102 protein-coding genes and 2 tRNA genes (1 of these 104 only partly in view) are annotated in these 113,496 nt (G+C 63.9%); 41 read left to right on the top strand and 63 right to left on the bottom strand.

Annotated features, from left to right (window positions below; translation table 11 throughout):
- The 4 genes from BM171_RS13265 to BM171_RS13250 all read right to left on the bottom strand — a co-directional run.
- Window positions 1–451: the 5' portion of a YitT family protein gene (locus BM171_RS13265; protein ID WP_093013227.1), read on the bottom strand. It extends 170 nt beyond the left edge of the window; the window shows 451 of its 621 coding nt (coding positions 1–451); it begins with the start codon at window positions 449–451; the stop codon falls past the left edge of the window.
- A gap of 110 nt (window positions 452–561) precedes the next feature.
- The gene (locus tag BM171_RS13260) at window positions 562–1,776 is read right to left on the bottom strand and encodes an NADP-dependent isocitrate dehydrogenase (RefSeq protein ID WP_093013224.1); all 1,215 of its coding nucleotides are present in this window, start codon (window positions 1,774–1,776) and stop codon (window positions 562–564) included.
- 108 nt (window positions 1,777–1,884) lie between these two features.
- Window positions 1,885–2,532, bottom strand: coding sequence for a DsbA family oxidoreductase (locus tag BM171_RS13255; RefSeq protein WP_093013222.1), 648 nt, complete (start codon window positions 2,530–2,532; stop codon window positions 1,885–1,887).
- Window positions 2,533–2,563: 31 nt separating this feature from the next.
- Entirely contained in the window at window positions 2,564–4,075 is a 1,512-nt protein-coding gene (locus BM171_RS13250) for a class I adenylate-forming enzyme family protein (protein ID WP_093013219.1), read from the bottom strand.
- A gap of 66 nt (window positions 4,076–4,141) precedes the next feature.
- On the opposite strand from BM171_RS13250, the gene BM171_RS13245 reads away from it, so the two are divergent.
- Window positions 4,142–4,765: a helix-turn-helix domain-containing protein gene (locus tag BM171_RS13245; RefSeq protein ID WP_093013216.1), complete on the top strand. Its 624-nt coding sequence runs from the start codon at window positions 4,142–4,144 to the stop codon at window positions 4,763–4,765.
- Between the two features lie 96 nt (window positions 4,766–4,861).
- On the opposite strand, the gene BM171_RS13240 is transcribed toward BM171_RS13245, so the two are convergent.
- Window positions 4,862–6,682: an extracellular solute-binding protein gene (locus tag BM171_RS13240; protein WP_093013213.1), complete on the bottom strand. Its 1,821-nt coding sequence runs from the start codon at window positions 6,680–6,682 to the stop codon at window positions 4,862–4,864.
- Between the two features lie 302 nt (window positions 6,683–6,984).
- Here BM171_RS13240 and BM171_RS13235 point away from each other — a divergent pair, with 302 nt between their 5' ends.
- Window positions 6,985–7,758 carry a 3-hydroxybutyrate dehydrogenase gene (locus BM171_RS13235; RefSeq protein WP_093013210.1) on the top strand — a complete coding sequence of 258 codons (774 nt, stop codon included), beginning with the start codon at window positions 6,985–6,987 and terminating at the stop codon, window positions 7,756–7,758.
- A gap of 54 nt (window positions 7,759–7,812) precedes the next feature.
- Here BM171_RS13235 and BM171_RS13230 read toward each other — a convergent pair whose 3' ends face one another.
- The 4 genes from BM171_RS13230 to BM171_RS13215 form a co-directional block, all read right to left on the bottom strand.
- Window positions 7,813–8,151 carry a hypothetical protein gene (locus BM171_RS13230; protein WP_093013207.1) on the bottom strand — a complete coding sequence of 113 codons (339 nt, stop codon included), beginning with the start codon at window positions 8,149–8,151 and terminating at the stop codon, window positions 7,813–7,815.
- Complete coding sequence (locus tag BM171_RS13225) at window positions 8,151–9,992, bottom strand: ABCB family ABC transporter ATP-binding protein/permease (protein ID WP_093013204.1); 1,842 nt, start codon at window positions 9,990–9,992, stop codon at window positions 8,151–8,153. The genes BM171_RS13230 and BM171_RS13225 overlap by 1 nt, the downstream gene beginning before the upstream one ends.
- 63 nt (window positions 9,993–10,055) lie before the next feature.
- On the bottom strand, window positions 10,056–13,775 hold the full coding sequence (locus tag BM171_RS13220) for an efflux RND transporter permease subunit (RefSeq protein WP_093013201.1): 3,720 nt from the start codon (window positions 13,773–13,775) through the stop codon (window positions 10,056–10,058).
- A complete protein-coding gene (locus tag BM171_RS13215) occupies window positions 13,772–15,100 on the bottom strand; it encodes an efflux RND transporter periplasmic adaptor subunit (RefSeq protein WP_093013198.1) in 1,329 nt (442 codons plus the stop codon). The genes BM171_RS13220 and BM171_RS13215 overlap by 4 nt, the downstream gene beginning before the upstream one ends.
- Before the next feature lie 274 nt (window positions 15,101–15,374).
- Between BM171_RS13215 and BM171_RS13210 the strand changes: the two genes are divergently transcribed.
- The 3 genes from BM171_RS13210 to der all read left to right on the top strand — a co-directional run bounded on the left by BM171_RS13210 (window position 15,375) and on the right by der (window position 18,949).
- Entirely contained in the window at window positions 15,375–16,031 is a 657-nt protein-coding gene (locus BM171_RS13210) for a tetratricopeptide repeat protein (protein WP_093013195.1), read from the top strand.
- 47 nt (window positions 16,032–16,078) lie between these two features.
- Window positions 16,079–17,416 carry a PQQ-like beta-propeller repeat protein gene (locus BM171_RS13205; protein ID WP_093013192.1) on the top strand — a complete coding sequence of 446 codons (1,338 nt, stop codon included), beginning with the start codon at window positions 16,079–16,081 and terminating at the stop codon, window positions 17,414–17,416.
- Window positions 17,417–17,488: 72 nt separating this feature from the next.
- Window positions 17,489–18,949: a ribosome biogenesis GTPase Der gene (der, locus tag BM171_RS13200; RefSeq protein WP_093013189.1), complete on the top strand. Its 1,461-nt coding sequence runs from the start codon at window positions 17,489–17,491 to the stop codon at window positions 18,947–18,949.
- A gap of 53 nt (window positions 18,950–19,002) precedes the next feature.
- On the opposite strand, the gene BM171_RS13195 is transcribed toward der, so the two are convergent.
- From BM171_RS13195 to guaA, 10 genes are all read right to left on the bottom strand, one after another.
- The gene (locus BM171_RS13195; RefSeq protein ID WP_093013186.1) at window positions 19,003–19,620 is read right to left on the bottom strand and encodes a TetR/AcrR family transcriptional regulator; all 618 of its coding nucleotides are present in this window, start codon (window positions 19,618–19,620) and stop codon (window positions 19,003–19,005) included.
- Window positions 19,613–20,482: a polyphosphate kinase 2 gene (gene ppk2 / locus BM171_RS13190; RefSeq protein ID WP_093013183.1), complete on the bottom strand. Its 870-nt coding sequence runs from the start codon at window positions 20,480–20,482 to the stop codon at window positions 19,613–19,615. The genes BM171_RS13195 and ppk2 overlap by 8 nt, the downstream gene beginning before the upstream one ends.
- Window positions 20,483–20,547: 65 nt before the next feature.
- Window positions 20,548–21,489: an alpha/beta fold hydrolase gene (locus BM171_RS13185; protein WP_093013328.1), complete on the bottom strand. Its 942-nt coding sequence runs from the start codon at window positions 21,487–21,489 to the stop codon at window positions 20,548–20,550.
- A 49-nt stretch (window positions 21,490–21,538) separates the two neighbouring features.
- Window positions 21,539–22,480, bottom strand: a complete 942-nt coding sequence (locus tag BM171_RS13180; protein WP_093013180.1) for a homoserine O-succinyltransferase — start codon at window positions 22,478–22,480, stop codon at window positions 21,539–21,541.
- A 31-nt stretch (window positions 22,481–22,511) separates the two neighbouring features.
- Window positions 22,512–23,390, bottom strand: a complete 879-nt coding sequence (locus tag BM171_RS13175; protein ID WP_093013177.1) for an ATPase — start codon at window positions 23,388–23,390, stop codon at window positions 22,512–22,514.
- Window positions 23,391–23,451: 61 nt separating this feature from the next.
- Entirely contained in the window at window positions 23,452–24,375 is a 924-nt protein-coding gene (locus tag BM171_RS13170; RefSeq protein WP_093013174.1) for a DMT family transporter, read from the bottom strand.
- Window positions 24,376–24,481: 106 nt separating this feature from the next.
- Entirely contained in the window at window positions 24,482–25,750 is a 1,269-nt protein-coding gene (locus tag BM171_RS13165) for an OmpP1/FadL family transporter (RefSeq protein WP_175497552.1), read from the bottom strand.
- Window positions 25,751–25,867: 117 nt separating this feature from the next.
- On the bottom strand, window positions 25,868–26,743 hold the full coding sequence (locus tag BM171_RS13160; protein ID WP_093013325.1) for a DMT family transporter: 876 nt from the start codon (window positions 26,741–26,743) through the stop codon (window positions 25,868–25,870).
- A 22-nt stretch (window positions 26,744–26,765) separates the two neighbouring features.
- Entirely contained in the window at window positions 26,766–27,425 is a 660-nt protein-coding gene (locus BM171_RS13155; RefSeq protein WP_093013168.1) for a YrbL family protein, read from the bottom strand.
- A gap of 7 nt (window positions 27,426–27,432) precedes the next feature.
- Entirely contained in the window at window positions 27,433–29,007 is a 1,575-nt protein-coding gene (gene guaA, locus BM171_RS13150) for a glutamine-hydrolyzing GMP synthase (protein ID WP_093013165.1), read from the bottom strand.
- 201 nt (window positions 29,008–29,208) lie between these two features.
- Between guaA and BM171_RS13145 the strand changes: the two genes are divergently transcribed.
- The 3 genes from BM171_RS13145 to lipA all read left to right on the top strand — a co-directional run bounded on the left by BM171_RS13145 (window position 29,209) and on the right by lipA (window position 33,177).
- Window positions 29,209–30,756, top strand: a complete 1,548-nt coding sequence (locus tag BM171_RS13145; protein ID WP_093013162.1) for a trimethylamine methyltransferase family protein — start codon at window positions 29,209–29,211, stop codon at window positions 30,754–30,756.
- A gap of 326 nt (window positions 30,757–31,082) precedes the next feature.
- Entirely contained in the window at window positions 31,083–32,096 is a 1,014-nt protein-coding gene (locus BM171_RS13140) for a DUF6456 domain-containing protein (RefSeq protein WP_093013159.1), read from the top strand.
- Window positions 32,097–32,226: 130 nt separating this feature from the next.
- Window positions 32,227–33,177, top strand: coding sequence for a lipoyl synthase (gene lipA, locus BM171_RS13135; protein ID WP_093013156.1), 951 nt, complete (start codon window positions 32,227–32,229; stop codon window positions 33,175–33,177).
- Between the two features lie 71 nt (window positions 33,178–33,248).
- Here the strand turns inward: lipA and BM171_RS13130 are convergent, their stop codons facing one another.
- From BM171_RS13130 to BM171_RS13105, 6 genes are all read right to left on the bottom strand, one after another.
- Window positions 33,249–34,136, bottom strand: coding sequence for a c-type cytochrome (locus BM171_RS13130; RefSeq protein ID WP_093013153.1), 888 nt, complete (start codon window positions 34,134–34,136; stop codon window positions 33,249–33,251).
- 8 nt (window positions 34,137–34,144) lie between these two features.
- Complete coding sequence (locus BM171_RS13125; RefSeq protein WP_093013150.1) at window positions 34,145–34,597, bottom strand: c-type cytochrome; 453 nt, start codon at window positions 34,595–34,597, stop codon at window positions 34,145–34,147.
- Between the two features lie 88 nt (window positions 34,598–34,685).
- Window positions 34,686–35,561, bottom strand: a complete 876-nt coding sequence (mmsB, locus tag BM171_RS13120; RefSeq protein WP_093013147.1) for a 3-hydroxyisobutyrate dehydrogenase — start codon at window positions 35,559–35,561, stop codon at window positions 34,686–34,688.
- Window positions 35,558–36,622, bottom strand: a complete 1,065-nt coding sequence (locus BM171_RS13115) for an enoyl-CoA hydratase/isomerase family protein (protein WP_093013144.1) — start codon at window positions 36,620–36,622, stop codon at window positions 35,558–35,560. The genes mmsB and BM171_RS13115 overlap by 4 nt, the downstream gene beginning before the upstream one ends.
- On the bottom strand, window positions 36,619–37,764 hold the full coding sequence (locus BM171_RS13110; RefSeq protein WP_093013141.1) for an acyl-CoA dehydrogenase family protein: 1,146 nt from the start codon (window positions 37,762–37,764) through the stop codon (window positions 36,619–36,621). The genes BM171_RS13115 and BM171_RS13110 overlap by 4 nt, the downstream gene beginning before the upstream one ends.
- A gap of 181 nt (window positions 37,765–37,945) precedes the next feature.
- Entirely contained in the window at window positions 37,946–39,448 is a 1,503-nt protein-coding gene (locus tag BM171_RS13105; RefSeq protein ID WP_093013138.1) for a CoA-acylating methylmalonate-semialdehyde dehydrogenase, read from the bottom strand.
- 105 nt (window positions 39,449–39,553) lie between these two features.
- On the opposite strand from BM171_RS13105, the gene BM171_RS13100 reads away from it, so the two are divergent.
- The 3 genes from BM171_RS13100 (at window position 39,554) to coaD (ending at window position 41,538) form a co-directional block, all read left to right on the top strand.
- A complete protein-coding gene (locus tag BM171_RS13100; protein ID WP_093013135.1) occupies window positions 39,554–40,450 on the top strand; it encodes a LysR family transcriptional regulator in 897 nt (298 codons plus the stop codon).
- 61 nt (window positions 40,451–40,511) lie between these two features.
- Window positions 40,512–40,946, top strand: coding sequence for a CBS domain-containing protein (locus tag BM171_RS13095; protein ID WP_093013132.1), 435 nt, complete (start codon window positions 40,512–40,514; stop codon window positions 40,944–40,946).
- Window positions 40,947–41,034: 88 nt separating this feature from the next.
- On the top strand, window positions 41,035–41,538 hold the full coding sequence (gene coaD / locus BM171_RS13090) for a pantetheine-phosphate adenylyltransferase (protein WP_093013323.1): 504 nt from the start codon (window positions 41,035–41,037) through the stop codon (window positions 41,536–41,538).
- Here the strand turns inward: coaD and BM171_RS18975 are convergent.
- Complete coding sequence (locus BM171_RS18975; RefSeq protein WP_172974982.1) at window positions 41,529–41,684, bottom strand: hypothetical protein; 156 nt, start codon at window positions 41,682–41,684, stop codon at window positions 41,529–41,531. The genes coaD and BM171_RS18975 overlap by 10 nt on opposite strands.
- A 182-nt stretch (window positions 41,685–41,866) precedes the next feature.
- Between BM171_RS18975 and BM171_RS13085 the strand changes: the two genes are divergently transcribed.
- On the top strand, window positions 41,867–42,058 hold the full coding sequence (locus tag BM171_RS13085) for a hypothetical protein (RefSeq protein WP_093013129.1): 192 nt from the start codon (window positions 41,867–41,869) through the stop codon (window positions 42,056–42,058).
- 59 nt (window positions 42,059–42,117) lie between these two features.
- On the opposite strand, the gene gap (BM171_RS13080) is transcribed toward BM171_RS13085, so the two are convergent.
- The 3 genes from gap (BM171_RS13080) to gap (BM171_RS13075) all read right to left on the bottom strand — a co-directional run bounded on the left by gap (BM171_RS13080) (window position 42,118) and on the right by gap (BM171_RS13075) (window position 44,522).
- Window positions 42,118–43,122 (bottom strand): type I glyceraldehyde-3-phosphate dehydrogenase, encoded by a 1,005-nt coding sequence (gene gap / locus BM171_RS13080; RefSeq protein WP_093013126.1) that lies wholly within the window; start codon window positions 43,120–43,122, stop codon window positions 42,118–42,120.
- Window positions 43,123–43,255: 133 nt separating this feature from the next.
- Window positions 43,256–43,399 (bottom strand): hypothetical protein, encoded by a 144-nt coding sequence (locus BM171_RS18970; RefSeq protein ID WP_172974981.1) that lies wholly within the window; start codon window positions 43,397–43,399, stop codon window positions 43,256–43,258.
- A gap of 118 nt (window positions 43,400–43,517) precedes the next feature.
- Window positions 43,518–44,522, bottom strand: a complete 1,005-nt coding sequence (gap, locus tag BM171_RS13075) for a type I glyceraldehyde-3-phosphate dehydrogenase (protein WP_093013123.1) — start codon at window positions 44,520–44,522, stop codon at window positions 43,518–43,520.
- Between the two features lie 179 nt (window positions 44,523–44,701).
- Here gap (BM171_RS13075) and BM171_RS13070 point away from each other — a divergent pair, with 179 nt between their 5' ends.
- Window positions 44,702–45,070, top strand: a complete 369-nt coding sequence (locus BM171_RS13070) for a DoxX family protein (protein ID WP_093013120.1) — start codon at window positions 44,702–44,704, stop codon at window positions 45,068–45,070.
- 44 nt (window positions 45,071–45,114) lie between these two features.
- Window positions 45,115–46,095, top strand: a complete 981-nt coding sequence (locus tag BM171_RS13065) for a DUF808 domain-containing protein (RefSeq protein ID WP_093013117.1) — start codon at window positions 45,115–45,117, stop codon at window positions 46,093–46,095.
- Window positions 46,096–46,148: 53 nt separating this feature from the next.
- Here BM171_RS13065 and BM171_RS13060 read toward each other — a convergent pair whose 3' ends face one another.
- Together BM171_RS13060 and tkt are read right to left on the bottom strand one after the other, a co-directional pair.
- Complete coding sequence (locus BM171_RS13060) at window positions 46,149–47,357, bottom strand: PQQ-dependent sugar dehydrogenase (RefSeq protein ID WP_093013114.1); 1,209 nt, start codon at window positions 47,355–47,357, stop codon at window positions 46,149–46,151.
- A 155-nt stretch (window positions 47,358–47,512) separates the two neighbouring features.
- Window positions 47,513–49,528 (bottom strand): transketolase, encoded by a 2,016-nt coding sequence (tkt, locus tag BM171_RS13055; protein WP_093013111.1) that lies wholly within the window; start codon window positions 49,526–49,528, stop codon window positions 47,513–47,515.
- 198 nt (window positions 49,529–49,726) lie between these two features.
- Here tkt and BM171_RS13050 point away from each other — a divergent pair, with 198 nt between their 5' ends.
- Both BM171_RS13050 and BM171_RS13045 read left to right on the top strand, forming a co-directional pair.
- Window positions 49,727–50,257 (top strand): hypothetical protein, encoded by a 531-nt coding sequence (locus tag BM171_RS13050; RefSeq protein ID WP_093013108.1) that lies wholly within the window; start codon window positions 49,727–49,729, stop codon window positions 50,255–50,257.
- Window positions 50,257–50,652, top strand: a complete 396-nt coding sequence (locus BM171_RS13045) for a cell division protein ZapA (RefSeq protein ID WP_093013105.1) — start codon at window positions 50,257–50,259, stop codon at window positions 50,650–50,652. Before BM171_RS13050 ends, BM171_RS13045 begins: the two co-directional genes overlap by 1 nt.
- Before the next feature lie 23 nt (window positions 50,653–50,675).
- Here the strand turns inward: BM171_RS13045 and grxD are convergent, their stop codons facing one another.
- From grxD to xth, 4 genes are all read right to left on the bottom strand, one after another.
- The gene (gene grxD, locus BM171_RS13040; protein WP_093013103.1) at window positions 50,676–51,038 is read right to left on the bottom strand and encodes a Grx4 family monothiol glutaredoxin; all 363 of its coding nucleotides are present in this window, start codon (window positions 51,036–51,038) and stop codon (window positions 50,676–50,678) included.
- Entirely contained in the window at window positions 51,031–51,177 is a 147-nt protein-coding gene (locus tag BM171_RS18965) for a hypothetical protein (protein ID WP_172974980.1), read from the bottom strand. The genes grxD and BM171_RS18965 overlap by 8 nt, the downstream gene beginning before the upstream one ends.
- A 5-nt stretch (window positions 51,178–51,182) precedes the next feature.
- Window positions 51,183–51,425 carry a BolA/IbaG family iron-sulfur metabolism protein gene (locus BM171_RS13035; RefSeq protein ID WP_093013100.1) on the bottom strand — a complete coding sequence of 81 codons (243 nt, stop codon included), beginning with the start codon at window positions 51,423–51,425 and terminating at the stop codon, window positions 51,183–51,185.
- Window positions 51,426–51,491: 66 nt separating this feature from the next.
- Window positions 51,492–52,274 carry an exodeoxyribonuclease III gene (gene xth / locus BM171_RS13030; protein WP_093013097.1) on the bottom strand — a complete coding sequence of 261 codons (783 nt, stop codon included), beginning with the start codon at window positions 52,272–52,274 and terminating at the stop codon, window positions 51,492–51,494.
- Between the two features lie 342 nt (window positions 52,275–52,616).
- Here xth and BM171_RS13025 point away from each other — a divergent pair, with 342 nt between their 5' ends.
- From BM171_RS13025 to BM171_RS13015, 3 genes are read left to right on the top strand one after another with little or no spacing between them, the layout of a single operon-like run.
- Window positions 52,617–52,901, top strand: coding sequence for a DUF6749 family protein (locus tag BM171_RS13025; protein WP_093013094.1), 285 nt, complete (start codon window positions 52,617–52,619; stop codon window positions 52,899–52,901).
- 47 nt (window positions 52,902–52,948) lie between these two features.
- Entirely contained in the window at window positions 52,949–54,040 is a 1,092-nt protein-coding gene (locus BM171_RS13020; RefSeq protein ID WP_093013091.1) for a DUF6902 family protein, read from the top strand.
- Complete coding sequence (locus BM171_RS13015) at window positions 54,037–54,921, top strand: DMT family transporter (protein WP_093013088.1); 885 nt, start codon at window positions 54,037–54,039, stop codon at window positions 54,919–54,921. The genes BM171_RS13020 and BM171_RS13015 overlap by 4 nt, the downstream gene beginning before the upstream one ends.
- Here BM171_RS13015 and BM171_RS13010 read toward each other — a convergent pair.
- Entirely contained in the window at window positions 54,914–55,237 is a 324-nt protein-coding gene (locus BM171_RS13010) for a HesB/IscA family protein (RefSeq protein WP_093013085.1), read from the bottom strand. The two genes, BM171_RS13015 and BM171_RS13010, sit on opposite strands and share 8 nt — an antisense overlap.
- 104 nt (window positions 55,238–55,341) lie before the next feature.
- On the opposite strand from BM171_RS13010, the gene BM171_RS13005 reads away from it, so the two are divergent.
- From BM171_RS13005 to BM171_RS12970, 8 genes are all read left to right on the top strand, one after another.
- A complete protein-coding gene (locus BM171_RS13005; protein WP_093013082.1) occupies window positions 55,342–56,502 on the top strand; it encodes a deoxyguanosinetriphosphate triphosphohydrolase in 1,161 nt (386 codons plus the stop codon).
- Between the two features lie 70 nt (window positions 56,503–56,572).
- Window positions 56,573–58,390 (top strand): cation:proton antiporter, encoded by a 1,818-nt coding sequence (locus tag BM171_RS13000; RefSeq protein WP_093013079.1) that lies wholly within the window; start codon window positions 56,573–56,575, stop codon window positions 58,388–58,390.
- 94 nt (window positions 58,391–58,484) lie between these two features.
- Complete coding sequence (argS, locus tag BM171_RS12995) at window positions 58,485–60,230, top strand: arginine--tRNA ligase (protein ID WP_093013075.1); 1,746 nt, start codon at window positions 58,485–58,487, stop codon at window positions 60,228–60,230.
- A gap of 72 nt (window positions 60,231–60,302) precedes the next feature.
- On the top strand, window positions 60,303–61,313 hold the full coding sequence (locus BM171_RS12990) for an SPOR domain-containing protein (RefSeq protein WP_093013072.1): 1,011 nt from the start codon (window positions 60,303–60,305) through the stop codon (window positions 61,311–61,313).
- Window positions 61,310–62,314 carry a glycoside hydrolase family 3 N-terminal domain-containing protein gene (locus BM171_RS12985; protein ID WP_093013070.1) on the top strand — a complete coding sequence of 335 codons (1,005 nt, stop codon included), beginning with the start codon at window positions 61,310–61,312 and terminating at the stop codon, window positions 62,312–62,314. The genes BM171_RS12990 and BM171_RS12985 overlap by 4 nt, the downstream gene beginning before the upstream one ends.
- A complete protein-coding gene (locus BM171_RS12980; protein ID WP_093013067.1) occupies window positions 62,311–63,105 on the top strand; it encodes a segregation and condensation protein A in 795 nt (264 codons plus the stop codon). Before BM171_RS12985 ends, BM171_RS12980 begins: the two co-directional genes overlap by 4 nt.
- On the top strand, window positions 63,102–63,776 hold the full coding sequence (scpB, locus tag BM171_RS12975; protein WP_093013063.1) for an SMC-Scp complex subunit ScpB: 675 nt from the start codon (window positions 63,102–63,104) through the stop codon (window positions 63,774–63,776). The genes BM171_RS12980 and scpB overlap by 4 nt, the downstream gene beginning before the upstream one ends.
- A gap of 102 nt (window positions 63,777–63,878) precedes the next feature.
- Complete coding sequence (locus BM171_RS12970; protein WP_093013060.1) at window positions 63,879–64,094, top strand: hypothetical protein; 216 nt, start codon at window positions 63,879–63,881, stop codon at window positions 64,092–64,094.
- Between the two features lie 63 nt (window positions 64,095–64,157).
- On the opposite strand, the gene BM171_RS12965 is transcribed toward BM171_RS12970, so the two are convergent.
- The 9 genes from BM171_RS12965 to BM171_RS12925 all read right to left on the bottom strand — a co-directional run bounded on the left by BM171_RS12965 (window position 64,158) and on the right by BM171_RS12925 (window position 70,599).
- Window positions 64,158–64,703: a DUF1236 domain-containing protein gene (locus tag BM171_RS12965; protein ID WP_093013057.1), complete on the bottom strand. Its 546-nt coding sequence runs from the start codon at window positions 64,701–64,703 to the stop codon at window positions 64,158–64,160.
- A gap of 140 nt (window positions 64,704–64,843) precedes the next feature.
- Complete coding sequence (locus BM171_RS12960; RefSeq protein WP_093013054.1) at window positions 64,844–65,923, bottom strand: 2'-deoxycytidine 5'-triphosphate deaminase; 1,080 nt, start codon at window positions 65,921–65,923, stop codon at window positions 64,844–64,846.
- 95 nt (window positions 65,924–66,018) lie between these two features.
- Window positions 66,019–66,095 (bottom strand) — tRNA-Pro (locus BM171_RS12955).
- Between the two features lie 62 nt (window positions 66,096–66,157).
- On the bottom strand, window positions 66,158–67,162 hold the full coding sequence (locus BM171_RS19240; protein ID WP_245760262.1) for a MerR family transcriptional regulator: 1,005 nt from the start codon (window positions 67,160–67,162) through the stop codon (window positions 66,158–66,160).
- A gap of 8 nt (window positions 67,163–67,170) precedes the next feature.
- Window positions 67,171–67,473, bottom strand: a complete 303-nt coding sequence (ihfA, locus tag BM171_RS12945) for an integration host factor subunit alpha (protein WP_093013051.1) — start codon at window positions 67,471–67,473, stop codon at window positions 67,171–67,173.
- 90 nt (window positions 67,474–67,563) lie between these two features.
- Entirely contained in the window at window positions 67,564–68,535 is a 972-nt protein-coding gene (locus tag BM171_RS12940) for a beta-ketoacyl-ACP synthase III (RefSeq protein WP_093013048.1), read from the bottom strand.
- Window positions 68,532–69,638 (bottom strand): phosphate acyltransferase PlsX, encoded by a 1,107-nt coding sequence (plsX, locus tag BM171_RS12935; RefSeq protein WP_093013045.1) that lies wholly within the window; start codon window positions 69,636–69,638, stop codon window positions 68,532–68,534. The genes BM171_RS12940 and plsX overlap by 4 nt, the downstream gene beginning before the upstream one ends.
- A gap of 31 nt (window positions 69,639–69,669) precedes the next feature.
- The gene (rpmF, locus tag BM171_RS12930) at window positions 69,670–69,876 is read right to left on the bottom strand and encodes a 50S ribosomal protein L32 (protein WP_093013042.1); all 207 of its coding nucleotides are present in this window, start codon (window positions 69,874–69,876) and stop codon (window positions 69,670–69,672) included.
- A 159-nt stretch (window positions 69,877–70,035) separates the two neighbouring features.
- The gene (locus tag BM171_RS12925) at window positions 70,036–70,599 is read right to left on the bottom strand and encodes a YceD family protein (RefSeq protein ID WP_093013039.1); all 564 of its coding nucleotides are present in this window, start codon (window positions 70,597–70,599) and stop codon (window positions 70,036–70,038) included.
- 111 nt (window positions 70,600–70,710) lie between these two features.
- On the opposite strand from BM171_RS12925, the gene BM171_RS12920 reads away from it, so the two are divergent.
- Genes BM171_RS12920 through BM171_RS12910 form a run of 3 tightly spaced genes read left to right on the top strand, consistent with a single transcriptional unit; the run spans window position 70,711 to window position 73,841 of the window.
- Window positions 70,711–71,178 carry an outer membrane protein assembly factor BamE gene (locus BM171_RS12920; RefSeq protein ID WP_093013036.1) on the top strand — a complete coding sequence of 156 codons (468 nt, stop codon included), beginning with the start codon at window positions 70,711–70,713 and terminating at the stop codon, window positions 71,176–71,178.
- 4 nt (window positions 71,179–71,182) lie between these two features.
- Window positions 71,183–71,983, top strand: a complete 801-nt coding sequence (locus BM171_RS12915) for a GNAT family N-acetyltransferase (protein ID WP_093013033.1) — start codon at window positions 71,183–71,185, stop codon at window positions 71,981–71,983.
- Window positions 71,984–72,032: 49 nt separating this feature from the next.
- Window positions 72,033–73,841 (top strand): ABC-F family ATP-binding cassette domain-containing protein, encoded by a 1,809-nt coding sequence (locus BM171_RS12910; RefSeq protein WP_093013030.1) that lies wholly within the window; start codon window positions 72,033–72,035, stop codon window positions 73,839–73,841.
- Here BM171_RS12910 and BM171_RS12905 read toward each other — a convergent pair.
- On the bottom strand, window positions 73,838–74,920 hold the full coding sequence (locus BM171_RS12905) for an AbrB family transcriptional regulator (protein ID WP_093013027.1): 1,083 nt from the start codon (window positions 74,918–74,920) through the stop codon (window positions 73,838–73,840). The two genes, BM171_RS12910 and BM171_RS12905, sit on opposite strands and share 4 nt — an antisense overlap.
- A gap of 84 nt (window positions 74,921–75,004) precedes the next feature.
- Here BM171_RS12905 and BM171_RS12900 point away from each other — a divergent pair, with 84 nt between their 5' ends.
- Entirely contained in the window at window positions 75,005–76,105 is a 1,101-nt protein-coding gene (locus BM171_RS12900) for an acetoin utilization protein AcuC (protein WP_093013024.1), read from the top strand.
- 10 nt (window positions 76,106–76,115) lie between these two features.
- Here the strand turns inward: BM171_RS12900 and BM171_RS12895 are convergent.
- Window positions 76,116–76,189, bottom strand: a tRNA-Gly gene (locus BM171_RS12895).
- Between the two features lie 173 nt (window positions 76,190–76,362).
- Here BM171_RS12895 and BM171_RS18960 point away from each other — a divergent pair.
- Together BM171_RS18960 and BM171_RS12890 are read left to right on the top strand one after the other, a co-directional pair.
- The gene (locus BM171_RS18960) at window positions 76,363–76,527 is read left to right on the top strand and encodes a hypothetical protein (RefSeq protein WP_175497551.1); all 165 of its coding nucleotides are present in this window, start codon (window positions 76,363–76,365) and stop codon (window positions 76,525–76,527) included.
- 114 nt (window positions 76,528–76,641) lie between these two features.
- Complete coding sequence (locus tag BM171_RS12890) at window positions 76,642–77,481, top strand: SMP-30/gluconolactonase/LRE family protein (RefSeq protein WP_093013021.1); 840 nt, start codon at window positions 76,642–76,644, stop codon at window positions 77,479–77,481.
- A gap of 81 nt (window positions 77,482–77,562) precedes the next feature.
- Here the strand turns inward: BM171_RS12890 and gghA are convergent, their stop codons facing one another.
- The 5 genes from gghA to glgC form a co-directional block, all read right to left on the bottom strand.
- Window positions 77,563–79,932 (bottom strand): glucosylglycerol hydrolase, encoded by a 2,370-nt coding sequence (gene gghA / locus BM171_RS12885; RefSeq protein ID WP_093013018.1) that lies wholly within the window; start codon window positions 79,930–79,932, stop codon window positions 77,563–77,565.
- A 19-nt stretch (window positions 79,933–79,951) separates the two neighbouring features.
- Complete coding sequence (locus tag BM171_RS12880) at window positions 79,952–81,583, bottom strand: alpha-D-glucose phosphate-specific phosphoglucomutase (RefSeq protein WP_093013015.1); 1,632 nt, start codon at window positions 81,581–81,583, stop codon at window positions 79,952–79,954.
- Between the two features lie 91 nt (window positions 81,584–81,674).
- A complete protein-coding gene (gene glgX, locus BM171_RS12875; RefSeq protein WP_093013010.1) occupies window positions 81,675–83,759 on the bottom strand; it encodes a glycogen debranching protein GlgX in 2,085 nt (694 codons plus the stop codon).
- Entirely contained in the window at window positions 83,756–85,162 is a 1,407-nt protein-coding gene (gene glgA / locus BM171_RS12870; protein ID WP_093013007.1) for a glycogen synthase GlgA, read from the bottom strand. Before glgA ends, glgX begins: the two co-directional genes overlap by 4 nt.
- Window positions 85,159–86,424 carry a glucose-1-phosphate adenylyltransferase gene (gene glgC, locus BM171_RS12865; protein WP_093013004.1) on the bottom strand — a complete coding sequence of 422 codons (1,266 nt, stop codon included), beginning with the start codon at window positions 86,422–86,424 and terminating at the stop codon, window positions 85,159–85,161. The genes glgA and glgC overlap by 4 nt, the downstream gene beginning before the upstream one ends.
- Before the next feature lie 206 nt (window positions 86,425–86,630).
- Between glgC and BM171_RS12860 the strand changes: the two genes are divergently transcribed.
- Window positions 86,631–88,193: a methyl-accepting chemotaxis protein gene (locus BM171_RS12860; protein ID WP_175497550.1), complete on the top strand. Its 1,563-nt coding sequence runs from the start codon at window positions 86,631–86,633 to the stop codon at window positions 88,191–88,193.
- On the top strand, window positions 88,194–88,733 hold the full coding sequence (locus tag BM171_RS19235; RefSeq protein WP_093012998.1) for a methyl-accepting chemotaxis protein: 540 nt from the start codon (window positions 88,194–88,196) through the stop codon (window positions 88,731–88,733).
- A 104-nt stretch (window positions 88,734–88,837) separates the two neighbouring features.
- Here BM171_RS19235 and glgB read toward each other — a convergent pair whose 3' ends face one another.
- The 5 genes from glgB to BM171_RS12830 form a co-directional block, all read right to left on the bottom strand.
- Entirely contained in the window at window positions 88,838–91,021 is a 2,184-nt protein-coding gene (gene glgB, locus BM171_RS12850) for a 1,4-alpha-glucan branching protein GlgB (protein WP_093012995.1), read from the bottom strand.
- Window positions 91,022–91,070: 49 nt separating this feature from the next.
- A complete protein-coding gene (locus BM171_RS12845; protein ID WP_093012993.1) occupies window positions 91,071–93,473 on the bottom strand; it encodes a glycogen/starch/alpha-glucan phosphorylase in 2,403 nt (800 codons plus the stop codon).
- Window positions 93,474–93,592: 119 nt separating this feature from the next.
- Window positions 93,593–94,567, bottom strand: a complete 975-nt coding sequence (locus BM171_RS12840; protein ID WP_093012990.1) for a glucokinase — start codon at window positions 94,565–94,567, stop codon at window positions 93,593–93,595.
- Window positions 94,568–94,573: 6 nt separating this feature from the next.
- Window positions 94,574–95,890: a GH1 family beta-glucosidase gene (locus BM171_RS12835; protein ID WP_093012987.1), complete on the bottom strand. Its 1,317-nt coding sequence runs from the start codon at window positions 95,888–95,890 to the stop codon at window positions 94,574–94,576.
- Window positions 95,890–96,924 carry a LacI family DNA-binding transcriptional regulator gene (locus BM171_RS12830; protein WP_093012984.1) on the bottom strand — a complete coding sequence of 345 codons (1,035 nt, stop codon included), beginning with the start codon at window positions 96,922–96,924 and terminating at the stop codon, window positions 95,890–95,892. Before BM171_RS12830 ends, BM171_RS12835 begins: the two co-directional genes overlap by 1 nt.
- 257 nt (window positions 96,925–97,181) lie before the next feature.
- On the opposite strand from BM171_RS12830, the gene BM171_RS12825 reads away from it, so the two are divergent.
- The 6 genes from BM171_RS12825 to uvrA all read left to right on the top strand — a co-directional run bounded on the left by BM171_RS12825 (window position 97,182) and on the right by uvrA (window position 106,717).
- Complete coding sequence (locus tag BM171_RS12825) at window positions 97,182–98,534, top strand: ABC transporter substrate-binding protein (protein ID WP_093012981.1); 1,353 nt, start codon at window positions 97,182–97,184, stop codon at window positions 98,532–98,534.
- A 108-nt stretch (window positions 98,535–98,642) separates the two neighbouring features.
- Window positions 98,643–99,620 carry a carbohydrate ABC transporter permease gene (locus tag BM171_RS12820; protein WP_093012978.1) on the top strand — a complete coding sequence of 326 codons (978 nt, stop codon included), beginning with the start codon at window positions 98,643–98,645 and terminating at the stop codon, window positions 99,618–99,620.
- A 14-nt stretch (window positions 99,621–99,634) separates the two neighbouring features.
- On the top strand, window positions 99,635–100,909 hold the full coding sequence (locus BM171_RS12815; RefSeq protein WP_093012975.1) for a carbohydrate ABC transporter permease: 1,275 nt from the start codon (window positions 99,635–99,637) through the stop codon (window positions 100,907–100,909).
- Window positions 100,910–100,920: 11 nt separating this feature from the next.
- Window positions 100,921–102,582, top strand: a complete 1,662-nt coding sequence (locus BM171_RS12810; RefSeq protein WP_093012972.1) for an alpha-amylase family glycosyl hydrolase — start codon at window positions 100,921–100,923, stop codon at window positions 102,580–102,582.
- An 11-nt stretch (window positions 102,583–102,593) separates the two neighbouring features.
- Window positions 102,594–103,679: an ABC transporter ATP-binding protein gene (locus BM171_RS12805; RefSeq protein ID WP_093012969.1), complete on the top strand. Its 1,086-nt coding sequence runs from the start codon at window positions 102,594–102,596 to the stop codon at window positions 103,677–103,679.
- Between the two features lie 173 nt (window positions 103,680–103,852).
- A complete protein-coding gene (gene uvrA, locus BM171_RS12800) occupies window positions 103,853–106,717 on the top strand; it encodes an excinuclease ABC subunit UvrA (RefSeq protein ID WP_093012966.1) in 2,865 nt (954 codons plus the stop codon).
- 7 nt (window positions 106,718–106,724) lie between these two features.
- Here uvrA and BM171_RS12795 read toward each other — a convergent pair whose 3' ends face one another.
- The 6 genes from BM171_RS12795 to BM171_RS12770 form a co-directional block, all read right to left on the bottom strand.
- A complete protein-coding gene (locus BM171_RS12795) occupies window positions 106,725–108,107 on the bottom strand; it encodes a 3'-5' exonuclease (protein ID WP_175497549.1) in 1,383 nt (460 codons plus the stop codon).
- 4 nt (window positions 108,108–108,111) lie between these two features.
- Window positions 108,112–108,609, bottom strand: a complete 498-nt coding sequence (locus BM171_RS12790; RefSeq protein WP_093012960.1) for a hypothetical protein — start codon at window positions 108,607–108,609, stop codon at window positions 108,112–108,114.
- Between the two features lie 32 nt (window positions 108,610–108,641).
- A complete protein-coding gene (locus BM171_RS12785; protein ID WP_093012957.1) occupies window positions 108,642–110,465 on the bottom strand; it encodes a DUF294 nucleotidyltransferase-like domain-containing protein in 1,824 nt (607 codons plus the stop codon).
- Window positions 110,466–110,590: 125 nt separating this feature from the next.
- Window positions 110,591–112,375 carry a sodium:solute symporter family protein gene (locus tag BM171_RS12780; RefSeq protein WP_093012954.1) on the bottom strand — a complete coding sequence of 595 codons (1,785 nt, stop codon included), beginning with the start codon at window positions 112,373–112,375 and terminating at the stop codon, window positions 110,591–110,593.
- A gap of 5 nt (window positions 112,376–112,380) precedes the next feature.
- Window positions 112,381–112,662 (bottom strand): DUF4212 domain-containing protein, encoded by a 282-nt coding sequence (locus BM171_RS12775; protein ID WP_093012951.1) that lies wholly within the window; start codon window positions 112,660–112,662, stop codon window positions 112,381–112,383.
- 40 nt (window positions 112,663–112,702) lie between these two features.
- A complete protein-coding gene (locus BM171_RS12770; RefSeq protein WP_093013320.1) occupies window positions 112,703–113,389 on the bottom strand; it encodes an adenylate kinase in 687 nt (228 codons plus the stop codon).
- Between the last annotated feature and the right edge of the window lie 107 nt (window positions 113,390–113,496).

Here is a 113,496-nt window from a genome sequence, read left to right as displayed (position 1 = left end):
GCGTGTCCTGAAGCCAAAGCGCCACGATCCCGACACCGCCCAGGGTCGCCCCATGCCGGAACAGACCCAAAAGGCCCATTCCCGCGCAGAGACCGAAAAGCGCCGCCCCGACAGCCGGGTGCAGCGGTTGCACTTCGAGAACGAAGGGCATGAGGTCCGCCATGATCGACATGGTGGTGACAGCGACGAAGTTTTTCACGGTAAAGCGCCAGCCCATCTGCCGGATCGCCAGCCAGTAAAATGGCAGGTTCAAAACAAAGAAGATCGCGCCGAAGCTCCAGCCGGTCGGGTAGGCGACGACGAGCGCGAGACCCGCGATCTGGCCTGTGATGAGCTCCGAGGCGCGCAGGAACTGGATCGACAGTGCAACGAGGGTGCAGCCGATCAGCATTCCTTGAAAATCTTCGGCCAGCGTATGCCGGTCGGCGGGCGGGTTCTCGAGCAGGATCATGCTTGGCTTTCATGGGTTGCGCTGCGGGAATGACAAGGGGCGCGACCGGATCGCGCCCCTCAAACACGTATATCTTGCAAGGGGCTGCCCAAAAAGCGGGCAGCGCGCCTTCAGAGACTGAGCGCCTTGTTCAGGTTCTCGTCGATCTTCTCGAGAAAGCCCATCGTCGTCAGCCAGCTTTGATCCGGGCCCACGAGAAGCGCGAGATCCTTGGTCATGTATCCGGATTCTACCGTCTCGACGACAACGCGCTCGAGCGTTTCAGCGAAGGTCATGAGCGCTGCATTGTCGTCGAGCTTGGCGCGGTGCTTGAGCCCGCCGGTCCAGGCATAGATCGACGCGACCGAATTCGTCGAGGTTGCTTCACCCTTCTGGTGCTGCCGGAAGTGGCGCGTCACGGTGCCGTGCGCGGCCTCGGCCTCGACGATCTTGCCGTCCGGCGTCATCAACTGCGAGGTCATCAGGCCGAGCGAGCCGAAGCCCTGTGCGACAGTATCCGACTGCACGTCGCCGTCGTAGTTCTTCGTCGCCCAGACGAAACCGCCGTTCCACTTCATCGCGCAGGCGACCATGTCGTCGATCAGGCGGTGCTGGTACTCGATGCCCTTGGCCTCGAATGCCTCGCGGAATTCCTCGTCGTAGACCTTCTGGAAGATCTCCATGAACCGGCCGTCATAGGCTTTGAGGATCGTGTTCTTGGTCGACAGGTAGACCGGCCAGCCGAGGTTCAGACCGTAATTGAGCGAGGCGCGGGCAAAATCATGGATCGAGTCGTCAAGGTTGTACATGCCCATGTAGACACCCGAGGACGGCGCATCATAAACCTCTTTCTCGATCACTGTGCCGTCCTCGCCAACGAACTTCATCGACAGCTTGCCCTTGCCGGGGAAGTGGAAGTCCGTGGCGCGGTACTGATCGCCGAAGGCGTGACGCCCGATGACGATGGGCTTCGTCCATCCCGGCACGAGACGCGGCACGTTCTTGCAGATGATCGGCGCGCGGAAGACGACGCCGCCAAGGATGTTGCGGATCGTTCCGTTCGGGCTGCGCCACATTTTCTTGAGGCCGAATTCCTCGACCCGGCCCTCATCGGGCGTGATGGTCGCGCATTTGACCGCGACGCCCACGTCCTTGGTCTTCTCGGCTGCGTCGATCGTGATCTGGTCTTCGGTGCGGTCACGCTCCTCGATGCCGAGATCGTAATATAGAAGGTCGAGATCGAGATAGGGCAGGATCAGTTTCTGCTTGATGAAATCCCACATGATGCGGGTCATCTCGTCGCCATCCATCTCGACGATGGGGTTTTCCACCTTGATCTTGGACATCGGGGCACTCTCCGTCAGGTATGACTCGTCTCTCGCCTCCTCTTACGCCCGTGATGTGACAGGCGAAAGATCGTATGCGATTGCATACCGAATATTCCTGAAGAATTCCTAACCGTCCTCGTCGAGTGCACCCGATTTGATCTCTTCGATCACTTTTTTCCAAAGGTCGGGCGGCTGGGCACCCGGCACCGCGTGGCGGCCTGCCACGATGAAGGTCGGCACCGAGGTTAGCCCCATCTCGCGCGCCGCTGCATCCCGGTTCGCGATTTCTTCGCGGTCGGCCTCGGAGGCGAGCAGGCGGTGGATCACGCTCGCATCGAGCTCGATCTGATCGGCAATGTCCGCCAAGACGTCATGATCGCCGATATCCCGGCCTTCCTTGAAATAGGCGCGGAACAGCGCCGAGACCGCGGCGGTCTGTCGTCCCTCGATCCCGGCCCAGTGGATCAGGCGATGAGCATCGAGCGTGTTGGGTGTGCGCTCGATCCCCTCGAAGTCGATCTCGAGCCCGGCATCCTTGGCCTGCTGGAGAACCGGCATATAGGCCTGAACCGCGCCGTCCTTGCCGCCGAACTTGCCTTCGAGATACGCGCGCCGGTCCATGCCGTCCGCCGGCATGTCCGGGTTGAGCTGGAAGGGGTGCCAGGCGATCTCGAAGGGGTGATCCGGATGCGCCTCGAGCGCGCGGTCGAGATAGGCTTTGCCGATATAGCACCAGGGGCAAATCGGGTCCGAGAAGATATCGAGTTTGGCCACGGGGCCTCCTTTCGCTCGCTGTCACGCGATTTCAGAGGGAAATCTGCGCTTTCAGCTCCTTCCGTACAAGTTTTCCATTCGCGTTCTTGGGCAGCGCTTCAAGTCGTTGGAAGTGACGCGGCTGCTTGTAGCGGGCAAGCCGCGTTTCGCACCAGGCGGCAAGATCCGTGTCGGACAGCGCTTCGGGGCCTGCCCAGAAAGCCGCGATGATGCTCACGCCAGGCTTGATCTCCACGTCGGTGACGCCGGCTTCGTCGATACCGGGATGCGCCAGAAGCGCTGCTTCCACTTCGATGGGCGAGACGCGGTAGCCGCCGGCGTTCATCATGTCGTCGGCGCGGCCGAGGTAGAAGACCTGGAACTCGGCGTCCATACGGCCCTTGTCGCCGGTCACGAACCAATCGCCGCGAAAGCGCGCGGCGGTCTCTTGCTCTGCGCCACGATAGCCGAGCATGAGACCGGGATCGGAGCGGTGTATGGCAATTTCGCCCTCGTCTCCGATGCTTACGGGCCGATTTTCACCCAGTATGGCAACACGCCGACCAGGTTGCGGACGGCCAAGCGCATCGGGATCGGCAGGACTGTCCGGCGCGCTCGAAATGAAGGTCGAGCATTCGGACATGCCGAACGCCTCGTAGACCTCGGTGCCTGTCGCATGGCGCCAAGCCTCGCGGATCGGCCCGGCGAGCTTCTCGCCGGCGGCAAGCCCGTGGCGGAGCCGAGGCAGATCGAGCTTGTCGTGATGCTTGAGGATGCTGCGGTAAACCCCTGGTGCTGCGGCGAAAAGACTCGCTTCATGTCGGCGCAGCAGCAAGGGGATCTGCGCGTGTTCGACCCCCGCCGCCGGTATCAATGCGGTTGCGCCAACGCTCCAAGGATCGAGTAGACCCGTGCCGAGCGTAAAGGTCCAGTTGAACGCGCCTGCATGGAGAAGCCGGTCATCGGGGCCGAGACCGTACCAGCCGGTCACCATCATCCGCCGCGCCCAGATCGCGCGATGGGCATGGGCGACCGCGCGGGGCGTCCCTGACGTGCCCGAGGTATAGACGATGTAGGCAAGCCGGTTCGGATCGCCGCGATGCCAGTCGACCGGCGGCAATGCATACCAGCCGCGCATGGTCTGGGTATCGATTACGGAACATGCGGCATCGGGGCACGGCACGTCCGGCGCGTGCAGGATCGTCGCCGGTGCGAGATCGGCGATCATCGCGGCGACCTCGCTTTCGGTCAGTTGCGGCGATGTCGGAACGGGCACGAGCCCCGCCGCAATCGCCCCGAGATAGGCGATCGGAAATTCGGGCTGATTGCCGATCCGCATAAGGACGATATCGCCCGGAGCAAATCCCTGCTCCAGAAGCCCGGTACCGACGCCGCGCACCGCGGCCATCAGGCGCGCGTAGGACCAGCGCTCCGCCCGCGAGGGACCGACCACCGCGAGCGCGATCTTGTCCTCGGGCGCATGGCCGTGACCCAGCACGTGCTCGGCGAGGTTGAACGGCGCGGGGCAGGGCTCGGCCGGACCCATGTCGAAAATCGCTTCCATAGCGGTCGCCTATGGCAGATTGCGCCGCGCTTGCAAGCCTGAGGGCTGCGCCATAGATACTCCGTCATGTCCGACAATGACCCGCGAAACCTCATCCGGATCGCCCGCGAGACCGGCGAAGACGCCTTCGGCGAGCCCTTGAACCTCGGCGAGCGCGTGCGCGATCTTCGCAAGGCGCGGAACTGGACGCTGGAACAGGCGGCGCGGCAGGCGGGGCTGGCGCGGTCGACCCTGTCCAAGATCGAGAACGGGCAGATGTCGCCCACCTATGATGCGCTGAAGAAGCTGGCGACCGGGCTCGAGATATCCGTCCCGCAGCTTTTCACTCCGCCCAAGCGCGGCCAGGTGAACGGACGGCTCGCGACAACGAAGGCCGGGCAGGGCGCGCCTCAGGCAACCGTGACCTACGAGCATGAGCTTCTGGCCGAGACACTGACCAAGAAGGCGATGCTGCCCTATCGGGCACGCATCCGGGCCCGGCGGATGGAGGAATTCGACGGCTGGGTGCGCCACGACGGAGAGGAGTTCCTCTACGTGCTCACGGGCGTCGTCCGGCTTTATACCGAGTTCTACGAACCCATCGAGATGCGTCGCGGCGACAGCGCCTATTACGACGCGACGATGGGGCACAATGTCGTCTCGGTCAGCGAGGACGATGCCACGATCCTTTGGGTGACGTCGCTGGTGTGAAACCGCGGATAGGGCCGCTTAGCCGCTTGGGGACAGTGTCGCCCCGTCAGCGCCCGGGCATTCGGGCCAACCCAATGAGGGATGGCCCGTGCCGCCTCACTCCGCCTCTTCCCACCACCAGACGTCTGTCTGCCAGGTGAACCAGTCGCCGTAGATCGGGATCGTCTCGGGATAGGTCAGTTCCTTGGCATGGGCGATACGGCTCACGTTCCACTGGTAGACAGGGATCACGTAGCGGCCGGAGGTCAGAACCCGGTCGAGCGCACGGGTCGCGGCGGTGAAATCCTCGGTGCTGCCGGCGTTCAGCATCGCGTCGATGAGCCCGTCCACTGCCGTGCTTTTCACGCCCATGAGGTTGCGCGAGCCAGGCTGGTCGGCGGCCTCCGCGCCGAAATAGAGCTTCTGCTCGTTGCCGGGCGAGAGCGACAGACCGCGCTGGTAATAAGCCATGTCGAAGTCGAAATTGTTGATCCGCTCGGTATGCTGGGCAGGGTCGATCACCGTGACCTGCGCCGCGATGCCGAGCCGCTCCAGCGCCTGCGTGTACAGGTCGATGATCGCCTGGTTTTCCTGGCTGCCTTGGGCGAGCAGGATCTCGAAGGTGAAAGGCTCACCGTCCGGGGCGGTCATGACGCCGTCTTCGATCGTGTAGCCGGCCTCTTCCAGAAGCGAGATGGCACGGCGCACGTTGCCGCGGTTCCTGGCCGAGCCGTCGCCGGCGGGCAACTCGTAGCCTTCCATCGCGCCGGGCAGAAGCTCGGCCTTGTAAGGCTCGAGATATTCGGCGACGCGACCCGTGGCGGGGCCCGGCTGCATTCCGAGTACGGAATTCGAGAAATAGGAGGTGATCCGCTCCTGTTGGCCGCCGGTCATCGCGTCGTTGATAAACTCGAAGTTGAAGGCGTGAATCATGGCGTCGCGCACCCGCCAATCCGCAAAGGCGTCGCGGCGGGTGTTCATCACGAAGCCGATCATGCCCGAGGGGCGCTGGTGCGGGATCACGGACTTCACGATATCGCCGCGCTCGACAGCCGGAAAATCGTACTGGGTTTCCCATTTGTCGGCATTCGTCTCCCGGTGGGAGTTGATGATGCCGCCTTTCAGCGCCTCGAACATCGCCTGGGCATCGCCGAAGAACTCCATCCGGATCTCGTCGAGATTCGCCTGGCCTTGCATGAAGGGCAGATCGCGGCCCCAGTAATCGGGGTTGCGGCGGAGCGAGACGTAGCGGCCCGCCTCGAAATCCTCGACCACGTAGGGCGCTGTTCCGATCGGGATTGTGTCGAGGCCCGATTCGGTGAAGTCCTCGTCTTCCCATTGCGCCTTCTTCAGGATCGGACGCAGACCGAGGATCAGCGGCAATTCGCGATCCTCGACATTGAAGTCGAAGCGGATGGAGCGGGGCCCGGTCTGTTCCATGCTCGCGACCTTGTCCCAGCCTCCGCGGTAGCGCGGATGGCCCTCGGTGCCGAGCGTCTCGTAGGACCACATCACATCCTCGACCGTCGCCGGAGTGCCATCGGAGAACTCCGCCTCCTCGCGAAGGGTGAACTCGACCCAGGAGCGGTCCTCCGGCACCTCGATTGATTCGGCGAGAAGCCCGTAAAGCGTGAAGGGCTCGTCCCAATTGCGGCCCATGAGGCTCTCATAGGCCGTAAAGCGCAGCGCCCATGGGCTGGAGCCCTTGAGAATATGGGGGTTGAGGCTGTCGAAGCTGCCGACCTCCGCGGTCACGATACGGCCGCCTTTCGGGGCGTCCGGGTTGGCGTAGGGCAGGGCCACAAAATCCGGTGGAAGTGCCGGTTCACCATACATAGCGATGCCATGCTGCGGCTCGGCCAGCGTGGCAGAGCCAAGCCCGATCGCGCCGATCATGCTGGAAATGGCGGTAATTCTGCGGAAAAAATGCGTGCCCATATCGGGGACAATCCCTGTCTGCCCTTGTTCTGTTGGCGTCAAAAGTAACGGGGGATTCAGGGGTTATCAAACTTTTAGCTTGGCAGTCGGGGTAATCTCGCTTATCAAAGGGGCACTGCTCGATAGGTTTCTTGCCTGTATGAAACCTGCCTCAATAACTGAACGCCGGCCTTGTGCCGGCGTTTTTTTTATCTTGAGCCTCTCTGCGATCTGGAACCCCGGCTGCTCGCGCGCGATAGTTTTGCAGTTGCAGCACGTCCGCGCCGAAGCGCGGGCCGTCACGATACCGGGAGCATTTCGCCATGAGCCTTTCTGGCAAGACCGCCATCATCACTGGATCCAATTCGGGCATCGGCCTCGGCGTCGCGCGGGCGCTCGCGGGGGCCGGGGCGAATGTCATTCTCAATTCCTTCACCGACAATGACGAGGATCACGCGCTGGCCGACGAGATCGCCAAGGCGCACAACGTGACCGCGCGCTACATCAAGGCCGACATGTCGAAAGGCGAGGAATGCCGCAAGCTCATCGAGGAGGCAGGCGCCTGCGACATCCTCGTGAACAATGCGGGCATCCAGCATGTCGCACCGATCGACGAATTTCCGGCCGACAAGTGGGACGCCATCATCGCGATCAACATGTCCTCGGCGTTCCACTGCACCGCCGCCGCGCTGCCTATGATGCGCAAGGCCGGCTGGGGCCGCGTCGTGAACATCGCCTCGGCGCACGGTCTGACCGCATCGCCCTACAAGTCGGCCTACGTGACCGCGAAGCACGGCGTCGTCGGCATGACCAAGACCGTCGCGCTCGAGACCGCGAAGGAGGACATCACCGTCAACGCGATCTGCCCGGGCTACGTGAAGACCCCGCTCGTCGAGGCCCAGATCCCCGACACGGCCAAGAAATACGACATGAGCGAGGAGGAGGTGATCGAGAAGGTCATTCTCGAACGCCAGCCCTCCAAGGAATTCGCGACCGTCGAACAGATCGGCGGGACGGCTGTGTTCCTGTGCTCGGCGGAGGCCGCGCAGATCACCGGCACGACGATCTCGATCGACGGCGGCTGGACCGCGCTTTGACCTGACGAAGCGCCGCGCGCAGATAGCTGTGCGCGGCAGCTTCCAAAGAGGCCGTTATTCCCCCTTCTGGCGCTCTTCGGGCGATAGCCCGCCCCACCAATCGGCGTAGGACGAGTTCTTCGGGTGTTTGCCGCCCTCATCCGGTGCGCCATCGTCCCACCAAACCGGCCCGCGTTCACCAAGTTCGCGCTTTGCCGTGTCCACCGCGTCGCGGGCAGCTCGCTCCTCGGCTTCGGTGTCGGCTTGGCCCACGGCGCGGCGTGCCTGCATGAGCCGTTTGACGGCCGCGCGGCGCGCGCTGTCGGACAGCGACGGGTCCGTCTTTCGCCAAAGTCGCGCCTTGGCGACGAAATACCGCCCGTCCGGTGTTTCGGGATAGTCTTTCCGTGCCATCACGCGGCGTCATCCTCGGCCTGCTGGCGGGCCCAGAGCTGCGCGTAGCGGCCCGCGCGCTCCAGAAGGGCGGCGTGGGTGCCTTCCTCAATCACGCGCCCGTCCTGCAGAACGACGATCCGGTCCGCATCGGCGATGGTCGAGAGCCGGTGCGCGATGGTCAGGACGGTGCGGCCTTCACCGGCACGCGCGAGTGCATCCTGAATACCGGCCTCGGTATCGGTGTCGAGCGCAGATGTCGCCTCGTCCAGAAGTAGGATCGCGGGGTTCTTCAGCAGTGTCCGGGCGATGCCGACGCGTTGCTTTTCGCCGCCCGAGAGCTTGAGGCCGCGTTCCCCGACCTGGGTCTCGTAGCCGTCGGGCAGGGACAGCACGAAGTCGTGGATCTGCGCGGCGCGGGCGGCCTCTTCGATCTCGGCCTGGCTCGCATTCTCGCGGCCATAAGCGATGTTGTATCGGATCGTGTCGTTGAAGAGCACGGTATCCTGCGGCACGACGCCGATGGCCGAATGGAGGCTCTCTAGTGTCACGTCGCGGATGTCCTGACCGTCGATTCGGATCGCACCTCCGGTGACGTCGTAGAAGCGGAAGAGAAGCCGTCCGATCGTGGACTTGCCGGAACCGGACGGGCCGACGAGTGCCACGCTCTCGCCGGGACCGATCTCGATGGAGACGCCCTTGAGGATGTCGCGATCCGCATCGTAGGAGAAGCGCACATCGTCGAACGAGACGCGTCCGCCCGAGATCTCGAGCGGCGCGGCGTCCGGCTTTTCCTTCACATCCGCCGGTTGCTCGAGCAGGTCGAACATCTCGCCCATGTCGACGAGCGCCTGACGAATTTCCCGGTAGACCGTGCCGAGGAAATTGAGCGGCGTGATGATCTGGATCATGTAGGCGTTGACCATGACGAAATCGCCCACGGTCATCGTGCCCGCCGCCACGCCGCGCGCGGCCATGACCATGACCAGGACAAGACCTGTGGTGATGATGAGCGCCTGGCCGAAATTGAGGAAGGCGAGCGAGGTCGCGGTCTTCACCGCTGCGCGCTCATAGCCTTCCATCGCGCTGTCATAGCGGCGTGCCTCGCGGTCCTCGGCGCCGAAATACTTCACCGTCTCGTAGTTCAGGAGCGAGTCGATGGCCTTCTGGTTGGCGTCGGTGTCCTGATCGTTCATCCGCCGGCGCAGCTTCACGCGCCATTCGGTGACCTTGAAGGTGAACCAGACATAGCCGCCGATCGTTGCGGCGACGACGACAAGGTACCAGACATCGAAAAGAAACAGCAGCACGAGCCCGACCAGCGTCAGCTCGAGAATGAGCGGCCCGATAGAGAAAACGAGAAAGCGCAGGAGAAAGTCGACGCCCTTCACGCCCCGCTCGATGATCCGGCTAAGTCCGCCCGTGCGCCGCGTCAGGTGATAGCGGAGCGACAGCGCGTGGATGTGGCGAAACGTGTCGAGCGCCAGCTTTCGGAGCGCGTTCTGGCCGACCTTGGCGAAGACCGCGTCGCGCAGTTGCTGGAAGCCCGTATTCATCAGGCGCGACATGCCATAGGCCACGGTCAGTGCAACGGCGCCAGCGCCGAGCGCCCATTCCGGCGTCGGCGTGTCGCCCGAGAGCGCGTCCACGGCCGCCTTGTAGAAGAAGGGCGTGATGACGGCGATGATCTTGGCGACGACAAGCAAGGACAGGGCGATCACGACGCGGCGCTTCACCCAGGGCTTGTCGTCGGGCCAGAGATGCGGCGCGGCCTTGCGGATCGTACGGAGGCCGGAGCGGCGCTCCTCGCGGGCGATATCGGCCGCGTCGCGGCTGTGTGCGCCGGGCGTGTCGGGTGGCATTCTTTCTCCTGATCGTCGCTCGCCGGCCCTCCTACCGCGCCGGGACGGAGAGGGCCAGCGGCTCTACTCGGCGGCGCGCAGCGGCAAATCGCGGGGGGTGTCGCCAACCTGGTCCGGGGCCTCTTCCCAGAGGATCGTCGGCGACTTGACGCGCCGCGCCTCGCGGTTGAGCGCCCAGTCCCGCGCCGCCTGGCTCGACCGCCCCATCGACAGCCGTGCGAGAAGCCGAGCGATCCAGCGCGCATAGGTCGTGACCCATACCCGGAGCGCCAGCATCGAGGGCGTGAAGAGCAACGTCAGGAAGGTCGCAATGCCAAGCCCGAAGACGACAGCCGTAGCGAGCTGCTTCCACCACAGCGCGGTCGGGCTGTCGATGGAATAGCCGCCTGCGAAGAAGTCGAGACTAAGCCCGAACATCATCGGCGCAAGGCCCGCCATCGTGGTGATCGTGGTGAGCAGCACCGGGCGGATGCGGTCTTCCGCGGTGCGGATGATCGCCTGGATGCGCGGCATGTACCGCTCGTATTCCTGGTAGGTGTCGATCAGAACGATGTTGTTGTTCACCACGATCCCGGCGAGTGCGACGATCCCGGTGCCGGTCATGATAATCGAGAAGGTCTGGTCCATCACCAGCATCCCGATCAGGACGCCAGTGGTCGACAGAACGACCGCCAGGAGCACGAGCACCGCGTTATAGAAGGAATTGAACTGAGCCAGCAGGATGATGAACATCAGCCCGAGCGCGGCAAGGAAGGCCTGGCCGAGGAAGGCCTGGCTTTCCGCCTGGTCCTCCTGGTCGCCGGTCCATTCCCAGTCGAGCCCCTGACCGAGCGGATTCGCCTCGAGCCACTCGGTAAGGGCAGCGATGCGTTCGTTTGGCGTGATCGGCACCAGCGTCAGCGATGCGCCTTGCAGCCCGCTCTCGACCTCCGAGGCTTCCACGCCGTCGCCAAGCGCGACAATCCCGAAGTCGGCGCCGTTCGCTCCGGTGATACGCGTGCCGCCATCTGGGCTGCCTTCCTCAAGCCCCCTCAGGGTCGCCAGCGTTTCCGGGTCGTCCCCGGTTGTGACCGCCTTGAAGAGGTTCGGCGCGACATCCGCCTTCACATCGAAATAGCGCTTCTGATCGACGCGGCTGATCTCGGCGAGCTTGGCGACGGGCTCGCGGGTGATGAAATTCGACAGCGGCACGAGCCCGTCCGCAGTGCGGACCTTGAGCGTGTCGAGCGTGGAAAGGACGCGGTTCTCCTCGGGCAGGCGCACACGGATGTCGATTTCCTCGTCCGAGCTGTCCACGCGCATCGTGTCGAGCAGAAGCCCGCGCGTCACGAGCTGCACCATCGCGCCGACGGTCGCGACATCCGCGCCGTAGCGGCCGGCCTTTTCCACGTCGACATCGATCTGCCAGTCGATGCCGGGCAGGGGGCGGCTGTCCTCGATGAAGGTCAAGCCCGGCGTGCGGTCGAATTCCTCGCGGGCACGGGTCGTGGCGTCGAGGAGTGCGGACCAGTCGTCGCCCTTGATCCGGAGATGCACCGGCTTTGCCGAGGCCGGGCCCATCGCGAGGTTCATCACCTCGGTCTGAATGCCGGGGATCGCGGCGAGCTGTTCGGAGAGCTCCTCGATCACGCGATCGCCGTCGAGCGCCGGGTCGTCCTTGCGGTCTTCCCAGGGGATCGTTTCGAACTGAACCTGGCCGATCGTGTCCTTCGGCGCTTCTGCTCCGCCCGTGTTCGATGAGAGCCCGCCATCGCCCGCGAATGCGAAGGCGTTGCGCGTGCCGGGATGGGCCATCACGATTTCCTCGGCGCGGGCCACAAGGGCATCCTTCTCCGCGAGGCTGAGATTGCCGCGCGCACGGACATAGAGGAGCGCCTGCTCTGGCTCGCTTTCCACGAAGAACTCGACGCCGTTATTGTTCTCGCCGAAATAGCTGAAGGTCGTCACGACGAAGGCCCCGACCGCGACGATGGAGACAATGGGGCCGACCGGGTTCGCGACGATGGCGGTGATGAACCAGCCAAAGGGCGAGCGGCGATAGCCCGCGCGAATCCGCTTTTCCTGACGGCGGATCGCGGCGGCGTCCATCACGATCGAGGCGAGAACCGAGAAGATGAGGAATAGCACGACGCCCGGCATCCGGCCCGCCCAGCCGTCTGCCACCGGCGGAAACAGGTAGGCGGGGTTCAGCACCATCATTGCGCCGACGAACAGGCCAAACAGAACGACCGGGACGAGAAGCGCGCGCACGATCCAGGGCAGGGTGCGGCGCAGGGCTTCGGTGGCATTGTTCAGCGTCCGCGAGAAGCGGCCCGTCACACCGCCCATGACCGGCAGGTAAACGAGCGCGACAACGAGGCTCGCCGACAGAACGAAGATCAGCGTGACCGGCAGCATGCCCATGAACTCGCCCGGCACGCCGGGCCAGAACAGCATGGGCAGGAAGGCGCAGAGCGTGGTCGCGGTAGAGGAGACGACGGGCCAGAACATGCGCTTGGCTGCCTCGACATAGGCGCTCATCGGACCGGAGCCTTCCGAGATGCGCTTGTCGGCATATTCGACGACCACGATCGCGCCATCGACCAGCATCCCGACGGCGAGGATCAGTCCGAACATGACGATGTTGGAGACCGCGACGCCCATGATCGCGAGGAGCACGAAGCACAGCAGGAACGAAGTCGGGATCGCGAAACCGACAAGGAAGGCGGGCCGCGTGCCGAGCGCCGCGAGAACCACGATCATCACCAGCGCGATCGCGGTCAGGACCGAGCCCTCGAGCTGGCTGACCATCGAGGCGACCTGCCGCGACTGGTCGTTCGACATGCCCATATCGACGGACGCGCTGAGTTCGGCAGGCCAGTTGGCGCGGGCCTCGGCAATGGTCGCCTCTACCTCGTCCACCGTGTCGATGATGTTGAAACCCTTGCGTTTGACGACTTGCAGAGCCACCGAATTCTCGCCGTCGAACCGGGCAGTCGAGGTGCGGTCCTCGAAGGTCAGGTTGATCCGCGCGATATCGCCGAGCGTCACGACACGGTCGCCATTCGTCTTGACCGGCAGATCGTAGACATCCCGGGCATCTGAGAAGCTCGACGGGATCTTGACGGAAAACGCGCCGTTCTCGGTCTCGACCTCGCCTGCGGCGATAAGCTGGTTGTTGTTCTGAACCGCGTTGATGAGATCGCTCGCGGTGACGTTGTAGCTCTCGAGCCGGAGCGGATCGATCACGACTTCCAGCATCTCGTCGCGGTCCCCGGCGATGGCCGCCTCTAGGATCGGGTCGAGCCCTTCGAGCCGATCCTGCAGATCGCGCGCGACCTGCACGATGGTGCGCTCGGGCACCTGGCCTGTCAGGTTGACGATGACGATGGGAAATTCGGAGAAATTGATCTCGTTGATCGAATATTGCTCCGCGCCGCTCGGGAACTGGGCTTCCGCGTTCGACATCGCGTCGCGGACATCGGCCATGATCTTTGTCTTGTCCCAGCCGAACTCGAATTCGAGCGCGACGCCCGCATAGCCTTCGGCGGCGGTCGAGGACATCCGGTCGAGCCCGTCCAGATCGACAAGCTCCGTCTCCATCGGCTTGACGAGCAGCGTCTCGCTGTCCTCGGCCGAGATGCCGGGGAAGGGCACCGACACGAAGAGAGCCGGAATCTCGATATCGGGCTCGCCTTCTTTCGGCAGGGTGACGTAGGCGAAGGCCCCGGCGATCAGCGACAGCGCGATGAAGGCGAGGACCATCCGCGCTCGGGACGCGGCCCAGTCGACAATCCCGGTCACTGGATGATCTCCTCGTAGGAGGGCGCGACGGCGACGCCATCGGTCACGTATTCCTGGCCGAGGAGGATCACGTCCACCGTCTCGGGCAGGCCGCCCACGTAGATGCCGCGCGCGGTGTCGCGTAGGATCTCGACCGACATGAAAAGGGCCGTGTCCTCCTCCGAGACGGTACGCACGCCGATCTGGCCATCATCGTTCAGCGTCATCGCCGATTGCGGCAACAGATGCGCGAGCTCGCCCTCGGCCTCGATCACGATCTCGGCGGTCTGTCCTGCGGAAATGCCGAGCCCTTCATTGGGCGCGGTAACTTCGACGCGGAACGTGCGGGTCAGCGGATCGGCGGAGCGGGAGACGAAGGTCACGCGCCCCTCGATATCGCCGCCCTCGGTGAGCCGGGCACCGGCGCGGGCGCCGACCTCTATCCGTCCGACTTCCGTCTCGGGCACGAAGCCGACGAGCTTGATCGGGTCGAGCTGCAGGATCGTGGCGCAGGGCGCGCCTCCCATACCGCCCGATTGCATGAGCGCGCCAAGCTCCGCGGTGTCGCTTTCCAGCAGCCCCGCGAAGGGGGCCTTTATCGTGGTTTTCTCAAGCTCGTCCTCGGCGCGGGCCACCGCGGCCTCGGCGCTTTCGATGGAGGCCTTGCTGCTTTCAAGACCGGAGCGGGCCGCCTCGAGCCCGGCGCGGGCGCTCGATACGGCCGCTTCAGCCGACCGGACGCCTGCCGTGGTCGAGGCCACGCGGGTTTCCGATGCGAAGCCGCTCTCGGACAGCCTGTTCGCCGCGTTGGCGTTGATATTGGCCTCGTTGAGTGCGGCTTCAGCTTCGGCGACGCGCGCCTCGGCTTCGGGAATGCGGGATTCGGCTTCGGGAACACGCGCTCTGGCGTCGGCAAGCGCGGCCTCGGCTTCTGCGAGGCTGACTTCTCGGGTGCCGGGATCAAGACGGCAGAGAATTTCGCCGTCTTCGACGAACGCGCCTTTTCGCAAGGGCTCTGACACAACGCGGCCCGTCGTCTCGGCCATCACCTCGACCATGCGGGCGGCTTCGGTTTCGCCGCGGACGAGCACCTGCGCGTCGATTTCCTGGGCCTGGCTGGTGCGGGCCATGACCTTGATCGCGCCATCGGGTGCCTCATTGGCCGGCACATCGACTTCTGTCTCCGCTTCTTCCGTGTTCACGGCGCCAGCGGTCTCTGCCTGCTCGGCGCCCGGCGCAGCCGGTGCGGCCTGTCGCGCGAATTCCAAAAGTCGGTCGCGTTCGATGACCACGCCGTAAAGAACGGCAGCGACCACGAGCGCGGTCAGGATGGGAAGAAGTCGCATGAGTATCGTCGTCCTGAACGTGGCAGCGGCCCTGTCGGGCATAAATCATCAAAGTCGCTCTTGCGCAAATACGCTGAACTGATGAGTTCAGATTAGGGGCGCCGCAACCTTGCTTCAAGATCCGGGTCCGTTTTCACGCATGCGTGAGGCGAAAAGCGCCGCGATTGCTCTCATTTGTCGCAGGAAAACCACGCCCGGACGGCGCGCTTGTGAGGTTCGGGCGCGGCGTGTATGCACGCACCGCAAATGCCAGAGAGCAGGGAGGCCGTGCGCCGTGAGCAACAACGACAGCTTCATCGATGAAGTGACCGAAGAGGTCCGGCGCGAACGGCTCTATTCCTACATGCGCCGCTATGGCTGGATCGCGATCCTCGTCGTTGTGCTGATCGTCGGGGGCGCGGCTTGGCGCGAATGGTCCGGCGCGCAAAGGCAGGCCCAGGCCCAGGCCTTCGGCTCGTCGATCCTTCGTGCCCTCGAGACCGAGAATGCCGAAGAGCGGGCGGCAGCACTGGCAGAGATCGAGGCGCCGAATGCCGGCGCAGAGGCGATGCTCAACATGATCGAGGCCGGGCAAAGCGCCGAGGCAGGCCAGACCGAAGCCGCCATCGAGGCGCTCGAAGCGGTCGCGACCAACAGCGATGCCGCCGAGATCTACCGCAATATCGCGAGCTTCAAGGCCCTGACCGAAGGCGCCGCGACAATGGATGCGGCCGAGCGCCGCCAAGGCTTCGAGGCCTTGGCCCAGGGGGGCAATCCCTTGCGCCTTCTGGCTGCCGAACAATTGGCGCTGATCGAGATCGAGACGGGCAACCGCGAGGCGGCGCTCGAGCGGTTGAACGCGATCCTCACCGATTCCGAGGTGACGCAGGGCTTGCGCCAGCGGGCGTCTCAGTTGATTGTTGCGCTCGGGGGCGAGCTCGGCACCGGCTAGGATCCCGTCTCGCGGGAACGAACAAGACGACGAACGAGGGCTGAGGCGTGCGGAAAACGACGATACTTGCGGGGCTTGCGGGCCTGACATTCCTTGCGGCCTGCACAGAGCGGGAAGCGATCCTTCCCGGCGAACGCCTGGGCTTGCGCGAGGTGCTGACGACGGGCGCTGCCGATCCCTACCGTTACGAGCCACCGGCCAATTCGAGCCGGGCCGCGAGCCTGCCTGCCGCACAAGTCAATGCCGCCTGGTCACAAAGCGCCGTATCGCCTGCGTTCCGCACCACGCATGCACAGCTTTCCCTGCCGCTCTCGCCGGTCTGGTCGAGTAATATCGGCGCAGGCGACAGCCGGAAGGTGCGGCTCAACGTCGATCCGGTCACGGATGGTGCGCGCATCTACACGATGTCCTCCGATTTCACCGTGATGGCGACGGCAAATAACGGAGCGACGGTCTGGTCCCGCTCCCTGGTGCCGCCACGCGACCGGGAAAGCCAGGCGCAGGGCGGCGGTCTCGCCGTTGCGAACGGCGTCCTTTACGTCTCCACGGGCTTTGGCACCCTGACTGCGCTCGATGCGGGCTCGGGAGGACAGATCTGGGAGCAGGACCTGAACGCGACCGCGACGGGCGCGCCGACCGTGTCGAACGGGCTTGTCTACGTCACCTCGGGCGACAACAACGCCTGGGCGATCGAGGCGGAGGATGGCCGCGTCCGCTGGGAATTCGAAGGTCTTTCGGGCGACATCAACAACGTTGCGGGCGCACCGGCCCCGGCGCTTGGCGGGGATCGCGTCGTCTTCTCCTTCGGGTCGGGCACGATGCAATCGACCTTCCAGCAGGGCGGTCTGTCGCTCTGGTCCGCCGATCTGGCCGGACGGCGCACCGGACGGGCGATCTCCTCGGTCGACGATATCTCGGGCGATCCGCTGATCGCGGGCGATACGGTCTATGCCGGCAGCCATTCGGGGCGGTTCGCGGCCTTCGATCTCTTCTCGGGCGAGCGTCGCTGGACCATCCAGGAAGGTGCGCTCGACATGCCTTGGGCAGCCGGGGACTCCGTCTACTTCGTCTCGGATCTCAACGAGCTTGTCCGCGTGGATGCGGCGACCGGCGAACGGGTCTGGGCAGTCGATCTGCCGGGTTGGGTGCCGACCCGTCGCCCCATGAGCCGGCGCGACAAGTCTTACGCCAATCACGGTCCAATCCTCGTCGGTGGTCATCTCGCTGTTGCCTCATCGGACGGTCTGATCCGGTACTTCCGACCATCGGACGGCGCGCTTGCGGGATCGACCGAAATCCCCGGCGGTGCCACCACGCGGCCTATCGTGGCGGGAGGCACGATGTATGTGGTCTCGCGCAAGGGTACGCTGCACGCCTTCCGCTGACCCCTTTCCCCGCGCGCTGAAATGGATTAGGTCGCGCATCTCCTGACGCGACCTTTTCGAGGCTGCCCGCCCATGTCCTTCAAACTCGCCATCGTTGGCCGCCCCAATGTGGGCAAATCCACGCTGTTCAACCGGCTTGTGGGCAAGCGCCTTGCGCTGGTGGACGACCAGCCCGGTGTGACGCGCGATCTGCGCGAAGGCGAAGCACGGCTGGGTGACATCAACTTCATCGCGGTCGATACTGCGGGGCTTGAAGATGCGACTGACGACTCGCTCGAAGGCCGGATGCGGCGGCTGACCGAACGCGCGGTCGAGGATGCCGACGTGTGCCTCTTCATGATCGATGCGCGCACCGGCATCACTCCCGTCGACGAGATCTTCGCGGACATCCTGCGCAAACGTGCGGACCAGGTCATTCTCGTGGCGAACAAGGCCGAAGGGCGCGCCGCCGAGGCGGGTGTGCTCGAGGCCTGGAATCTCGGTCTTGGCGAGCCGCTGGCGATTTCGAGCGAGCACGGCGAGGGGATGCCGGATCTCTATTCCGCGCTGCTGCCGATCTCTGAGCGTTTCGAGACCGCGCTGAGCGCCGCCGAGGCCGCCGAGCCGGAGGTGAGCCTGCCGGTCTCCGAAGAGGCCGATGAAGCCGTGCCGGTCCCGACGGATGAAAAGCCGTTGCAGGTCGCGGTGGTAGGCCGGCCCAATGCGGGCAAGTCGACCCTTATCAACAAGCTCTTGGGCGAGGACCGCCTTCTGACCGGCCCCGAAGCCGGGATCACCCGCGATGCCATCTCTCTGCGGCTCGACTGGCAGGGCACGCCGACGCGGATTTTCGATACGGCGGGGATGCGCAAGAAGGCCAAGGTGCAGGACAAGCTCGAGAAGCTCTCGGTCTCGGATGGTCTGCGCGCGGTAAAGTTCGCCGAGGTCGTGATCGTCGTTCTCGATGCCGCGATCCCGTTCGAGCAGCAGGATCTTCGGATTGCGGACCTCGCCGAGCGAGAAGGCCGTGCGGTCGTTGTCGCGGTCAACAAGTGGGATCTCGAGGACGAGAAGAACGAGAAGCTCGCCGCGATGAAGGAAGCCTTCGAACGGCTGCTGCCACAGCTGCGCGGCGCGCCGCTCGTCACGGTGTCGGCCAAGACGGGGCGCGGGCTCGACCGGCTGCATGCAGCGGTGATGAAGGCGCATGACGTCTGGAACCGGCGTATCTCCACGGCGCGGCTGAACCGCTGGCTCGGCGCGATGGTCGAGGCGCATCCGCCCCCGGCACCGCAGGGCCGCAGGATCAAGCTGCGCTACATGACGCAAGCGAAGACGCGCCCGCCGCATTTCGTGGTGATGTGCTCTCACCCGGACAAGATCCCGGACAGCTATTCACGCTATCTCGTCAATGGGTTACGCATCGACTTTGATATGCCGGGCACACCCATTCGACTGGTCATGCGCGGTCAGGGTGACCGGAACCCCTATAAAGGGCGCAAGGTGAAGAACGCGGGCGCACTCAAGAAGCACCTGGGAAAGAACAAGGGGTGAGCCAAGATATTATTGGATAATAATATCTTGGCGTATACGGCTTATGTTTCGCATCAATTGTCGGGCGGAATGAGCCCGAGGCCGCGCAGATAAACCCCGATTCCGGTCTCGAGAAGCTGGTCCGCGGGAAACGGTGACTTGTTGCCCGGAGAGTTCCGCGCGAACAACTCCACCACCCCGTGGCACATCGCCCAGATATGCGCCGAGAACATCTGGGCCGGAGGACGCCTGTCTGCAGGAATGTGCTGCGAAAGATCCGCAGCGGCGCGTTCGAGCACGCCCCAAGCGCGATTGGCAACCTGCGCGAGCGCGGGAGACTGGTTCACGGAGACGCCGGATTCGAACATCGCGATGTAGTGGCCCGGATAGCGCCGCGCGAAAGCGAGATACGCCTCGCCGGTGGCTTCGAAAGCGGCCAGCGCCGAGGGTTGGCGGGAATTGTAGGCGTATTCCATCACGTCCACGAAGATCTCGTAGCCTTGGCGGGCCGCTTCCGCGATCAGCGCCTCGCGCCCATCGAAATGGCGGTACACCGCGGCTGGCGTGACACCCGCGCGCTTTGCCGCCTCGCTGAGGGTGAAGCCGGTCGGTCCGCGCTCCTCGATGAGCCCAAGTGCCGCTTCGACAAGCGCCTGTTTGAGATTGCCATGATGATAGCCGCGCTTAGTCATTCCAGATGTCACGCCCACCGCAGATCTTGGCATCGACGACGCCAAGGGCCTTTTCGTCCTTCTGATCGTAGTCGAGGCCCGACAGAACGTGCCGGATCGCGTTAATCCGCGCACGGCGCTTGTCGTCGGTGCGGATCACAGTCCAAGGCGCGTGAGGCGTGTCCGTCCGCTCCAGCGTTTCGCGGATCGCGTCGCTGTAGGCGTCCCATTTTTTAAGCCCTTCGACGTCGATCCAGGAGAGTTTCCAATGCTTTAGCGGATCGCTTTCACGTTCGAGAAAGCGGCGGAGCTGTTCGCCGCGTCCGACATTGAGCCAAAGCTTGGTAAGACGAATCCCGTCATTGACGAGCATCCGTTCGAAATCGGGGACTTGCCGGAAGAAAAGCTCGCGCTCCTCGGGCGTGCAGAACCCGAAGACATGCTCCACGACGCCGCGGTTATACCAGGAGCGGTCGAAGAACACGATCTCTCCGGCGGCGGGCAGGTGTTGGACGTAGCGCTGGAAGTACCACTGGCTCGCCTCGGTATCGGATGGCTTGGACAGCGCCACGATACGCGCGCCACGCGGATTAAGGTTCTCGCGGAAGCGCTTGATCGTGCCGCCTTTTCCAGCGGCATCGCGTCCTTCGAAGACGATGGCGATGCGCTGGCCGGTTGCCTTGACCCAGGCCTGCATTTTCACAAGCTCGATCTGCAGTGCCTCGAGCGCCTCCGCGTACGCGTCCTTATCCATCCGCTCGTCATAGGGATAAGAGGGATCGAGCATGTCGTCCTTCTTGGCTCCATCGAGGACGCGGCGCAGATCATCGGGCGCTTCCTGTTCGTGAAACGCGCTGATCGCACCGTCGAAGGGTGTGGACATGTGTGGCCTCCGCAAGTCGCTCGGGTCTGGCGACTATGGAATGTGAAAAGGCTTAACGCAAACGTCTAGCGCAGACCTGCGCGCGCCGCTGCGCGGTTGATGGCCGCTTCCACCGCTTCGGGGGCCCAGTGATGCGGCATGTGTCCGATCCCCTCGAGAAGCGTGAGATTACTGTTTGGAAGAAGGTTGTTCAGCGGCTCCGCATGAACCTGGGGCGGCACCACCTCATCAACAGCACCATGCACGATCTCAACCGGCACGGTGACCGTCTCGTAGCGGGGGGCCATCTCGCTGACCTGTTCGTGCAGGTTATTGACCTGACGCGCATTGGCGCGGATCGCGGTCTGTTTCAGCGTAAGGCCTGGCCCCACATAGTCGAGATACCCCTCGGGCACGGGCTGCGGCTCGAAAATCGCCTCGGTGACAGTGTCGATGCGGCTCCGCGTGGCGAAGGCGGTGGCGATTGGCGCGATGATCGCGCCGCCGAGCGACGATCCGAGAAGCCTGTATTGCGCGCCAAGCCCGCCCGACCAGGGGATCGTCGCGCCGGAGACGACCACCAGCGCGGCGGGCTCGTATTCGAGACCCCAGGCCATCGCCACCGCGCCGCCATAGGAATGACCGAGCACGATGGGCCGCTCAACGCCCAGTTTCTCGGCCGCTTGCTTGAGCATCAGCGCCTGTTCGTAGGGCGTCTCTGCATCGCTGTTGAACGCACCCTCGACGCGCGCATTGGCGCGGTCCGTATAGCCGAGACCGGGGCGGTCGAAGACGGTGACGCGGTAGCGATCCTTCACGCGGTCGGCGAATGAGAAGGTAAAGTCCCGCACATTGCCGCTCGCGCCGTGGATCAGCACGAGATCCGGGCCGGAACCTGTCTGGAAGGCGTGAACGCGGCGACCATTCTCAAGCGTGACGAACTCTCCGATGGGCGGCCATGTCTCGGTTGTCTCGTCGTTGCGCGAGGATGCCGTTGTGCCGACCGCGGCGCAGGCCGCGAGCGTCATCAGCGCGGCCCCGGTGAGGAACTTGGAAAACAAAGACAATGGGTTACGCCTACTTTCTCAGGTCGGTGACGGAGCGGCCGATCTCGGACATGTCGTATGGAGTGGTCAGGTAAATCTCGGAAATCCAGTTTCCATAAAGAAGATGCGCGTGACTGCGCCAACGGTTCTGCGGCGTCCGGGTCGGATCGTCGCCAGGATAGTAATTCGCCGGGACATTGATCGGTTTGCCCTGGCTCACGTCGCGGTCGTACTCCTCCTTGAGGGTGCCGGAATCGTATTCGAGATGATTGAATATATAGAGTGCGTGATGCTCCGGGTCTTCCACCAGGCAGGGGCCGGTCTCCTCACTGTCGATCAGAATATCGAGACCGGCGGCCGCGATATCCTCGCGGCGGATTTCGGTCCAGCGTGAGACAGGCATCACCATATCGTCCGAGAAACCGCGCAGATAGGGCGAAGCCGGGGCCTTGTTGGAATGGCGGATACAGCCGAAGGCCTTGGCCTCGAGCATGTGCTTCGGCACGCCGTGGAAATGATTGATCATCGCCATCCCGCCCCAGCAGACACCCATCGTCGCGTGCACGTTGGTCTGCGTCCAGTCGAAGACGCGGGTGAGCTCGTCCCAATAGGTGACGTCGCCGTAATCGAGATGCTCGATCGGTGCACCGGTGATGATGAGCCCGTCGAATTTCTCGTCCGTTGCGGCGACCTCTTCGAAGGGCCGGTAGAAGCTTTCCATGTGATCGGCGGCGGTGTTGCGCGTCTCGTGGCTCGTCATGCGGATGAGTGACAGCTCGATCTGAAGCGGCGTCGCACCGATCAGGCGGGCGAATTGCGTCTCCGTCTGGATCTTCTTGGGCATGAGGTTCAGAAGCCCGATCCGCAAAGGCCGGATATCCTGCTGGTCCGCTGCATCCTCGCCCATGACCATGACGCCCTCGCGGCCGAGAACGTCATAGGCGGGCAGGGTGCGGGGCAGCTTGATGGGCATGGGAACCTCGGGGTCTGTGGAGAGACCGGAGTTAAGCGCCTTTCGCCCGATCCTCAAGAGCGCGGGCGATGACGTCGACAAACCCCGCCTCCGAGCGCACCTCGGCCATGTCTTCCGCCCGGACCGTCACGCCCCAGTTTCGTGCCATCTCGGCATAGAGCGGCTGCCGATGAGCCAGGGCCTGCGCGTAAGTCCAGCGGATGAAGGCGTCCGGATCGACCTTGTCGGGCGCGACCTGCATCTGCATCAGGTAGTCCGACCAGGCGCGTTCAAGGAATTCCGGCTGGTAGGCCATGGGTTTCGGCGCGCGGTCGAAGCGGCGGATGAGCTCTTCGGTATGAGCATCCGAGCCTTCGATCCAGACGATCAGGCAGCGCTTGGAGAGTTCCGACAGGATCGGGTCCCTGGGATCGGCCGGATCGACCCATTCACAGATAGATCCGCCGGTATCGCAGACGAAATGCGGATACCCATACAGATCCCGCGCCCGATCGATGAAATAGCCGGTATCGAGCAGCGCTTGCATCTCTGCGCGGCGGAACTGCTCCTGCCGGAGGCGGTAGGTATCGATATCCATGCCGCCGAGCGCCGGATCGCCGGGCTTGCCGAGATAGGTGGAGACGGGCGCGAGATTGTCGAAGGTGATGTTGGAGCCGATATAGATCGAATCCGAGAGCAGAAGCTCTTTCAGGAACGGGTTCTTCATCGCCTCGCGCTTGGCATTGTCGGCGATGTATTCGCCCATGTAGCGGGTGCCGATGCGATAATCGATCGAGTAATGAAACCAGTCGCCTTCGCCGCGCAGGATATTGGCGACATGCGTCTTGCCGAGCCCGGACATCGCGAAAAGGAGGACGTGCTTTTCCGCCGCTCCGCGCCAATCATCCGCAGTCTCGTAGAGTAGCGCCATTTCGCGGTGCCTCGTGTCGTGCTCATCGTTCGGCGATGGGTAAAGAGCGGCGCGTGAGGCGTCAAATCTTTCCCGCATGGCGCGCTCGAAGCCATCGTGCGGCGCGACCGTCGAGCACCAGGAGCCCCAGGGCAAGAAGCGCGAAGCCAAAGAAGGCGGTCGGCTCCAGACGTTCGTCGCGCACCCAGGCGCCGAGCGTGATGGCGACCGGCGGGATCAGCAGCGTGACGAGCATCAGGTTGGAGGCACCGGCCATTTTCAGGATGCGGTAATAGAGCAAGTACGCAAAGGCCGTCGCGACGAGCGCGTAATACAGCACCGACACGATGGTTCTCGGGGCCATCGCGAGCTGCGGCACGCCTTCGGTCGCCATCATCAGCGGGGCCATCACCGCGCTCGCCCCCGTGAGCATCAGCGCCGCGGCCACCTCGGGCGACACGCCGCTCAGGTGCCGACGCCCCCAGACACTGGCAAGCGCGTAGGACAGCGTGCCCGCCACCACCGCGATCTGGCCAAGATCGGCGACGGAGATTCCGTCAAGCACATCGGGGCCGATGGCCAGGATCACGCCGGCAAAGCCGAGGCTAACGCCAGCGATCTTGCGCGGTGTCAGGCGTTCGTCGGCAAAGACCAGCGCCGCGATCAGCGCCCCCCAGACGGCGGTGGTGGCATTCAGGATCGAGGTCAGCCCGGTGGGGATATGGAGCTGCCCCCACGCCATGAGCGAGAAAGGCAGCACGTTGTTGAGCAGCCCCATGACCAGCCCCGCCCGCCAGAGCGCTGCGCCGCGCGGCAGCGCCAGCCCGCGCGCCCAGATCCAGACCCAGAGCGCAAGCGCGGCAAGGCTCACACGGAAGAAGACCGAGGTCAGCGGCCCGATTTCGTCGAGCGCGGTGCGGATCGCAAGGAACGAGCCGCCCCAGATCAGCGCGAGAAGAAAAAGCTCGGCCCAGGCGCGCGGGGATATGTCGGTCTGCGGTGTCATGAGGCATGTCTAGTCGCGGTGCGAGGCTGCCGCGATCCGAAACCTGCGCAAAGAAAAACGCCCGGCCGTTTCGGGCCGGGCGTCAAGTCTCTCAAGCGAGCCGCGCTTAGAAGGTCACTTCTGCGCGCAGGCCGATGCCGACGGCATGGTTGTCTTCGAAGCTCGCGACAGCGTTGCCGCCCACTTCCGCGTCCGCATCGCCAACCCAGGAGTAGTTCAGGCCGCCGGAGATGTTCATGTTGCCGTTGGTGTAGCGTCCACCGACGGAGAGCCCCCAAAGACCGTTCGTCGGCCCGAGCGGCGAGACGAGATCATCGCCCTTCGGCTCATAGATGATCGTCGCCGAGCCCGAGAGCTCTTCGGAGAAAGCGCGGCCAAGGCCGAGCGTGTAGCGGTGGCCGTCTTCGAGGTTCACGAGATCGCGGCCGAGTTGTTCCGGCACGATGTCGACTTCAGAAAACTGTGTCCAACGGTAGCTGGCCAGCAGAAGCGTGCCCGGTGCGATACCGGTTTGGAATTCGAGGTTGAAAGACGCGGGGGTGATGTAGTCGATCTCTCCTGAGTTCACCTCCGTACCGCCAACGCTTTCGTCGTAGTCAGCCGTGTGCTCAATCTCGAACTGATAGGTACCTGAGATACGCAAGGCGATATCCGGGATCTCGTAGGCCGCACCGACGAGATAGCCGGGCTGGGTGTTTTGATCCATATCGAAGTTGTAGCCGCCGCCGGTGGCAATACCATCCTGCGTTGCTGCTGCGATTTGGCTTTGAAGAGTATTCGGATTGGCCAGCGCGGCCTGAATCTGCTCGGGAGTTTGATCTGAACCGAACGCTACAGGGGCTGGATTCTCTAGGCTCGGTTGTTGAAACGTTTGAGCTGAAATTGCGGAAGGTACAAAACCTCGCGTATACGCTTGGCCGTTGAGAGTTACATCAGCCTTCACGCGCTGCGCCTTGATACCCGCGAACACACTGAAGTTCTCGTTAAAGCGATACCGACCGACAAACGTGACCGCGTTGCTGTCGAGGTCGGCGGCTGTCCCGCCGAGGTTCGACGCAGTCGGATCAGCGCCGTAATCGATATCGACCCCGTAAGGCTGATCGAGAATGACCGAGTAGTTGAAGGCCGAGTTCACCGCATTGGTGTAGCTCAAACCGATAACTGAATAGTTCTCGCCGACGCTGTCATCATAATCGCCGGGGCCACCGATATCTTCACCCGTCAGGCTCGGCATCACGTAGCCGAAGCTCAGGCTGGCCGTGTTGTCCGTTGCGAAAATCGATGCGATCGACTGACCCGAGCGGTCGAGCCCCGCGGCATGTGCCGACGCTGCCGAAATGGCCAGCGCGGACGCGCTCAAAAGTGCATATTTCATGGTGTTCCTCATCCCTTCGGAGACTCCTCCTTTGCTCACGCTACAACCCGGGAGGGAATCGCGGCAAATCTGACCCCGCGTCAGGCTGACGCAGAGCGCCGTAACGTCACTATTCTGTCACAGGGCGGGAGCGGGCTTTCGGCGGGTCTCGGACCAGATGTTGTAATAATTCGCCGCGAAGATCACGGCGGCACCCGCGAGCACGAACGGATCGAGCACTTCGGAGTATAGAAGCCATCCCACCAGCGCGATGAGCGGCAGGCGCGTGAAGTCGATCGGCATGACGACGGTGGCCGGGGCGAGGCTCAGCGCGGTCGTCAGGCAATAATGCGCAACGAGGCCCGCCATCGCGATCAGCGCCACCCAAGGCCAGCTTTCCGCAGAGGGCAGGGCGATGTCACCATCGAAACCGGCGCAGAGAACGCCAAGGGCTGCCTGCATGACCGTCAGCCAGAAAAGGATCGACACGATACTCTCGGTGCGCGTCAGGCGACGCGTGAAAACAGCGGAGCCTGCGAACCCGGCCGCCGCGCCCGCCGCGGCCACAAGCCCCCAATCGAAGGTTTCGGGCGACGGCCGCGTGACGATCAAGACACCGAGGAAACCCGCCAGAGCCGCGATACCACGGGTTTTCGTCAACTTCTCTCCGAGTACGAGCGGCGAGAGCAGCATCACCCAGATCGGCGAGGTGAATTCCAGCGCGAAGACCTGGGCGAGCGGGATCACCGTGATCGCATAGAACCACAGGTTTTGGCCCGTGAAGTGACTGATATTGCGGATAAGATGCAGCCCCATCCGTTGCGCGCGGATCTCGCGGCGGCGCCCGGTCAGCGACGACAGCGCCAAGACGATGCCGATCCCGATCAGCGACCGGAAGAGCATGATCTCGAACGTGTCGAGTTCGAAGCTGACTTCCCGTCCGGCAATCGCCATCGAGATGAAGGAGGCGATCGCACCCGTCATCCAGAGCGTGGCGCGGAGGGTGTCGTTCATCATCGGTGCGGCGGGCGCATTCTCAGCCATGCCGGAACCTCCGTTCGGCACGATCCCAGTCCAGCCCGGAGGTCTCCGCCATTTCCCGAAACGCCCGGTCGAGCCGCCGATTGTTCAACCGCCGGTTCCACGTCTTGAGCGGAATGATCGAGCGGTCGCCGAAGCCGTCGACCAGGATGTAACGTCCGTCCTCGGCATTCCATACGATGTTCTTCGGCCCGAGATCGTGGGCAACCACGTGCCAATCGTAAATCCTGGAGGCGAACTCGTTGAGAGCGTCGATCTGCGAAGGGGTCAACGGACCAGCCTGAAGCTGTTCGGAAAGACTGGGCGCGACCTTGCCGTCGGCATCCCGGATCGTCTCGACAAGTTGGCCGAGACCTTTCTCGGTCAGGATATATCCGCGAAAGGACAGGACCGGCGGCATATCCTCGCGGATCGCGGCGCGCAGCATCACGTCACTCAGCGCTTTCTGTTCCCGGCGAAACAGCGCGTAGGCGCGGCGGATCTTGAGCCATCCGAAGAAGGACCGGTCGTCGACCATGCGGATCTTCCGCAGGTATTTCGACCGCATGACCTTCACCAGAACCCGGCCGCTGTCGTCGAGCGTAAAGACGTGACGCTCCGATCCCTTGGCCAGGAAATCGGTCTCTTTCAGTTGGCGCAGCGGAGAGTTCGGCATGGCGGCCTCACTCCCACTCGATGGTTCCGGGCGGTTTCGAGGTCACATCGTAGGTGACCCGGTTGATACCCTTGACCTCGTTGATGATGCGCGTGGCGGTCTCGCCCAGGAAGTCGTGGCTGAACGGATAATAATCCGCCGTCATGCCGTCGACGCTCGTCACAGCGCGGAGCGCGCAGGCATAGTCGTAGGTCCGCCCGTCGCCCATGACGCCCACCGTGCGGACAGGCAGGATCGCGACGAAGGCTTGCCAGATCTCGTCGTAGAGCCCGTGCTTGCGGATCTGGTCGATATAGACCGCATCAGCCTTGCGCAGGATCTCGAGCTTGTCGGTGGTGATCTCGCCGGGGCAGCGGATCGCGAGACCGGGGCCGGGGAAGGGATGGCGGCCGATGAAGCTGTCGGGCAAGCCGAGCTCGCGCCCGAGGGCGCGAACCTCGTCCTTGAAGAGCTCGCGCAGCGGCTCGACCAGTTTCAGACCCATTTTTTCGGGCAAACCGCCGACATTGTGGTGCGATTTGATCGTGACCGAGGGGCCGCCCGAGAAACTCACGCTCTCGATCACATCGGGGTAGAGCGTGCCCTGGGCCAGGAACTCGGCACCCTCGATGTCGTTGGCGTGCTTCTGGAAGACGTCGATGAAGAGACGCCCGATGATCTTGCGCTTCTGCTCGGGGTCGGAGACGCCCTCGAGTTCGCCCAGGAAGAGGTCCTGCTCCTGCGCGTGGATCACCTGGAGGTTCATGTGGTCGCGGAACATGCCGACGACTTCCTCGGCCTCGTTGAGACGCAGGAGGCCGTGATCGACAAAGACACAGGTGAGCTGGTCGCCTATGGCCTCGTGCAGGAGGGCCGCGGCGACGGAGCTGTCAACGCCGCCCGAAAGCGCGCAGATCACCTTGCGGTCGCCGACCTGGTCGCGAATCTTCTGAACCGCTTCCTCGCGATAGGCACCCATCGTCCAGTCGCCCGCGAAGCCTGCGTCACGCACGAAATTCTCGTAGAGCGTTTTGCCGTTCGGGGTGTGGTGCACCTCGGGGTGGAACTGCACCGCGTAGAACCGGCGTTCGAGGTCGGCGGTGATCGCGAATGGCGCGCCGGGCGAGGTGCCGTAGACGGCGAACCCCGGGGCCAGCTCGGCGACGTGGTCGCCGTGGCTCATCCAGACTTGCTCGCGGCCCGCACCGTCCATGAACCAGCCCTTGAGCAGGTCGATGCGGTCCGGCGCGGGCTCGACCCAGGCGCGACCGAATTCCGAGGTGCCTTCGCCGCCGACGACACGTCCGCCGAGACCCTGCATCATAACCTGCTGTCCGTAGCAGATGCCGAGGATCGGCACGCCGAGATCGTAGACCTTGCGCGGCGGGCGCGGCGAGCCTTCGCGCGTCACCGAATCCGGGCCGCCCGAAAAGATCACCGCTTTCGGCGAGAACTCGTCGAGGAAAGCGTCCGTGACGTTCTGATAGGGGTGGATTTCGCAGTAAACGCTCAGCTCGCGCAGGCGACGCGCGATGAGCTGCGTAACCTGGCTGCCGAAATCTATGATGAGCAGGCGCTCGTGGTGGCGGGCATGTTCTTCCATTTGGACCGATTAAGCCGCGTCTCATGTCTCCGCAAGGGCCGAGAGCCTGGCCGAAGCTGCGCATTCAGCTCCGAACATGTCGCTTTCGGGTGTGTAGCGGCGGAAACGGGACAGGGCGCAGGGGGCTGGCTGCGGTAGTGAGCCAGAACACGAGGAACGCGGCCCGAGGGCCGCACCGGCATCAGATCGGAGAAAAGGGATATGAGCGAAGCAGCGACCCGCAGGCGTGGACGGACCGGAGGCGGTGGTGCCGCGCGGCGCGCGGAGCGATCGACCGTGAGCATCGAGACGGCGCGCTTCATCGAACGCAACATCCCCAATCTCGAGATCCTGAACGCCGAGGCGCTCGACATTATCGAGACCAATGCCGAGACGGTTCTCGAGGAAATCGGCGTCAACTTCGTGAACAACGAGGCCGCCCTCCAGCGCTGGCGCGACGCCGGTGCGGACGTACAGGGCGAGCGCGTTCGCATTCCACGCGGCCTTGCGCGCGAGCTCATCAAGACCGCGCCGTCGCAATTCACCCAGCATGCACGCAATCCCGACAAGAGCGTTGAGATCGGCGGGAAGAACCTCGTTCTGGCCCCGGTCTACGGCCCGCCATTCGTGCATGACATGGAAAAGGGGCGCCGCTACGCGACAATGGACGACTTCCGCAATTTCGTGAAGCTCGGCCATATGTCCAAATGGCTGCACCATTCGGGCGGCACGGTTTGCGAGCCGACCGACATCCCGGTGAATAAGCGTCACCTCGACATGCTCCAGGCGCATATGACGCTGACCGACAAGCCGTTCATGGGATCGGTCACCGATCCGTCGCGCGCCGTCGACTCGGTCGAGATGTGCAAGCTTCTCTTCGGTGCGGATTTTGTCGATCAGAACACGGTGATGACCTCGCTCATCAACATCAACTCGCCGCTCACCTTCGACGACGTGATGATGGGCGCTCTGGAGGTCTACGCGGCCAACAATCAAGCGGCGATCATCTCGCCGTTCATCGTGGGCGGTGCGATGGCCCCGGTTTCGGTTGCCGGCACGCTGACGCAGGTGCTGGCCGAGGTTCTGGCGGGCGTTGCCTATTCGCAGCTCGTCCGCAAAGGCGCGCCGGTGATCTTCGGGGCCTTCGTGACCTCGATCGACATGAACTCGGGTGCACCGACTTTCGGTACACCGGAAGCGTCGCAAATCACCTATGGCGCGGGGCAGCTCGCGCGGCGTCTTGGGTTGCCCTACCGCTCGGCCGGCTCGTTCTGCGGCTCGAAGCTGCCCGACGCGCAGGCGGCCTACGAGACGGCGAACTCGCTCAATATGGGCCTTCTGTCCGGCGTGAACTTCATGCTGCATTCCTGCGGCTGGCTCGAAGGCGGGCTGGTGTCTTCCTACGAAAAATTCGTGCTCGACGCGGATCAGCTCGGGGCGCTGCATCAGCTTGCGCGCGGGGTGTCCATCGACGCCGAGCACCAGGCGATGGACGCGATCCGCGAAGTTGGGCCGGGTGGGCATTATCTCGGCTGCGGACATACCCAGCGGAACTTCAAGACGTCGTTCTGGCGCTCTGAAGTGCTCGACTACAAGCCGTTCGAGACATGGTATGAAGAGGGCGCGCGTGACAGTGCGACGCTCGCATCGGAGAAAGTCCGCCGGAAACTCGACAGCTACGTGCCGCCTGCGATGGATGTTGCTGTATCAGAGGCGATCAATGAGTTCGTGAGCAAGCGCAAGAGCGAGATGTCCGACGCCTTTTCCTAAGGTAACCTACCTTCGGGCGCATTGACGCCCGTGATCGAGCCGACATCGAGATGAGAGCGCCGCGCGGGACCGAGATCCCGCGCGGCGCTTTCTCGTCCGAGCTTTCGACGGACGCGGTGATTCGTCCGCGCTTCGATGAAATCTCGCGCCAATACACAACCCTAGCGGGTGTTGCGCTGAGGCATGGAGTACCGCGCGATCCGTTTCCAATTGTTTACAAATAGGAAACAAAAATCAGTCCCATGACTACAATGTTAACGTTTCGTTAACATGCTCGCACGGGTTGCATCGCCAGCCGTCGAGCTCAGCAGATCGGGGAACACGATATGGGTGCAAGTGCGACGGACTCCAATTACCGCTTTCCGGGAGGGGTGCCACAGGCCGCCCTGCATTATTTGGACCATACCGAGGGCGGCATTTCGCTTCGGGCGCTGGCGCGCAGGGCGGGCGTGCATCCATCGACGGTCCTGCGCCAGGTCCGGGGCGTCGAGACGCGACGGGACGATCCTCTGGTCGATGCCGCGCTGCGCCGTCTCGGGGCCATGCCAGACCTCGAGACAAAGAGTGCGACTGACAGGTCAGGCCCAGCCTCCGAGGCACGCATGATCGAGATCCTGGCCCGGCTCGGCGAGGCAGGGGCCGTACTCGCCGTGGCCGAAGACATGGAAAAAGCCGTTGTCGTGAAGGAGACACCAGACGGCGGCAGTGCGCGCACTGCAATCGTAGAAGCGGTGATGGCAGAGGCGATGGCGCTTCGGAACTGGATTGCCTGCGGCACGCTGGGTCGGGTCTCGCGCTACAGGATCACGACCACGGGACGTCAGGTGTTGGCGCAGAGATCCTCTGCACTGAAGGATGATGCATCCACTCAATCGGCGCCAGTCTTGGCCGCTGAGACCGAACAGCGGCGTCGCTTTTCTTCCTCGGAAAGCCCGCTCACACTTCTGGCCCGCCGTCGAATGCCGGATGGCACTTCTTTTCTGTCACCGGATCATGTGCGCGCGGGCGTCTGGATGCGCGAGGATTTTGAATTGTCGGGCCTGTCGCCGCGTGAGGCGCTTCGGGTGCTGGACGAAGATGCCAAGGGCACCGAGCAAGATCTTGGCCGCGCCGGCCATGCGGCCGCCCGGCGGCGTCTTGTCTCTTCGCTGCGCTATCTAGGGCCGGGGCTCGGGGATGCGGCGCTCAGGTGCTGCTGCCTGCTGGAAGGGATCGAAACGATCGAGAAACATCTCGGTTGGTCGGCGCGGTCGGGCAAGGTCGTCCTGCGAATTGCACTGGCGCGGCTCCACAGCTTTTACTCCACGGGCGAGGGGCGGGATGCAAAGATCATCGGCTGACGGGCTGCGGGCCGAACTTGTTACCCAACCGGTGCGCCGCATGGCCGCTATGTGGCACAGGGTACTGGCAAAACGGCCCGCCAAGGCATAGTTTGCCCTCAAATCTTTAAGAAATTGTGGGGCATCCCCGATGCGCGATCTGAAAATTCCTGGCGAGCGTCACCCCGAGAAGGCCCATCGGCCAGACAATCCGCAGCCGAAGAAACCCGACTGGATCCGCGTCCGCGCGCCCGGCGGGCAAGGTTACGCGGAGACCCGCCGGATCATGCGCGACAATAACCTGACTACCGTCTGCGAAGAAGCCGGCTGCCCGAATGTAGGCGAGTGCTGGTCGGCGGGGCACGCGACCATGATGATCATGGGCGAGGTGTGCACGCGCGGATGCACCTTCTGCAACGTCGCGACGGGCCGCCCCGATGCGCTCGACGTGTTCGAGCCGGGCCGCGTCGCCGACGCGGTGCAGAAGCTCGGTCTTAATCACGTGGTCATTACCTCCGTCGACCGCGATGATCTCGACGATGGCGGCGCGGAACATTTCGCCCAGACGATCCGTGCGCTGCGTCACCGCGCGCCGGACACGACGATCGAAATTCTGACGCCCGACTTCCTGAAATGCGGTCCCGAAGCGCTGGAAACGGTGGTTGCGGCGAAACCCGATGTCTTCAACCACAATCTCGAGACGGTGCCGGCGCTTTATCCCTCGGTCCGTCCCGGCGCGCGCTACTTCCATTCGCTGCGGCTCCTGCAGCGGGTGAAGGAGATCGACCCGTCGATCTTTACCAAGTCTGGCATCATGGTCGGACTCGGCGAGGGTCGCTCGGAGGTGCATCAGGTCATGGACGACATGCGCTCGGCCAATATCGATTTCCTCACGATTGGCCAGTATCTCCAGCCGACGCCGAAGCACCATGCGGTCGACCGCTTCGTGACGCCCGATGAGTTCAAAAGCTACGAGAAGGCGGCCTGGGGCAAGGGTTTCCTGATGGTCTCCGCGACGCCGCTCACCCGGTCGTCCTACCATGCGGGCGAGGATTTTGCGCGGCTGCGTGACGCGCGCGAGAAGAGCCTGGCGCGCGCTTGAGGCCAAGGGCGAGGGGCTTGTCGCCCCTCGCGCGTCCTTTCAGGAATTTGGGCCAACGCGAAGAGACAAGGTCAGTTTGCAGGCAGCGCCTTGAGATAGGCCGCTACGGCCTGACGATCGCTTTCCGGCAGCTGAGCGAAATTGTTCACAACGGGCACCATGTGTCCGCCAACGCTGTCGTAATCGGGGGTGAACCCGGTCTCGAGATAATAGGCGATATCGGTTTCCGACCAGTCGAGCTCCGAAGGTGAGATGCCGGGGATCTGTCCGTCGCCCGACGGATTGGGCGCACCGGAGAGCCAGCGTGACGTATCGAGACCGCCCAGCGCGTCCCGCGGCGTGTGGCATTCACCGCAATGGGCCAGCGCTTCGACGAGTTGACGTCCGCGTTCGAGCGTCTCGTCCTCCGGGTCTTGCATCACCCAGTCATCGCTGAGGTAGAGCGCTTTCCAGCCACCGAGGCTGGCGCGGATCGAATAGGGAAACCTCAGATCGTGGGGCTCCGACGCGGCGTCGCTGGCGGGTAGCGTCTGCATGTGCGTCCAAAGATCGGCCACGTCCTGCGGGGCCAGTCGCGTATAGGCCGTGTATGGAAAAGCGGGATAGTAATGGCTCCCGTCTGGCGCGGTGCCGAGCGTTACAGCGCTTGCGAACTCCGCCAGCATCCAGTTTCCAATACCGGCTTCCGGTGAGGGCGAGATGTTGGGCGCGCGGAAGGTCCCGAACTCGGTCTCGAAGGACTGACCGCCCGAGAGGATCAAGCGCGCCTCGTCTTCTGCGCCCGGCGCATAGTGGCACGACGCGCAGCCGGCGGCGATGAAGACGGTTTCGCCCCGCTCGGGATCACCGGTCAGATCGTCGTACTCGGCAGCATCGACCGTGGCGGGCTGGGTGAGCCAGAGCGCTCCGCCCGCGATCAGAAGAAGGATCGCGAGCGGAGCAAGAGCTTTACGGAGCATGTCCGAGATCAGTTCGCCGAGGCGCGATATTCATCGTGGCAAGCCGAGCAGGCATTGCCGAGCTGGCCAAGCGCGGGTCCGAGGGCCTCTTGCCCCGTTGCCGCGACTTCCTGCAGGTTCGTCGCGGGCGCGGAGAGATCGCTCCATTTCGAGGCGAAATCGTCGAAGTTCTCCCAGATTTCGACCTTGGCACGGGTGCCGTCGAGGTCGGCTTCGCTGGAGCCTTCGGGCCAGAGCGGTCCCTGGTTGATCATCGAGACCGCGTGAATCGAGTCGGCCGAGGCTTGAGCCGCTTCCGCGTCGTATTCGGTCTCTCCCTTGGCCATGTCGCCGAGAATGCCAAGATTGATCGCGAGAATTCGGAACTGGCCCTGGCGGGCTTTCAACTGGCCGTCGAACTCCTGGGCGACGGCCGGAACCGCGAGGGCGGCAATGGCTGCGGCAACTACAAAGGTCTTCATCGGAAACTCCTGAACTGAACGAGGCATTCCGTCGAGCGTATGAAGCACCAATGTGTCAGGGAAGAAAAGCTTTCGTGATGACGCGGGGTCAGCTTCCGCGGCCGCGTCCGGAAAAGCGAGGCAGCATGGCGGAGAAATCGCGCCCGGCGCCGTCCTCCTCCTCCACGAATGCCGCGTAGAGCGCCATCGCGGCGGCGCCGAGCGGGGTGTCCGCATCCGCTGTCTCTGCCGCGGCCTGGGAGAGGCGCAGATCCTTCAGCATGAGATCGGCGGCGAAGCCGGGCTTGTAGTCATTGTCCGCCGGGGATTTGGGGCCGACACCGGGGGCGGGGCAATAGGTATTCATCGACCAGCTGGAACCGGACGAGGTCGAGACCACGTCGAACATCGCCTGACGGTCGAGCCCGAGCTTGTCGGCCAGAGCGAAGGCCTCGCACGTGGCGATCATGGTGATCCCTAGGATCATGTTGTTGCAGATCTTGGCCGCCTGGCCGTTGCCGGACGCACCGCAATGGACCGCCTTCTGACCCATGATGTCGAATAGGGGCTTGGCCTTCTCGAACCCGTCCTCGTCGCCGCCGACCATGAAGGTCAGCGTGCCGCCTTGGGCGCCTCCAACCCCGCCCGACACCGGCGCGTCGAGCGGCAAAAGTCCGGCGTCCCGCGCCATCTCCGCAACCGCGCGGGCGCTGTCCACATCGACGGTCGAGCAATCGAGGAAGACCGCGCCTTTCTGCATCGCGGGGATGATTTCGGCAGCGACGCGGCGGAGGATGTCGCCGTTGGGCAGCATGGTGACGACGACCTCGGCACCGTCTACGGCTTCCGTCGCGCTACTGGCAGAGCCCACGCCCTGCAGCGAGATCGTCGCCGTGTCGTAGCCCGTCACGGAATGGCCGCCGCGGGCCAGGTTCTGTGCCATGGGCGCGCCCATATTGCCCAGGCCGATGAAACCGATCTTCATGACGATGTCTCCTCCTTGCGGGTCAGGTCGTGGAAGTCGAGGGCGATGCCCGGAACCGGTTGCAGCATCCGCGTCACCGCTTCGGCCGGAACGTTGCCCGGCGCATGCTGCCAGAGCGGCGTGCGATCCTTGTCGATGACCTGCGCGCGCACACCTTCGAGAAAGTCGCCGAATTCAAGCGAGCGATGCGTCGCGCGGTACTCGAGATCCAGCGCGCGGCGAATATCGGCCGCGCTTTGCCTCTGGGTTCGCACAAGCTCCAGCGTAACCGCCAGGGAGAGCGGCGCACCGCGCATCAACGCTTTGCCTGCGCTCGCTGCGATCTCGCTATCACTCTCGCGCACGAGGCGCAGAATCTCCGCCAGGCTCTTGCCAGCAAAAAGCGTGTCGATGTCGACTTGAGCAGCGGCAAGCGGGCTGTCCGGGGCAGGCTGGGCAGCGCTCTTGACCGCCTCGGCGTCGCCTGTCGCGACGAGCTGAGCGGAGAGCGCGTCCCAGTCCGCCTCGGGCACGAAGTGATCCGCGAACCCGCAATAGATCGCATCGCCCGCGTTCATCCGTGCGCCCGTGAGCCCAAGATATTCGCCAAGCCGGCCCGGCGCCTGCGCCAGGAGAAGCGAGCCGCCGACATCGGGGACAAGGCCAATACCGCATTCGGGCATGGCGATCTGCGTCGTCTCTCCGACGACGCGGTGCGAGACATGCGCCGAAAGCCCGACGCCGCCGCCCATCACGAAGCCTTGCGCCAGCGAGACGATCGGCTTGGGATATTCGGCGAGCATCGCGTTCAGGCGGTATTCGTCACGCCAGAACTTCTGCGCGCCCTCGTATTCACCGGCGCGGCCCTCGTGATACATGGCGGCGATGTCGCCGCCGGCGCAGAAGGCTTTCTCACCCTCCGCGTCGATCAGGACGAGCGCGACGTCGTCGTCGGAGAGCCACTCGAGAAGCGCGCGCTCGATTTCGAGGCACATCGCGTGGCTCAGCGCGTTCAGCGCTTGCGGGCGGGTCAGAGTGATCCTGCCTGCGCGGCCCTCCTTGCGGATCCGGATATCGCTCATGCCCGCGCCTCGAGCATCTTGCGCGCGACGATGAGGCGCATGATCTCGTTCGTGCCTTCCAGGATCTGGTGGACCCGAAGGTCGCGCACGATCTTCTCGATCCCGTAATCGGCAAGATAGCCATAGCCGCCATGCAGTTGCAGGCATTGATCGGCGATGCGGCTGCCCGCTTCGGTGACGAATTTCTTCGCCATCGCGCAGCGCTTGGTCGCATCGGCCCGGCCTTCATCGAGCGCCCATGCGGCCTGACGCAAGAAGATCCGCGCAGCCTCGAGCTCGATCTCCATGTCCGCGAGGCGGAATTGCAGCGCCTGGAACTGGTCGATGCTTTGTCCGAACGCCTTGCGCTCGCCCATATAAGCAAGCGTCGCATCGAGCGCCGCCTGCGCGGCACCGAGCGAGCAGGCCGCGATATTGAGCCGCCCGCCGTCAAGCCCGGCCATCGCATATTTGAATCCGTGGCCCTCTTCTCCCAGAAGATTCGCCGCAGGCACGCGGCACTCGTCCATCTGCACTTGCCGCGTCGGCTGAGAGCGCCAGCCCATCTTGTCCTCGAGCCCGCCGAAGCTCAGCCCCTCGGTTCCATCCTCGACGAGGATCGCGGAGATGCCGCGCGGGCCGCCATCGCCGGTGCGCGCCATGACGATGTAAGCGTCCGAATAGCCGCCGCCCGAGATGAAGGCCTTGGTGCCCGTGAGCGAGAAGCCTTCATTCGTGCGATCGGCCTTGGTCTTGAGTGCGGCAGCGTCTGAGCCCGATCCGGGTTCGGTCAGGCAATAGGACAGGATCGTCTGCATGGGCAGGGCGCCGGGGAGAACGCGGTCCTTCATCTCGTCCGAGCCGAACTTGTCGATCATCGCGCAGCACATGTTGTGGATCGACAGGAACGCTGCGACGGAAGCGCAGGACTGGCTCAGCGCCTCGAAGATCAGCGTGCCGTCGAGCCGCGAGAGCCCTGCGCCGCCCGCCTCTTCGGAGACGTAGATGCCGCCGAAGCCAAGCTCTCCGACCTCCGGCCAAAGATCGCGCGGGATCGTACCGTCCTTTTCCCATTGCGCGGCATTTGGGGCGATCCGGTCTGTGCCGAAGCCTTTGGCCATGTCGAAGATCGCCGATTGCTCTTCGGTGAGCGCGAAGTCCATGCCGGTCCTCCCTCCGGGAAATGAACGCCTATTCAATTACTGTGGCAGAGGCGTGCCCATGCCGCAAGAGATAGCGCGTGTGTGCCGGAGGAGCGAGGGGCCGGCCCCTCGCGCTCCCCGCGGTATTTTCACCAATCCAAAGGAGGGGGCGGCGCGCCAGGTGCCGCCCTCACGCACAGGATCAGTCCATGGCCTTGAAGTTGAACTCGCCGCCTTCCTTGATGCCCGAGAACCAGCGCGCCGTGACGGTCTTGGTCTTGGTGTAGAAGCGGAAGGCGTCGGGACCGTATTGGTTGAGATCGCCGAAGGCCGATTTCTTCCAGCCGCCGAACGTGTGGTAGCTGAGGGGCACCGGGATCGGGAAGTTGATGCCGACCATGCCCACGTTGACGCGGTGCGCGAAGTCGCGCGCCGTGTCGCCATCGGCGGTGAAGATCGCCGTGCCGTTGCCGTAGGGATTGTCCATCGTGATCTTCAGCGCCTCTTCGTAAGAGCCGGCGCGAACCTGGCTCAGCACGGGGCCGAAGATCTCTTCCTTGTAGATCTCCATGTCGGGGCTGACATGGTCGAAGTAAGACGGGCCGACGAAAAAGCCGTTCTCGTAGCCCTGAAGCTGGAAGCCGCGTCCGTCGACGACAAGCTCCGCGCCCTGATCGACGCCGGAGCCGATCAGCTTCTCGATCCGCTCTTTCGACGCGGCGGTGATGACCGGGCCGTAATCGACCTCATCGCCGGAGGTGTAGGGGCCGACGCGCAGCTTCTCGATGCGCGGGACAAGCTTTTCGCGCAGCGCCTCGGCGGTCTCTTCGCCCACGGGAACCGCGACCGAGATCGCCATGCACCGCTCGCCCGCCGCGCCGAAGCCCGCGCCCACAAGCGCATCGGCGGCCTTGTCGATATCCGCATCGGGCATGATGATCATGTGGTTCTTCGCGCCGCCGAAGCATTGCGCGCGCTTGCCGTTATTGGCCGCGCGGCCATAGATGTACTGCGCGATCGGCGTGGAGCCGACGAAGCCCACAGCCTGGACCGTCTCGTTGTCGAGGATCGCGTCCACCACGTCCTTGTCGCCGTTGACGACCTGGAGAACGCCATCCGGCAGGCCTGCTTCCTTCAGAAGTTCCGCGAGGCGCAGCGAGGTCGACGGACAGCGCTCGGACGGTTTGAGGATCATCGCATTGCCGCAGGCGAGCGCCGGGGCCATCTTCCAGAGCGGGATCATCGCCGGGAAGTTGAACGGCGTGATGCCTGCCACGACGCCAAGCGGCTGGCGCATGGAATAAAGGTCAATGCCCGGTCCGCCATCATCGGTGAATTCGCCCTTCAGCATCGAGGGCGCGCCCATGCAGACCTCGACGACCTCAAGCCCGCGCTGCACGTCGCCGCGCCCGTCGGGCAGGGTCTTTCCGTGTTCGCGGGAGACGAGCTCGGCTAGCTCGTCCATATGCTCGTTGATGAGCTGGCCGAACTTCATCATCACCCGCGCGCGGCGCTGCGGGTTGGTCGCGCCCCAGGCTTTCTGCGCTTCGGCGGCGCGGGCGACGGCGTCGTCGAGCTCTGCCTTGGTGGCCAGCGGCACGCGTCCCGTGACTTCGCCGGTCGCGGGGTTCAGGACGTCGGCGAAGCGGCCAGAGCCGCCCTTCACCTGCGCGCCATCGATGTAATGCGTCAGCTCTTGGGTCATTATTCACTCTCCGGAAACTTGGCTGCTCCTACCTTAGCCTTGCAAAATTTCATCTGACAGGGGCAGATGTCCAAAAAGGTTTTGCAGGCATGAAGGGGCGTCCGAATGAAGAGTTGGGATGACATGCGGATCTTTCTCGCGACGGCGCGTGGGGAGAGCCTTTCGGCAGCGGGACGTCAGCTCCGGATGGACCCCGCCACGGTAGGGCGCCGCATCGCACGTCTCGAAGAGGATTTCGGCACGCCGCTTTTCGCAAAAAGCCCGCAAGGCTACGCGCTCACCGAAGCAGGCACACGACTGATGTCGCATGCAGAGGAAGCCGAGCAGGCGATGCAGGCGGCGTCCGAGACCGTGGCGGGGCGGACAGAAGGGCTGTCTGGCCAGATTCGGATCGGCGCGCCCGATGGTTGCGCGAATTACCTGCTGCCGCAGGTCTGCGGTCGAATCTGCGAGGCCAATCCCGACCTCGAGGTGCAGATCGTCGCGCTGCCGCGCGTCGTGAACCTCTCGAAACGCGAGGCGGACATGGCGATCACGGTTTCGCCGCCAAGCGCGGGTCGCCTGACCGTGCAGAAGATCTGCGATTATCGCCTCCATCTTGCCGCCTCGCGTCCTTACCTGCGCTCGCGGCCGGGCATTTCGAGCCTTGCCGATATCGCCGGGCATCCGCTCGTCGGCTACATTCCCGACATGATCTTCGACAAGGAACTCGACTATCTCGATGCGCTTGGCGTCGAACGGGTGAAGCTTGCCTCCAACTCGGCGTCCGTGCAGGTCCGCTGGGTCGCCTCCGGCAGCGGCATCGGCATCCTGCACGATTTCGCCTTGCCGGCAGCCGGCGCCCGCATGGTGCGGCTTCTGACCGAGGAGATCTCGCTCGTCCGGTCCTTCTACCTGGTGCGGCACGCGGACGACCGGAGGCTCGAACGGCTTAACCGGTTCGCCGTCGCGCTTCTGTCGGGAATGCGCGAAGAAGTGCAGCGGCTGGAAGGTCTTGCTTGACAGAAGCGGTCACGCTCTCCGACGCTTGGACATAGGCTGGGTGTCTTGAGGAGGACCATTCATGCAGGTGATGCACATCCTGAAATCGAAGTCGGACGACAGCGTCACGACGATCAGCCCCGAGGCGCGGCTCGATGAGGCCGCGAAAATCCTCTCCGAGCGCGGCATCGGTACGGTCATCGTCTCCAGCGACGGCACCAGCGCGGAGGGCATCCTGTCCGAACGCGACATCGTGCGCGTCCTCGGCAAGAGCGGCGCAGGCTCGATGGGCGGCAAGGTCGCGGATTTCATGACCACGAACCTCGTGACCTGCACCCGAGCGGACAGCGCGCGCGACGTGCTGGGCCGGATGACCGCGGGTCACTTCCGTCACATGCCCGTCGTCGAGGAGGGCAAGCTCGTCGGCGTCATCACCCTTGGCGATACGGTCAAGGCACTCCTTTCGGAAGTGGAGATGGAGAAGGATGCGCTCGAAGGCATGATCATGGGCTACTGAAGGAGCCGCCCCGCGACCTGCTTGCAAAGCCGGGCGCAATATTGTTGCGTGCGCGGAACGAAGTCAGGCGCGAGGTGGCGACATGCCGATGCGGACAGCCCTTTATCCCGGGACATTCGACCCCGTCACCCTGGGCCATATCGATATCATCCTGCGTGCAGCGCGGCTCTGCGACAAGCTGGTCATCGGGGTCGCCATCAATTCCGGGAAGGGGCCGCTTTTCGATCTCGATGAACGCGTCGCCATGATCGAGCGCGCCTGTGCGCCACTGGCCGAAGAGACGGGCACCGAGATCTGCGTTCATCCCTTCGAGAACCTGCTGATCGATTGCGCCCGTGATGTCGGCGCGCAGCTTATCGTGCGCGGGCTCAGGGCTGTCGCGGATTTCGAGTACGAATTCCAGATGGTCGGCATGAACCGCGCCCTGGATTCGAGCGTCGAAACAGTGTTCCTGATGGCCGAGGCGCGGCACCAGGCGATCGCGTCCAAACTCGTGAAAGAGATCGCCCGGCTTGGCGGGGACGTCACGAAATTCGTCACGCCCGATGTGCGCGCGGCTCTTTTGGAGAAATACGGCCCGGCTCAGCCGTAGATCGCGGCTTTCGCGACATCGCGCTCGCGACCGTTGAGGTCGAGATCGACCTTGACGTCGAAGGGCAGGGACTCGAGTTCGTGGCGCGTCCGGCGGTAGGCGGCGTGCTGGCGAAAACGGGTGTTGAGCGTGTTGAAGAAGGCCATGATGCGCTCCTTTCGGCTTGATCGTTGCTGTTGGCGCTAACGTAGTCATGCCGCGCCGCAGCACAACTTCGGGCATTCTCAAGCCGCCATGCAGGCAGTGCATGGCATGAGAAGCGTGAAATTGAGGAATTCTTCACCTTGCGCGCGGATGATCCAAAGCCGACGCAACCAGGAGAACCCTCATGAACATTCAATCGGCGGCCTTGCCCCAGAAATCGGTGAATCCGGGCAGCCCCCGCATGCCAGCGGCCAGCGCGCCCGCGCCTCAAACGCCGGCGGTTACCTTCGCTGCACCGCCCAAAGTGACCGCGCATGCTTTGCCGGCGGCACATTTCGGCTACGAGGCGGCCTTGGCCGCGATCCGGCCGAAATAAAAAGACCGGACCCGCGTTGTCGCAGGACCGGCCCCTTCATGCGTTTGACGCGGCGCGTCTCAGATCAGCTTGCCCATCGCGATAGCGGTGTCGACCATGCGGCTCGAGAAGCCCCATTCGTTGTCGTACCAGCTCAAGACGCGGACGAAATTGCCGTCCATCACCTTGGTCTGGTCCGTCGCGAAGATCGACGAATGCGAATCGTGGTTGAAGTCCTGGCTGACGAGCTTGTGGTCCGTCACCCCGAGGATGCCCTTGAGCGGGCCGGATCCAGCAGCCTTGGTGATGGCCGCGTTGATCTCTTCGACGCTGGTGTCCCGCGCCGCCTCGAAGGTCAGGTCCACGACCGAGACGTTCGGCGTCGGAACGCGAATCGCCACACCGTCGAGCTTGCCATTGAGATCCGGCAGGACGAGTCCGACGGCCTTGGCCGCGCCGGTCGAGGTCGGGATCATGTTGAGCGCCGCTGCGCGGGCCCGATAGAGATCCTTGTGCATCGTATCGAGCGTCGGCTGATCGCCCGTATAGGAGTGGATCGTCGTCATGAATCCGCGCGTGATGCCGATCTCCTCGTGCAGCACCTTGGCAACGGGCGAGAGGCAGTTCGTCGTGCAGGACGCGTTCGACACGACAAGATCGTCCGCTGTCAGCGAAGCGTGGTTCACGCCATAGACGATGGTCTTGTGCGCCTCTGAGCAGGGGGCGGAGACCAGAACGCGGCTCGCGCCGTTCTCGAGGTGTTGCGCGGCTTTCTCGCGGCTCGTGAAGATGCCCGTGCATTCAAGCACGACGTCGACATCCGACCAGGGCAGTTCCTTGGGGTCGCGGATCGCGGTGACCTTGATCTGGCCGCGCCCCACATCGATCCAGTCATCCCCGCTTTTGACCTCGCCGGGAAACCGGCCATGCACGCTGTCGTACTGAAACAGGTGCGCGTTGGTCTCCACCGGGCCGAGATCGTTGATCGCGACGACCTCGATCTCCGTGCGGTTCTGTTCGATGATCGCGCGCAGCACGTTGCGGCCGATCCGTCCGAAGCCGTTGATCGCGACTTTGACTGCCATGGAAATCTCCTTTGCGGAACGTGTCTCTTGCGGTGCCTAGGCAAAGCGGTGCTTGCCGTTACCGCTAACAAGCAAAGCCTCTCTCAAGTGTCAAGGTGACGCACCCGGCGCAGCGGTCAAGACGGGAGGGAATTCAGCGCCAGAAGGCGACCCATTCGAGCAGTTCGAAGAACTTCTTTCCGAGGAAGATCATGTGCGTATCGCCGAACATGACGATGTCGATCGCGATCGCGGCGATCAGAAATCCGCCGAGGACGAAAGCCAGCGTGTTGGTCATGTCGGCGGCGCGCTCCCGTGCGGCGATGCTCGGAAGTCTATGTGCCAGAGGGCAGGGGCGCTGTCACGCCGACCGCGAGAGCGAGCCGCGCATCTGTTGCGCGCTCGCTTACCTGTCCTTAGTGCAGCAGACGTCCCATCGCGGCCGCGACATCGGCCATACGCGCCGAAAAGCCCCATTCGTTGTCGTACCAGGCCAGTACGCGGACGAGGCGCTTGCCCGTCACCTTGGTCTGGTCCGGCGCGAAGATGGAGCTTTGGGTCGTATGGTTGAAATCGACCGAGACCTTGGGCTCGGGATCGTAGGCGAGGACGGAGCCCATGCGGCCCGACGCGGCTTCAGCCACCACTTCGTTCACATCCTCGGCGGTGACATCGCGGCTTGCGACGAAGGTCAGATCCACGGCAGAGACGTTCGGTGTCGGCACACGGATCGCGGAGCCGTCGAGGCGTCCCTTGAGGTTCGGCAGAACTTCACCAAGCGCCTTCGCCGCCCCTGTTGACGTTGGAATCATCGCCATCGCCGCCGCCCGCGCGCGGTAGAGGTCACTGTGCCGGCGGTCCAGCGTTGGCTGATCGCCAGTATAGGAATGGATCGTGGTCATGATGCCCGACTCGATGCCGATCGCCTCGTCGAGAACCTTGGCGAGCGGAGCGAGGCAATTGGTCGTGCAGGACCCGTTCGAGATCATCGTCTCGCCGGCCTCCAGCTCGCGGTGATTGACGCCGTAGACCACGGTGCGCTGCACGTTCTTCGCGGGCGCCGAGATCAACACCGATTTCGCGCCGCGGCTCATGTGAACGCCGGCCTTCTCGCCGTCATTGAACTGGCCGGTGCATTCCAGCACGACGTCGCAGCCATCCCAGTCGAGTTCCGCCGGATCGTAGGTCGAGAACATCTGCATCGGCCCGCGACCGAGATCCATCGTATCGCCCGAGACGCGCACCTCTCCGGGGAAGCGGCCATGCACGCTGTCGTAGCGCAGAAGATGCGCGGAGGTCTCGATAGGCCCCGTGGCGTTGATCTTCACGACCTGCACGTCGTTCCGGGCGCTCTCCGCGATGTGAGCGAGGGTGCAGCGTCCGATCCGCCCGAACCCGTTGATGCCTACCGTGACCGTCATCTGTCGCTCCTCGTCGCAATTTGGTGTCCTATAGCCACCGCCCTGCAGGCCGGGCAATGAAAAAATCGAGAATTGTGAATATGTTAGCGATAACCTGTGGCCATCTGCCACTGATTGCGCTAACCGCTGCGAGCCGTGCCGAACCTGGCGCCGACTGCCAATTGAAAGGCCCCGACGACATGCCCGATCTTGCTCTTCTGATTGGCCGCTGCCTGATCGCGGCGCTTTTCCTTGCCGGCTTCGTTCAGAAGATCGCCGATCCCGGTGCTGCGATGATGCTTCTTGAAGAGCGCGGTTTGCCGACCGCGCTGATCTGGCCGGCGACGCTCTACAATGGCGCAGCGGCGCTCGCGCTGATCCTCGGTCTCTGGACCCGTCCGGTCGCGGCCTCGCTCGCGGTTTACTGCATCGCGACCAGCCTCTTTCACCTCAAGCCCGACGATCCCTGGCAGATGTCCATCTTCGTGAAGAACTGGGCCATCGCGGGCGGATGCCTCGCGCTCTCTGCTGCCGGTCCGGGCCGTTTCGCGCGCATGCCCTTGCGCTGAGCGGCGCGCGTCTTACTCTTTCCGAACGTTTCAAGGGGATCTTCATGAGCGGTTTGCTTGCGCTTCTCGACGACGTGGCCGGTATCGCCAAGGTCGCAGCGGCTTCGGTTGACGATATTGCGGGGCAGGCGGCAAAGGCCGGCTCCAAGGCCGCCGGCGCTGTTATCGACGATGCGGCGGTAACACCCAAATACGTGCAAGGTTTCGAGCCGGCGCGGGAACTGCCGATCATCTGGAAGATCGCGCGGGGCTCGATCTTCAACAAGCTGGTCTTCCTGCTGCCTGCGGGCCTCGCTCTCTCGGCCTTCGCGCCTTGGCTGATCCCGCCGCTTCTGATGCTGGGCGGGGCCTATCTCTGCTTCGAAGGGGCCGAGAAGATCGCGCATGTAATCCTGCCCCATGACGATCATTCGGGGGGACCGGACGGATCGCACGACATCGAAGATCCGATGCGCCTCGAGGAGAAAAAGGTCGAAGGCGCGATCAAGACCGATTTCATCCTGTCGGCCGAGATCATGACCATCGCGCTTGCCGCGATCCCGACATCGAGCTTCTGGATGGAGGCCGCGACGCTTGCGACGGTCGCCGTGATGATCACCGTCGCGGTCTATGGCTCCGTCGCGCTTATCGTGAAGATGGACGATATCGGCCTCTGGCTGAGCCAGGCCGGCCGGCTCGCCGCAACGCGCGGGTTTGGCCGTGGCATCGTAAAGGCCATGCCGTATCTGATGAAGACCCTCTCCATCGTCGGGACGGCCGCGATGCTTTGGGTCGGCGGGTCGATCATCGTCCATGGGCTGGCGCAGATGGGCTGGCACGCGCCCGAAGACATGATCCACTCGATCGCCGTGGCAGTGGCGGGCGGCTTGCCCGAAAACCTGCGCGGCGCGGGCGAATGGATCGTCACGGCGGCCTGCGACGGCGTTCTCGGCCTGGCGCTTGGTCTCGCCCTCATCCCGATCGGGACACGCTTCATCGCGCCGATCTGGCGCGCGACACTCGGCTCCGAAAAGAAAACCGCCTGACATGAAACGACCGGCGCCCGAAAGCGCCGGCCTTCATTCTCACTGGGCCCGCATCAGCTGGAGCCGGCTGGGGTGATCCTGATGATCTCGCCGTTCTCGAAATCGGTGATTGCCAGGATCGAGCCGTCCTCGTCGACCGTCACGTCCCGGACGCGGCCGAGATCCATCAGGATCCGTTCCTCTTCCTGAACCCGTCCATCCGATAGAGACAGGCGCGCGATGCCGCCGGGGTTCAGCGAGCCGATCAGCAGATCGCCCTGCCAGTCGCCGAACATCTCGCCGTCATAGGCGATCATGTCGCCGGGCGCGATCACCGGGTCCCAGAAGTAGACAGGTTCTTCCATGCCCTCTTGGCGTGGCTCGCCGGAGCCTACGGGCGTGCCATCGTAGTTCTGGCCGTAGCTGACGACCGGCCAGCCGTAATTCGCGCCGGCTTCGATCACGTTGAGCTCGTCACCGCCCGCGGGGCCATGTTCGATCGCCCAGAGCGTGCCGTCCATCACGAGCGCGCCTTGCACGTTCCGGTGCCCGTAGGACCAGATCGAGGGGATCGCATCACCGTTATCGACGAAAGGATTGTCGTCCGGGATCGTGCCATCGAGATTGAAGCGCACCGTCTTGCCGTAAGTCTTGTCGAGGTCCTGCGCGAAAACGCGCTCGTCCTCTCCGAAGTGCTCGCCTGTGGTGACAAAGACATGCCCGTCTTCGTCGAAGACCACACGGCTGCCGAAATGCATCGGCGAATAGGATCCGGGCTCCTGCACGAAGAACTCGTTCACGTCCTCGAGCGCGCTCATGTCCTCCGACAGCGTTCCGAAGGCTGCCGCCGTCGCGTTCCGCCCACCGCGCAGAGGCTTGGCATAGGTCATGTAGATGCGGCGGTTCTCTGCGAAATCGGGCGCGAGCGCCACGTCAAGAAGCCCGCCCTGGCGCTCGTTCATGACCTCTGGCACGCCGCTGATCGGCTCCGAGATCGTGCCGTCCTCGGACACGTGGCGCAATTGTCCGGGCCGTTCGGTCACGATGTAGCCGTCCTCGCCCGGAAGGATCGCGATGCCCCAGGGGTGGACCAGGCCGCTCGCGACCGTTTCGGTGGACAGCTCCACGGCGCTGTCGACCAGCTCGGCCCGGAATTGTTCCTCGAAGGCCGGTTCGAAATCGGCGTTTCGCTCAGCGCGCTCGAAGGTCTGCGCGCAGGCGGGCACGGCGACCAGTCCGCCTAGGGCCGTGGCGATGAGTGTGCTGCGTGTCTGGTAGATCATGGAGAGCTCCTTGATAGTTCTCCCACAGGATACGCGAGATAGGCCCGAACGGTTGCATCACCCCTTCGTCAAATTCGCGTCCTTGCCGTGCCGCTGAAATGCAAAACGCCCCGCCGGATCGGGCGGGGCGCTTGCGACGTTGCGATAGGGGCTACTCAGAGCAGCGATTTGACCTTTTCCGCGACAGCCTCGGCAGTGATGCCGAAATGCGCGTAGAGCTCCTCGGCCGGGGCCGATGCGCCGAAGCCCGACATGCCGACGAAACCGGCCTTCTTCTCGCGCCCGCGCTCGCCGAAGAGCCAGCGATCCCAGCCGAGGCCGACCCCCGCTTCGACGGCAACGCGAACCGGCCCGCCGGGAAGGACGCGCTTGCGATAGGCTTCGTCCTGCTCGGCGAAGAGCTCCAAGGACGGCATGGAGACGACGCGCGTGCCGATCCCTTCGGCTTGCAGCGCCTCGCGGGCTGCCAACGCAACGGACACTTCGGTGCCTGTGGCCAGAAGGATCGCCTGGCGCTTGCCCTCCGCCTCGGCGAGAACGTAGGCCCCTTGGCTGACGAGGTTCTTGGCCTTCATCTCGTGACGGACGGCAGGCACGCCTTGACGCGACAGGACCATGACCGAGGGACGCGAGGTCTGCGTCAGCGCCAGCTCCCACGCCTCCGCCGCTTCTGTCGTATCGGCAGGGCGGAAGGTCAGGGTGTTCGGCGTCGCACGGCAGATCGCGAGATGCTCGACCGGCTGGTGCGTCGGGCCGTCCTCACCGAGCCCGATGGAATCGTGCGTCATCACGAAGACCGTCGGGATCTGCTGCAGGGCCGCGAGGCGCATGGCGGGCCGGGCGTAATCGGTGAAGCAGAAGAACGTCCCGCCATAGGGGCGGATGCCGCCATGCAGCGCCATGCCGTTCATCGCTGCCGCCATGCCGTGCTCGCGGATGCCGTAATAGACATAGCGCCCCGCGCGATTCTCGATATCGAAGACGCCGAGATCGGACGTCTTGGTGTTGTTCGAGCCGGTAAGGTCGGCGGAACCGCCCAGCGTCTCGGGGCAGATCGGGTTCACGACCTCGAGCACCATCTCCGAGCTCTTGCGGGTCGCGACCTTGGGCTTGCTCTCGACGAGCTGCTTTTTCAGCGCCTTGATCGTCGCCGACAGCTTCTTCGGGGCCTCGCCCGAGAGCGTGCGCTCGAATTCGCGACGCTTGGCATCGGACAGCTTCGCCGCGCGTGCTTCCCAGGCTTCGCGGTCCGGAGCGCCCCGGCGACCGGCGTCTTCCCACCAGGACTTGATCTCTTCGGGGATCTCGAAAGGCGCGCCTTCCCAGCCCCAGCCGGATTTCGCGGTCCGGTTCTGATCGTCGTCGGTCAGCGCGCCATGACCCTTGGATGTATCCTGCGCGGCGTGGCCGAGCGCGATATGCGTCTTGCAGGCGATCATCGACGGACGGTCGTCCGCCTTGGCGGCTGAGATGGCGGCGTCGATGGCCTCGGGATCGTGCCCGTCGATTTCCTGCACGTGCCAGCCCGAAGCGGCGAAGCGTGTCGGCTGGTCGGTCGCATCGGCGATGGAGACCTCGCCGTCGATGGTAATGTTGTTGTTGTCCCAGAAGACGACGAGATTGCCGAGCTTCTGGCGACCGGCGAGCGCAATCGCCTCTTGGCTCACGCCTTCCATCAGGCAGCCGTCGCCGGCGATGACGTAGGTTTTGTGGTCGACCAGCTTCTCGCCGAAGCGGGCCCGCAGGGATTCCTCGGCGATGGCGAAACCGACCGACATCGCAAGCCCCTGGCCAAGCGGACCGGTCGTCGTCTCGATGCCGCGGGCGAGGAAGTTCTCGGGATGGCCCGCCGTCCGCGCGCCGAGCTGGCGGAAGTTGCGGATCTCCTCGAGCGTAATTTCGGGATCGCCAGCAAGATAGAGGAGGGAGTAGAGCAGCATCGAGCCATGCCCTGCGGACAGGATGAAGCGGTCCCGGTCAGCCCAGTCAGGATGCGCCGCATCGTATTTCAGATGCCGGCTCCACAGCACGGTCGCGACATCTGCCATGCCGATCGGCATGCCCGAATGGCCGGAATTGGCTTGGGCCACGGCATCCAGCGCCAGGGCTCGGATCGCCGTCGCGCGGCGCCAGTGATCGGGGTGTTTCGCCTTGAGCGCGTCGATATCCACGGGTCTGGTATCCTTGATGGCAAAGGGTCTGCGTCGCGTCTACTCAGCGCCTCGCACAAGATCAAGCACGGGAGCCAAGACCTTGACATATAAAGACGCGCACTTTCCTTTTCGTCTTGCTAACTTCCTTGCAATTCGCGCTCCGGCCACGATTCGGCGTGGCGCGGCAATGATGCAGACGGGCAGAGGGCAGATCGGATGAACGACATTGCAGAGCTGGAGCGGCGTATCGCCTCCGCACTCGACCGGATCGCCAGGGGCGTCGAAGGTCTCGGCGCGGCTGGGGATGGCGAGGTGCCAGCGGCGCCGGAAGCGGCCGCCAGCGAGGAGCTGACCGCGCTTCAGGCCGCACTCGAGGATGAACGCATCGCGAATGCCCAGCTTGAAGAGCGGGTGCGAGCGATCCGCGAGAAGCAGGACAGCGAGGTCGCCAAGCTGCGTGCCGAGGCGGAAGAGGCCCGCGCCGCGCTGGCTGGCCTCGACAGCGATTTGCAGCGGCTGCGGCACGCCAACGACATGCTGACCGCAACCAACGAGGAGATGCGCCGCGCCCTCGAAGAGAATGTCGGAGAGCCGCATCTCATCAACAAGGCCATGCTGGCCGAGCTTGAATCCCTGCGCGCCGCGCGCGCCGCCGATGCCGCCGAAAGCCGCGCGGTTCTGGGTGCGCTCACGCCGCTGCTTGCAGAAGCCGAAGCCCGCGCCACGACAGAGCAGGAGGCCACCTGATGCCCGAACTCGATATCACCATTGGCACGCGCAACTTCGCCGTCGCCTGCCAGGAAGGCGAGGAACAATATCTCGTCACCGCGGCCGAAATGCTCGACGCCGAAGCGCAGACGCTGATCTCCCAGATCGGTCGTTTGCCGGAGAACCGGATGCTTCTGATGGCGGGGCTGATGCTTGCGGACAAGACCGCCGGGCTCGAGGACAAGCTGGCTGCGGCCGAAGCGCGCGTTGCCGAGCTTGAAGGCCGGATCAAGGCGGACGCCTCCAAGCCAGCCCCCGAGCCGGAACGCGTCGAGGTCGCGGTCATGCCCGAGGGCGTGATGGAGACGATGGCCGAGCTTGCCGCGCGTGCGGAAGCCGTCGCCGACGAGGTGGAGGAAAAGGCGCGCGCCTGAAGCGCGCGCGGCCACGTTCGCTCTTAGCCGTTGGCTTCGCGGATTTTCGCAGCGGCGTCCTTGTCGTAGGAGACGCCGTTCTGCTCGAACAGCTGGTCGAGCTCGCCCGACAAGGTCATCTCGGTGATGATGTCGCAGCCACCCACGAACTCTCCCTTCACGTAAAGCTGCGGAATCGTCGGCCAGTCGGAATAATCCTTGATGCCCTGGCGAATGTTCTCGTCGGCGAGGACATTCACGTCGGAATATTCGACGCCCATATAATTCAGGACCCCTGCGACGCGGCTCGAGAAGCCGCATTGCGGCATGGATTTCGTGCCCTTCATGTAGAGCACGACGTCGTTCGATTTGACCGTTTCGTCGATCTGGGTCTTTGCGTCAGTCATCCTTGCTCTCCGTTTCTTCGCGGCGTTTCCGTTCAGCCTTGATGTAAGGCCTGAGCGCTCCGTAGGTGATGAGGCCGACAAGGGCGAGCGCGCCCAGGATCGGCCAGGTATTGGCAATGAAGCTTCCCGTGCCCGACACGTTCGTCAGTCGGGTGTCTTGGTCGTCAGCGCGAGTGCGTGCAATTCGCCCTGCGCGCCGTCCATCTTGCCCTTCAGCGCGGAATAGACCGCACGCTGTTGCTGGACGCGGTTCTTGCCACGAAAACTCTCGTCGATGACCTCGGCGGCATAGTGATTGCCGTCTCCGGCCAAGTCGGTGATCGTGATCTTCGCATCCGGGAATTCGGCGCGGATCAGCGCCTCGATCTCGTGGGCCTGCATTGCCATCGCGTGGGGCTCCGTCTTCGTTATGCGTTCAGATGTAAGAGGGTGCGGCGGCCCGTGCAAGCAGCCTCAGGCGGCAAGCTCGACCCAGACCGGCACATGATCGGAGGGTTTCTCGCGGTCGCGCACGTCCTTGTCGATCCCGCTGGCTTGCAACAGATCCGCACATTGCGGCGTCAAGAGGACGTGGTCGATACGGATACCGTTGTTCTTCTGCCAGGCGCCCGCCTGGTAGTCCCAGAATGAATATTGTCCCGGCGCGGGGTGCTGCGTGCGGAACGCCTCGGTGAAGCCGAGGTTCAGGATTCGGCGATAGGCCGCTCGGCTTTCCGGCATGAACAGTGCATCGTCGCGCCAGCTGTCGGGTTTCGCAGCATCCTCGGCATTCGGGATGATGTTGTAATCGCCCGCCATGAGCGCGACCTCTTCGGACGCGATGAGGTCTGCGGCGCGGGCGCGCAGCCGCTCCATCCACGCAAGCTTGTAGTCGTATTTCGGGCCCGGCGCGGGATTGCCGTTCGGCAGGTAGAGCCCGCACAGCCGCACCGCGTGGCTGTCGCCGACCACGGTCGCCTCGATCCAGCGCGCCTGTTCGTCCTCGTCGTCTCCGGGCAGACCCCGCGTGACATCCTCGAGCGGCAGTTTCGAGAGGATCGCGACGCCATTGAAGCTTTTCTGGCCGTGAGTTTCCACGTTGTAGCCGAGATCTTCGAACATCTCGCGAGGGAAGGCCTCGTCCTGCGACTTGATCTCCTGCAGCAGCGCCACGTCCGGCGCTGCTTCCGAGAGCCAGTCCGAAAGCGCCGTCGCGCGCGCCTTGATGCCGTTGATGTTGAAGGTCGCGATCTTCATGGCGTCTGCCGCTCCTTGCCGCCGAAACGCCTGTCGTTCTGGGGCAGGGGCGAGGGCAATGCAAGCGGCCAGTTGGCGGGGCGGTGTGATGATTCGCCGGCCAGGTTTCGGCAAATCTTAGTCAAATCACTGCCCTAGCGACCGTTGCGCGGAACTTGTCCACAAGAAATGTGGAGTTGGGGACGAAGCCAATGAGGGCACCGAACGCGATCGCTTACCGGACGGCATGAATGTGGATAAGGCGAGTCCGCCCGGATTGCTGACCCTAGAGTTGAAGAAAAGCCTTTTCAATCAATTAAAAGCTGAAACCATGACCTCACGTTCCAACCAACGGAGGCCAATATGTCTGCACTGAAGAAGATCGAAACTCGTGAAGCAATCCGCACCGATGCCCAGTTCGATGCCATGATCGGCGAAGGCGTTGAGACCTTCATCTCCTGGTCGGGTCCGGCCGGGACCGATGCGGCGCTCGGCGATGGTGTCGAGACTTTCATCTCCTGGTCCGGCCCTGCCGGCACGGAAACGTCGCTCGGTGATGCGACCGGGGCATTCATCTCCTGGTCCGGCCCCGAGGCCAGCGAAGCGCGCGACGGCGACAGCACCGGATTGTGCATTTCCTGGTCCTGAGCACCAGCGCCCGGGGCGCGATCCGAAGCCGACCACAGGAGATTTTCATGTCGAATGTCGTTCAATTCGCCGTCGCGCCCCGTGCCAGGAGCCGGGAAGCGTGCATCCCTGCGCTTCTCGGCGCCTTTGCCCAATCGCGGCGCCCCATCGATGACGTGTTCTGGCTGAAAGAGAACGCGGAGTTGCTCAACCTTTTGGCGGTGACCGGAAGCGAGGTTGCGCCGGAGGCGCTCGAACCTCTTGGCGGGTTCTATGAGAATGCGGCTGAACGGCTCGCCTTCTTTCCCCAATATTATCGGTTCATCCTGTCCATCGCCCTCGATATGGAGACGTTGGGCTGGCGCGGCAGGGTCGCGGAAGAGCTTTGCGCGATGGCCGCGCGCTCAGGCCTCGCGCAAGCGGAACTCTCGGACCTGCAACGCGCCGAGGCGCGGCGGCTTTTGTCCCAGCGGCGCTTCGCAGACGATGTGGATGCCGGTCTCGACGACCGTCTGCGCGCCTTCATGCGCCGTCCCGAGACATTCGCCGTACCCAACAAGAAAGCCGCGTATGAGCTGACGCATATCGCCTTCTATCTCAGCGACTACGGAACCCGCGATCCGAACCTCGACGCCGCTGCCATCGACAGTCTGCATTTCGCCGGGGCGGTGGCCTATCTCGAGGGCAATTCCGACCTGCTCGCAGAAGTTTCTATCGCTTTAAGATATTCCGGTGTAGCCTGTCCGCAGCCTTGGGTTGAGTTTTTGACTGTGTCGCGTCACGAGTTCCATATTTCCGAAGGGCAGGGACGCTTTGCCCAGGACAGCTATCACGATTACCTCGTGTGCCAGTGGGAGGCCGCCTTGTCCGGCCAGGCGCTCTTTGACTGCGCGATGCCACACGTTCCGAATCGCTTCGAAAAACGCCGCTCCGGCGCGGTATCGCCGCTCCGCGAAATCTCCGAAGTGCTGTTCCTGATGGATGCAAATGCGCGCGGAACGAAGGCGTCTCGGCATCGGCGACTGACCGAGACGCTCAGCTTTCATGCGAAAGATCGGCTGGAGAAACTCGAAGCCGCGCTCCCGACGCGGTTTGGCCGGTTTTTCGATCTTTTCGCGCGCGGCGAGTCTGCTGCCGCATCGGTGGAGGTATTCGCATGACCCTCGCTGGACCGGCAGCAGGCGCAATCTTGATCGTCATCTACACACTAATGATGGCGGGCGGTGACGGGATCACCAAGTTCATCGCCGGCCGATACGAGGCGCCGCAGCTCTTCGCGATCTCTGCCCTGATCGTGCTGGCCCTGTCTCTCGCCGTCGAGAAATGGCGAAAGGGCGAGATCCGCACTGCCGTGACGACCACCTGCCGGTGGGCGATGGCGCTGAGATCGCTGCTGACCGTTCTCGCCTCGGTCGCTTTTTTCCAGGCCTTCCGTGTCCTGCCGATGGCCGAGATCTTCCTGTTCCTCGCAATGGTGCCCGTCATCGCGGCGGTGATGAGCGGCCCCGGCCTCGGAGAGACGGTCCGCCCCGCCGCCTGGACCGCGCTTCTGATCGGCGTTGGCGGAATGCTGTGCCTCTTCCCCGGCGGAGTGTCGAGCATCACGGCAGGCCATCTCTGGGCTGCCATTGCCGTGCTGTCGGGCACCGCATCGTTGGTCTCGGCCCGCTATATCAGCCGACGCGAGAAGAATTCGCTGGCGCAGGTGTTCTTCCCGAACGCCGCGCTCTTCGTGGCGATGGCTTGTTTCCTGCCGCTCGTCTGGGTGCCGATGCAGGCGAGCGACTTGGGCTGGATCCTGCTCTACTCGTTCCTCGCCTTCGCCGGGCGCTGGATCATCGTGCTGGCCTTCGGATTGTTGCCAGCCTACGTCGCGACGCCCCTGATGAACCTGCAATTCGTCTGGATGGTCGCCATTGGTTTCGTCGCGTTCGGCGAAGTGCCAGAGGCCGGGACGGTCATTGGCGTCCTGCTCGTCATCTGCTCGAGCCTCTGGCTCGTGCGGGACGAGATGTTGCCCGCGAAGGCCGCGACTACATAGAGAAGCTGGTGCCGCAGCCGCAGGAACTGGCAACGTTCGGATTCTCGATCACGAAACGCGCGCCGATCAGCTCGTCGGAGAAGTCGATGACGGCATCCGCCAGAAACGGCAGCGACACCTGATCGACCACGACTTTCTGGCCCTGGCCTTCCAGCACGAGGTCATCGTCCTCGGGGGCATCGAGCTTGATCTCGTATTGGAACCCCGAACAGCCGCCGCCCTCGACGGCGACGCGAAGGGCCTGTCCCTGATCCGATGCACCGATTTCGGCCAGGCGGGCGAAGGCGCGCTCGGTCACTTTCGGGGGCAGCTGCATGGTTTTCCTCGCAAATCAGGGAGTTTGGCGTCTCGACGCCGTTTCAATCTTCGACATTGCCGAATATATGAGGCCTCGGGACAGACGACAAGGACAGCGCCGCCATGACTGCGCCATACGCCTCGACGCCTGACGCCTCGCGCGGACGGCTCCATCCGGAGGAGGAAAGCGCCTTCCGGTCTTGTTTCCAACGCGACCGAGACCGCATCATCCATGCTTCCGCATTCCGGCGTCTCAAGCACAAGACGCAAGTCTTCGTGGAGCATGAGGGGGATTTCTACCGCACGCGCCTCACGCATTCCATCGAGGTGGCGCAGGTCGCCCGGACCATCGCGAGCGCGCTTGGGCTGAACCTCGATCTGACCGAAGCGGTCGCACTGGCGCACGATCTCGGTCACACGCCCTTCGGCCATACCGGGGAAGACGCGCTCGATGCGCTGATGCAGCCCTATGGTGGCTTCGATCACAACGCGCAGACGCTGCGAATCGTGACCTCGCTCGAACGCCACTACGCGGAGTTCGACGGGCTGAACCTGACCTGGGATACGCTCGAGGGGATCGCCAAGCATAACGGGCCGGTAACGGGTGAGATCCCGGTAGCGCTCTCGGAATACAATGCCCAGCATGACCTCGAGCTTCACACCCATGCCAGCGCCGAGGCGCAGGTCGCGGCGCTCTCGGATGATATCGCGTACAACAACCATGATCTGCATGATGGCTTGCGCGCGGGGCTCTTCACCGAAGAGGAAATCACGGCGCTGCCGCTCGTGAAGCAAGCCTACGCCGAGGTGGACGCCCGCTATCCCGGTCTCGATCCCTATCGCCGCCGCCACGAGGCCTTGCGGCGGGTCTTCGGCTACATGGTCGGCGATCTTATCGATACGTCCCGCGAGCTTCTTGAGACGAGCGGCGCGCGTGGCCCGCAAGAGATCCGCGACTTGGGGTATCCGGTCATCGCCTTCTCACCCGAGCTCTGGCGCGATCTGAAAGAGATCCGCGCCTTTCTTTTCTCGCGCATGTACCGCGCGCCATCGGTCATGGCTCAGCGCGAAAAGGTGACACGGGCGGTCAATGCGCTGTTCCCGATCTATCTCGGCGATCCGCAGCTTCTGCCGCGCCGTTGGCAGCGCGATATCGAGGCGGCGCGGGACGAGACCGCGCTCGCGCGGCTCGTTGCAGATTACATCGCCGGCATGACCGACCGCTTCGCGCTTCAGGAACATGCACGCCTGACGGGTGAGCATGTGCTGGAAGATTTGACCTGACACCGCAACCACTTGCCATTGCCGTGCATTTGCAGCGGTATGGTATCGAGCGGTATGTAAGAGGCTGAGTATGGCGGTTGCGGAAACGGCGGGGCTCGACCCGGTGATGGGATTTGCCCTCGTGGGTGCACTTGGCGTCGGCTCGCAATGGCTGGCATGGCGGCTGAGGATGCCCGCGATCGTGCTGATGCTTGTCGCGGGCCTTGTCGTGGGGCCTGGCCTCGGCCTTCTCGATCCATCCCGTGATTTCGGAAACCTGCTGCAACCGATGATCGCGATCGCGGTGGCGATCATCCTCTTCGAAGGCGGTCTCACGCTTCATTTCGCCGGGCTGCGCGATGCCGCGACCGGGGTGAAGCGGCTCGTCGTGCTCGGCGCGCCGCTCGGCTGGGCCTTCTCGGCGGGGACGCTGCATTACGTGGCGGGCTTGTCCTGGGCGACCTCGGCGGTCTTTGGCGGCATCATGATCGTGACCGGCCCCACCGTGATCGCGCCCTTGCTGCGTCAGGCCCGGCTGAGGCGCCGGCCGGCGGCGCTCTTGCAATGGGAAGCGATCGTCAACGACCCGGTGGGCGCGCTGGCCGCCGTCCTCGCCTTCGAGATCGTCATCGTGGTGCAGACTGCGACCGGGGCGGGGCAGGCCGTCGCGGACCTCGTGATCGGCATCGCCGTCGCGACGCTGCTCGGTCTTGCGGCGGGGTGGGGCACCGCGCGCGCCTTCGGACGGGGCATGGTCCCCGAATACATGAAAGTCCCGGTCCTTTTCGTGCTGGTCCTTGGCGTCTTCGGCGTGTCCGATTGGGTGCTGCACGAGGCGGGGCTTCTGGCGGTCACGCTGATGGGCATCCTCATCGCCAATGTGGAGCTGCCGTCCTACACCGAGCTGCGCCGCTTCAAGGAGCAGGCGACGGTGATGCTGGTCTCGGGCGTCTTCATCCTTCTGGCCGCGAACATGGATCGCGAGACGCTGATGGCGCTCGATCTCAGGGCGCTTCTCTTTGTCCTGGCCGTGATCTTCGTAGCGCGTCCGGCCGCGGTGCTGCTCTCGCTTGCGTTTTCGGGCGTGCCGCGCGCCGAGCGGATGCTGATCGCGCTCACCGGCCCGCGCGGTGTCGTCCTGGTGGCCGTCGCGGGCCTTTTCGGGGAGCGGCTTGCGGATATCGGTATCGAGGATGGCGCGCAGATGGCGCCTTTGGCCTTCGCGCTTGTCGCGGCGACCGTGGTCCTGCACGGCTTCACGCTGTCGCCGCTCGCCCGCGCACTCGGTCTGACGGCGGCCGACCGGCCCGGCGTCATGATCGTCGGCGGATCGCCCTGGTCGGTGGCGCTGGCCCGTGCGCTCAAGGGCATCGGCTTGCCGGTCATCATCGTCGATCCGAACTACATGCATCTGCGGGCCGCTCGCGAGGCCGAGATCGAGACCTATTTCGGTGATCTTCTCTCCGAAGACGCCGAGCATCGGCTCGACCTCGTGCGCTACGAGCAGGTCATCGCGGCAACGGATAACGACGCTTACAATACGCTCGTGACGACCGATCTCGGGCCAGAATTCGGGCGGGAGAAGGTCTTCCAGCTCAAAAGGTCCAAGGACAGCTCCGCGCGTCACGCTCTGCCCGCGACCCTTGGCGGACGGCCCATCGGACCGAACGAGACCTATCTCGAGGCCAATGCCCGCATCCACGATGGCTGGGAATTCCGCGCAACGAAACTGTCGAAGGAGTTCACCTTGAGCCAATGGCGCGAGAAGAACCCCAAGGCGTTCATCGTGGCGGATTTCGGGCCCGACGGCTCGCTGCGTTTCCTTGGTCCCGAGGCCGAGCCGCTTGATCAGAACGATGTGCAGATCCTGGTGCTGGCGCCCAAGCGGGAGGAGCGCAAGGAGGCATGATCGGGTGCGGTGACGTGTTCGCGTCAGCTCCGCCCGCATTGACGCCGCACCCGCGCATGGTAGAGGAAGCGGCGCAGCCCAGGAGCACGCCGAGATGAACCTCTTTTCCGAGATCGGAACCCTTGTCACCCAGGCCATCGCCGCGCTTCAATCCGAAGGCGCGCTGCCGGAGGATCTGAACCTTGCGCCCGTGACGGTCGAGCCGCCGCGCGATCCCGCGCATGGCGACATGGCGACGAATGCCGCGATGGTTCTCGCAAAGCCCGCGGGGAAAAAGCCGCGCGACATCGCCGAAGCGCTGGTGCCGCACCTGACCGCCGATCCGAAGATCGCCGAGGCGAGCGTCGCGGGGCCGGGCTTCATCAACATGCGTCTTGCCGACAGCGTTTGGCAGGCCATGCCGCGCACGGTTCTGAGCTCTGGAGAGCGTTTCGGCCGTTCGGATATGGGCGCGGGCCAGAGCGTGAACGTCGAGTATGTCTCGGCAAACCCGACCGGGCCGCTCCATGTCGGCCATACGCGGGGCGCCGTGTTCGGCGATGCGCTGGCGGCGCTTCTCGATTACGCCGGCTATTCCGTGACGCGGGAATACTACATCAACGACGGCGGCGCGCAGGTCGATGTGCTCGCCCGGTCCGTCTACCTGCGCTACCTCGAGGCGCACGGGCACGAGGTGGAGTTTGCCGACGGCACCTATCCTGGCGATTACCTGATCGAGGTCGGCCAGGCGCTCAGGGACAAGGTCGGCGACGCCTATGTCGATGCCGGCGAAGAAGTCTGGCTCGAGGACGTGCGCGAGTTTGCCACGGATGCCATGCTGGATCTCATCCGCGAGGATCTGAAGCGCCTCGGCATCGAGATGGATGTCTTCTATTCCGAAAAGTCGCTGTATGGCACCGGCCGGATCGAGGCCGCGATCGAGGATTTGCGCGCCAAGGGCCTGATCTACAAGGGTGTTCTCGAGCCGCCGAAAGGCAAGACGCCCGAGGATTGGGAGCCGCGCGAGCAGACGCTCTTCAAGTCGACCGAATATGGTGACGATGTCGACCGGCCGATCATGAAGTCGGACGGGGCCTGGACCTATTTCGCGCCCGATATCGCGTATCACTATGACAAGGTGAGCCGCGGCTTCGATCAGCTCATCGATGTCTTCGGCGCCGACCACGGCGGATACGTGAAGCGGATGAAAGCGGCCGTTGCGGCGCTGTCCGACGAGAAGACACCGCTCGACATCAAGCTCACCCAGCTCGTGAAGCTGTTCAAGAACGGCGAGCCGTTCAAGATGTCCAAACGGGCAGGCACGTTCGTCACCATGCGCGACGTGATCGACGAGGTCGGTCCGGACGTGACCCGCTTCGTGATGCTGACGCGCAAGAACGATGCGCCGCTCGATTTCGATTTCGACAAGGTGCTGGAGCAATCCAAGGACAATCCGGTCTTCTACGTGCAATACGCCCATGCCCGGATCTCGTCGGTGCTGCGCAAGGCGGACGCCGCGGGGATCAACGTCTCGGATGCCGCGCTCGCCGAGGCTGATCTTTCGGGCATGATTCATCCTTCGGAACTCGCCGTTGCGAAGAAGCTCGCCGAATGGCCGCGTCTCGTCGAGATCGCGGCGCGCGGGCACGAGCCGCACCGGGTGGCGTTTTATCTGTATGAATTGGCGTCCGAACTGCACGCGCTCTGGAACAAGGGCAACGATGTTCCCGAGCTGCGCTTCCTGCAGGAGGGCGATCCCGCAACAAGCCAGTCGAAAATCGCGCTGGCCCGTTCGGTGGCGGTTGTCTTGGCATCGGGTTTGGGTATCCTTGGGGTCGAACCGGCAGAAGAAATGCGCTGACGAAACAAGCGCCACGCCGGTCTGGCAGAGCAGTGAAACCAGCGCGACACGCCGCTGGAACGAGAGGCAGGCATGGCGGATACGTATCGCTCCGGCCCCGATGAGGGGGAGGCGTCCTTCGGGACTCTGACGAAAATCACACATCTGACAGGCGCGGCCTTGTCGCTGGCCCTTATTGTCGGTGTCGGCGTCTGGGGCACGAAGCTCGTGATGCGGGATGTCTCAGGCATCCCGGTGGTCAAGGCACAGGAGGGTCCGATGCGTATGCAGCCGGAGAATCCGGGCGGCCAGGCAGCGAGCCACCAGGGCCTCGCCGTCAACGACGTCGCAGGGCAGGGCACGGCACCGCCGCCGCCCGAGCAACTGACGCTCGCTCCGAAAGATGCCTATCTGACGGCCGAGGATGTGGCCGCGGCCCGGCTCTTCGCGGCGGAAGCGCAGAAGGCCAAGAACGCCGCGCGCGCCGCTGCCATCGCAAAGCCGAACGCCCCTGAGGATACGCCGGAAGAGCTGACGCTCGCGGCGCTTGTCGAAGAGGTGACCGCCGGGGCCGAGCCGCTTTCTGCGCCCGCGCCGCAAGAGGCCGCATCCGAAAACGAGGCGCCAGACGCGACTGAAAGCGTGTCCGAAGCCCCGATCCCCGAGGATGGCGACGAGATGGAGAAGGCCGCAATCGACGCGACCATCGCGCTGGCTCTGTCTGGTGAGAGCGGTGTCGCGAAATCGCTGAAGCCCAAGCGTCGTCCTGACGGTCTACGGACCGCCTCGCTGTCGCCGCTCACGGCCGCCGAGGCCGACGCGGCCCGCGAGCTTGACGCCGGCTCGATCGAGGCCGGGACACGGCTTGTCCAGCTTGGCGCCTTCGACAGCGAAGAGGTCGCCCGCGCGGAATGGGGCAAGCTCGCCGCCCGGTTCGAGGATTACCTCGGCCCCAAGACACGCGTGATCCAGAAGGCTCAATCGGGCGGAAAGACCTTCTACCGCCTCCGCGCGCATGGCTTCAGCGATCTGTCTGATGCACGGCGGTTCTGTGCGGCGCTCGTCGCCGAAGGCACCGATTGCATCCCGGTCGTCGCACGATGAGCCGGTTCGGGGCGGCCATCCTTGCGCCCGGGGGCACGACCCTCGGGGCAAGCGAGCGCCGCCTCTTTGCCGAGACGAACCCGTTCGGCTTCATTCTCTTCTCTCGCAATCTCGAGAACCCCGACCAGATCAGCGCGCTGACGGCGGACTTGCGCGACGCGGTGGGCCGGGACGCTCCGATCTTCATCGATCAGGAAGGCGGACGTGTGCAGCGCCTTCGCCCGCCCCTGGCGCGAAGCTGGGATGCGCCGCTCGAATTTGCGGCCCGCTACGGGGACAATGCGGCGCAGGCATTCTACCTGCGCTATCGTATCATCGCTGCCGAACTCAGAAGCTACGGCATCGATGGCAATTGCGCGCCGACCCTCGATATCGCGCGCGACGAGACACATTCGGTTTTGCACCATCGCTGCCTCGGCACATCGGTCCGGGCCGTGACCGAGCGGGGCCGCGCGGCGGCGCAGGCGCATTTCGACGGCGGCGTTCTGCCGGTGATGAAGCACATGCCGGGGCACGGGCTCGCCAAGCTCGACAGCCATCTCGCCCTGCCGCGGATCGATGCCGCGCCCGACGATCTGATGCAGGCCGATTTCGCCGTGTTCCGCGCCTTCGCGGATTTGCCGCTCGGCATGACCGCGCACCTTGTCTTCGAAGCCTTTGACCGGCAGCCCGCAACGATCTCTAACCGGATGATCGCGCTCATCCGGCAGGAACTGGGCTTCCGCGGCTTCCTGATGACCGACGATATCTCGATGGAAGCGCTGTCGGGGACCGTGCCCGAGCGCGGCGCTGCGGCCATCGCGGCGGGCTGCGATTGCGTCCTGCATTGCAACGGCGAGATGGACGAGATGGCGCCGCTGATGGAGCGGGTGGGCAAGATGAGCGCCGAATCCCATGTGCGCGCGGTCGCGGCGCTGACCGCCCGGCGGGATCCGGGCGAGGTTGACATCGCGGAACTCTCCGCCAAGCTTGATGCGCTTCCATCTGAGCGCGCGGGATGACCGAAGAGACAGAGTTCGACCTCCAACCGATATCCGTAGCCGATCGCCTCGAGGCGGAGGCGCTGATCGTCGATGTGGACGGGTTCGAAGGTCCGCTCGATCTGCTTCTCACATTGTCCCGAACGCAGAAGGTCGACCTGCGGCGCATTTCCGTTTTGGCGCTGGCGCGGCAATACCTCGCGTTCGTCGAAAAGGCGAAGGAGCTCAGGATCGAGCTTGCCGCGGATTACCTCGTCATGGCCGCGTGGCTCGCCTTCCTGAAATCGCGTCTGCTCCTGCCGCCTGATCCAACCGAGGAGGGCCCGTCGGGCGAGGAACTCGCCGAGCATCTGGCCTTTCAACTTGAACGGCTCCAGGCGATGCGGGACGTGGCTGCCCGGCTCATGGGGCGCGATCAACTCGGCCGGGACTTCTTCAAGCGCGGCGTGCCCGAGAAGATGGAGCATGTGCGGCGCATCAAGTATACCGCGACCATTCTCGATCTCATGCAAGCCTATGCGCGCATCCGAACGCGTGACGAATTCCGCCCCTTCGTCATGGACCGCGACCGCGTCTTCACAATGGAAATGGCGCTAGAGCGGATGCGCGGGATGATCGGGTTCGCGGGGACCTGGACGGATATCTCTGCCTACATGCCCGAGGGATGGGACAGCGATCCGGTCCGGATGCGGTCGGCTACGGCCTCGACTTTCGCGGCCTCGCTGGAACTCGTGAAGGAAGGCAAGGCTGAACTGCGTCAATCCGAACTCTTTGCCCCGATCGAGCTGCGCCGGAGGGAGGGCCGCGAATGAGCGACGAGACTGAGGCCCCTGAAGACGCGCCCGCCGAGACGCTCTTCGAGGCGCCGCCGATGGGCGAGCAGGAGCGAATGGTCGAAGCGATTCTCTTTGCTTCGGCGGAACCCGTGACGGTGCGCGATCTCAACAACCGGATGCCGCACGGGGCCGATGCCGCCGAGGCGCTCGTGCACCTTGAAAAGCGCTACGAAGGCCGCGGGGTTCGCGTCGTGCGCGTGGGTGACGCCTGGGCGATCCGCACCGCGCCAGATCTCGGCTTCCTGATGCAGAAGGAAACGGTCGAGACCAAGAAGCTCAGCCGCGCGGCGATCGAGACGCTTGCGATCATTGCTTACCATCAGCCGGTCACCCGCGCCGAGATCGAGGAGATCCGCGGCGTGTCTGTCAGTCGGGGGACGGTGGATCAGCTTCTCGAGATGGAATGGATTCGCTTCGGCCGCCGCCGCATGACACCGGGCCGGCCCGTGACCTTCGTGGTGACGCAAGATTTCCTTGACCATTTCGGCCTCGAAAGCGCGCGCGATCTTCCGGGCCTGAAGGAACTGCGCTCTGCGGGGCTTCTGGAAAGCCGGCCACCGCCCGGCACGATGCCCAGTTCTGGCGAGGGTGATCCCGATGCAGAGGAAGAGACCGATGAGGGCCAGAGCGAGTTGTTCGAGGATTGAGCGTGATCACGCATATTTTCATCTGTGGAAACGCAGCGGCCCATAAAATGGCACAATCCGATGCTAATTTGATGAAAATGCCATGAGAGCAACGAGGCTACGATGAATGCGAACGGGATCATGAACATGGTGATGCGCATGGTGATGCGTAAGCTGGTCGGCAAAGGTGTGAATGCCGGGATCGACCGCGCCTTCGGCAAGGGCAAATCGCATGACGAGATGACCCCCGAAGAGCGCCGCCGCGCAAAGGGCGCAAAGCAGCAGACGCGTCAGGCCGGAAAGGCGATGCGCGCCGCCCGGCGCATTGGCCGCTTCTGACCAAGTCTATGAAAAGGGCCGGACGCAGATCGCGCCCGGCCTCTTTCTGTCATGCTTGAGTGCTTAGTTTGACGGGACGTAGACGATTTCCCGCGTATCCACATCGACGATCGCCACCCGTTCGTTCAGCGTGACATAGCTGTAGGGCTCATCGGGCACATTGTAGAGCGTGACGTCCTGCGGCACGACCGTGCCCACGGCGACCGGCTCGGCGAAGGTGACGGTCTGCACAGGATTGGCATCGGCGTAGACGATGACCGTCTCGTAAGTCGGATCGACATCGGTTCGGACCACCGCCACGACTTCCGAGCGGTCCCAATCATATGTCATGACGGGTATCCGGTCGAAATCGACATCGAGCGCGGCTTTCTGCACCCAGCCCGCCGTGCCAGCCAGATCGACGCGGCACCAATCGACCGCTTCGAGGCACACATTCACGGAAAACTCGGTATCCGCAGGTACGGTTGCAACGATATCGCTGGTGCTGTCAGGCGTCAGCATGAGGTCGAGCGTTGCGTCTTCGGAGGTGATGACCTGGGAATATGCGGGCACAGCCATCACGGCGCAAAGCGCGGATCCGGCGAAGAGTGTTTTGGTCTTGGTCAGCATTTGCTTGCTCCCATTCTGCAAATCGGCCGTCGCGGCCGCGATGGACAGACAAGCTGCAAATGCGGGTTTTCGTTCCGCAATCCCGGTGAGATCGGCGGAGAATGGGCGGTTTCAAGCCAGCGCGCTGCGCCGGTTCCCGCTCAAGCTCGGAAATGTTTCGATAGCTTGAGGCCCTGGCCCTGGTAGTTCGAAGCGATTCCCGCGCCGTAAAGCTGTGCCGGAGCCTCGTCCATCCGCTCGTAAACGAGCCGCCCGACGATCTGCCCATGCTCCAGCACGAAGGGCGCTTCGTGGCAGCGCACTTCGAGAACGCCGCGCGATCCTGTACCACCCGCGCCCGCATGGCCGAAACCGGGATCGAAGAAACCGGCATAATGCACCCGAAACTCCCCGACCATCGCAAGATAGGGCGCCATCTCGGCAGCATAGGCGGGGGGGATGTGGACCGCTTCGCGGCTCACGAGAATATAGAAGGCGTCGGGATCGAGAATGATCCGGCCCTCGCGCGTGCGGATCTCTTCCCAATACTCCGCCGGATCGTAATGTCCAAGGCGATCCAGATCGATCACGCCGGTATGCGGCTTCGCCCGGTAACCGACGAGGTCATCGTCTTCGCCGGGGCGCAGATCGACCGAGAAGCCAAGCCCGTCGCGAATGAGGGCGGGCCCGCCATTCACGAGCGTTTCGGCTTCGTGCAACGCTCGCAATTCGTCATCGTCCAGCACAGACCGTCCGTTTCGGAAGCGGATCTGGTTGAGCCGCATGCCCGTCCGCGCGAGAACGGAGAAAGAGCGCGGGCAGATCTCTGCGTAAAGCGGACCGGAATAACCCGGCGCGATGCGGTCAAACTCGATACCCTCGTCGGTGATCGTGCGGGTCAGAAGATCGAGCCGCCCGGTCGAGCTTTTGGCATTGGCGATCGCAGCAATGCCGTCCGGCAGATCGAGGCGTTCCAGAAGCGGCACGAGATAGACGCAGCCTTTTTCCAGAACGGCGCCGCCCGACAGATCGACGCGGTGCATCTCGAATTCCTCGAGGCGGCTTGCGACGTTGCGGCCCGCACCCGCGAGAAACGAGGCGCGCACGCGGATGGCCTCATGTCCGAGACGCAGATCGAGACTGGCAGGCTGAACCTGACCTTCGGCCAAGGGCGCACCGGGCGTGATCGCACCTTTCGCGATCATCGCTTCGATCTGTTGGCTGGCCAGCACACCCGTCATCGGCTCGTCCCCTCGCGCGTTCGGTCCTGTCTAGCAATGACAGGCCGAGGAAGGGAACGCCTAAGCGGCGTTACTGCATGATTTTGTGTGAAAACTGGTCGGGCTAGCAGGACTCGAACCTGCGACCTTCCGTCCCCCAGACGGACGCGCTACCAGGCTGCGCCATAGCCCGACTTGTCGCGCTGTCATACTCTATCTGTTCGCCGTCGCAACCCCTTACGGCGCGATTTTTCTTTATCTGGCAGCGGTGCCGAGGGCGCGCAATTTCTCGACGAGCGGCGCAATGGACGCGGCCTCTGCCGCGGTCAGCGAACCCAAGGCGCCAATATAGGCGAGGGGGCCGGCTTCGGGTTCCGCGGGCTCTGTCGGTTGGTCCTCGACAGCCGGCGCATCGCTTTCGCCGCGCTCGGCCAAGGGCTTGGCAAGGAATTCCGGCGTGTCGCCGAGAAGCGTATCTTCCTCCGAGCGCTCTGCCACATGCGTGTCTGCGGGCATATCGGTCGGAGCAGGGTCGGGTGCATCGGACGTGTCGGAGAGCGTCTCCTCGGAGACGAAACCTTCCCCGAGCGCTGAAGGCGTCTCGAAGAGGGGGCCGTCTGTCGGGGCCGGGTTCACCGTCTCATCCGGCTCGCCGTCTTCCGTTTCTGCGGCGATCTTGTCGAGCGCCTCGGCGGTCTCCACACGGTCGGGATCGGGCAGATCGGCTTCCGGGATATCTGCGGACACCTCCTCGGGTTCAGGCGCGGGTGCCGTGTCTTCCGGCGGCAGCGGATGTTGCGGCGGTGTCTCTGGCGCGGCATCCGCCTCGGAGGGCGTCTCTTGAAGGGAGCCCGTAAAGGGAACCACAGTTGACGCAGGCGCTTCCGCCTCGACGAACGGCGCTTCCTCGATCTGCTCCGCGCCCGTCTCTTCGGCGTCCTCGTACGCGGAGTCGTCCAGCGTCCAATCGTCTTCGCTTTCGCCGGGCAGGGTGGCCGACAAACCGGAAACAGCGCGAATGCCTTGTTCAGACAGCATTTTCTGAACGCCTTTGATCGTCATGCCATCGTCGTGCAGGAGTTTCTTGATCCCGCCGAGCAGCATCATGTCCGCTGGACGATAATAGCGCCGCCCGCCCGCGCGCTTCACGGGCTTCACCTGCGTGAACTTGCTTTCCCAGAAGCGGAGGACATGGGCGGGGGTTTCTAGCCACTCCGCCACCTCGCTGATGGTGCGAAAGGCGTCGGGGGATTTGCTCATGTCTCGCGTCAGCCTTTGTTGCCCGCGGCGACCCGCTCTTTCATCAGGTGCGAGGGGCGGAAGGTAAGAACCCGGCGGGGCTGGATCGGCACTTCCTCGCCGGTCTTGGGGTTCCGGCCGACCCGGGCCGCCTTGTCCCGCACGGAGAAGGTTCCGAAGGACGAGATCTTCACCTGCTCCCCGGCAACGAGGGAATCGGACATATATTGCAGCACCGCTTCGACCAGATCGGCGCTTTCGTTGCGCGACAGGCCCACCTCGCGAAACACCGCTTCGCTCAGATCCATGCGGGTCAGAGTTTTCTCGCCCATGCGCATTCCCCAGGTTAACATTTTCGCGAGTTTAGGCGCGCCTCAATTTCCGAGTCAATATCAAGGGGTTGGGCGCGGGATTTCAAGCGGCTACCAGCGCAGAACAACGGAGCCCCACGCGAGGCCGCCGCCGATGGCTTCGGTGACGATCAGATCGCCGGCTTTGAGCTGCCCACGCGCCTTGCCAACCGAGAGCGCCAGCGGGATCGAGGCGGCAGAGGTATTGCCGTGATCCTGCACGGTGACGATGACGTTTTCCATCGGCAGACCGAGCTTTTTTGCCGTGCCGGTGATGATGCGGATATTGGCCTGGTGCGGCACGACCCAATCGACATCCGAGCCCGTCAGCCCGACCTTGGCGAGCGAGGTCGTCGCGGTCTGGGCGAGCTTCTCGACAGCGTGGCGGAAGACTTCCTTGCCCTCCATCCGCAAATGGCCGGTCGTGTTGGTCGAGACGCCGCCATCGACGTACAGGATATCCTTGAAGCGGCCGTCCGAATTGAGATCGGTCGCGAGGATGCCGCGATCCTGGACGTTGCCCGTTCCGATCTTGGCCTCGAGGATCACAGCCCCCGCGCCATCGCCGAAAAGAACGCAAGTCGAGCGATCGGACCAGTCGAGGATCTTCGAGAACGTCTCTGCGCCGATCACCATCACCCGCTCGGCCTGGCCCGAAAGGATAAGCGCATTGGCATTGGCGAGCGCATAGATGAAGCCCGCACAGACGGCCTGGACATCGAAGGCGAAGCCCCGCGTCATGCCAAGCGCCGATTGCACCATAGTGGCGGAAGAGGGGAAGGTGAGGTCTGGAGTCGAGGTCGCGACGATCAACGCATCGAGATCTTCCGGTACGAGGCCCGCATCGCTCAGCGCCGCGCGCGCTGCGTGTTCGGACATCATCGAGGTCGTCTCGCCCTCGGCTGCGAAGTGCCGCCGCTCGATGCCGGAGCGCGAGCGGATCCATTCGTCGGACGTCTCGAGAGTTTTCTCGAACTCGGAATTTTCGACAACACGTTCAGGGAGATAGTGGCCGCATCCGGCCACCACGGCGCGCAGCGTCATGTATGGGTCCCGTCCTCACCGGCAGATTGCACGGCATCCTCTGCGAGCTCCGCCGCGGATGCAACCCGCGCTTTCAAACGATCCGTGAAGCCCGATTCGGCCAGTCGGAATGCCAGTTTCACCGCCGCCGAGATACCGGTCGCGTCAGCCGCGCCGTGAGATTTGACCACCGTGCCGTTGAGGCCGAGGAATACGCCGCCATTGACGCGGCGCGGGTCGATCCGCTTGGACAGGCGCTTGAGCGAGGTAAAGGCCAGAAGCGAGGCGATGCGCGACAGGGGCGAATAGGCGAAGGCCTCGCGCAGCAGATCGCGAATGAGGCTCGCCGTGCCTTCGCCGGTCTTGAGCGCGACGTTGCCGGTGAAGCCGTCCGTCACGATCACATCCGCGGCATTGCCCGGAATGTCGCCGCCTTCGACGAAACCAACGAAATCGAACTCGGCATCCTCGGCAGTCTGGCCGATGAGCTGATGCGCGTCGTGAAGCTCCGACCGGCCCTTGTGCTCTTCGGTGCCGACATTCAGAAGCCCGACGCGCGGCCGCTCGAGCGCGAGCCCGTTGCGCGCGTAAGACACGCCCATCAGCGCGTATTGCAGAAGATCCTTGGCGTCCGCGCGAATATCCGCGCCCACGTCCAGCATGACGTTGAAGCCTTGCGGCGAGCGTGAGGGCCAGAGGATCGCGATGGCCGGACGGCTGACGCCGGGAAGTTTGCGCAGCCGCACCATCGACAGCGCCATCAGCGCGCCTGTGTTGCCGCAGGACACCGCAACCGTCGCTTCGCCGTCACGCACCGATTCCAGCGCGGACCACATCGACGTGCCCTTGCCATGCCGCATGACCTGGCTCGGTTTGTCGTCCATCGAGACGACCCCATCCGCATGGCGGATCTCGCAGCGCCCGGCGAGGGGCTTCGATTTCGCGACAAGCTTGTCGAGCACAGCGGAATCGCCATGCAGGATAAAGCGGACCTCGGGGTTCTTCTCGGCAGACGCAGCGATACCGGCGACAACCGCCGCCGGCCCCTGATCTCCGCCCATCGCGTCGATGGAAAGCACCACCCCGGAAGTGCCCGTCATCCGCTGATCCTGCTGGGAGGTCATGGAGTGGGGCCTTTCGCCGGTTCAGATGCGCTCAGGCTGCGTCTTCGTCCAGATCGATCTCGTCAGCGACGGAGACGACTTCACGCTCTGCGTAGTGGCCGCAGGCGGGGCAGACGTGATGCGGGCGCTTGAGCTCACCGCAATTGTCGCATTCGTTCGGATTTGCCGGGTTCAGGGAATCGTGAGCGCGGCGCTTGTTGCGGCGCGACTTGGAAACCTTGTTCTGTTGGACGGCCATGTCTCAACCTCAATATTGTATGCGGGCAGATCTGTGCCCGGCGTGGTGTCGGGAATTCTGGCGGGCTGATAGTCCCTATCACCGCCCGCTGGCAACCCGGAATTCGCAAGAAGGCGCGAACATAGTCAGGAACACTGCGAACGCAAGGGAAATCTGGGCCTAATCCGCGTCGCCTTCGGAGAGTTTCCGCTTGAGATCGGCCAGACCGGCAAAGGGTTTGGTATCTTCCTCGCGGATCGGCTCAGCGCCATCGGGCCGCGCCTCGGCGCTGGCCTCGGGGGCATCCTCGATGCGCGGATAATCCGGTGCGGCGAGCGAGAGTGCCTCGATCATCACGCTGGCGGGATCGATCACCTCTCCGAGCGGCTCGACGGTCTCGTCCTCGGGCATCTCGACTTCCGTACCGGGATCGGGCGTGTCCATCATCGTCTCGGGCCGAAAGGTCCGCTCCACATGCGTGTCGATCCGGGTCGTAACAGGAGCGAGCGTGACGACACAGGATTGCTGTACCGTCGCGCCAAGCTGACCCTCGAGCCGCCAGCCATGCTTCCCGAGCGGCTTGATCTCTCCGGTGAAGACGAGCTTCCGCACGGCCAGAAAGCCAAGCGTCTCGGCAATGCCGGCCCGTTCCTCGGCACCCGGAGAGAGTGCGAAGGCGGTCGGCGCGCGGGTGGCGAGCGCTGCGACCCGGAAGGGGCCCGGCGCGGCTTCGGGATCTGGCATGGCGTGCAAGCTCCTGATCGGATTCGTGTTGGGTTGCACCGGCTTGATTGCCGGAGCGACCTTATGTAAGCGGGATAGAAGGCGCAAAGGGGCCAAGGCAAGAGGGACGCAATGACGGGTAGCCAATCGCGGGCACGGCGCACCGCCTTCCTTTTGTGCGCAGGAGCGGCAACGTGGCTTGCGGCCTGCACCGCCGATTTCCGCAATCATGGCTATGTTCCGCCAGAAGAGGATCTTCAGGCTATCGTGCCCGGGATCGACACGCGCGCGACGGTCGAAGAGACGGTGGGCGTGCCGACCGCATCAGGCGTTCTGTCGGACAGTGCCTATTACTGGGTCGGCTCGACCATGCGCCACTTCGCCTGGCAAAAGCCCGAAGTCGTCGAGCGCGAGGTCGTCGCGATCTCCTTCACGCAGGATGGCGTCGTCTCCAACATCGAACGCTACGGCCTTGAAGCCGGCCGCGTCGTGCCGATCTCGCGGCGCGTCACCGATACGGCCGGCGGGGATATCGGCTTCATCCGCAAGCTCTTCGGCAATATCGGCTCGCTCAACCCGGCAGGGCTTATCGGAGAATAAGGCCATGTCCCGCTCGCCCGATCTCGTCGAAGGCAAGGTCGGAGCGGGCGATCGGCCCATATCTACGGCTGAAATACACCTCGAGAAGGGCCGCTACCGTGCGCGTCAGGCGGTCACCCCGGCGGATGTCGAGGCGGCGCAGCGCATGCGCCATCGCGCATTCAAGGGCGGGGCCGAAGGGATCGACGCGGATGCCTATGACGCGCGGTGCCTGCACATCCTGATCGAGACCCGAGAGACCGGTGCACTTGTCGCCTGCTTCCGGCTTCTGCCGCTGGCACGCGGCGATCAGATCGACCGGTCCTATTCGGCGCAGTTCTACGAATTGTCGGCGCTGGCAGATTTCAACGGCCCGCTCGTCGAGATGGGCCGGTTCTGCATTGCGCCCGAGGCGCGCGACCCGGACATCCAGCGCATCGCATGGGGGGCGCTGACGGCTTATGTGGACGAGGCGGGAATCGAGCTTCTGTTCGGCTGTGCTTCCTTCGCCGGCACCGACGAGACCGCCTACCTCGACGCATTCGCGGCGCTAAAGGCACGGCATCTCGCACCGCCCCGATGGCTTCCGCGGATCAAGGCCCCGAAGATCTTTCCCTTCGCCCGCAAGCTGGCCCGCGTGCCTGACATGCGCGAGGCGATGCGCCGAATGCCGCCCCTGCTGAAAACGTATTTGGCGATGGGCGGATGGGTCAGCGACCATGCGGTGATCGACGAGGAGATGAACACGCTGCACGTCTTCACCGGCGTCGAGATCGGGCGCATCCCGCCTGCGCGCAAGCGGGCGCTGAGGGCCGCGGCAGGCTGACGTCTTCGCCCTTGCGGGGCCGCGCCGCGGCTGCCATATCGCGCCCATCATGGCACAGGCACCGCTTCTTCAGCTCTCGGGCATCTCGCTCACCTTCGGAGGTGAGCCCGTCTTTTCGGATCTCGGTCTCGTCGTGCAGCCGGGCGACCGCGTTGCGCTCGTGGGGCGGAACGGGTCCGGCAAATCGACGCTGATGAAGGTGATGGCCGGTCTCGTGGAGGCCGACGACGGCACGCGCGTCGTACCGCCCGGCATCTCCGTCGGCTACATGGAGCAGGAACCTGATCTGACCGGCTTCGCGACGCTTGGCGATTTCGCGGTCTCTGAACTGGACGCCTCCGAGATGTACCGCGTCGAGGCCGCGTCGGAAGGGCTGAAATTCGACCCCGCGCGCCCGGTAGAGACGGCGTCGGGCGGCGAGCGCCGCCGCGCCGCGCTCGCCAAGCTCATGGCCGAGGATCCCGAGCTGCTGCTGCTCGACGAGCCCACGAACCACCTTGATATCGAGGCGATCGGCTGGCTCGAACGCGAGTTGAAATCGACGCGTAAGGCCTTCGTTCTCATCTCGCACGACCGACGTTTCCTGTCCGAGCTGACGCGCGCGACGCTCTGGATCGACCGGGGCGCGGTGCGGCGGGCCGAGCAGGGCTTCGAGCATTTCGAGGCCTGGCGCGACAAGGTTTGGGAAGAAGAAGACCAGCAGCGCCACAAGATGGACCGCAAGATCAAGGCCGAAGCCCGTTGGGCCGTCGAAGGAATCTCCGCTCGGCGCAAGCGCAACCAGGGTAGGGTCCGCGCGCTGCAGGATCTGCGCGCCGAACGTGCGGCGATGATCCGGCGGCAGGGCACGGCGGCGATGGATCTCGCCTCGGGGCCGAGCTCCGGCAAGAAGGTGATCGAGGCCGAGGGTATCGCCAAGTCCTTCGACGACAAGACGATCCTCAAGGACTTCTCGATCCGCATCCAGCGCGGCGACCGGGTGGCCTTCGTCGGCCCCAACGGCGTCGGGAAGACGACCCTCATAAAGATGCTGACCGGGGAAGAGACGCCAGATACCGGCGACGTGAAACTCGGCACCAACCTCGTGCCGGCGATCTTCGATCAGTCGCGGTCGCGGCTCGATGGGGAGATGAGCCTTTGGGAGAACCTTACCGGCGATCCCGAAATGCGCGTCTCCGGCAAAGCCGACCAGATCCTCGTGCGCGGCGAGCCGAAACACGTCGTCGGCTACCTCAAGGAGTTCCTTTTCGATGAGCGGCGCGTGCGCGCGCCCGTGCGCTCTCTGTCGGGCGGCGAAAAGGCCCGGCTGCTCCTCGCCAAGATCATGGCGCGGGAATCGAACCTGCTGGTGCTCGACGAGCCGACGAACGATCTCGACATCGAGACGCTCGACCTCTTGCAGGATCTCCTGGGCGATTACGACGGCACGGTCCTTCTGGTCAGCCACGACCGAGATTTTCTTGATCGCGTCGCGACGACCACCGTCGCGATGGAAGGGTACGGGCGCGCCACGGTCTATGCGGGCGGCTGGTCTGATTACCGCAGCCAGCGCGGCGAGACCACAGCCGCGCCGGAGGCCCCGAAAGCGCAGCCTGCGAAGAAGGCAGAGCCGAAGCCGAAACCCGGCAAGTCAGGACTGAGTTTTTCCGAGAAGCACCGGCTCGAGGAATTGCCGGGCGTCATTGAACGGCTCGAAGCGGAGATCGGCAAGCTTAACCAGCTCCTGACCGATCCCGGCCTTTACGAGCGAGAGCCCGTCAAGTTCCGCAAGGCCACCGAAGCGCTGTCCGAACGGCAGGACAAGCTGTCAGCGGCGGAGGAGGAATGGCTCGTGCTTGAGGAAAAGGCTGGCGGCTAGCCGCGCGGACCCGCAAGCCCGAACCAGCGGGCAGTCAGCGCGAGCGTTCCGACCGTCATGAGAATTCGCAAAACGTGAAAGAGGCTGACGAGCGCGGGGTTCACCGCGAGCGACAGCGCGATCAGCGACATCTCCGTCACGCCGCCCGGCGCGAAGCTGAGAAGAAGCTGCATCAATTCCATGCCTGTCAGCCGCGCCAAGGCAAGCGACAAGAGCGCGCCGACGATCAACATGAAGGCCACGGACAGGGCCGACAGCACGACGCCGCGCCGGATATGCGACGCGGTGATCCCGAGAAACCTTAGTCCAAGGCTCGTGCCCACGACGACCTGCGCCACGGCGATGGGCCAGAACGGCAGGTGCAACTCGATAACCCCGGCCAGACTGAAACCGGCGGTGATGAGCAAGGGCCCGATGATATGACCCGCAGGCATGTGAATGACGCGCGCCATTGCGAGTCCTGCCGCCGCCGCAATTGCCATCAGCACGAAATCCTTCGTCTCAGGCGGAATGCCGCCATTGGGCGCGACACCTGCCGCGCTGCCGACCGGCGCGCCAATCCAGATCGACAAGGCGGTCGGCACCAGCGTCACCACGAAGATGATCCGCAGGAATTGCTGAAGCGTAAGGATGCGGACATCGGCGCCTGCCTCCTCGCCAAGCGCGATGGATTCGAGCAGCCCGCCTGGCGTGCCCGAGAAAAACGCCGTCGCCCGGTCGTAGCCGCCGAGCTTGTGGAAAATCAGCGTGTTGCCGCCATGCGCGACGAGAATGAAAACGAGTATACCGGCGAGGGCCACCGGCAGCGCGGCGAGATCGCGCAGAAGCTCGGGGCTGGCCTGCGTGCCGATCATCACGCCGATGAGCGCGATGAAGGTGATCCTGAGAGGATTGGGAAAGTGGTAGTCCCGAAGCGGTCCGTCCTGGAAGGCGATGACCGCCAGTGCCGAAGCCCCGAGCGCGCCCAGCATCCAGGGCATCGGCAGATGCGCCCAGGCCGCCATCGCGCCACCAAGCGCACCGAACGCGATGAGCGCGGCGGTCAGAAGCAGGGTGCGAGTGTCCGGGAAGGCGGGCATGAGCGGGGCTTAGGCGCAATTTGCGAGGCCTGCAATCCATCCCGCCCTTGGCGCTTTGCAAAGCCGGCTTAACTGCAGGGCGGCATGGGGAAGACGTATTTCATAGGATCGAACATCTATCGCGGCTCCCGCTACGGGCGGCTGCATCCTTTGTCGATCGAGCGGGTACCGGCAGTGATCGACCTCGGACGCGCCCTCGGCTGGTTGCCGGAGAGCCAGTACCGCACGAGCCCGCGCGCCAAGCCCGCCGCGCTGACGGCGTTTCACACGCCCGACTACGTCGATGCGCTGATGCGCGCGGAGGCGCGGCAGTCGGTGCCGCCAGAGGAGCGGCAAACTTACGGTCTCGGCACCCTGTCGAACCCGGTCTTTCCCGAGATGTATCGCCGCCCGGCAACGGCCGCGGGCGGCGGGCTCCTGGCTGCCGAACTCGTGGCGCAGGGCGGTGTCGTGCATAATCCGGGCGGCGGCACCCATCACGGATTTCCCGGCCGCGCTGCGGGCTTTTGCTATCTCAACGAGCCGGTCCTGACGATCCGGCGGCTCCTCGCGATGGGTCTGACACGCATTCTTTACGTCGATATCGACGCGCATCACGGCGATGGCGTGGAGGCGGCGTTCGCGGGCTCGGAGATGGTTCGTATGATCTCGCTCCACGAAGAGAACCGCTGGCCGTTTACCGGCAAACTCGAAGAGGACGGGCAGGGGGCGGCGCTCAACCTGCCGCTACCTCGCGGGGCGCATGACGGCGATTTCGAGCACGCGCTCGAAGAGCTGATCCTGCCTCTCGCGGACGTCTTCCGGCCCGAGGCGATCTTCCTGCAATGCGGCGCGGATGCGGTGCTCGAAGATCCGCTCTCGCGCCTTGCGATGTCGAACAACGCGCATTTCCGTGCTGCCGCCGCGCTGCGTCCGCTCAGCCCGCGCCTCATCGTCTCGGGCGGCGGCGGCTACAATCCTTGGACGGTCGCGCGGCTCTGGACGGGCATCTGGGCGACGCTGTCGAACCGCGAGATCCCCGATCACCTGCCTGCCGAGGCGCGCGCGGTGCTTGAAGCGCTGTCATGGTCGCGCACGGGCAAGCCGAGCGAGGCGCTGCTGTCGACCATGCGGGACGTGCCGCGCCATGGTCCCGCAAGCCAAGAGGTGCGCGAGCGCGTTGCGGCATTGCGACGTCGGATCTGAAGGGGAGGCTTGGAGCGGGTGAAGGGAATCGAACCCTCGTCGTCAGCTTGGGAAGCTGCTGCTCTACCATTGAGCTACACCCGCAACGCGAACGCCATCTAGCACCGCGTCTCGGATGGGATCAAGCGCGATCGCACGGCAGATGTGCGCCGATGTTGCAGCCAGACGAGACAACGTGACTTGCGTGAAACAGGATTGCGCGGCATCCTTTGAACTGTTCGGTTTAGTTTTGCGCGATACCTGAAAGGAGATGCGCCATGTCGATCAAGGCTACTCGCAAATCTCTCGCCTTTCCGCGGCGTGATTTCACACTCTGCAAGGCAACGCTCCTTGCCGCGCTGATCGGCATTGGCTTCATGGCGGGCCATATAGAAGCGGCTGCCGATGGTGACGTGGCACGCATCGAGACGGCGCTCACCTGAGGCGCCTGATCGGGCCACGCTCGATCTGCCAATCATGACCTGACGCGCACCGGGGGTGGCATCGCCCCGCGCTTTCCCCCAAGCTGCGCTCCGAGGCTAGGAGAGGAGCGCATCATGATCTTCAGCGATACCGTCTGCCAATTGGGCGAGGGGGCGCTCTGGCACCCGGAGGAGGGCGCGCTTTACTGGTTCGACATCCTCGGCAAGCGACTCTTTCGCCATGACGGGACTGGTCAGCGCGACTGGAGGTTCGACGAGATGGTCTCGGCGGCGGGCTGGATCGACCAGGGGCGACTGCTCATCGCCTCTGAGACGAGGCTCTTCACTTTCGATACGGCGCGCGAGGAGGAAGAGGATGTCATTGCGCTTGAGTCGGATCGCGATGCGTTCCGGTCCAATGACGGGCGCGCCGATCCCTGGGGCGGGTTCTGGTGTTCGACCATGCGCAAGGACGAGGACGGCGCGGGCGGCGCGATCTATCGTTTCTACAAGGGCGAATTGCGCGCGCTCTACGAAGATCTGTCGATCCCGAACTCGATCTCCTTCGCGCCGGGCGGGGCCTACGCCTATTTCGCGGACACCCCGACACGGAAGATTATGCGTGTGACACTCGACGAAGACGGCTGGCCGGCGGACGAGCCGGATGTCTTCGTCGACCTGGGCCAGGAGAGCCTCAACCCCGACGGGTCCGTCGTGGACCGGCAAGGCAATCTCTGGAACGCGCAATGGGGGGCAGGCCGCGTCGCCTGCTACAATCCCGACGGGCAATTCATGACGGCGATCGGTCTTGCGGCGGGACAAGTCTCGTGCCCCGCGTTCGGCGGACCCGATTTCGCGACGCTCTATGTCACCTCGGCTGCGAAGAACGCGCCGGAGGACGACCAGCTTGCGGGTGTCACCTTCGCGGTGCCCACCGGGTTCAAAGGGCAGGAGGCCCACCGGGTGGCGCTCTGAGGCCGCCCCGAGGGGCGGGCGAGAGGCGCTGCCTCTCGCGCTCTCCGAAGTATTTCCGGCCAGATCATGGGAAGAGCGCGCTCAATCTTTACGCGTGAAGACGAGCGCCATCGAATCCTTCAGGATCAGTGGTCCCGAGATGTAATCCTTGCCGATCCCCGGAGAGGCAAGGGCAAGCTCCCAGCCGAACCCTTCTGTGCCGGGCACGCCAAGGCGCAGCGGATCGAGATCGCCGGTCTCCTTCCCTTCCATATGGATCACCGAATAGACCTGCTCACCATCGGGGCCATGCCGGAGCGAGGTGAAAATCGTCCTCCCTACGAGCGGCTCGAGATAGGAGAAGTGATCCTTCTGTCCGTAATTGTCCCTGAGCCACGGCCGGGCGGCGCGGAACCGGCGCAGATCATGCGTGAAATTGCATTGCACCGGATCGAGGCCGCCGAGCGAATGGGTGATGTTGCAGTATTCGTGCATGTCATCCATCCAGGCGCGCGCGATCTCCTTGAGGCTGTCCACGGTATACTGCGGCCCGGCGAGCTTGGGCTCGGTCGTGTTGAGAAGCCGGGCGATGTCCTCAAGGTCGTAATCGGTCACCTCGACCAGCGCGGGCAGGAAGGTCAGGAATCGCGACAGGTCCTCGCGCGTCTCGTAGCCAAGCGCTTTCAGACGGGTGAAGTTGCCGGGGATCGAGTAGGAATATTCATCGACCTGCCAGCGGAGCGAGATCGCCTCTTCGGCCACGACCTTGACGCCGTATTTGTCGTCCTGGTTGCGTACGAAGCCCCAAGACGCCCGCGCCATCGCATTGAGGAAATCCATCGGCACGCCCGGCAGTGCAACATAGGTCAGCGTATGCGCCGCGGGATTGTCATAGGCTTTGTCGAGGATCTCCATCCGCGTGTTGCCGAGGCGGGTGTTCACGTTGAGCTTCGGGCTCACCTGCGTGCCCCGGCGAAGCGTGTCGTGGTTCGAGCAGCCCGAGATCCAGTTCGAACCGACGTTCAGGCACTCACGGATCCGCCAGTATTTCCCGAGCCAGAACGTGTAGAGGAACGGGGTATTGTGGGCGAAGGTCAGGGGGCCCCACTGGAAGACGTCGTCGTCGCGCTGGCTCTCGATCACCGAGCGGTAGGTCGAGGACAGCTCCCAGTCCTCTTCCGGCCAAGGCCGGCCATCCTCGAAGATGATCCACGGACGGTAGGACGTGCCCGCAACGTCCTGGACGATGTCGGCCATGCTTTGCAGGTACTCGTCGTCATGGCGCAGCACCTGCGCGGTCGCATCCCAGTATTTGAAGTCCTGCGCGCCATCGACGCGGACGCCATCGGCGCCGAAATTGACCTTGCGCCGCTGCATCTCCAGCAGGATCGCCCGCACGGCGGGGTTCTGGTAGTCGAGGTTCTGGCCGTACATGTTCGGCCCGGCGAAGAAATGTCCGCTGAGGACGCGCAGGCCCTGATTGTCCGAATGGCCGTAGACCACGTCGAAGACGAGCCGCTTCGGCCCGCCCGGGAAATTGTGCAAAACAGCGGCGAGATCGACAAGCTCATCGGGGCGTCCCGTCTCGAGCAGCACCGGGTTCACCGTCGCCATTCCGGCGATGACGTTGTCGTATCCCCAGTTGGTCGTATTGGGCCGGAGGAGCGAGACTGTGACGCTCGTGTCATTGCCGTCGCTCTCCTCCCAGAAATCCGGGCCGGTCTCGTAGACGGTGGTCGGCTCCACGGGCAGGAGCTGCACGCCCTCATAGCCTGCAAAGAGCATATCGGAGGGCTCGAGCGGCAGGTCCGCTTCGATCCGTGCGGCCAGACGTTCGAACTGGCGCGTGAGCGAGGCGAGCGTGCCGCCGCCTGTCGCGGTGGGCACATGGATCTGCAGGATGTTCGTCACCGGGCCGAACTTGTGCGGCGTTTCACCGGCGAGCGCCTGCCAATATTCGGTATCGCCCCGCGCGCCGAGCATCGCATCGACGTCATAGAGCTCCGCCGGTGCCATCGCGCCAAAGGGCAAGGATATGGCGAGCGGGTCGAGGATGCGGTGCCAGCCATCCTCCGCGTCGCGCCAGCAGAGCGCGTAGAAATCGCCGATCGCGTCTCGGGTGCCGGCGCGCATGCCCCGGACCGCAACGAAGCAATGCACCTCGGTGCGGATCACCGGGATATAGATGCGCTCGAAGGTGACGTCCTGATGCGAGCGGGTGAGATCGAGCGGCTCGGTGGGGCGCAGCACTTCGAGGAAGATGTCGCCCGAGGGCACGCGCGCATCCTGCAGCTCGGGAACCCAGAAGCCGAACCGCGCGATGCGAGCCTCGTCCACATGCGCGCCGAGACTGCGGGCGACGATCTGTTCTCCGGCAAAGCGCGTCTCCGCCGTCATCAAGGCCTGATCCGCGGCAGCGGCCATCTCCTCTGACAGGGCTTCGTCGAATGTGATCTCGTCTGCAAGCGCCATGCGCGGCTCCTTTTGTCTGTCAGGTGGTCACGTCCGGGGCGTCGCGACCCGTGCGGTCCTTGATCCCGGCAACCGCCTCGGCGGCGGCGATGACCGGGGCGAGTGCCTCTTCGGGGGCGAGATCAAGCCGTTCGGGATCGGTCTCCGCACGCTCGAGATAGACGCGCAAGGTCGCGCCCGAGGTGCCGGTGCCCGACAGGCGGAAGACGATGCGGCCCTGCTCGGCGAGCGTCAAACGAATGCCCTGACCCTCGGCAGTGCTTCCATCGACGGGGTCGTGATACGAAAACTCGTCGGCCTTCTCGATCATCAGGCCACCCGCATCGCTGTTCCGAAGCTCCGGCAGCTTGGCACGCAGATCGTTCATCAGCCCTTCGGCGGCGGCGCTGTCCACGCCTTCATAGTCGTGTCGGGAATAGTAGTTGCGCCCGTATTCAAACCAGTGATCGCGCATCGTCTCGGCCACCGATTTGCGCGTTTCGGCCAGGATGTTGAGCCAGAAGAGCACGGCCCAGAGCCCGTCCTTTTCGCGCACATGGTCCGAGCCCGTACCGGCGCTTTCCTCGCCGCAGATCGTCACGCGACCATCGTCGAGGAGATTGCCGAAATATTTCCAGCCGGTCGGCGTCTCGTAGCAGGTGAGATCGGTGCGGAGCGCCACCCGGTCGAGCGCGCGGGAGGTCGGCATGGAGCGGGCAACGCCCTTCAGTCCGTTCTTGTAGGCCGGTATGAGCGTGGCATTGGCTGCCAGAACTGCGACGCTGTCCGAAGGTGTGACGTAGCAATTCCGCCCGACGATCATGTTGCGATCGCCGTCACCATCGGAGGCCGCACCGAAATCCGGGGCATCGGGTCCGTGCATCTCGTCCATGAGGGCCTTGGCCCAGATCGGGTTCGGATCGGGATGGCCGCCACCGAAATCGGGTTTGGGATCTGCGTTGACGACGCTGCCGGCTGCCGCCCCGAGCGCATCTTCGAAGATCGCCTTTGCATAGGGGCCGGTCACAGCATGCATTGCGTCGAAGCGCATGGTGAAGCCGCTCTCGAAAAGCGCGCGGATCGCACCGAAATCGAAGATCCGCTCCATCATCGCGCGGTATTCTTCGACCGGATCGACCACCTCGACCACGGTCTCGTGCAGGCGCGTTTCACCCGGCGCGGAGAGGTCGATATCCTGGCTTTCGAGGATGAAGTAGCGAACGCAAGACTTTGTCGCTTCGAAGATTTTCGAGGTCACGCTTTCCGGGGCGGGGCCGCCGTTAGCAGTGTTGAACTTGACGCCGAAATCCTCTTCGGGGCCTCCGGGATTGTGGCTGGCCGACAGGATGATCCCGCCATCGGCCTGCCGCTGACGGATGAGATTGGAAGCCGCCGGGGTCGACAGAAGCGCGTCGCGCCCGACGATGACCTTCGCAGCGCCCGACGCGGCCGCCATCCGCAACACGACCTGCGCGGCGCGATCGTTGAAGTAGCGGCCGTCTCCGCCGAGAACGAGCGTCTTGCCGTCGACGCCGCCGATCCCGTCCCAGATCGATTGGATGAAATTCTCGAGATAATGGCGCTCCATGAAGACGGGGGTCTTCTTGCGAAGGCCCGACGTGCCGGGCTTCTGTCCGTCGATGGGTCGCGTATCGACCGTCAGGATATCCATCTCGGCCTCCTTTATTGTTATGGCGTCCGCTGCCCCAAAGCATGTCGCGGTGGCACGGAATGGCAAGGGGCTGGACCGAAAAGGGCGGTCGTCAGAGCGATTCGAGGACGAATACCAATACGCCAGGCCCACTCAAACGACAGGCGCCCTCCTGTGGCGCAGGATCGGCCAAAGGCGCGCGCGTGTCGATATGGCGGACCCAGCGCCAGCCCTCAGGCGGGCCCGGCAGGGTGATCTCGGTCTCTTCTCCTGCGTGAAGGCAAAGATAGAGAGCTTCCTCCCGCTGGGCGTAGGGCGGCGTGCCCGAGGCCATACGCAATTCCGCCGACAATGTCTTGCGCTCGGGCGCCTCCCAATCCTCGGGGCTCATTTCTTCGCCATCCTCGCGCCACCAGAAAAGGTCCGGCAGACCGTCGGTCAGGCGTTCGCGCGAATGCAAAAACCGCTTCTGACGCAAGATTGGGTGCGCCTTGCGAAAGGCGATCAGCTTTTTCGCGAAGGCGTGCAGGTCAGCATCCGCCGTGTCCCAGTTCAGCCAGCCGATCTCGTTGTCCTGCGCGTATGCGTTGTTGTTGCCGTCTTGCGAGTTTCCGAACTCGTCGCCCGCCAGCAGCATCGGCGTGCCTTGGCTCAGAAAGAGCGTCGCCAGCATGTTGCGGCGGCGGAGCGCGCGGGCGGCGTTGATTTCGAGATCGTCCGACGGACCCTCCGTGCCGAAATTGTCCGAGTAATTCTCCCCGTGACCATCGCGATTGTTCTCGCCATTGGCGTGGTTGTGGCGCTTCACGTAAGAGGTGACATCGGCGAGCGTGTAGCCGTCATGGGCGGTCAACAGGTTGACGCTTGCGGTTGCGGGCCGGCCCGAATGATCGAACTCGTCTGCCGAGCCGAGTATACGGCCCGCGATATCCGCCGCCATGCCCGCATCCCCGCGCCAGAACCGCCGCACGCCATCGCGGTACCGGTCGTTCCATTCGGCGAAGGGCGGGGGAAACGCGCCGAGCTGGTAGCCGCCCGGGCCGATATCCCAAGGCTCCGCGATCAGTTTGACGGTCGAGAGAACCGGGTCCTGGCGCACCGCATCGAAAAAAGCGGCATGAGGGTCGAATCCGGTCTCCGTCCGCCCGAGAGTCGCGCAGAGATCGAAGCGGAAGCCATCGACATGGAAGGTCTCGACCCAGTAGCGCAGGCTGTCCATCACCATCCGCATGACCATCGGATGCTCGATGTTCAGCGTGTTCCCGGTGCCGGTGTCGTTGATGTAGTAGCGTCGATCCTCAGCAAGCCGGTAATAGGCGGCATTGTCGAGGCCCCGGAAAGCGAGGGTCGGGCCGGTGTGATCGCCTTCGCCCGAATGGTTGTAGACGACATCGAGGAAGACCTCGATTCCCGCCGCGTGAAGTCGCGCGACCGCGTGTTGCGCCTCCGCGATCCCGGTTTCGCCAAGATAACGCGGATCGGGGGCAAAAAAGCCGATACTCTGGTAGCCCCAGTAATTGGTAAGGCCCTTGTCGACGAGGAAACGGTCGTTGATGAACGCATGGACCGGCAACAGCTCGACCGCGGTGACGCCCAAATCCGTGAGGTGACCGATCATCGCATCCGAGGCGAGGGCGAGGAAGCCGCCCTTCGGCTCGGCGCCCTCCAGGGTCTGCGTCACGCCTTTCAGGTGCGCCTCGTAGATGATCGTCTCTTCGAACGGGATCTCGGGAGATACATCCTCGCCCCAGGCGAAGCTCGGATCGGTCACGACGCATTTCGGCATGAAGGGAGCGCTGTCGCGGGTGTCGAATGAAAGATCTTCATCCGCGTGGCCGACCTCGAAACCATATACCGCGTCATCCCACTCGGGATGGCCGGTCAAGCGTTTGGCGTAAGGGTCAATAAGGAGCTTGTGGACGTTGAAGCGGTGGCCTTCTTCCGGAGCGTATGACCCGTCCGCGCGCAGGCCGTAAAGCTGGCCCGGCCGGATGCCCGGCAGGTATCCATGCCAGACATCGCCATCGCGCTCGGCCAGACGAATGCGGGCCGTCTCGGTACTTCCGTCCTCGGAGAAGAGGCAGACATAGAGCGCGGTGGCGTTCTGGGAAAAGACGGCGAAATTGGTGCCGTCGCCGTCAAAGGTCGCCCCGAGGGGCGCGGCGCGGCCCGGAGCGGGCGGGAACGTGTCGGTCATGTTTCGGGTGTCAGGTCCTGGTAGAGCGCGGCATAGGCGCGGGCCGAGACATCCCAGCCCACATCCTGCGCCATCGCGTTCTTCATCATCTTCTGCCATTGCGCGGGCTCTGACCAGAGCGCATGAAGCCGCGCGAAGGTTCCCGCCAGGGCCGAAGCCGTCACGGGCTGGAATTGCAGCCCGGTCGCGACGCCCGATTGCAGCGCCATCGGGTTCGCGTCGATCACCGTATCATTGAGCCCGCCCGTCCGCGCGACTACCGGCAGGGTGCCGTGGGACAGCCCGTAAAGCTGGGTGAGACCGCAAGGTTCGAACCGCGAGGGCACGAGGATCGCGTCCGCTCCGGCCATCATGCGGTGCGACAGCGCCTCGTCATAGCCGATCCGCACGGCGACGTTCCGGTGCTGCGCCGCTTGGCGAAACGCAGCTTCAAGCGCCGGATCGCCGGAGCCCAGAAGCGCGAGCTGCCCGCCGTGATCGATGAGCGCGGGCAGGGCATCGAGCAACACGTCCAACCCTTTCTGGTGGCTGAGCCGCGAGATCACGATGCACAAAGGCCCATCCGCCTCCGGCAGCTCAAACTCGCGCCGGAGCGCCGCGCGATGCTTGGCTTTGCCGCGCGGAGATTTGTATGGCGGGGTCCAGGCCGCGCGGTCGATCCCGTTGAGAATGCCCGAAAGATCGCTGCGCCGCGCGGTCAGAACGCCCTCCATGCCCATCCCGAACTCGGGTGTCAGCAGCTCTTCGGCATAGGTCGGGCTGACCGTGGTGATCCGGTCGGCCCAGACCAGTCCGACCTTGAGCGCGCTGATCTGCCCCCAGAACTCGTAGCCGTCCGAGGTGAACCCGGCTTCGGGCAAATCGAGGCGCATGCGGCGGTCAGCCGGGATCATGCCTTGGAAAGCGATGTTGTGGATCGTCAGGACCGTGCCAGGGTGCCGCGTTGGCTTCCGCTCGGCGAGGTAAAGCGGCGCAAGGGCCGTCTGCCAGTCGTGGACATGCAGGATATCGGGGTGCCAGCCCTCGATGCCCTCGGCGGCGAGAAGCGCCGCAACCTGCGAAAGCGCGGCGAAGCGTTCGGGATTGTCGTCAAAATCCCGGCCCGACGCGTCGAGATAAGGTCCGCCCTCGCGGTCGAAGAGGTGCGGCGCATCGAGTGCGTAGAGCACAGCCTCCCCGAGCCGGGCCTCGAGCAGATGCGCCGATCCGCCCATCACCTCGCCGAGGTCGTGGACCTTGCCGCCCGTCAACGCCGCTTTCACCGGCCTGTAGGCAGGAATGAGGGTCCGCATCTCCACGCCTTCGGGTGCGAGCGCGGCAGGCAGGGCACCGGCCACATCCGCGAGCCCCCCCGTCTTGACGAGCGGCACGCATTCCGAGGCGGTAGAGAGAACCCGGATCATGTCTCGGCCGCCCTCCGGTCGAGCATCGCCTGGGTGATGAGCGTGACGCCGCCTTCGCTGACGCGGAACCACTTGGCGTCCTCTTCGGGATCTTCGCCGACGATGAGGCCTTCGGGAATGTGCACGCCCCGATCGATCACCACCCGGCTCAGCCGGGCGTGGCGAGCGATATAGGCATAGGGCAGCACGACCGCGCGATCGAGACTCGAGAAGGAGTTCGTGTGCACCTGCGTGAAAAGGAGCGACTCCCGGATCTCCGTACCGGAAATGATGCACCCGCCCGAGACGAGGCTCGAGACCGCGCTGCCGCGGCGCTTTTCCTCGTCATGGATGAACTTCGCGGGCGGCACGCTTTCCGAATAGGTCCAGATCGGCCAGTCGGTATCCCATAGATCGAGGTCGGGCGAGAAGTTGGTCAGGTCAAGGTTCGCTTTCCAGAACGCATCCACCGTGCCGACATCGCGCCAATAGGCGGGCTTGTCGGGGCCGGCGCGCACGCAGCTCTTCTCGAAGCGGTGCGCCTGCGCCTTGCCGTTCTTGACGATGTCCGGGATCAGATCGTTGCCGAAATCGTGGCTCGAATTGCTGTCTTCGGCATCGCGGGTCAAAAGATCGCGCAGGAAATCCCAGCGGAACACATAGATGCCCATCGAGGCCAGCGTGACATTGGGGTTGTCGGGCGTGCCCGGCGGATCCTTGGGCTTTTCGAGGAAGGAGGTGATGACGTCGTTCTCGTCGATCGCCATGACGCCGAAGGCTGACGCCTCCTCTCTCGGGACGGTCAAGCAGCCGATGGTGACATCCGCGCCCGCCTCGACGTGGTGACGGACCATCTTTTCGTAGTCCATCTTGTAGATGTGGTCGCCGGCGAGGATCACGACGTAGTCCACGTCGTAACTGTCCACGATGTCGATATTCTGCGTGACCGCGTCGGCCGTGCCGCGATACCACATCGCCTCGTCCATGCGCTGCGAGGCGGGCAGGATATCGAGGAACTCGTTGCGCTCGGCCCGAAAGAACGACCATCCGCGCTGACAATGCCGGATCAGCGAATGCGCTTTGTATTGCGTGGCGATGGCCATCTTGCGGATGCCCGAATTCAGCGCGTTCGACAGCGCGAAATCCACGATCCGCGTCTTGCCTCCGAAGTAGACAGCAGGCTTCACGCGGCGATCCGTCAGCTCTTTCAGGCGTGAGCCGCGCCCGCCTGCCAGCACGAAAGCCATGGTCCGGTTCATCAGCCGACTATCGGAATTCGTCATGTCGTCCTCCCCTTGGGTCTTCGCGACCCTTGATCCTCAGTCTGGCAGGCACAGCACCCGCCGACTAGGGGGTGCCGTCCGGTTTGGCGTTGAACGGCACATGCGGCACCGATGCGTTCCGGAAACGTCGGCGCTAGACGAAAAATTAAGTCATGGCATGCGAAGGGAATGTCGGAAGCCTTCAGGGGCAACGACGGAGACCGGACATGAGTAAATTCTGGCGCACCGCACAGCACGCGCCCGATGGGCGCGCCGCAGAGTTCGAGGCGATCGACCGGACACATCTGATGATGCGGCTGGACGGCGAAGGCACAATCGTCTCGGCGAATGCTGCGGCCCACGCGGCGCTCGGCTATGACGATGGGTCGCTGCCGGGCCGGCCTTTCGGAAACCTGTTGCGGGCGGCAGACCGTCAGGCTCCTTGGCTTGACGAGATCATGAGCCCCATCCGTCGGGGGCAGGACGCGCATCGCGTGACGCCGCTCGTCACCTCCGGCGGAGAGGAGCGGTGGCTCTCCATCAGCTATTGCCGCGTAAGCGCCTTCGATGACGGCACGCTCCACAGCCTTCTCGTCGGTCGCGACGTGACCGAAACCCATCTGCGATCACGTGACAACGGCGGCCATGCGGATGCCGCAAAGCGCAGCATGGCGGTGGTCGAGTTCGGCCTCGATGGCACGGTGCTGGACGCGAACGAGAATTTCTGCCGCTCGACAGGATATGCCCGCGCCGAGATCGTCGGGCGCCATCACAGGATCTTCATGCCGGCCGCCGAAGCCGATACAGATGCCTATCGCAGCTTCTGGAAGGCGCTCGCCGAGGGCGGCTCTTTCAGCGGGGAAGTCTGCCGGATCACGAAGACCGGAGAGCCGCTTTGGCTCGAAGCGACTTACGAGACGATGAGCGATGGCGACGGACGGCCGTTCAAGGTTGTGAAATACGCCTTCGATATCACAAGCGCCAAGAACGCGGCGACCGATGCCCGCAGCCAGATCGACGCCATCCAGAAAGTGCAGGCGGTCATCGAGTTCGCGCCGGATGGCACCATTCAGCGTGCGAACGAGCTGTTCTGCCGTGCCGTGGGCTATTCCGAGCGCGACGTCGTCGGCCGGCATCACAGCATGTTCTTGCCCGCCGAGGAGGCCCGGAGCGCGACCTATGCGCGTTTCTGGCGTGATCTCGCCGCCGGGAAAGAGAAGAGCGGCGATTTCACACGGGTCGGCAAAGGCGGCCGCAAAATGCATATCCGTGCGAGCTACAACCCCATCTTCGATGCGTCGGGCCGCGTTACGAAGGTGGTGAAATTCGCCATCGACACCACGATCTTCCAGCGAACGGCCGAAACGATGCGCGCCGGGCTGGCCGGGTTGGCCAGCGGACGGCTCAGCGTCGAGTTGACTGAAAATCTCGGCGATCTCGACGAGATCCGCGTCAACTTCAATGCCGCCGTTGAGAAGATCCGTGACGTGATCCAGCAGGTCGCGCTGCAATCGTCGGACGTCACGTCCGAGGCGGGCGCGATCACCGCCGCAACGCATCAGCTCGCCCAGCGCAGTCAGCACCAGGCGGCGACGCTCGAGGAAAGCGCGGCCGCCCTGCAGGAGCTGACGACGTCGGTCCAGAATACCGCCGATTCGGCGGTGCAGGCCCGCGAACAGGCCACCGCCTCGATCGAGGAAACGGGCCGGTCCCGCGATATCGTTGAACGTGCGATGAACGCCATGGGCGAGATTTCCGGCTCGTCCATCAAGATTTCCTCGATCACCTAGGTGATCGACGACATCGCCTTCCAGACAAACCTGCTGGCGCTCAATGCCGGGGTCGAAGCTGCGCGCGCTGGCGATGCCGGGCGCGGTTTCGCGGTGGTTGCCTCCGAAGTGCGTGCACTGGCCCAGCGATCCTCGGACGCGGCGCGAGAAATTGCGGATCTCATCACGAGATCGACCGATCAGGTGAAGTCCGGCGTCAGCCTGGTGGGCGAAACAGACAGCGCGCTCAAGAAGATCGATGCGCGCGTGAAGGAGATCTACGAGAGCATCGAAAGGATCACGTCCACGGCGCAGGATCAGTCAGGCCAGATCCGTGACATGAACGCCGCGATAGGCACGCTCGACCGCGCAACGCAGCAGAACGCCGCGATGGCCGAGGAGACATCTGCCGGGATCGAGACCCTTGCCCGACTTGTCACGGATGTTCACCGGGAACTTGCGTATTTCGACGTCGTCGATGTCACAACTCCGAACCTGCCGCGGCGGTCGTTGCCAGGCAGGAGCGACGCTGCATTCCCGGGAATGGCCGCGCAGAGATAGAGCGAAGGGTTGTGTGCATGTCGGAGGTCGGGCGCTTGGTCGCCCGCCGCCCGACGACATGCCGGGTCCGGCAGATGCTGCCTCTTTGCCTTCGCGTGCGCGGATCAGTCCTGTACGAGGTAGACCGCCGACAAGGGCGGTATCACCACTTCGGCCGATGCCGCCTGCCCGTGGCTCGACCGAGCCTCTGCTTCGACCGATCCCATGTTTCCCCTGTCGCCGCCCCCGTAGAGCGACGCATCGGTATTGAGTGCCTCGCGCCACGTGCCGGCGAAGGGCAGGCCGATCCGGTAGGCGCGCTGCTCCTGCGGCGTGAAATTCACGAGCACCACGACCTCCTTGTCTCCTGCCTCGCCGCGCCGGAGCCAGGCCAGGACGGAACTGTCCGCATCATCCGCCTCGATCCACTGGAACCCGTCCGGGTCGCAGTCGCGCCGATAGAGCGCTGGTGTCTCCGCGTAGAGGCGGTTCAGATCCGCGACAAGTCGCTGAATTCCCTTGTGATCGGGCCGCTCGAGCGCGGACCAGTCCAGCTCCGTGTCGTGGTTCCACTCGGAGGCCTGCGCGAATTCCTGCCCCATGAACAGAAGCTTCTTGCCCGGGTGCCCCCACATGTAACCGTAGAACGCGCGCAAATTGGCGAATTTCTCGGCCCGCGAGCCGGGCATGCGGTCGAGCATCGAGCCCTTGCCGTGCACCACTTCGTCATGGCTGATCGGCAGGATGAAATTCTCGGAGAAGGCATAGGTCAGCCCGAAGGTAAGCTGCCCGTGATGATGCTTCCGGTAGAGCGGATCCTTTTTCATGTATTCGAGGCTGTCGTTCATCCAGCCCATGTTCCACTTGTAGCCGAAACCGAGGCCGCCATCATGGACCGGCCGCGACACCTTGGGATAAGAGGTCGATTCCTCGGCCACCGTCATGATCCCTTCGCATTCGCCGTAGGTCAGCTCGTTCATGGCGCGCAGGACGTCGATCGCCTCGTAATTCTCGCGGCCGCCATCCTTGTTCGGGACCCATTCGCCGTCTTTGCGCGAATAGTCGCGGTAGAGCATCGAGGCGACGGCATCCACGCGCAGCCCGTCGGCATGATATTCCTTGAGCCAGTAAAGGGCGTTCGAGGTCAGGAAATTCTTCACCTCGCGCCGCCCGTAATTGTAGATGTATGTGTTCCAATCCTGGTGGAAGCCCTCGCGCGGATCGGCGTGCTCATAAAGCGCGGTGCCGTCGAACCGGCCGAGCCCATGCGGGTCGGTCGGGAAGTGACCGGGCACCCAATCGATGATGATGCCGACACCCGCTTTATGCGCGGCATTCACGAGGTCGCGGAATTCATGCGGCGGTCCGTGGCGCACGGTCGGCGCGAAGAGGCCGACAGGCTGATAGCCCCAGGAGCCGTCGAACGGATATTCCGAGATCGGCATCAGCTCGATATGGGTGAAGCCCATCTCGGTGACGTAATCGACCAGCTCCGTCGCGGCCTCGACGTAGGATATGCGCCGGTTGTCCGCCTTGCGCTTCCAAGAGCCGAGATGCACCTCGTAGACCGAGATCGGCGCGGTGCGCGCATTGCGCTCGGCGCGGATCCGCATCCATTCGTCATCCGACCAGCCGTATCCGGTGATGTCGCGCACGACGCTGGCATTCTTCGGCGGATGTTCCGATCCGAAACCCACCGGGTCGGCCTTCAGCGGCTGAACCTGACCATCATGGCCCAGGATTTCGTATTTGTATGATGTGCCTTCGCCGATGCCGGGAACGAAGGTCTCCCAGACGCCGGTGCCGCCACGATAGCGCATAAGGCTGCGCCGGCCGTCCCAGTCGTTGAACGGCCCGACGACCGAGACGCGTTGTGCATTCGGTGCCCAGACGGCGAAATGCGTGCCATAGACACCGTCATGGGTCAGCGTATGTGCCCCGAGCGCGTTCCAGAGCGCGTGATGGGTGCCTTCACCCAGCAGGTATTCGTCGATCTCTCCCAGAACCGGACCGAAGCGGTAGGGATCTTCCATGTCCCAGCTTCGGTTCCTGGCATCCCAGCCACGCAGACCATAAGGCGCATCGCCCGGCACCGGACCCGAGAAGAGGCCGGGCATATCCGGAAGCGGTTCCAGCGGATGTTCGGACTTGCCGACCACCGCGGCAAGTCGCGCAGCGCCGGGATCGAACGCGGTCACATGGCGGGTGCCATTCCGCTCATGCGGACCCATCACGGAGTAAGGATCTGAGCTCGTCCCGTTCAGGATGCGGGCGAGGGCGTCGCGGGGCAGGTCGGTTTCACTAGCCATACCTGCCAGTTTAGCCTCTTGCCCCGCGGCTTCAACGCGCGCGGGCCGATCAATCGGAGAGATACGACCGCGCTGCCCAGATATCTTGCATATACCCGCGGATCGTCCGGTCGGACGAGAACCAGCCTGAACGCGCTGTGTTGAGGGCGGCTTTGCGGATCCAGGTCGCCGGATCGCGGAAGGCGGCGTCTGCCTCGCGGCTTGCGCGCCAGTATTCGGTGAAGTCCGACGCAACGAGGAAGTAATCGGCACCCGCGATGTTGTCTGCCACATGCGTGTAGCGGTCCACCTCGTCGGGAGAGAAGGTGCCCCCACGCACGGCCTGCAGGGCTCGGGCGAGCCGCGGGTCTGCCTCGATCGCCTTTGCCGCATGGGACTCGACCTTCCGGCGCTCCGTGACGTCCGAGGCGGTCATGCCGAAAAGAAAGAAGTTCTCAGCCCCCACATGCTCGCGGATTTCAACGTTCGCGCCGTCAAGCGTGCCGATGGTCATCGCCCCGTTCAGCGCGAACTTCATGTTGCCCGTGCCCGAGGCTTCCTTGCCCGCGGTGGAAATCTGTTCGGAGAGGTCGGCCGCCGGAATGAGCCGCTCGGCCAGCGTGACGTTGTAATTGGGCAGGAAGAGGACTTGCAGTTTGTCGCCGGTCTCGGGATCCGCGTTAAGAACGGCGGCCACATCATTGATAAGGCGGATAATATCCTTCGCAAATGCATAGCCTGGCGCGGCCTTGCCGGCGAAGAGGACGACACGCGGGGTCCAGTCGGCGTTCGGGGCGTCCTTCATCTCCTGCCACAGAGCGATGGTCTCGAGAATGTTGAGATGCTGGCGCTTGTACTCGTGCATCCGCTTGATCTGCACGTCGAACATCGCGTCGGGGTTGACGCTGACGCCTTGTTCGGCAGCCATCCAGTTCGACAGGTCCACCTTGTTCGCGCGCTTCGCCGCGTCGAAGCGCTCGCGCCAAGCGGCATCCTCGATGGCGGGCTCCAGCTCGCGCAGGCGTTCGAGATCAGCCACCCAGCCATCGCCGATCGTCTCGGTGATGAGCCCCGAAAGACGCGGGTTGCAGGCCAGAAGCCAACGGCGCGGAGTGACACCGTTCGTCTGGTTGACGATGCGCTCTGGATGCAGGCGGTGCAGTTCCGAGAAGACGGTTTCCTTCATCAGCTCGGTATGCAGCGCCGAGACGCCGTTCACCTTGTGCGCCATTACGAAGGAGAGCTGTCCCATCTTCACCTGGTGATCGGCCCGCATGGATTGCGTGCGCGACGGGTTCGCCTCGTAGTGCGCGTTGTCGATGAGATCCGCGATCTGCAGATGCCGCGGCAAGAGGCCGCCGAAGAGGTCTTCGCCCCAGCTTTCGAGCGCTTCGGGCAGGAGCGTGTGGTTCGTATAAGACAGGCAGCCGCGCGCGATCTCCATCGCCTCTTCGAAGGGCAAGCTGCGCTCGTCGTGCAGGATTCGCACGAGCTCTGGCCCGGCGACGGCCGGGTGGGTGTCGTTAAGCTGGATCGCAACCTTTTCCGGCAGCTTCCTGATGTCCGAATGTTCCTTGTCGAACCGCGCGAGGATGTCGCGCAAGGCGGCGGCGACAAGGAAGAATTCCTGCTTGAGGCGCAGCTCGCGACCTTGCTCGGTCGTATCGTCGGGGTAGAGAACCCGGCTGATCGTGCGGGCAAGCGCTTCGGGCTGCGCGGCAGCGGCAAAATCGCCGCGGTTGAAGGCCGGAAGGTCGAACGGGTCGGACGCCTTGGCCGACCAGAGCCGCAGCGTGTTGGCCCATTTGCCCTGCCAGCCAACGATCGGCGTGTCATACGCCTCGGCATCGACGTGTTCGGCAGGATGCCAGAGGACCTTGCCACCCGTTTCCTCGATTTCGCCACCGAAGCCGATACGGAAAAGCGCTTCGGGACGCTCGAATTCCCAAGCATGGCGTTGCAAGAGCCAGGTCTCCGGCGCTTCGATCTGGCGCCCGCCCTGGAAGCTTTGCCGGAAGAGGCCATGTTCGTAGCGGATGCCGTAGCCATAGGCCGGGCAGCCGAGTGTCGAGAGGCTTTCGAGGAAACAGGCCGCGAGCCGCCCGAGACCCCCATTGCCGAGCGCGGCGTCGGGCTCGTCCGCAAGAACGGTGTCGTAATCCTGCCCGAGCGCGGCGAGCGCCTCACGGGCCTGGTCCACCAGACCGAGATTGACGATGCCGTCTTCGAGCAGCCGCCCGATCAGAAATTCCATCGAAAGGTAATAGACCCGTTTCGCGCCTTCCCGGCGGGCAGTCCCGGCGGCACGGAACCAGCTATCCGCGATGTGGTCGCGGATCGCGTAGGACAGCGCCATGCGCCAATCCTCGAGCCCCGCGAAATCGGGCTCGCGTCCGAAGGAATAGCACAGATGCCGCACGATCGCGTCGCGCAAGGTGTTGGTGCTCACCTGGGGCGGGGTCGCAATGTTCATCGCTCAGAGCCTTTTTGTTACCGCTCACACGGTCGGAAGAAGCGCCTTCGGGTAGGATTGGCAAGTCCCCCGACGCGAAATTTCACACCGCGTCGACAGATTGCAAAAAATCGCGCCGCTCAATGACCGAGCTTGGAGATCTCCGCAAGATGGCAGGCGCAGCCCGTCAGCGCGGCGTAGTCGTCTGTCACGATATGCACCGGGAATTGCCGCATGAACTCCGAGAAGCGCCCCTTGTCGCAGAATGCTCCGGCGAAGTCGGGCCCGGCGAGATGTCGCGCGAAGTGCTGGGTCACGCCGCCGCAGAGATACACGCCGCCGAAGGGCAGGGTGATGAGAGACAGATCGCCCACATAGGCACCGAGCAGCCGGCAGAAGAGGCTCACGGCGCGATCGGCTCGTGCTTCCCCCGCCTCGAGCGCCGCCATGATCTCGTTTGCCGAAAGAGGCTCGCCCGCGCCATCCTCCTCGCAGAGAAAGGCGTAGATCCGTTCGAAGCCGCGGCCTGACAGCACGTCCTCGAAGCCCGGCATCTCATGCTTGCGGGCGACCCAGTCGCGCAGGCGCAGCTCTTCGTCATTCGTGCCGCGCAGCGTGACGTGGCCGGTCTCGGACGGCGGGACCAGCGTCTGCGAGCCGAGCCGGTAGACCGGCGCCGCATTGAGGCCGGTGCCGACGCCGACGACGAGTTTGGCGGCAAGGCGGCTCGCTGCCTGACCGGGCATGATCGGTGTGAGCTTGTCGGGGCCGAGCGCGTCGAGCGCATGCCCCTGCGCCTGAAGATCGTTCAGGACCGCGACGGTGGCCGCGCCTGTCGCCGCGCCCACGGACGCCTTGTCGATTGCCCAGTCGAGATTCGTGAGCTTGCCGATCCCGTCCCGCACCGGCCCCGCCATCGCGACGCAGGCCGCGGCGGGACGGGCCTCCGCCTCCCCGAGATAATGCGTCAGGACTTCGGTCAGATCAGCCACCTCGGCATTGCGATAGCGGCGGATAGAGCCGTCCCGCACCCGACCGCCTTCGGCCAGCGCGACGCGCGTATTGGTGCCGCCGATATCCGCGACGACGGCCAGTTCGGATGCGGATACGGACATGGGACCTCAGCTCAAAGCGCGTTTCAGCGCGTGGTAAGAGGCTTTCGGCGTGCGTTCAAGACTGTCGAAATCGACGTGGACAAGACCGAAGCGCTTCTCGTAGCCGAGCGCCCATTCGTAATTGTCCATGAGCGACCAGACGAAGTAGCCGTTGAGCGGAACGCCGTCCTCCATCGCCCGGCGCGCGGCGGCGAAATGCTGGTTGAGGTAATCGATACGCGGCTGGTCATCGACCTTACCGCCCTCGATCACGTCGGGAGAGGCGAGACCGTTCTCGGTCACATAAAGCGGCATGTCGCCGGCATATTCGTGCAGCCGTTTCAGCGAGTAATAGAGACCGTCTGGATAGATCTCCCATCCCATCAGGGTCTTGGGCAGGGGCCCCTCGACCTCGGTCTGGTGCGGCCACGGGCCATCCGTCGGCGCGCAGAGCTTGCGGGTGTAGTAATTGAGGCCGCACCAATCGAGCTTCTGCGTGATCAGGGGGAAATCATCCTGATACCCTTCCGGCAGGTGCGGCGCGAAGCCTTCGAGAACCGTCTCTGGATAGCGGCCGCGGAAGACGCCCTCAACGAAGAAGCGGTTGAGATAGCCGTCGAAAGTTTCGGCCGCGCGCTGCGCTTCGGGGCTATCGTCGGCGGGCTCGGCCCATTCGAAATTGAAAACCGCCCCGAGATTGTCCTGGCCGAGGCTCCGCATCACCTCGATGGATCGGCCATGCGCCAACAGGACATGGTGCATCGCGCGGGCTGTGGCGCGAATGTCGCGCAAGCCCGGAGCGTGAAGGCCGAGGAAATGGCCCATCCACCCGACGCACCAAGGCTCGTTGATCGGCGCGACAGACCAGAGCCGGTCGCCGAGGCGGCGCGTGACGATCTCGGTGAACTCCGCGAACCAGGACGCCACATCGCGATTGGTCCATCCGCCCATGTCGGCCAGCGCCGAGGGCATCTCCCAGTGATAGAGCGTCGCTGCGGGTTTCAGATCCCGCTCCAGCATGGCGTCGACCAGCCGATCGTAGAAATCGAGACCCTCTTCGTTCGGCTGGCCGATGCCGTCGGGCATGACCCGCGCCCAGGAGGTCGAGAAGCGATAGACGTCGAAGCCAGCATCCGCCACCAGGTCGAGGTCGGCCTCGAAGCGGTGGTAATGATCGCAGGCAATGCCCCCATGCTCGGCCCTCACGACGTTGCCGGGCGTGGCCGCGAAGGTATCCCAATGGGTCGGACCCGCGCCGCCGTAATCGTGCCCTTCGATCTGATAGCTCGATGTCGATGCCCCGAAGAGAAAGCCTTCGGGGTAATCCTTGCGGGTGAAATCCATCAGATGTCCTTTCTCGGGGCCGGTCCCGTCGACCGACCGATGATGAGGTCTGCCTCGAGCAGCTCCTGCGGTGGCGGAGCGTCCGGGTTGGCGATGCTGGCGAGCAGCAATTCGGCGCAGCGCCGTCCGGCCTCCCTGACCGAGGAACGCGTCGCGGTAAAGAGCGGCTCGTCGCTGCCGTTCGGCAGGTAGCTCAGCGCATCGTCATGGGTAATGATCGACAGATCCCGCCCGATGGCGAGACCGCGCCTGAAGCCAGCCCGCTCGACGCCGAGCGCGATGACGATTGAGGAGGTCAGGAACGCGGTGGGCGCTTCCGGTCGGTCCAGCATCTCGCCGGCAGCTTGCAAGCCGAGGCTCTCGGTCATCTCGCCGCTGACGATGAGCGACGGATCGATGCGGATGCCGGCCTCGCGCAATGCATCTTCGTATCCGGCGCGGCGACGCGCGGCGAAATCCATGCTCTCGTCACCATTGAGAAGCGCGATGCGGCGATGACCCAGCTCGATCAGGTGCCGCGTCGCGCGCGCGAAGGCGCGACGGTTGTTCATGTCGAGATAGGGATAGGTCTCCTCGATCCCCGAGGACCGGCCATGCACGAGAAAGGGCAGGCCGATCTCGCGCAGAAGCTCGATGCGGGAATCGCTGACGAGAGGGCCGTGCAGGATGATCCCGTCGACATTCCCCTTTGCCCCGAGATTGCGGTAATGCTCCGCCTGCACGTCGTCCGGCACGAGGCTCAGCACGAGGTCGTAGCCTGTTGCGACATAAGCTTCGGACGCGCCGGTGATGAAATCGCCGAAGACGGGATTGAGGATCTCGTGCTTGCGAGAGAGGGGAATCACGTGGCCGATGGACATCGCGCGTCCCGTCGCGAGCCCCTTGGCGCGCGTATTGGGCGTGTAGTTGTACCGGCGCGCCGCTTCCATGACGCGCCGCCGCGTGGCTTCGCGCACCTCGGGATACCCGTTCAGCGCCCGGCTTACCGTGGTCTGAGACAGGTTCAGAATGTCGGACAACTGCTTGAGGTTCATGTCAGGCGGGTCTCAAAGCGCTTTGAATATCCTGGGTAGAATAGCCAGCACGATGAGGGATTGAAAAGACCGTGCAAACGCAGAATTAACGCTGCACCGCAGCGCAAACCAATGGAAATATAACGGTTTCTTTCAGAACGCAGCATTGACAGGTCGGGAACGCTGCGCGAGTTTGATCGAGCCAAAGCGCTTTGAAAACTTTTTTCTTGCGCGACAGACCATGAGCCTGCTCACTCACCCTAGGGAGGAACCAAGACATGAGAACTTCGCTTTACGCCAGCGCCGCGGTGTTAGCGCTCGCTGCCGCCAGCGCGCAGGCCCAGGATTTGCCATTCGCCATCGGCGAGGGCGATTTCGCCTGGGACAGCTACAACGATTTCGCGGACCAGTATGACCTGTCGGGCGAGACCGTGGAGATTACCGGCCCCTGGACCGGCAACGAGAAAGAGAAGGTCGACGCGGTCTTTGCCTATTTCGCCGAAGCCACGGGTGCGTCCGTGAACTATTCGGGCTCGGACAGCTTCGAGCAGGACATCGTGATCTCGACGCGCGCTGGCACGACGCCGAACCTTGCGGTCTTCCCGCAGCCCGGCCTTGCCGCCGACATGGCGAGCCAGGGTCTTCTGACGCCGCTCGCCGATGGCACCAGCGAGTGGGTCGCCGAGAATTTTGCCGCAGGGGAAAGCTGGGTTGACCTTGGCACCTATGCCGGGCCGGACGGCGAGGAGGACCTTTACGGGCTGTTCTACCGCGTCGATGTAAAATCGCTGGTCTGGTACAACCCGATCGCCTTCGACGAGGCGGGGTACGACATTCCCGAAACGATGGAAGAGCTGAAAGAGCTCACCGAGGAAATCGTCGACGACGGCGGCACGCCGTGGTGCATCGGTCTCGGCTCCGGCGCTGCGACGGGCTGGCCGGCGACCGATTGGGTCGAGGACCTCATGCTCCGCACGCAAGACCCCTCGGTCTACGATCAGTGGGTCACGAACGAGATCCCGTTCGACGATCCGGCCGTGGTCGGTGCGATCGAGGAATTCGGCTGGTTCGCGCGCAACGACGATTACGTCGAGGGCGGTACCGAGGCGGTCGCGACGACCGACTTCCGCGACAGCCCCGCCGGTCTCTTCTCGATCCCGCCGGAATGCTACATGCATCGTCAGGCCTCCTTCATCCCGGCCTTCTTCCCGGATGACGCGGAGCAGGGCGAGAACGTCGATTTCTTCTACTTCCCGGCTATCGAAGAGAACGATCTCGGCACGCCGGTGCTTGGTGCAGGCACGCTCTTCGCGATCACCAACGATTCCGAAGGCGCGCAGGCGATGATCGAATTCCTCAAGCTGCCCGTGGCGCACGAGCTGTGGATGGCGCAGGGCGGGTTCCTGACCGCGCATGGCGGAGTGAACCTCGATCTTTATTCCGATGACAGCCTGCGGGCCCAAGGCGAGATCTTGCGCGATGCAACCACGTTCCGCTTCGACGCGTCCGACCTGATGCCGTCGGAGATCGGTGCGGGTGCGTTCTGGACGGGCATGGTCGATTACGTGACCGGCGCGGATGCCGAAGCGGTCGCGGCCGACATCCAGTCGCGCTGGGACAGCATCCAGTAAGCTCTGAGACGACAAGGCGCGGCGCCCCGGCCGTTCGGGGCGCCGCGCCATCTTCGCGCCAAACCCGGTCCACCGGCACGGCGAACGTAGCCTTGGGAGGAGAAGACGATGTCACCGGTCGTTCAGGGTATCATCACCATCATTCTCGGTGTCGGAGGGTGCGCGGCCTATTTCTACGCCTCGAACCTCGTCCTCGATAAGGTCATCTTCCCACCGCGCAATGACGATCACGGACGCAACATCAACCGCGCCAATATCGTCCGGCCCTGGCTATTCGTGGCCCCGGCCATTTTCTTTCTCGGACTCTACCTCGTCTATCCTGTTGTGGGCTCGTTCTTCCGCTCGCTCTATAACCGGTCGGGCAACACGTTCATCGGGCTTGGCAATTACACGCAGATGTTCTCCGAGGAGGGCTTCCGGGTCGCGCTCTTCAACAACATCCTCTGGGTGATTTTCGTGCCGGCGAGCGCCACGTTCCTCGGGCTTCTGGTGGCGCAGCTCACCGACCGGTTGAAATGGGGCAACATCGCGAAATCCCTGATCTTCATGCCGATGGCGATCTCGTTCGTCGGTGCCTCGCTGATCTGGAAATTCGTTTACGCCAACAATCCCGATATCGGCATCATCAATGCGGTGCGCGACTTCTTCGGGCTGAACCCGATCGATGTGCTTCAGATCCCGTTCTGGAACAACTTCTTCATCATGTTCATCCTCGTCTGGATTCAGACGGGCTTTGCGATGGTGATCCTGTCGGCGGCGCTGCGCGGCATTCCCGAAGAGACGATCGAGGCGGCGATCATCGACGGCGCGAACCCGTTCCAGATCTTCTTCAAGATCAAGATCCCGCAGATCGCGCCGACCATCGTCGTGGTCTGGACGACGATCACGATCCTGGTGCTGAAGGTCTTCGACATCGTCTACGCGATGACGGGAGGCAATTTCGATACCGAGATCCTGCCGTCCTACATGATGGATTACATGTTCCGCGATGACGGGCGCGCGACGGCGGTCGCCTTCGTCATCATGATCATCGTCACGCCGGTCATGGTCTGGAATATCGTCCAGGCCCGCCGGGAAATGCGCTGAGGAGGGCGGATAGAATGGACAATATCGCAGGACAGAAATCCGGCCTTTCCATCGCAACCAATCTCAGCGTCATCGCTCTGGTCCTGATCTGGCTCATCCCGACTATCGGGCTTGCCGTCTCGTCCTTCCGGGAACGGGCGCAAATCTCGGAAACCGGCTGGTGGCGCGCGCCGTTCTCAGTCGAGCAGGCCTATCGCATCTCGCCAGATCCGGAAGGCGCCTACCAGGACGGCGACCAATGGGTGCTCGAGGGCAATCTCTTCGACAGCTCAGAAGACGCGTCGGGGCAGGGCACCGTCTCCGGGTTCGGCATCACCTCGCGTGCGCCAGGCGCAGCCGAGCCGGGCATGATCTATGCCCGCTACGAGGTGCAGGTCATCGAGCCCGATGGTGAGCAGGATGACACGAATATCGAGATCGCTTACGCGGAGGGAGAGGAGCCCGTCTTCCCGGACGTGGACGAGGACGGCAACACCGTCGTCCAGGACATCCCACCGATCTTCGATCGATCTTTGCAGGTGATGCAAAATGGCGATTTCGTCTACCGCGACGCCGATGAGATCGACCGCGGCCCGTCTGTCTATATCACCGCGGCGCAACCACCCGAATTCACGCTCGACAATTACGACCAGATCCTGACCTCGGACGGGATGGACAGGGCCTTCATCAACACGCTGACGGTCTCGATCCCGGCGACGGTCATTCCCATCGTGGTGGCGGCCTTCGCGGCCTATGCGCTGGCCTGGATGGATTTCGGCGCGCGCGGCTTCCTGATCGCGATGGTCGTGGGCCTTTTGGTCGTGCCATTGCAGATCGCGCTTGTCCCACTTTTGACGCTGCACCAGGAAATCGGGATCGGACAGAGCTTCCTGGGGGTGTGGCTCGCCCATACGGCCTTCGGGATGCCACTCGCGATCTATCTCTTACGGAACTACATGATCGGGTTGCCAAGGGACATCATCGAAAGTGCGAAAGTCGACGGAGCGACCGATTTCCAGGTCTTCACCAAGATCGTGCTGCCGCTGTCCTTCCCGGCCCTGGCGAGTTTCGCGATCTTCCAGTTCCTGTGGACGTGGAACGATCTTCTCGTGGCCAAGGTCTTCCTGCCGTCCAATGCCGATAGCTGGGTGATGACGGTGAAAATCGCCGACGACCTTCTTGGCTCCCGCGGGGGCGATTGGGGAATTCTCGCGGCGGCAGCCTTCGTCTCTATCGCGGTGCCCCTCTTTGTGTTCTTCGCGATGCAGAAATATCTCGTGCGCGGCCTTCTGGCCGGCTCGGTCAAGTAAACAGAGGTAATATGAACAAACCGGCGGACCTCAGCGAAATGCGGATGAAGACAGATACCGATTGGTGGCGCGGCGCCGTGATCTACCAGGTCTATCCGCGCAGCTTCCAGGACACGAATGGCGACGGGATCGGCGATCTTCTGGGGATCGCCCAGAGGATGCCGCATATCGCCTCGCTCGGGGTCGACGCGGTCTGGATCTCCCCGTTTTTCACCTCGCCGATGAAGGATTTCGGCTACGATGTGAGCGATTACTGCGACGTCGACCCGATGTTCGGCAGCCTAGCGGATTTCGATGTGCTGATCGCCTCGGCGCACCGGCTGGGGATCAAGGTCCTGATCGACCTCGTCTTGAGTCATACCTCGGAAGAGCATTCCTGGTTCAAGGAAAGCCGCGCCTCGCGGGATAACCGCCGGGCGAACTGGTATGTCTGGGCGGATGCCAAGCCCGATGGCACGCCGCCCAACAACTGGCTGTCGATCTTCGGCGGCTCGGCCTGGCAATGGGACTCGACGCGCTGCCAGTATTACCTGCACAATTTCCTCCAGGAACAGCCGGACCTGAACTTCCACGAGCCGGACGTGCAGACCGCGCTCCTCGAGGTGGCGCAGTTCTGGCTTGACCGGGGCGTCGACGGCTTCCGCCTCGACACGATCAACTTCTACGTTCACGACAAGCAGCTGCGCGATAACCCGCCTCTGCCCGAGGAAGAGCGCAACCCGATCACCGCGCCGGCGGTTAACCCCTATACCTGGCAGAACCATCTCTACGACAAGACGCAGCCCGAGAACCTCGATTTCCTGCGAAAGCTCCGCACGCTGATGAACGACTACAACGCCGCGGCCGTCGGAGAGGTCGGCGACGACCAGCGCGGGCTCGAGATCCTTGGGCAATATACGGGCGGCGACGACCTCATCCATATGAGCTATGCCTTCGAGCTTCTCTCGGGGCATATGCCGACCGCTTCCTACATCGCGGATGTCTTTGAAAAGGTGGAGGCCGTAGCCGCCCAGGGCTGGGCCTGCTGGGCATTCTCCAATCATGATGTGCCGCGTCATGCCTCGCGCTGGCAGCTCTCCGATGCGGGCACGCGCTGCTTTGCGACGCTGATGCAATGCCTGCGCGGCTCGACCTGCCTCTACCAGGGCGAAGAGCTTGGCCTGCCCGAGGCGGATGTCGCCTTCGAGGATCTGCAGGATCCTTACGGCAAGCGCTTCTGGCCGGCCTTCAAGGGACGCGACGGGTGCCGGACGCCGATGGTCTGGGAGCCGTCCAACCAGAATGGCGGGTTCTCGTCCGGTAGCCCTTGGCTGCCCGTGAGCCATGAACACCTCAATCGGGCGGTCACCAACCAGGAACAGGATCCCGCGGCGATCCTGCACCATTACCGCCGGGCGATTGCCTTCCGCCACTCGCACGAAGCGCTTCGCAAAGGCGCACAGACCGACATGAGCGCGGATGGCACCGTGCTACGCTTCCAGCGCGCGAACGAGGAGGAGACATTGTTCTGCGCGTTCAATCTCAGCTTCGAGCCCGCCGTCACGGATCTGCCCGAGGGCAAGTGGCGGCAGATCGGGATCGAACTGGGCTCCGCGGGGCCGGCACCAGACGGGCGTCTGCATCTCGGCCCCTGGCAACCGGCGCTTCTGATGCGTGTCGAGGATAACGAATAAGGGAGGGCGACATGGCCAATCTGAAGCTGACCGATGTCGAGAAGACCTATGGCGGCACCGTGCAGGTGCTGCGAGACATCAACCTCGACATCAAGAAGGGCGAGCTGATCGTCTTCGTCGGGCCGTCCGGCTGCGGCAAGTCCACGCTTCTGCGGATGATCGCGGGGCTCGAGAAGATCACTGGCGGCACGCTCGAGATTGACGGGCAGATGGTCAACGACGTGCCACCCGCGCAGCGCGGCATCGCGATGGTGTTCCAGAGCTACGCGCTCTATCCGCACATGACCGTGCGGGACAACATGTCCTTCGCGCTCAAGATCGCGAAGAAGTCCAAGCAAGAGATCGAGGACTCGGTGAACCGCGCAGCGAAGATGCTGCAACTCGAACCCTATCTCGACCGTCTGCCCAAGGCGCTTTCTGGCGGTCAGCGGCAGCGGGTGGCCATCGGGCGCTCAATCGTGCGCGACCCCAAGGTCTACCTCTTCGACGAGCCGCTCTCGAACCTCGACGCCGCGCTACGCGTTGCGACCCGGATCGAGATCGCGCAGCTCAAGGAGTCGATGCCCGACTCGACAATGATCTACGTGACCCACGACCAGGTCGAAGCGATGACGCTGGCGACCCGGATCGTTGTGCTCGCAAACAAGGGCATCGCACAGGTCGGCTCGCCGCTCGAGCTCTACGAGACGCCGAACAGCGAGTTCGTCGCGCAGTTCATCGGCTCGCCCGCGATGAACCTCCTGCCCGGTGAGATCGTCGAGACGGGCGAGACGACGGTGGTGAAGATGGATGGCGGCGGCACGGCGCGATCCAACATCGCGACCAAGCCCGAGGACAAAGGGCTAAAGGTGAATGTCGGCGTGCGGCCCGAGGATTTCGTCGAGAGCGATGGCGACTATATCTACGAAGGCACGGTGGATATCACCGAGGCGCTTGGCGAGGTGACATTGCTCTACTTCGAGGCGCATGACGGCGATCCGGTGATCGGCAAGCTGCAAGGCATCCACCAGGGCTTGCGGGGCAACAAGGTCAAGATGACCGCCGATCCGGGCCGGGTGCATCTGTTCCATGACGGGACATCGCTGCTGTATCGGTGATCTGGGCGGCCTGCGGCCTTGTTCCGCGACTTTTGGGATAGCGCCGCACCGTTTCCCGGCATTTTGGCGAGCTCTTGAACGCGCTTCGCCCAAGTTCCCATTTCGTTCTCATTTTCCCGTTGGCGAAACAGATGGGATCTCCTATCTGTTGAGGATCTGTTAACGGGGGGCACATGCCTGAGCTCAAGCACATCGAGGTGCGCGGCGCGCGCGAGCACAATCTCAAGGGGATCGACGTCGATATTCCCCGCGACCAGCTCGTGGTGATCACCGGCCTTTCGGGGTCGGGCAAGTCCTCGCTCGCTTTCGATACGATCTATGCCGAAGGGCAGCGCCGCTACGTCGAAAGCCTTTCGGCCTATGCGCGGCAATTCCTCGACATGATGGAAAAGCCGGACGTGGATCATATCGCGGGCCTCAGCCCAGCGATCTCGATCGAGCAGAAGACGACATCGAAGAATCCGCGCTCGACAGTGGGCACCGTGACCGAGATCTACGATTACCTGCGTCTTCTCTTTGCCCGGGCGGGCACACCCTATAGCCCGGCGACGGGCCTGCCCATCGAGGCGCAGCAGGTGCAGGACATGGTCGATGCGGTCATGAGGATGGAGGAGGGCACGCGCGGCTATCTTCTCGCCCCCATCGTGCGCGACCGCAAAGGCGAGTACCGCAAGGAATTTCTCGAACTTCGCAAGCAGGGCTTCCAGCGTGTGAAGGTGGACGGAACCTTCCACGAGCTTGACGAACCGCCCACCCTCGACAAGAAATTCCGTCACGATATCGATGTCGTTGTCGACCGGATCGTCGTGCGAGAGGGGATGGAGACACGGCTTGCGGATTCCTTCCGCACGGCGCTTGATCTCGCGGACGGGATCGCGGTTCTCGAGACCGCACCGCGCGAGGATGAGGGCGAGTCCGAGCGCATCACGTTTTCCGAGAACTTTGCCTGTCCCGTCTCCGGCTTCACGATCCCCGAGATCGAGCCGAGGCTCTTCTCGTTCAACGCACCGTTCGGGGCCTGCCCGGAATGCGACGGCCTCGGGGTTGAGCTGTTCTTCGACGAGCGGCTCATGGTGCCGGACCAGAATTTGACGCTCTACGACGGCGCGATCGCGCCCTGGCGCAAGGGAAAGTCTCCGTATTTTCTCCAGACAATTCAGGCCATTGCGAAGCATTATGAATTCGATGCCTCAACCAAGTGGAAGGACCTTCCCGCGCATGTGCAGCAGGTCATCCTGTTCGGCTCGGGCGAGGAGGAAATTCCGTTTCGCTACGATGAGGGCGGCCGCGTCTACAACGTGACCCGCACTTTCGAAGGCGTCATCCCGAACATGGAACGCCGTTACCGCGAGACGGATTCCAGCTGGATTCGCGAGGAATTCGAGCGCTACCAGAACAACAAGCCTTGTTCGGCCTGCAACGGCTATCGCCTCCGCGAAGAGGCGCTGGCCGTCAAGATCGCCGGGCAGCATGTGGGCGAGGTGGTCCAGAAGTCCATCCGCGAGGCGCATGAGTGGATCGAGACGGCACCGGAGAGCCTCTCGAACCAGAAGAATGAGATCGCGCGCGCGATCCTGAAGGAAATCCGCGAACGCCTTGGATTCCTGAACAATGTCGGACTGGAATACCTCACGCTCAGCCGCGCGGCGGGCACGCTGTCAGGCGGCGAGAGCCAGCGCATCCGGCTTGCGAGCCAGATCGGCTCCGGGCTGACGGGCGTTCTGTATGTCTTGGACGAGCCGTCCATCGGGCTGCACCAGCGCGACAACGACCGTCTGCTGGGAACGCTGAAGAACCTGCGCGACCAGGGCAATACGGTGATTGTCGTGGAGCACGACGAGGAGGCGATACGCGAGGCCGATTTCGTCCTGGATATCGGTCCCGGTGCAGGCGTGCATGGTGGCTCCATCGTCAGTCAGGGCACTCCTGCAGAGATCGCCGCCGACCAGAATTCCGTGACGGGTCAGTATCTTGCAGGGACACGTGAAATCCCGGTCCCGGCAACGCGCCGCAAAGGCAACAAGAAGTCGCTGACCGTGGTCAAGGCCAATGGCAACAACCTTCAGGATGTCACCGCCGACTTCCCTCTGGGCAAGTTCGTCTGCGTCACCGGCGTCTCTGGGGGTGGCAAGTCGACACTCACGATCGAGACGCTGTTCAAGGCTGCCTCGATGCGGCTCAACGGTGCACGGCAGACGCCGGCACCTTGCGAGACGATCAAGGGTCTGCATCATCTCGACAAGGTCATCGACATCGACCAGCGCCCCATCGGACGCACACCGCGTTCGAATCCAGCCACTTACACGGGGGCCTTCACTCCGATCCGCGACTGGTTCGCAGGACTGCCTGAAGCCAAGGCACGTGGTTACAAGCCCGGACGCTTCAGCTTCAACGTGAAGGGCGGGCGCTGCGAGGCCTGCCAGGGTGACGGTGTCATCAAGATCGAGATGCACTTCCTGCCGGATGTCTATGTGACCTGCGAGACCTGCAACGGCGCGCGCTACAACCGTGAGACGCTGGAGATCAAGTTCAAGGGCAAGAGCATCGCGGATGTCCTTGATATGACTGTAGAAGATGCACAGGACTTCTTCGCCGCCGTGCCCTCGATCCGCGAGAAGATGGATGCGCTCGTGCAGGTCGGACTGGGGTACATCAAGGTCGGTCAGCAGGCGACGACGCTTTCGGGCGGCGAAGCGCAGCGGGTCAAGCTGTCCAAGGAACTGGCGAAACGCTCTACCGGCAAGACACTCTACATCCTTGACGAGCCGACAACCGGCCTGCATTTCGAGGACGTGAAGAAGCTCCTGGAAGTGCTTCATTCGCTTGTGGAAGTTGGTAACACGGTCATCGTCATCGAGCACAACCTCGACGTCATCAAGACAGCCGATCACCTGATTGACATCGGCCCCGAAGGTGGCGATGGCGGCGGACGGATTGTGGCGACCGGCACGCCCGAGGAGGTTGCCGAAGTCGCAGAAAGCCATACGGGCCGGTATCTCAAGCACATGCTGAAGCCGCGCAAGGTCGCGGCGGAGTGAGTCGGTCCTAGTTCATGTCCTCGATGAGACGCCCGTGCTTGCGCGTTTCGGCCAGGAGCGCGCCGAACGTGTCGATCCCGCGCCCTTCGAGCATAGGCAGCATCCGGCAGAGCGCTTCAGCCGTGGCATGTGCATCGCCGAGCGCGGTGTGACGCAGATGCGGCGCGATCTCGATGCCGAGCCGCTGACAGACCGCATCGAGCGTATGCGTCTCGGTCGTGCCGAACAGGATCGCTGACAGGAGCACGGTATCAACCACGGGATGCGTCCAGTTAAGCTCAGTCTCGGCGCGCTTGGCGCGGAGAAACGCAAGATCGAACGGTGCGTTATGCGCGACCAGCGCCGATCCTGACGCAAAGTCATAAAAGCGTGGGGCGGCCGAACTGATGGATGGATGCCCGCGCACCATGGCATCGGTGATGTGGTGAACGCGGCTTGAGGCGTCAGGGATCGGCCGGCCTGGATCCACCAATGTCTCGAACGCCTCTCCGGGAACGATACGTCCTCCGATCACCCGGACGGCACCGATCTGGATGATCTCGTCCCGATGAGGCAAGAGACCGGTGGTCTCCAGATCGAAGACGCAGAAGGTCAGGTCCGACAGGCGCCTGTCCTCCAAAGCGGCGTCGCGGCGCTGGCCGAGCAGTGCGAAATCGTAGACGAGAGGCCGGTCCGCGTCGGGCGCGATCCGACTTTCCTCGCTGTCGATGATCATCAGCGTGCCACCTTCCGCCATTGGTTTCAGCGTGGCGGTGAAGGTTACGGCGCCGCGCCGTCCTTGCAGCGTCGCGGTCGTGCCCAGGCCTGTCTTGTGGAGTCGGTCGAGCGCTGCACGAAGGCTCTCCTCTTCAAAATATTCCGACAAAGCGGCATGAAGCCTCGGGGTTCCGATCTGCGCGAGAACTTCTGCGGCCTGTCCGTCATAAAGCACGATCTGGCCGTCACGATTGAGCAGGATCGTCGCAACCGGGATTTCCGACAGAAGCGCGGTCAGGCGCACGCGCTCCTCGTCAAAGTGCCGCGTCGCAGCGCTCACCGCCTCGTCACGGGCCGTGCGCGCTGCCTCGAGGGCGGAGAGAACGGAAGCGGCTGCTGGGCCGAGATCTCCGAGGTTTTCAGCGCCGCGTGACGGCACGAACGCTGGCACGCCGGTCTCTGCATGGGCTCGGACGCGTAACTCTGAGGCGATCTTGTCCACGGGCCGTGCCAGCGCCTGATCGAGGTAGAACCAGAAACCGGCGAAGATCCCCAAGAACAGAAATCCGCCCGTCGCCATCGCCGCGCCGGGGTCTGACCGCGCCATGCCGAGAGCGAAGAAGCCCACGCTCAGGCTCGCAAGCAGCGCCAGGAGCGACGCGGCGATCAGACGTATTCTGAGCGAGCCGCGCATCCGGTCAGACCCGCTGGCAGATCGTGCTGACGACCGGATCGTTCGGTCCGGCGTCGCGCCAGACCGGCTCGCTGCCATCGCCGAGGGCAGGATCGGCACGGCGGCCGTTTTCGCAATCAACCATGATTTCGACCGATTGCACTGGCTGCCAGCGGCCGAAGAAATACAGGTCCGCGAGGTAGATCGAGGGACGATCCTGATTGCGCTGCACCTTGTCGATATCGACCGCGACGAAGCGCGCGCGCATGGGAAGCGCATAGGTCCAGGGCCGCCAGAAGGTCGCCTCGGAGATGCTGTCGGCGACGACCAGACCATCAGGAAGGCCGTCGACGGTGCGGTCGTACCAGCTGTATTCCGAGGATATTGCCGTCGCGAGCATCGCGACGCCCGCTCCGATCGGCACCAACCAGCGGGGAAGGCTCGGCAGCACCTTCGTGAGCGCCAGCATCACGCCCGCGCCGGCGAACCCGGCCACGAAAACCGCGATCAGCTCGAAGAACATCTTCTCTCACTCCCTCCCTCGGCTGCGCCTTGTCAGCCCAGCATACCCCGTCCGTGCCCCAGAGCCGATTGCAGCGCCTTGACCACCACGAACGCGTCCCGCAAATGCGAGCGTTCGAAATCGGACAGCGTCGCGGGGCTCAGATAATTGTCCGGCGGCTCACCCTCGCGAATGCGTCTGCACTGGTGCTCGAGCCGCGTCAACGCGATGAGATCGTAGGCATCGAGCAGATCCTGCCCGCCGCTTTTGGACAGGATGCCCTCGCGCCGCGCCTCGACGATGCGGGCGCGCGTGTTCACCGGGCCGAGCTGCCCGCGCAAGGCATAGACCCGCGCAAGATCCGTCACCGGCACCACGCCCGAGTGCTTCAGGTCGAGCGCGTCCTTGTGCTCCCCCTTGCGGATTGTCGCGAAGCCCCGGATGAGCCCGAGCGGAGGCTGATGCTTAAGCGAATTGGCGATCATGTGCGCGACGAAAATGGAGTTCTTCGCGGCGGCTTCGAGCGTGCGCTCCTGCAGATCCGCAAAGAGCGCCGCGTCTCCGCCGATAGGGCGCAGGTCGAACATCACCGAGGCGAGCATCTGGGCTTCGGGAACCGGCTTGGCGATCCAGCTTTCGAAATAGCGGCGCCAGGTCGCGAGGGGCTGCCGCCACTTGGGGTTCGTCGCCATCATGTCGCCGGGACAATAGACGTAGCCGCATGCGTGCAAACCATCGGAGACGAAGCGCGCAAGCGTCTCGAAATACGCGTCGTGCTCCGGCGCGGCATCGTCCGACAGGATCAGGCAATTGTCCTGGTCGGAGACGCCGGTCTGTTCCTGCCGTCCCTGGCTTCCGCAGGCGAGCCACAAATAGGGCACCGGCGGCGGGCCCAGCTTGTCTACCGCAAGACACAAGAGCCGCCGCGTGACCGCATCCGCAATATCGGTGATGAGCCGCGTGACCACCTCGTGGGGGTGATGCGCCGAGACGAGTTGCGTCAGCAGGCGCGGAATCCGTGCCGTGGCCTCCGCCATCTCTGCGACGGTGGATGCGGTTGCGATACCCGAGACAAGCTCTGCCGAGGAGATGGCCTGGAACCGTGTCAGATCGGTCTGCGTGACAATCCCGACGAGCCGCGCGCCGATGGTGATCGGGATATGCCCGATCCGTCGCTCGAGCATGGTGTGCAAGACGTCCGAGCCCAAAGCCTCCGGCGCCAGGGTGACCGGGTCGCGGGTCATGATCTCGGAGAGGGGCGTATCGTGCGGCGCGGCTTCGGCCACGATGCGCGCCGAGAGATCCCGGATGGTGACGATGCCGACCAGCCGTTCTTCCTCGCAGACGCAGAGCGAGGAGACCCGCGCCTCCCGCATCTGGCGGGCGGCGTCTCGTGCGGAGGTGTCGGGAGTGGCGACCAGCGGCTGGGTCGCCATAAGGTTCGAGACCTGGCTCGTTGCAAGATCGCTGAGCGGTGCGCGGGCAGGGCGCGCCGCCGCGCTCCGGTCGAAGAACCGCGCAATGGCAGGATGAGCCTTGCGGGCGGAATGAAAGTCCGCGGCAGGCAAAATCAGAAGGTCGGTGGGGGATCGCGCGAAGGCGGTCGTCACGGCACGGCCATCCCTTGCAAGACCGCGCTCACCGAACGTGTTGCGCGGCCCCAGAAGCGAGACGGTCTCGTCGTGGCTGTCCCTCACCTCGATATCGCCGCGCCGGACGATGAACAGCCCTTCGAGCGGGTCGCCGAGGCGATAGATCGTCTCACCGGCCGCGAAGCGCCGCGTCTCCATCCGCGCGGCCAGAGCCGCCCGGTCCTCGGGCAGAAGGTCGCAGTAAGGGTGCAGCCGGTCGAGAAAAGCGTCGATATTGTCGGGCATGGCTGACTTGATCGGGTTCGTTCTTTGGCAAACGCTAGGCGCTTGTCGGGACAAGCGAAAGGCGGAAATGAAAAACCCGGGCCGATGATCCGGCCCGGGTTCGTGTCAGTCTGGCTGCACGAGGATCAGTGATCCTGCGCGGCGCTCGCGCCACGCGGCACGCGCACGCTCTCGACCAGCTCCTTGATGTCTTCCGGAACCGGCTTCGTCATGGAGGCCACGATGTAGGCCGTGACGAAGTTCACCAGAGCCCCGACCGCACCGAACGAGGTCGACTTGATCGTGCCGAGCAGGGGATCTGCGTCGGTAAAGCTGTTGGTGCCCGGGATGAAGAACCAGCCCTTGTGCAAGAAGATATAGACCAGCGTCACGATGAGACCGGCGAGCATGCCCGCCACCGCACCGCGATTGTTGATCTTGGTCGAGAAGATACCCATCATCAGCGCCGGAAAGATCGACGCCGCCGCCAGGCCGAAGGCCAGCGCCACGGTCTGTGCCGCGAAGCCCGGCGGGTTCAGACCCAGCCAGGTGGCGACCACGATCGACACCGCCATCGCGATCCGGGCTGACAAAAGCTCGCCCTTCTCCGAGATGTTCGGCGCGAACCGCCCCTTGATGAGATCGTGCGACACCGCCGACGAGATCGCGAGCAACAGACCCGCAGCCGTCGACAGCGCCGCCGCCAGACCGCCCGCCGCGACAAGGCCGATGACCCAGCCAGGAAGGTTCGCGATCTCGGGGTTGGCGAGCACGAGGATGTCGTTGTTGAAGTTGGTCAGCTCGTTGCCGTCCCAACCGTCTTCCTCGGCCCGCGCCTGCATGTCGGGATCGCTATCGTTGTAGTACTGGATGCGGCCATCGCCATTCTTGTCCTCCCAGCCCAGGAGGCCGGTCTGCTGCCAGGTCGCCATCCAGTCGTAGGCAGGGTCGGTCTCGATCTGTTCGACCGTCACCGCCTGCGCGTCCGTGCCTTCCGGCCAGAAGAGCTCGGTGATGTTGAGCCGCGCCATCGCGCCGACCGCCGGGGCGGTGAGGTAGAGAAGCGCGATGAAGACCAGCGCCCAGCCCGCCGACCAGCGGGCATCGGCGACGCGGGGGACGGTGAAGAAGCGCATGATAACGTGCGGCAGACCCGCCGTGCCGATCATCAGCGACAGCGTGAACAAGAGCATGTTGAACGTATCGCCGTTATGCGCGGTGTACTCGTTGAAGCCAAGCTCGGTTACGATCTGGTCGAGACGCTCGAGAAGCGGCTGTCCCGAGGCTTGGTGCTCACCAAAGAGGCCGAGCGCGGGAACCGGGTTGCCGGTCAGCTGCAGCGAGATGAAGATGGCCGGGATCGTATAGGCCATGATCAGCACGCAATATTGCGCCACCTGCGTGTAGGTCACGCCCTTCATGCCGCCAAACACCGCGTAGGCGAAGACGACGACCGCGCCGATCAGAAGGCCGGTCGTATTGTCGACCTCAAGGAAGCGGCCGAAGGCCACGCCGACGCCGGTCATCTGGCCGATCACGTAAGTCACCGAGGCGACGATCAGGCAGATCACCGCGACAAGCCGCGCGGTCGGGCTGTAGAACCGGTCACCGATGAACTCGGAGACGGTGAACTTGCCGAACTTGCGCAGGTACGGCGCGAGCAGAAGCGCCAGCAGCACGTAGCCGCCGGTCCAGCCCATGAGGTAGGTCGAGTTGTCGTAACCGGTGAAGGCGATGAGGCCCGCCATCGAGATGAAGGAGGCCGCCGACATCCAGTCCGCCGCCGTCGCCATGCCGTTCGTCACCGGGTGCACACCGCGGCCCGCGGCATAGAAATCCGACGTGGAGCCCGCGCGCGCCCAGATGGCGATGCCGATATAAAGCGCGAAGGACGCGCCCACGAAAATGATATTGATCGTTGTCTGATCCATGACGCTTACTCCTCGTCCACGCCGAACTGACGGTCGAGCTTGTTCATCCGCCAGGCGTAGAAAAAGATCAGCACCAGGAAGACGAGGATCGAACCTTGCTGGGCGAACCAGAAGCCAAGATCCGTGCCGCCCACGGAAATGCCGGAAAGCGCCGGGCGCAGCAGGATGCCGAAGCCGAAGCTCACCAATGCCCAGATGATCAGGCTGATGAAGATGAGACGGATATTGGCCTTCCAGTAGGCCTTTCCGTCCGATGTGACCTGAGAGGTCGTTTGTGTGTCCGCCATGGTTGCGGGTCCTCCTCCTTGAAAACGAAGCGCGCGGGGTTCAGCCGCGCGTCCGGGTTACGATCGCACCGAGATCCCGGGCGATATCGTCGATTGCGCCCATGGCCGGCACGCGCGTCAGCGCGCCCTGGGCGTCGTAATGCGCGATGAGGGGCGCGGTCTGGGCGTGATACGCCTCGAGCCGCGCACCGACCGTCTCCGCGGAATCGTCGGCGCGCCGGGTCATCTCCGTGCCCCCGCAATTGTCGCAGACACCGTCCATCTCGGGGGTCTTGAAGCTGTCGTGATAGCCCTCGCCGCAGGCGGCGCAGGTGTAGCGCCCGGAGATGCGCGTCACCATCTCGGCGTCGTCCACCTCGAGGCTGATCGCGGCGTTGATCCGCTGCCCGCGCTCCCTGAGAAGCGCATCGAGCGCTTCGGCCTGCGCCGCGGTGCGGGGGAAGCCGTCGAGGATCACGCCGCGCGCCGTGTCGGGCTCGGCGAGCCGGTCGGCGAGGATACGCGTGACGATCTCGTCCGAGACAAGATCGCCCGCTTCCATCACGGCCTTCGCCTGCCGGCCGGCGTCGGTGCCTGATTTCACGGCCGCGCGCAGCATGTCTCCGGTCGAGAGCTGCACCAGTCCGAACGCGCTTTCGAGCCGCCGTGCCTGCGTGCCTTTCCCGGCGCCCGGAGGGCCGAGAAGGATGAAGACCGGGGCCGCTTGCGAGGCATCCTGACCGTCCATCATTCAGCTCCCCGGTTCATCCTGTTCTCGATGAGGTCGTCGACGACTTCGGGTTCGGCGAGGGTGGAGGTGTCGCCGAGGGATCCGTAGTCGTTCTCTGCGATCTT

Origin of the sequence: Roseivivax halotolerans, assembly GCF_900115815.1 — a bacterium.
In the GTDB taxonomy this organism is placed as follows: Bacteria; Pseudomonadota; Alphaproteobacteria; order Rhodobacterales; family Rhodobacteraceae; genus Roseivivax; species Roseivivax halotolerans.
The sequence above is the reverse complement of the archived record's forward strand: the minus strand, read 5'-3'. Positions and strand labels throughout refer to the sequence as shown.

Bases quoted from the DNA above. Each gene is read 5' to 3' on its own strand.
- BM171_RS13185 (WP_093013328.1), bottom strand. From the start codon at position 21,489: ATGACGCTCGCGGCCTGCGCCGCGGTCGGCACAACGGCATCCTCGCGC.
- BM171_RS13195 (WP_093013186.1), bottom strand. From the start codon at position 19,620: ATGACTAAGCGCGGCTATCATCATGGCAATCTCAAACAGGCGCTTGTC.
- BM171_RS13085 (WP_093013129.1), top strand. From the start codon at position 41,867: ATGAACATTCAATCGGCGGCCTTGCCCCAGAAATCGGTGAATCCGGGC.
- BM171_RS12960 (WP_093013054.1), bottom strand. From the start codon at position 65,923: ATGACGGGTGTGCTGGCCAGCCAACAGATCGAAGCGATGATCGCGAAA.
- BM171_RS13160 (WP_093013325.1), bottom strand. From the start codon at position 26,743: ATGAACGACACCCTCCGCGCCACGCTCTGGATGACGGGTGCGATCGCC.
- BM171_RS12990 (WP_093013072.1), top strand. From the start codon at position 60,303: ATGGCGGATACGTATCGCTCCGGCCCCGATGAGGGGGAGGCGTCCTTC.
- BM171_RS13140 (WP_093013159.1), top strand. From the start codon at position 31,083: ATGGGTGCAAGTGCGACGGACTCCAATTACCGCTTTCCGGGAGGGGTG.
- grxD (WP_093013103.1), bottom strand. From the start codon at position 51,038: ATGACTGACGCAAAGACCCAGATCGACGAAACGGTCAAATCGAACGAC.
- BM171_RS12810 (WP_093012972.1), top strand. From the start codon at position 100,921: ATGAACAAACCGGCGGACCTCAGCGAAATGCGGATGAAGACAGATACC.
- BM171_RS12820 (WP_093012978.1), top strand. From the start codon at position 98,643: ATGTCACCGGTCGTTCAGGGTATCATCACCATCATTCTCGGTGTCGGA.
- BM171_RS12790 (WP_093012960.1), bottom strand. From the start codon at position 108,609: ATGTTCTTCGAGCTGATCGCGGTTTTCGTGGCCGGGTTCGCCGGCGCG.
- BM171_RS12795 (WP_175497549.1), bottom strand. From the start codon at position 108,107: ATGCGCGGCTCGCTCAGAATACGTCTGATCGCCGCGTCGCTCCTGGCG.
- der (WP_093013189.1), top strand. From the start codon at position 17,489: ATGTCCTTCAAACTCGCCATCGTTGGCCGCCCCAATGTGGGCAAATCC.
- BM171_RS12845 (WP_093012993.1), bottom strand. From the start codon at position 93,473: ATGAACATTGCGACCCCGCCCCAGGTGAGCACCAACACCTTGCGCGAC.
- BM171_RS19240 (WP_245760262.1), bottom strand. From the start codon at position 67,162: ATGAGCAAATCCCCCGACGCCTTTCGCACCATCAGCGAGGTGGCGGAG.
- BM171_RS12830 (WP_093012984.1), bottom strand. From the start codon at position 96,924: ATGAACCTCAAGCAGTTGTCCGACATTCTGAACCTGTCTCAGACCACG.
- BM171_RS13230 (WP_093013207.1), bottom strand. From the start codon at position 8,151: ATGGCACGGAAAGACTATCCCGAAACACCGGACGGGCGGTATTTCGTC.
- BM171_RS12980 (WP_093013067.1), top strand. From the start codon at position 62,311: ATGACCGAAGAGACAGAGTTCGACCTCCAACCGATATCCGTAGCCGAT.
- BM171_RS12910 (WP_093013030.1), top strand. From the start codon at position 72,033: ATGGCACAGGCACCGCTTCTTCAGCTCTCGGGCATCTCGCTCACCTTC.
- gghA (WP_093013018.1), bottom strand. From the start codon at position 79,932: ATGGCGCTTGCAGACGAGATCACATTCGACGAAGCCCTGTCAGAGGAG.
- BM171_RS13110 (WP_093013141.1), bottom strand. From the start codon at position 37,764: ATGGACTTCGCGCTCACCGAAGAGCAATCGGCGATCTTCGACATGGCC.
- glgX (WP_093013010.1), bottom strand. From the start codon at position 83,759: ATGACCGACACGTTCCCGCCCGCTCCGGGCCGCGCCGCGCCCCTCGGG.
- BM171_RS13035 (WP_093013100.1), bottom strand. From the start codon at position 51,425: ATGGCAATGCAGGCCCACGAGATCGAGGCGCTGATCCGCGCCGAATTC.
- BM171_RS12905 (WP_093013027.1), bottom strand. From the start codon at position 74,920: ATGCCCGCCTTCCCGGACACTCGCACCCTGCTTCTGACCGCCGCGCTC.
- BM171_RS13165 (WP_175497552.1), bottom strand. From the start codon at position 25,750: ATGAAATATGCACTTTTGAGCGCGTCCGCGCTGGCCATTTCGGCAGCG.
- BM171_RS18975 (WP_172974982.1), bottom strand. From the start codon at position 41,684: ATGGCCTTCTTCAACACGCTCAACACCCGTTTTCGCCAGCACGCCGCC.
- BM171_RS13130 (WP_093013153.1), bottom strand. From the start codon at position 34,136: ATGCTCCGTAAAGCTCTTGCTCCGCTCGCGATCCTTCTTCTGATCGCG.
- gap (WP_093013123.1), bottom strand. From the start codon at position 44,522: ATGACGGTCACGGTAGGCATCAACGGGTTCGGGCGGATCGGACGCTGC.
- BM171_RS13175 (WP_093013177.1), bottom strand. From the start codon at position 23,390: ATGGCGCTACTCTACGAGACTGCGGATGATTGGCGCGGAGCGGCGGAA.
- BM171_RS13245 (WP_093013216.1), top strand. From the start codon at position 4,142: ATGTCCGACAATGACCCGCGAAACCTCATCCGGATCGCCCGCGAGACC.
- BM171_RS13100 (WP_093013135.1), top strand. From the start codon at position 39,554: ATGAAGAGTTGGGATGACATGCGGATCTTTCTCGCGACGGCGCGTGGG.
- BM171_RS13115 (WP_093013144.1), bottom strand. From the start codon at position 36,622: ATGAGCGATATCCGGATCCGCAAGGAGGGCCGCGCAGGCAGGATCACT.
- BM171_RS12860 (WP_175497550.1), top strand. From the start codon at position 86,631: ATGAGTAAATTCTGGCGCACCGCACAGCACGCGCCCGATGGGCGCGCC.
- rpmF (WP_093013042.1), bottom strand. From the start codon at position 69,876: ATGGCCGTCCAACAGAACAAGGTTTCCAAGTCGCGCCGCAACAAGCGC.
- scpB (WP_093013063.1), top strand. From the start codon at position 63,102: ATGAGCGACGAGACTGAGGCCCCTGAAGACGCGCCCGCCGAGACGCTC.
- BM171_RS12970 (WP_093013060.1), top strand. From the start codon at position 63,879: ATGAATGCGAACGGGATCATGAACATGGTGATGCGCATGGTGATGCGT.
- BM171_RS13010 (WP_093013085.1), bottom strand. From the start codon at position 55,237: ATGCAGCTGCCCCCGAAAGTGACCGAGCGCGCCTTCGCCCGCCTGGCC.
- BM171_RS13105 (WP_093013138.1), bottom strand. From the start codon at position 39,448: ATGACCCAAGAGCTGACGCATTACATCGATGGCGCGCAGGTGAAGGGC.
- coaD (WP_093013323.1), top strand. From the start codon at position 41,035: ATGCGGACAGCCCTTTATCCCGGGACATTCGACCCCGTCACCCTGGGC.
- BM171_RS12890 (WP_093013021.1), top strand. From the start codon at position 76,642: ATGATCTTCAGCGATACCGTCTGCCAATTGGGCGAGGGGGCGCTCTGG.
- BM171_RS12985 (WP_093013070.1), top strand. From the start codon at position 61,310: ATGAGCCGGTTCGGGGCGGCCATCCTTGCGCCCGGGGGCACGACCCTC.
- glgC (WP_093013004.1), bottom strand. From the start codon at position 86,424: ATGACGAATTCCGATAGTCGGCTGATGAACCGGACCATGGCTTTCGTG.
- BM171_RS13260 (WP_093013224.1), bottom strand. From the start codon at position 1,776: ATGTCCAAGATCAAGGTGGAAAACCCCATCGTCGAGATGGATGGCGAC.
- BM171_RS13060 (WP_093013114.1), bottom strand. From the start codon at position 47,357: ATGATCTACCAGACACGCAGCACACTCATCGCCACGGCCCTAGGCGGA.
- BM171_RS18970 (WP_172974981.1), bottom strand. From the start codon at position 43,399: ATGACCAACACGCTGGCTTTCGTCCTCGGCGGATTTCTGATCGCCGCG.
- glgB (WP_093012995.1), bottom strand. From the start codon at position 91,021: ATGGCTAGTGAAACCGACCTGCCCCGCGACGCCCTCGCCCGCATCCTG.
- mmsB (WP_093013147.1), bottom strand. From the start codon at position 35,561: ATGAAGATCGGTTTCATCGGCCTGGGCAATATGGGCGCGCCCATGGCA.
- BM171_RS13015 (WP_093013088.1), top strand. From the start codon at position 54,037: ATGACCCTCGCTGGACCGGCAGCAGGCGCAATCTTGATCGTCATCTAC.
- glgA (WP_093013007.1), bottom strand. From the start codon at position 85,162: ATGATCCGGGTTCTCTCTACCGCCTCGGAATGCGTGCCGCTCGTCAAG.
- BM171_RS12900 (WP_093013024.1), top strand. From the start codon at position 75,005: ATGGGGAAGACGTATTTCATAGGATCGAACATCTATCGCGGCTCCCGC.
- BM171_RS13045 (WP_093013105.1), top strand. From the start codon at position 50,257: ATGCCCGAACTCGATATCACCATTGGCACGCGCAACTTCGCCGTCGCC.
- BM171_RS12815 (WP_093012975.1), top strand. From the start codon at position 99,635: ATGGACAATATCGCAGGACAGAAATCCGGCCTTTCCATCGCAACCAAT.
- BM171_RS12925 (WP_093013039.1), bottom strand. From the start codon at position 70,599: ATGCCAGATCCCGAAGCCGCGCCGGGCCCCTTCCGGGTCGCAGCGCTC.
- BM171_RS12915 (WP_093013033.1), top strand. From the start codon at position 71,183: ATGTCCCGCTCGCCCGATCTCGTCGAAGGCAAGGTCGGAGCGGGCGAT.
- BM171_RS12780 (WP_093012954.1), bottom strand. From the start codon at position 112,375: ATGGATCAGACAACGATCAATATCATTTTCGTGGGCGCGTCCTTCGCG.
- BM171_RS12880 (WP_093013015.1), bottom strand. From the start codon at position 81,583: ATGGATATCCTGACGGTCGATACGCGACCCATCGACGGACAGAAGCCC.
- BM171_RS12805 (WP_093012969.1), top strand. From the start codon at position 102,594: ATGGCCAATCTGAAGCTGACCGATGTCGAGAAGACCTATGGCGGCACC.
- ppk2 (WP_093013183.1), bottom strand. From the start codon at position 20,482: ATGTCCACACCCTTCGACGGTGCGATCAGCGCGTTTCACGAACAGGAA.
- BM171_RS13020 (WP_093013091.1), top strand. From the start codon at position 52,949: ATGTCGAATGTCGTTCAATTCGCCGTCGCGCCCCGTGCCAGGAGCCGG.
- BM171_RS13155 (WP_093013168.1), bottom strand. From the start codon at position 27,425: ATGCCGAACTCTCCGCTGCGCCAACTGAAAGAGACCGATTTCCTGGCC.
- BM171_RS13065 (WP_093013117.1), top strand. From the start codon at position 45,115: ATGAGCGGTTTGCTTGCGCTTCTCGACGACGTGGCCGGTATCGCCAAG.
- BM171_RS13145 (WP_093013162.1), top strand. From the start codon at position 29,209: ATGAGCGAAGCAGCGACCCGCAGGCGTGGACGGACCGGAGGCGGTGGT.
- BM171_RS12785 (WP_093012957.1), bottom strand. From the start codon at position 110,465: ATGCCCGACAATATCGACGCTTTTCTCGACCGGCTGCACCCTTACTGC.
- BM171_RS13070 (WP_093013120.1), top strand. From the start codon at position 44,702: ATGCCCGATCTTGCTCTTCTGATTGGCCGCTGCCTGATCGCGGCGCTT.
- plsX (WP_093013045.1), bottom strand. From the start codon at position 69,638: ATGACCTCCCAGCAGGATCAGCGGATGACGGGCACTTCCGGGGTGGTG.
- BM171_RS13000 (WP_093013079.1), top strand. From the start codon at position 56,573: ATGGCGGTTGCGGAAACGGCGGGGCTCGACCCGGTGATGGGATTTGCC.
- BM171_RS13235 (WP_093013210.1), top strand. From the start codon at position 6,985: ATGAGCCTTTCTGGCAAGACCGCCATCATCACTGGATCCAATTCGGGC.
- BM171_RS13095 (WP_093013132.1), top strand. From the start codon at position 40,512: ATGCAGGTGATGCACATCCTGAAATCGAAGTCGGACGACAGCGTCACG.
- BM171_RS12840 (WP_093012990.1), bottom strand. From the start codon at position 94,567: ATGTCCGTATCCGCATCCGAACTGGCCGTCGTCGCGGATATCGGCGGC.
- BM171_RS18960 (WP_175497551.1), top strand. From the start codon at position 76,363: ATGTCGATCAAGGCTACTCGCAAATCTCTCGCCTTTCCGCGGCGTGAT.
- BM171_RS13180 (WP_093013180.1), bottom strand. From the start codon at position 22,480: ATGCCCATCAAGCTGCCCCGCACCCTGCCCGCCTATGACGTTCTCGGC.
- BM171_RS13005 (WP_093013082.1), top strand. From the start codon at position 55,342: ATGACTGCGCCATACGCCTCGACGCCTGACGCCTCGCGCGGACGGCTC.
- BM171_RS12920 (WP_093013036.1), top strand. From the start codon at position 70,711: ATGACGGGTAGCCAATCGCGGGCACGGCGCACCGCCTTCCTTTTGTGC.
- BM171_RS13215 (WP_093013198.1), bottom strand. From the start codon at position 15,100: ATGCGACTTCTTCCCATCCTGACCGCGCTCGTGGTCGCTGCCGTTCTT.
- BM171_RS13225 (WP_093013204.1), bottom strand. From the start codon at position 9,992: ATGCCACCCGACACGCCCGGCGCACACAGCCGCGACGCGGCCGATATC.
- BM171_RS12770 (WP_093013320.1), bottom strand. From the start codon at position 113,389: ATGGACGGTCAGGATGCCTCGCAAGCGGCCCCGGTCTTCATCCTTCTC.
- BM171_RS13025 (WP_093013094.1), top strand. From the start codon at position 52,617: ATGTCTGCACTGAAGAAGATCGAAACTCGTGAAGCAATCCGCACCGAT.
- BM171_RS12775 (WP_093012951.1), bottom strand. From the start codon at position 112,662: ATGGCGGACACACAAACGACCTCTCAGGTCACATCGGACGGAAAGGCC.
- BM171_RS12965 (WP_093013057.1), bottom strand. From the start codon at position 64,703: ATGCTGACCAAGACCAAAACACTCTTCGCCGGATCCGCGCTTTGCGCC.
- BM171_RS13250 (WP_093013219.1), bottom strand. From the start codon at position 4,075: ATGGAAGCGATTTTCGACATGGGTCCGGCCGAGCCCTGCCCCGCGCCG.
- BM171_RS12825 (WP_093012981.1), top strand. From the start codon at position 97,182: ATGAGAACTTCGCTTTACGCCAGCGCCGCGGTGTTAGCGCTCGCTGCC.
- lipA (WP_093013156.1), top strand. From the start codon at position 32,227: ATGCGCGATCTGAAAATTCCTGGCGAGCGTCACCCCGAGAAGGCCCAT.
- uvrA (WP_093012966.1), top strand. From the start codon at position 103,853: ATGCCTGAGCTCAAGCACATCGAGGTGCGCGGCGCGCGCGAGCACAAT.
- BM171_RS13050 (WP_093013108.1), top strand. From the start codon at position 49,727: ATGAACGACATTGCAGAGCTGGAGCGGCGTATCGCCTCCGCACTCGAC.
- BM171_RS12835 (WP_093012987.1), bottom strand. From the start codon at position 95,890: ATGGATTTCACCCGCAAGGATTACCCCGAAGGCTTTCTCTTCGGGGCA.
- gap (WP_093013126.1), bottom strand. From the start codon at position 43,122: ATGGCAGTCAAAGTCGCGATCAACGGCTTCGGACGGATCGGCCGCAAC.
- BM171_RS13240 (WP_093013213.1), bottom strand. From the start codon at position 6,682: ATGGGCACGCATTTTTTCCGCAGAATTACCGCCATTTCCAGCATGATC.
- xth (WP_093013097.1), bottom strand. From the start codon at position 52,274: ATGAAGATCGCGACCTTCAACATCAACGGCATCAAGGCGCGCGCGACG.
- ihfA (WP_093013051.1), bottom strand. From the start codon at position 67,473: ATGGGCGAGAAAACTCTGACCCGCATGGATCTGAGCGAAGCGGTGTTT.
- argS (WP_093013075.1), top strand. From the start codon at position 58,485: ATGAACCTCTTTTCCGAGATCGGAACCCTTGTCACCCAGGCCATCGCC.
- BM171_RS13125 (WP_093013150.1), bottom strand. From the start codon at position 34,597: ATGAAGACCTTTGTAGTTGCCGCAGCCATTGCCGCCCTCGCGGTTCCG.
- guaA (WP_093013165.1), bottom strand. From the start codon at position 29,007: ATGGAAGAACATGCCCGCCACCACGAGCGCCTGCTCATCATAGATTTC.
- BM171_RS13170 (WP_093013174.1), bottom strand. From the start codon at position 24,375: ATGACACCGCAGACCGACATATCCCCGCGCGCCTGGGCCGAGCTTTTT.
- BM171_RS12940 (WP_093013048.1), bottom strand. From the start codon at position 68,535: ATGACGCTGCGCGCCGTGGTGGCCGGATGCGGCCACTATCTCCCTGAA.